This is a genomic window from Streptomyces sp. NBRC 110611, from assembly GCF_001590865.1.
GTDB lineage: Bacteria > Actinomycetota > Actinomycetes > Streptomycetales > Streptomycetaceae > Streptomyces.
This window is the reverse complement of the sequence record NZ_BBUY01000014.1, coordinates 19,291-131,810: the sequence shown is the minus strand read 5'-3', so window position 1 is coordinate 131,810 and position 112,520 is coordinate 19,291. Positions and strand designations below refer to the sequence as shown.

Annotated in this window: 101 protein-coding genes and 7 pseudogenes (1 of these 108 running past the window's edge); 48 read left to right on the top strand and 60 right to left on the bottom strand. The window is 70.0% G+C overall.

Annotated elements, in window-relative coordinates:
• The 4 genes and pseudogenes from AZE13_RS24855 to AZE13_RS34370 form a co-directional block, all read right to left on the bottom strand.
• Window positions 1-2,111: the 5' portion of a cation-transporting P-type ATPase gene (locus AZE13_RS24855; protein WP_309302214.1), read on the bottom strand. Its footprint begins 634 nt before the window's first position; 2,111 of the gene's 2,745 nt are visible here — the first part of the coding sequence; it begins with the start codon at window positions 2,109-2,111; its stop codon lies off the left edge, out of view.
• 103 nt (window positions 2,112-2,214) lie between these two features.
• Window positions 2,215-4,929 carry a formate dehydrogenase subunit alpha gene (gene fdhF, locus AZE13_RS24850; protein ID WP_066936384.1) on the bottom strand — a complete coding sequence of 905 codons (2,715 nt, stop codon included), beginning with the start codon at window positions 4,927-4,929 and terminating at the stop codon, window positions 2,215-2,217.
• On the bottom strand, window positions 4,926-6,611 hold the full coding sequence (locus AZE13_RS24845) for an NAD(P)H-dependent oxidoreductase subunit E (RefSeq protein ID WP_066936230.1): 1,686 nt from the start codon (window positions 6,609-6,611) through the stop codon (window positions 4,926-4,928). Before AZE13_RS24845 ends, fdhF begins: the two co-directional genes overlap by 4 nt.
• A gap of 182 nt (window positions 6,612-6,793) precedes the next feature.
• Window positions 6,794-6,946, bottom strand: a pseudogene (locus AZE13_RS34370) (respiratory nitrate reductase subunit gamma); the annotation flags it as partial.
• On the opposite strand from AZE13_RS34370, the pseudogene AZE13_RS24840 reads away from it, so the two are divergent.
• From AZE13_RS24840 to AZE13_RS24815, 6 genes and pseudogenes are all read left to right on the top strand, one after another.
• Window positions 6,947-7,165, top strand: a pseudogene (locus AZE13_RS24840) (serine hydrolase); the annotation flags it as partial. It lies immediately after the preceding pseudogene.
• Window positions 7,166-7,389: 224 nt separating this feature from the next.
• On the top strand, window positions 7,390-7,674 hold the full coding sequence (locus AZE13_RS24835) for an SHOCT domain-containing protein (RefSeq protein ID WP_220127596.1): 285 nt from the start codon (window positions 7,390-7,392) through the stop codon (window positions 7,672-7,674).
• Window positions 7,671-8,303: a hypothetical protein gene (locus tag AZE13_RS24830; protein ID WP_066936224.1), complete on the top strand. Its 633-nt coding sequence runs from the start codon at window positions 7,671-7,673 to the stop codon at window positions 8,301-8,303. The genes AZE13_RS24835 and AZE13_RS24830 overlap by 4 nt, the downstream gene beginning before the upstream one ends.
• A gap of 28 nt (window positions 8,304-8,331) precedes the next feature.
• Window positions 8,332-8,688 carry a DsrE/DsrF/TusD sulfur relay family protein gene (locus AZE13_RS24825; RefSeq protein WP_066936220.1) on the top strand — a complete coding sequence of 119 codons (357 nt, stop codon included), beginning with the start codon at window positions 8,332-8,334 and terminating at the stop codon, window positions 8,686-8,688.
• 766 nt (window positions 8,689-9,454) lie between these two features.
• Window positions 9,455-10,312, top strand: a complete 858-nt coding sequence (locus tag AZE13_RS24820) for a universal stress protein (protein ID WP_066936217.1) — start codon at window positions 9,455-9,457, stop codon at window positions 10,310-10,312.
• Between the two features lie 209 nt (window positions 10,313-10,521).
• Window positions 10,522-11,406 (top strand): CBS domain-containing protein, encoded by an 885-nt coding sequence (locus tag AZE13_RS24815; RefSeq protein ID WP_066936214.1) that lies wholly within the window; start codon window positions 10,522-10,524, stop codon window positions 11,404-11,406.
• A 34-nt stretch (window positions 11,407-11,440) separates the two neighbouring features.
• Here the strand turns inward: AZE13_RS24815 and ppsA are convergent, their stop codons facing one another.
• Together ppsA and AZE13_RS24805 are read right to left on the bottom strand one after the other, a co-directional pair.
• Window positions 11,441-13,882, bottom strand: coding sequence for a phosphoenolpyruvate synthase (ppsA, locus tag AZE13_RS24810; RefSeq protein ID WP_066936211.1), 2,442 nt, complete (start codon window positions 13,880-13,882; stop codon window positions 11,441-11,443).
• Window positions 13,883-14,042: 160 nt separating this feature from the next.
• On the bottom strand, window positions 14,043-14,510 hold the full coding sequence (locus AZE13_RS24805) for an Hsp20/alpha crystallin family protein (RefSeq protein ID WP_066936208.1): 468 nt from the start codon (window positions 14,508-14,510) through the stop codon (window positions 14,043-14,045).
• A 657-nt stretch (window positions 14,511-15,167) separates the two neighbouring features.
• On the opposite strand from AZE13_RS24805, the gene AZE13_RS24795 reads away from it, so the two are divergent.
• Together AZE13_RS24795 and AZE13_RS24790 are read left to right on the top strand one after the other, a co-directional pair.
• A complete protein-coding gene (locus AZE13_RS24795; protein WP_066936204.1) occupies window positions 15,168-16,055 on the top strand; it encodes a universal stress protein in 888 nt (295 codons plus the stop codon).
• Window positions 16,056-16,074: 19 nt separating this feature from the next.
• Complete coding sequence (locus tag AZE13_RS24790) at window positions 16,075-16,698, top strand: class I SAM-dependent methyltransferase (protein ID WP_066936201.1); 624 nt, start codon at window positions 16,075-16,077, stop codon at window positions 16,696-16,698.
• Here AZE13_RS24790 and AZE13_RS24785 read toward each other — a convergent pair.
• The gene (locus AZE13_RS24785; RefSeq protein ID WP_066936199.1) at window positions 16,681-17,115 is read right to left on the bottom strand and encodes a CBS domain-containing protein; all 435 of its coding nucleotides are present in this window, start codon (window positions 17,113-17,115) and stop codon (window positions 16,681-16,683) included. The genes AZE13_RS24790 and AZE13_RS24785 overlap by 18 nt on opposite strands.
• A 258-nt stretch (window positions 17,116-17,373) precedes the next feature.
• On the opposite strand from AZE13_RS24785, the gene AZE13_RS24780 reads away from it, so the two are divergent.
• Together AZE13_RS24780 and AZE13_RS24775 are read left to right on the top strand one after the other, a co-directional pair.
• Window positions 17,374-18,159 (top strand): slipin family protein, encoded by a 786-nt coding sequence (locus tag AZE13_RS24780; RefSeq protein WP_066936196.1) that lies wholly within the window; start codon window positions 17,374-17,376, stop codon window positions 18,157-18,159.
• A 4-nt stretch (window positions 18,160-18,163) separates the two neighbouring features.
• Window positions 18,164-18,916, top strand: a complete 753-nt coding sequence (locus tag AZE13_RS24775; protein ID WP_079124333.1) for a hypothetical protein — start codon at window positions 18,164-18,166, stop codon at window positions 18,914-18,916.
• Here the strand turns inward: AZE13_RS24775 and AZE13_RS24770 are convergent.
• Window positions 18,913-19,686: an STAS/SEC14 domain-containing protein gene (locus AZE13_RS24770; protein ID WP_066936193.1), complete on the bottom strand. Its 774-nt coding sequence runs from the start codon at window positions 19,684-19,686 to the stop codon at window positions 18,913-18,915. The genes AZE13_RS24775 and AZE13_RS24770 overlap by 4 nt on opposite strands.
• Before the next feature lie 205 nt (window positions 19,687-19,891).
• Window positions 19,892-20,962: a YbhN family protein gene (locus AZE13_RS24765; RefSeq protein WP_079124332.1), complete on the bottom strand. Its 1,071-nt coding sequence runs from the start codon at window positions 20,960-20,962 to the stop codon at window positions 19,892-19,894.
• Between the two features lie 322 nt (window positions 20,963-21,284).
• Between AZE13_RS24765 and AZE13_RS24760 the strand changes: the two genes are divergently transcribed.
• On the top strand, window positions 21,285-21,626 hold the full coding sequence (locus AZE13_RS24760; RefSeq protein ID WP_066936190.1) for a hypothetical protein: 342 nt from the start codon (window positions 21,285-21,287) through the stop codon (window positions 21,624-21,626).
• 171 nt (window positions 21,627-21,797) lie between these two features.
• Here AZE13_RS24760 and AZE13_RS24755 read toward each other — a convergent pair whose 3' ends face one another.
• Entirely contained in the window at window positions 21,798-22,781 is a 984-nt protein-coding gene (locus AZE13_RS24755; RefSeq protein WP_066936187.1) for a 1-phosphofructokinase family hexose kinase, read from the bottom strand.
• 184 nt (window positions 22,782-22,965) lie between these two features.
• Entirely contained in the window at window positions 22,966-23,190 is a 225-nt protein-coding gene (locus AZE13_RS24750) for a hypothetical protein (RefSeq protein WP_066936184.1), read from the bottom strand.
• Between the two features lie 362 nt (window positions 23,191-23,552).
• Here AZE13_RS24750 and AZE13_RS24745 point away from each other — a divergent pair, with 362 nt between their 5' ends.
• Window positions 23,553-23,762 (top strand): hypothetical protein, encoded by a 210-nt coding sequence (locus AZE13_RS24745; RefSeq protein ID WP_066936182.1) that lies wholly within the window; start codon window positions 23,553-23,555, stop codon window positions 23,760-23,762.
• Between the two features lie 123 nt (window positions 23,763-23,885).
• On the opposite strand, the gene AZE13_RS24740 is transcribed toward AZE13_RS24745, so the two are convergent.
• From AZE13_RS24740 to AZE13_RS24730, 5 genes and pseudogenes are all read right to left on the bottom strand, one after another.
• Entirely contained in the window at window positions 23,886-25,328 is a 1,443-nt protein-coding gene (locus tag AZE13_RS24740; RefSeq protein ID WP_066936179.1) for an RtcB family protein, read from the bottom strand.
• Between the two features lie 307 nt (window positions 25,329-25,635).
• The gene (locus tag AZE13_RS24735; RefSeq protein WP_066936176.1) at window positions 25,636-26,070 is read right to left on the bottom strand and encodes an archease; all 435 of its coding nucleotides are present in this window, start codon (window positions 26,068-26,070) and stop codon (window positions 25,636-25,638) included.
• Between the two features lie 189 nt (window positions 26,071-26,259).
• Window positions 26,260-26,424: a universal stress protein gene (locus AZE13_RS34365; RefSeq protein ID WP_079124331.1), complete on the bottom strand. Its 165-nt coding sequence runs from the start codon at window positions 26,422-26,424 to the stop codon at window positions 26,260-26,262.
• Window positions 26,425-26,551: 127 nt separating this feature from the next.
• A pseudogene (locus AZE13_RS38350) lies at window positions 26,552-26,677 on the bottom strand (hypothetical protein); the annotation flags it as partial.
• Window positions 26,678-26,763: 86 nt separating this feature from the next.
• Window positions 26,764-27,435 carry a CBS domain-containing protein gene (locus AZE13_RS24730; protein ID WP_066936172.1) on the bottom strand — a complete coding sequence of 224 codons (672 nt, stop codon included), beginning with the start codon at window positions 27,433-27,435 and terminating at the stop codon, window positions 26,764-26,766.
• Between the two features lie 266 nt (window positions 27,436-27,701).
• Here AZE13_RS24730 and AZE13_RS39315 point away from each other — a divergent pair.
• The 3 genes and pseudogenes from AZE13_RS39315 to AZE13_RS24710 all read left to right on the top strand — a co-directional run bounded on the left by AZE13_RS39315 (window position 27,702) and on the right by AZE13_RS24710 (window position 32,172).
• A pseudogene (locus AZE13_RS39315) lies at window positions 27,702-28,384 on the top strand (hypothetical protein).
• A 160-nt stretch (window positions 28,385-28,544) separates the two neighbouring features.
• Entirely contained in the window at window positions 28,545-31,088 is a 2,544-nt protein-coding gene (locus AZE13_RS38345) for a TnsA-like heteromeric transposase endonuclease subunit (RefSeq protein WP_258527971.1), read from the top strand.
• 85 nt (window positions 31,089-31,173) lie between these two features.
• A complete protein-coding gene (locus AZE13_RS24710; RefSeq protein WP_066936166.1) occupies window positions 31,174-32,172 on the top strand; it encodes an L-threonylcarbamoyladenylate synthase in 999 nt (332 codons plus the stop codon).
• A gap of 28 nt (window positions 32,173-32,200) precedes the next feature.
• On the opposite strand, the gene AZE13_RS24705 is transcribed toward AZE13_RS24710, so the two are convergent.
• From AZE13_RS24705 to AZE13_RS24685, 5 genes are all read right to left on the bottom strand, one after another.
• Window positions 32,201-32,842, bottom strand: a complete 642-nt coding sequence (locus AZE13_RS24705; RefSeq protein WP_066936163.1) for a carbonic anhydrase — start codon at window positions 32,840-32,842, stop codon at window positions 32,201-32,203.
• A complete protein-coding gene (locus AZE13_RS37090; protein WP_181690435.1) occupies window positions 32,827-33,003 on the bottom strand; it encodes a hypothetical protein in 177 nt (58 codons plus the stop codon). The genes AZE13_RS24705 and AZE13_RS37090 overlap by 16 nt, the downstream gene beginning before the upstream one ends.
• 364 nt (window positions 33,004-33,367) lie before the next feature.
• Window positions 33,368-33,673, bottom strand: a complete 306-nt coding sequence (locus AZE13_RS24700; protein WP_258527970.1) for a hypothetical protein — start codon at window positions 33,671-33,673, stop codon at window positions 33,368-33,370.
• A gap of 766 nt (window positions 33,674-34,439) precedes the next feature.
• The gene (locus tag AZE13_RS24690) at window positions 34,440-35,462 is read right to left on the bottom strand and encodes an Rv2578c family radical SAM protein (protein ID WP_066936154.1); all 1,023 of its coding nucleotides are present in this window, start codon (window positions 35,460-35,462) and stop codon (window positions 34,440-34,442) included.
• A 56-nt stretch (window positions 35,463-35,518) separates the two neighbouring features.
• Window positions 35,519-36,487, bottom strand: coding sequence for a helix-turn-helix transcriptional regulator (locus AZE13_RS24685; RefSeq protein ID WP_066936152.1), 969 nt, complete (start codon window positions 36,485-36,487; stop codon window positions 35,519-35,521).
• A 105-nt stretch (window positions 36,488-36,592) separates the two neighbouring features.
• On the opposite strand from AZE13_RS24685, the gene AZE13_RS24680 reads away from it, so the two are divergent.
• Window positions 36,593-37,051 carry a VOC family protein gene (locus AZE13_RS24680; RefSeq protein ID WP_066936149.1) on the top strand — a complete coding sequence of 153 codons (459 nt, stop codon included), beginning with the start codon at window positions 36,593-36,595 and terminating at the stop codon, window positions 37,049-37,051.
• A gap of 83 nt (window positions 37,052-37,134) precedes the next feature.
• Window positions 37,135-37,593, top strand: coding sequence for a VOC family protein (locus AZE13_RS24675; RefSeq protein WP_066936145.1), 459 nt, complete (start codon window positions 37,135-37,137; stop codon window positions 37,591-37,593).
• Window positions 37,594-38,084: 491 nt separating this feature from the next.
• On the opposite strand, the gene AZE13_RS38340 is transcribed toward AZE13_RS24675, so the two are convergent.
• Together AZE13_RS38340 and AZE13_RS24670 are read right to left on the bottom strand one after the other, a co-directional pair.
• Entirely contained in the window at window positions 38,085-38,309 is a 225-nt protein-coding gene (locus AZE13_RS38340; RefSeq protein ID WP_258527969.1) for a universal stress protein, read from the bottom strand.
• Entirely contained in the window at window positions 38,267-38,965 is a 699-nt protein-coding gene (locus tag AZE13_RS24670; protein ID WP_258527968.1) for a universal stress protein, read from the bottom strand. Before AZE13_RS24670 ends, AZE13_RS38340 begins: the two co-directional genes overlap by 43 nt.
• A 336-nt stretch (window positions 38,966-39,301) precedes the next feature.
• On the opposite strand from AZE13_RS24670, the gene AZE13_RS24665 reads away from it, so the two are divergent.
• Together AZE13_RS24665 and AZE13_RS38335 are read left to right on the top strand one after the other, a co-directional pair.
• Window positions 39,302-39,850, top strand: a complete 549-nt coding sequence (locus AZE13_RS24665) for a universal stress protein (RefSeq protein ID WP_079124330.1) — start codon at window positions 39,302-39,304, stop codon at window positions 39,848-39,850.
• Window positions 39,851-40,428: 578 nt separating this feature from the next.
• Complete coding sequence (locus tag AZE13_RS38335; RefSeq protein ID WP_258527979.1) at window positions 40,429-40,791, top strand: MBL fold metallo-hydrolase RNA specificity domain-containing protein; 363 nt, start codon at window positions 40,429-40,431, stop codon at window positions 40,789-40,791.
• Between the two features lie 686 nt (window positions 40,792-41,477).
• Here AZE13_RS38335 and AZE13_RS39310 read toward each other — a convergent pair.
• From AZE13_RS39310 to AZE13_RS24645, 6 genes and pseudogenes are all read right to left on the bottom strand, one after another.
• On the bottom strand, window positions 41,478-42,329 hold the full coding sequence (locus AZE13_RS39310; RefSeq protein WP_398780219.1) for an IPT/TIG domain-containing protein: 852 nt from the start codon (window positions 42,327-42,329) through the stop codon (window positions 41,478-41,480).
• A gap of 6 nt (window positions 42,330-42,335) precedes the next feature.
• Window positions 42,336-43,232, bottom strand: a pseudogene (locus AZE13_RS39305) (beta-propeller fold lactonase family protein); the annotation flags it as partial.
• A gap of 1,326 nt (window positions 43,233-44,558) precedes the next feature.
• On the bottom strand, window positions 44,559-46,049 hold the full coding sequence (locus AZE13_RS24655; RefSeq protein WP_066936138.1) for an AAA family ATPase: 1,491 nt from the start codon (window positions 46,047-46,049) through the stop codon (window positions 44,559-44,561).
• A gap of 213 nt (window positions 46,050-46,262) precedes the next feature.
• Window positions 46,263-46,838, bottom strand: a complete 576-nt coding sequence (locus tag AZE13_RS24650; protein ID WP_258527967.1) for a hypothetical protein — start codon at window positions 46,836-46,838, stop codon at window positions 46,263-46,265.
• Window positions 46,839-47,007: 169 nt separating this feature from the next.
• The gene (locus AZE13_RS34350) at window positions 47,008-47,247 is read right to left on the bottom strand and encodes a DUF4287 domain-containing protein (RefSeq protein ID WP_079124329.1); all 240 of its coding nucleotides are present in this window, start codon (window positions 47,245-47,247) and stop codon (window positions 47,008-47,010) included.
• Window positions 47,244-47,909 (bottom strand): class I SAM-dependent methyltransferase, encoded by a 666-nt coding sequence (locus AZE13_RS24645; protein WP_066936135.1) that lies wholly within the window; start codon window positions 47,907-47,909, stop codon window positions 47,244-47,246. Before AZE13_RS24645 ends, AZE13_RS34350 begins: the two co-directional genes overlap by 4 nt.
• A 316-nt stretch (window positions 47,910-48,225) precedes the next feature.
• Here AZE13_RS24645 and AZE13_RS24640 point away from each other — a divergent pair, with 316 nt between their 5' ends.
• Window positions 48,226-48,921: an E3 ubiquitin ligase family protein gene (locus tag AZE13_RS24640; RefSeq protein ID WP_258527966.1), complete on the top strand. Its 696-nt coding sequence runs from the start codon at window positions 48,226-48,228 to the stop codon at window positions 48,919-48,921.
• Window positions 48,922-49,425: 504 nt separating this feature from the next.
• On the opposite strand, the gene AZE13_RS24635 is transcribed toward AZE13_RS24640, so the two are convergent.
• From AZE13_RS24635 to AZE13_RS24620, 5 genes and pseudogenes are all read right to left on the bottom strand, one after another.
• Window positions 49,426-51,171 (bottom strand): molybdopterin-dependent oxidoreductase, encoded by a 1,746-nt coding sequence (locus AZE13_RS24635; RefSeq protein ID WP_066936129.1) that lies wholly within the window; start codon window positions 51,169-51,171, stop codon window positions 49,426-49,428.
• An 80-nt stretch (window positions 51,172-51,251) separates the two neighbouring features.
• On the bottom strand, window positions 51,252-51,458 hold the full coding sequence (locus AZE13_RS34345; RefSeq protein ID WP_258527978.1) for a hypothetical protein: 207 nt from the start codon (window positions 51,456-51,458) through the stop codon (window positions 51,252-51,254).
• An 8-nt stretch (window positions 51,459-51,466) separates the two neighbouring features.
• The gene (locus AZE13_RS24630) at window positions 51,467-52,510 is read right to left on the bottom strand and encodes an SMP-30/gluconolactonase/LRE family protein (protein WP_066936126.1); all 1,044 of its coding nucleotides are present in this window, start codon (window positions 52,508-52,510) and stop codon (window positions 51,467-51,469) included.
• Window positions 52,511-53,636: 1,126 nt separating this feature from the next.
• Window positions 53,637-53,951, bottom strand: a pseudogene (locus AZE13_RS24625) (DUF4442 domain-containing protein); the annotation flags it as partial.
• Window positions 53,952-54,323: 372 nt separating this feature from the next.
• Window positions 54,324-55,907, bottom strand: a complete 1,584-nt coding sequence (locus tag AZE13_RS24620) for a class I adenylate-forming enzyme family protein (RefSeq protein WP_258527965.1) — start codon at window positions 55,905-55,907, stop codon at window positions 54,324-54,326.
• Between the two features lie 708 nt (window positions 55,908-56,615).
• Here AZE13_RS24620 and AZE13_RS24615 point away from each other — a divergent pair.
• Window positions 56,616-57,386 (top strand): GNAT family N-acetyltransferase, encoded by a 771-nt coding sequence (locus AZE13_RS24615; protein WP_258527964.1) that lies wholly within the window; start codon window positions 56,616-56,618, stop codon window positions 57,384-57,386.
• Window positions 57,387-57,404: 18 nt separating this feature from the next.
• On the opposite strand, the pseudogene AZE13_RS24610 reads toward AZE13_RS24615, so the two are convergent.
• Window positions 57,405-57,689: pseudogene (locus AZE13_RS24610) on the bottom strand (IS5/IS1182 family transposase); the annotation flags it as partial.
• A gap of 137 nt (window positions 57,690-57,826) precedes the next feature.
• The gene (locus tag AZE13_RS24605) at window positions 57,827-59,113 is read right to left on the bottom strand and encodes an MFS transporter (protein WP_066936117.1); all 1,287 of its coding nucleotides are present in this window, start codon (window positions 59,111-59,113) and stop codon (window positions 57,827-57,829) included.
• 1,955 nt (window positions 59,114-61,068) lie between these two features.
• Here AZE13_RS24605 and AZE13_RS24600 point away from each other — a divergent pair.
• Window positions 61,069-61,644, top strand: coding sequence for a hypothetical protein (locus AZE13_RS24600; RefSeq protein WP_066936114.1), 576 nt, complete (start codon window positions 61,069-61,071; stop codon window positions 61,642-61,644).
• Between the two features lie 327 nt (window positions 61,645-61,971).
• Here AZE13_RS24600 and AZE13_RS24595 read toward each other — a convergent pair whose 3' ends face one another.
• The 6 genes from AZE13_RS24595 to AZE13_RS24560 form a co-directional block, all read right to left on the bottom strand.
• Window positions 61,972-62,670, bottom strand: a complete 699-nt coding sequence (locus AZE13_RS24595) for a hypothetical protein (RefSeq protein ID WP_147264713.1) — start codon at window positions 62,668-62,670, stop codon at window positions 61,972-61,974.
• A gap of 47 nt (window positions 62,671-62,717) precedes the next feature.
• Window positions 62,718-65,000: a hypothetical protein gene (locus AZE13_RS36430; protein ID WP_147264712.1), complete on the bottom strand. Its 2,283-nt coding sequence runs from the start codon at window positions 64,998-65,000 to the stop codon at window positions 62,718-62,720.
• Between the two features lie 76 nt (window positions 65,001-65,076).
• Complete coding sequence (locus AZE13_RS24575; protein WP_066936101.1) at window positions 65,077-65,607, bottom strand: hypothetical protein; 531 nt, start codon at window positions 65,605-65,607, stop codon at window positions 65,077-65,079.
• A gap of 276 nt (window positions 65,608-65,883) precedes the next feature.
• Window positions 65,884-66,360: an ATP-grasp domain-containing protein gene (locus tag AZE13_RS24570; RefSeq protein ID WP_147264711.1), complete on the bottom strand. Its 477-nt coding sequence runs from the start codon at window positions 66,358-66,360 to the stop codon at window positions 65,884-65,886.
• A 181-nt stretch (window positions 66,361-66,541) separates the two neighbouring features.
• On the bottom strand, window positions 66,542-66,994 hold the full coding sequence (locus AZE13_RS24565; protein WP_066936364.1) for a DUF4442 domain-containing protein: 453 nt from the start codon (window positions 66,992-66,994) through the stop codon (window positions 66,542-66,544).
• A 147-nt stretch (window positions 66,995-67,141) separates the two neighbouring features.
• Window positions 67,142-67,312: a DUF4442 domain-containing protein gene (locus tag AZE13_RS24560; RefSeq protein ID WP_398780217.1), complete on the bottom strand. Its 171-nt coding sequence runs from the start codon at window positions 67,310-67,312 to the stop codon at window positions 67,142-67,144.
• Between the two features lie 187 nt (window positions 67,313-67,499).
• Between AZE13_RS24560 and AZE13_RS24555 the strand changes: the two genes are divergently transcribed.
• The gene (locus AZE13_RS24555) at window positions 67,500-68,774 is read left to right on the top strand and encodes an MFS transporter (RefSeq protein WP_066936095.1); all 1,275 of its coding nucleotides are present in this window, start codon (window positions 67,500-67,502) and stop codon (window positions 68,772-68,774) included.
• Here AZE13_RS24555 and AZE13_RS24550 read toward each other — a convergent pair.
• The 4 genes from AZE13_RS24550 to AZE13_RS38330 all read right to left on the bottom strand — a co-directional run bounded on the left by AZE13_RS24550 (window position 68,771) and on the right by AZE13_RS38330 (window position 72,574).
• Window positions 68,771-69,604, bottom strand: a complete 834-nt coding sequence (locus tag AZE13_RS24550; protein WP_079124338.1) for a spermidine synthase — start codon at window positions 69,602-69,604, stop codon at window positions 68,771-68,773. The two genes, AZE13_RS24555 and AZE13_RS24550, sit on opposite strands and share 4 nt — an antisense overlap.
• A gap of 387 nt (window positions 69,605-69,991) precedes the next feature.
• The gene (locus tag AZE13_RS24545) at window positions 69,992-70,846 is read right to left on the bottom strand and encodes a patatin-like phospholipase family protein (protein ID WP_066936090.1); all 855 of its coding nucleotides are present in this window, start codon (window positions 70,844-70,846) and stop codon (window positions 69,992-69,994) included.
• Window positions 70,847-71,106: 260 nt separating this feature from the next.
• Complete coding sequence (locus AZE13_RS24540; protein ID WP_066936087.1) at window positions 71,107-72,342, bottom strand: elongation factor Tu; 1,236 nt, start codon at window positions 72,340-72,342, stop codon at window positions 71,107-71,109.
• Window positions 72,343-72,451: 109 nt separating this feature from the next.
• Window positions 72,452-72,574 carry a hypothetical protein gene (locus AZE13_RS38330; RefSeq protein ID WP_258527963.1) on the bottom strand — a complete coding sequence of 41 codons (123 nt, stop codon included), beginning with the start codon at window positions 72,572-72,574 and terminating at the stop codon, window positions 72,452-72,454.
• 322 nt (window positions 72,575-72,896) lie between these two features.
• Here AZE13_RS38330 and AZE13_RS24535 point away from each other — a divergent pair, with 322 nt between their 5' ends.
• Window positions 72,897-73,772, top strand: coding sequence for an undecaprenyl-diphosphate phosphatase (locus AZE13_RS24535; RefSeq protein WP_066936084.1), 876 nt, complete (start codon window positions 72,897-72,899; stop codon window positions 73,770-73,772).
• Between the two features lie 52 nt (window positions 73,773-73,824).
• Here the strand turns inward: AZE13_RS24535 and AZE13_RS24530 are convergent, their stop codons facing one another.
• Window positions 73,825-75,003, bottom strand: a complete 1,179-nt coding sequence (locus AZE13_RS24530; protein WP_066936081.1) for an FAD-dependent oxidoreductase — start codon at window positions 75,001-75,003, stop codon at window positions 73,825-73,827.
• A gap of 176 nt (window positions 75,004-75,179) precedes the next feature.
• Here AZE13_RS24530 and AZE13_RS24525 point away from each other — a divergent pair, with 176 nt between their 5' ends.
• Entirely contained in the window at window positions 75,180-75,785 is a 606-nt protein-coding gene (locus AZE13_RS24525; RefSeq protein WP_066936078.1) for a TetR/AcrR family transcriptional regulator, read from the top strand.
• A gap of 257 nt (window positions 75,786-76,042) precedes the next feature.
• Here AZE13_RS24525 and AZE13_RS24520 read toward each other — a convergent pair whose 3' ends face one another.
• From AZE13_RS24520 to AZE13_RS24510, 3 genes are all read right to left on the bottom strand, one after another.
• On the bottom strand, window positions 76,043-76,855 hold the full coding sequence (locus AZE13_RS24520; protein ID WP_258527962.1) for a hypothetical protein: 813 nt from the start codon (window positions 76,853-76,855) through the stop codon (window positions 76,043-76,045).
• A gap of 506 nt (window positions 76,856-77,361) precedes the next feature.
• Window positions 77,362-78,231: an SCO6745 family protein gene (locus AZE13_RS24515; RefSeq protein WP_066936360.1), complete on the bottom strand. Its 870-nt coding sequence runs from the start codon at window positions 78,229-78,231 to the stop codon at window positions 77,362-77,364.
• 75 nt (window positions 78,232-78,306) lie between these two features.
• A complete protein-coding gene (locus tag AZE13_RS24510; protein WP_066936072.1) occupies window positions 78,307-78,717 on the bottom strand; it encodes an organic hydroperoxide resistance protein in 411 nt (136 codons plus the stop codon).
• Between the two features lie 143 nt (window positions 78,718-78,860).
• On the opposite strand from AZE13_RS24510, the gene AZE13_RS24505 reads away from it, so the two are divergent.
• The 4 genes from AZE13_RS24505 to AZE13_RS24495 all read left to right on the top strand — a co-directional run bounded on the left by AZE13_RS24505 (window position 78,861) and on the right by AZE13_RS24495 (window position 82,157).
• On the top strand, window positions 78,861-79,325 hold the full coding sequence (locus AZE13_RS24505; RefSeq protein WP_066936070.1) for a MarR family winged helix-turn-helix transcriptional regulator: 465 nt from the start codon (window positions 78,861-78,863) through the stop codon (window positions 79,323-79,325).
• A 233-nt stretch (window positions 79,326-79,558) separates the two neighbouring features.
• Entirely contained in the window at window positions 79,559-79,684 is a 126-nt protein-coding gene (locus AZE13_RS38325) for a hypothetical protein (protein WP_258527961.1), read from the top strand.
• Entirely contained in the window at window positions 79,681-80,922 is a 1,242-nt protein-coding gene (locus tag AZE13_RS24500) for a beta-ketoacyl-[acyl-carrier-protein] synthase family protein (protein ID WP_066936067.1), read from the top strand. Before AZE13_RS38325 ends, AZE13_RS24500 begins: the two co-directional genes overlap by 4 nt.
• A 521-nt stretch (window positions 80,923-81,443) precedes the next feature.
• Window positions 81,444-82,157: a transglycosylase SLT domain-containing protein gene (locus AZE13_RS24495; RefSeq protein ID WP_066936064.1), complete on the top strand. Its 714-nt coding sequence runs from the start codon at window positions 81,444-81,446 to the stop codon at window positions 82,155-82,157.
• Window positions 82,158-82,328: 171 nt separating this feature from the next.
• On the opposite strand, the gene AZE13_RS24490 is transcribed toward AZE13_RS24495, so the two are convergent.
• On the bottom strand, window positions 82,329-82,532 hold the full coding sequence (locus AZE13_RS24490; RefSeq protein ID WP_066936061.1) for a hypothetical protein: 204 nt from the start codon (window positions 82,530-82,532) through the stop codon (window positions 82,329-82,331).
• A gap of 735 nt (window positions 82,533-83,267) precedes the next feature.
• Between AZE13_RS24490 and AZE13_RS24485 the strand changes: the two genes are divergently transcribed.
• The 3 genes from AZE13_RS24485 (at window position 83,268) to AZE13_RS24475 (ending at window position 85,789) form a co-directional block, all read left to right on the top strand.
• The gene (locus tag AZE13_RS24485; protein ID WP_079124325.1) at window positions 83,268-83,921 is read left to right on the top strand and encodes a transglycosylase SLT domain-containing protein; all 654 of its coding nucleotides are present in this window, start codon (window positions 83,268-83,270) and stop codon (window positions 83,919-83,921) included.
• A 269-nt stretch (window positions 83,922-84,190) separates the two neighbouring features.
• Window positions 84,191-85,051 carry a lysozyme gene (locus tag AZE13_RS24480; protein ID WP_066936059.1) on the top strand — a complete coding sequence of 287 codons (861 nt, stop codon included), beginning with the start codon at window positions 84,191-84,193 and terminating at the stop codon, window positions 85,049-85,051.
• A 285-nt stretch (window positions 85,052-85,336) separates the two neighbouring features.
• Entirely contained in the window at window positions 85,337-85,789 is a 453-nt protein-coding gene (locus AZE13_RS24475; RefSeq protein WP_066936056.1) for a spore-associated protein A, read from the top strand.
• Between the two features lie 55 nt (window positions 85,790-85,844).
• On the opposite strand, the gene AZE13_RS24470 is transcribed toward AZE13_RS24475, so the two are convergent.
• Entirely contained in the window at window positions 85,845-86,969 is a 1,125-nt protein-coding gene (locus AZE13_RS24470; RefSeq protein WP_066936053.1) for a LacI family DNA-binding transcriptional regulator, read from the bottom strand.
• 347 nt (window positions 86,970-87,316) lie between these two features.
• On the opposite strand from AZE13_RS24470, the gene AZE13_RS24465 reads away from it, so the two are divergent.
• From AZE13_RS24465 to AZE13_RS24440, 6 genes are all read left to right on the top strand, one after another.
• Window positions 87,317-88,609 (top strand): ABC transporter substrate-binding protein, encoded by a 1,293-nt coding sequence (locus tag AZE13_RS24465; RefSeq protein ID WP_066936050.1) that lies wholly within the window; start codon window positions 87,317-87,319, stop codon window positions 88,607-88,609.
• Window positions 88,610-88,623: 14 nt separating this feature from the next.
• A complete protein-coding gene (locus AZE13_RS24460) occupies window positions 88,624-89,511 on the top strand; it encodes a carbohydrate ABC transporter permease (RefSeq protein ID WP_181690431.1) in 888 nt (295 codons plus the stop codon).
• Window positions 89,508-90,350 (top strand): carbohydrate ABC transporter permease, encoded by an 843-nt coding sequence (locus tag AZE13_RS24455; RefSeq protein ID WP_066936048.1) that lies wholly within the window; start codon window positions 89,508-89,510, stop codon window positions 90,348-90,350. The genes AZE13_RS24460 and AZE13_RS24455 overlap by 4 nt, the downstream gene beginning before the upstream one ends.
• 50 nt (window positions 90,351-90,400) lie before the next feature.
• The gene (locus tag AZE13_RS24450; protein ID WP_066936045.1) at window positions 90,401-91,651 is read left to right on the top strand and encodes a glycoside hydrolase 5 family protein; all 1,251 of its coding nucleotides are present in this window, start codon (window positions 90,401-90,403) and stop codon (window positions 91,649-91,651) included.
• Entirely contained in the window at window positions 91,648-93,762 is a 2,115-nt protein-coding gene (locus AZE13_RS24445) for an endo-beta-N-acetylglucosaminidase (protein WP_066936042.1), read from the top strand. Before AZE13_RS24450 ends, AZE13_RS24445 begins: the two co-directional genes overlap by 4 nt.
• Window positions 93,763-93,829: 67 nt before the next feature.
• On the top strand, window positions 93,830-96,949 hold the full coding sequence (locus tag AZE13_RS24440) for an alpha-mannosidase (RefSeq protein WP_066936039.1): 3,120 nt from the start codon (window positions 93,830-93,832) through the stop codon (window positions 96,947-96,949).
• A 9-nt stretch (window positions 96,950-96,958) separates the two neighbouring features.
• Here AZE13_RS24440 and AZE13_RS24435 read toward each other — a convergent pair whose 3' ends face one another.
• Window positions 96,959-97,276 carry a hypothetical protein gene (locus tag AZE13_RS24435; RefSeq protein WP_066936036.1) on the bottom strand — a complete coding sequence of 106 codons (318 nt, stop codon included), beginning with the start codon at window positions 97,274-97,276 and terminating at the stop codon, window positions 96,959-96,961.
• Between the two features lie 199 nt (window positions 97,277-97,475).
• Between AZE13_RS24435 and AZE13_RS24430 the strand changes: the two genes are divergently transcribed.
• Both AZE13_RS24430 and AZE13_RS24425 read left to right on the top strand, forming a co-directional pair.
• A complete protein-coding gene (locus tag AZE13_RS24430; RefSeq protein ID WP_066936033.1) occupies window positions 97,476-98,492 on the top strand; it encodes an alpha/beta hydrolase in 1,017 nt (338 codons plus the stop codon).
• Window positions 98,493-98,605: 113 nt separating this feature from the next.
• Entirely contained in the window at window positions 98,606-98,800 is a 195-nt protein-coding gene (locus tag AZE13_RS24425) for an antitoxin (protein ID WP_066936030.1), read from the top strand.
• A 186-nt stretch (window positions 98,801-98,986) separates the two neighbouring features.
• Here the strand turns inward: AZE13_RS24425 and AZE13_RS24420 are convergent, their stop codons facing one another.
• From AZE13_RS24420 to AZE13_RS24410, 3 genes are all read right to left on the bottom strand, one after another.
• The gene (locus AZE13_RS24420) at window positions 98,987-99,199 is read right to left on the bottom strand and encodes a cold-shock protein (RefSeq protein ID WP_066936027.1); all 213 of its coding nucleotides are present in this window, start codon (window positions 99,197-99,199) and stop codon (window positions 98,987-98,989) included.
• A gap of 209 nt (window positions 99,200-99,408) precedes the next feature.
• A complete protein-coding gene (locus tag AZE13_RS24415) occupies window positions 99,409-100,731 on the bottom strand; it encodes a D-alanyl-D-alanine carboxypeptidase family protein (RefSeq protein ID WP_066936025.1) in 1,323 nt (440 codons plus the stop codon).
• 9 nt (window positions 100,732-100,740) lie between these two features.
• Window positions 100,741-101,928, bottom strand: a complete 1,188-nt coding sequence (locus tag AZE13_RS24410; protein WP_066936022.1) for an MFS transporter — start codon at window positions 101,926-101,928, stop codon at window positions 100,741-100,743.
• A gap of 352 nt (window positions 101,929-102,280) precedes the next feature.
• Here AZE13_RS24410 and AZE13_RS24405 point away from each other — a divergent pair, with 352 nt between their 5' ends.
• Window positions 102,281-102,682, top strand: a complete 402-nt coding sequence (locus AZE13_RS24405) for a hypothetical protein (protein WP_066936019.1) — start codon at window positions 102,281-102,283, stop codon at window positions 102,680-102,682.
• Between the two features lie 73 nt (window positions 102,683-102,755).
• On the opposite strand, the gene ligD is transcribed toward AZE13_RS24405, so the two are convergent.
• Window positions 102,756-103,640 (bottom strand): non-homologous end-joining DNA ligase, encoded by an 885-nt coding sequence (gene ligD, locus AZE13_RS24400; protein ID WP_066936016.1) that lies wholly within the window; start codon window positions 103,638-103,640, stop codon window positions 102,756-102,758.
• Between the two features lie 81 nt (window positions 103,641-103,721).
• Between ligD and AZE13_RS24395 the strand changes: the two genes are divergently transcribed.
• Window positions 103,722-104,666, top strand: a complete 945-nt coding sequence (locus AZE13_RS24395; protein ID WP_398780215.1) for a Ku protein — start codon at window positions 103,722-103,724, stop codon at window positions 104,664-104,666.
• 69 nt (window positions 104,667-104,735) lie between these two features.
• Window positions 104,736-105,110 (top strand): RNA-binding S4 domain-containing protein, encoded by a 375-nt coding sequence (locus AZE13_RS24390; RefSeq protein ID WP_066936010.1) that lies wholly within the window; start codon window positions 104,736-104,738, stop codon window positions 105,108-105,110.
• Between the two features lie 99 nt (window positions 105,111-105,209).
• Here the strand turns inward: AZE13_RS24390 and AZE13_RS24385 are convergent, their stop codons facing one another.
• Window positions 105,210-105,677 (bottom strand): YchJ family protein, encoded by a 468-nt coding sequence (locus tag AZE13_RS24385; RefSeq protein ID WP_066936008.1) that lies wholly within the window; start codon window positions 105,675-105,677, stop codon window positions 105,210-105,212.
• Between the two features lie 193 nt (window positions 105,678-105,870).
• Between AZE13_RS24385 and AZE13_RS24380 the strand changes: the two genes are divergently transcribed.
• Together AZE13_RS24380 and AZE13_RS24375 are read left to right on the top strand one after the other, a co-directional pair.
• Window positions 105,871-106,065, top strand: coding sequence for a hypothetical protein (locus AZE13_RS24380; RefSeq protein WP_066936005.1), 195 nt, complete (start codon window positions 105,871-105,873; stop codon window positions 106,063-106,065).
• A gap of 193 nt (window positions 106,066-106,258) precedes the next feature.
• A complete protein-coding gene (locus AZE13_RS24375) occupies window positions 106,259-107,935 on the top strand; it encodes a hypothetical protein (protein ID WP_066936002.1) in 1,677 nt (558 codons plus the stop codon).
• A gap of 53 nt (window positions 107,936-107,988) precedes the next feature.
• Here the strand turns inward: AZE13_RS24375 and AZE13_RS24370 are convergent, their stop codons facing one another.
• Window positions 107,989-109,494, bottom strand: a complete 1,506-nt coding sequence (locus tag AZE13_RS24370; protein ID WP_066935999.1) for a PLP-dependent aminotransferase family protein — start codon at window positions 109,492-109,494, stop codon at window positions 107,989-107,991.
• A gap of 49 nt (window positions 109,495-109,543) precedes the next feature.
• On the opposite strand from AZE13_RS24370, the gene AZE13_RS24365 reads away from it, so the two are divergent.
• The 3 genes from AZE13_RS24365 to AZE13_RS24355 all read left to right on the top strand — a co-directional run bounded on the left by AZE13_RS24365 (window position 109,544) and on the right by AZE13_RS24355 (window position 111,940).
• A complete protein-coding gene (locus AZE13_RS24365; RefSeq protein WP_079124324.1) occupies window positions 109,544-110,278 on the top strand; it encodes a hypothetical protein in 735 nt (244 codons plus the stop codon).
• The gene (locus AZE13_RS24360) at window positions 110,275-111,078 is read left to right on the top strand and encodes a glycerophosphodiester phosphodiesterase (RefSeq protein WP_066935993.1); all 804 of its coding nucleotides are present in this window, start codon (window positions 110,275-110,277) and stop codon (window positions 111,076-111,078) included. The genes AZE13_RS24365 and AZE13_RS24360 overlap by 4 nt, the downstream gene beginning before the upstream one ends.
• Window positions 111,079-111,562: 484 nt before the next feature.
• Window positions 111,563-111,940, top strand: coding sequence for an RNA polymerase-binding protein RbpA (locus AZE13_RS24355; protein ID WP_026170122.1), 378 nt, complete (start codon window positions 111,563-111,565; stop codon window positions 111,938-111,940).
• Between the two features lie 166 nt (window positions 111,941-112,106).
• On the opposite strand, the gene AZE13_RS24350 is transcribed toward AZE13_RS24355, so the two are convergent.
• On the bottom strand, window positions 112,107-112,520 hold a 414-nt coding region (locus AZE13_RS24350), incomplete at its 5' end, for an FxsA family protein (protein WP_066935991.1).

Sequence of the window (112,520 nt, the reverse complement as noted above, 5' to 3'; positions counted from 1 at the left end):
AGCTCGGCGATGTTGTGGCTGAAGAGGTAGATCAGGAACTTGCGGATGTTCTGGTAGACCGACCGGCCGAGCCGCACGGCTGTGGTGATGGAGGCGAAGGAGTCGTCCAGCAGCACCATGACCGCGGCTTCCCGGGCGACGTCCGTGCCGGAGGCGCCCATCGCGACGCCGATGTCCGCGTGTTTGAGGGCCGGCGCGTCGTTGGCGCCGTCGCCGGTGACCGCGACGACCTCGCCGCGTCGCTGCAGGGCGGTGACCACGCGCATCTTGTGTTCGGGGCTGACCCGGCACAGCAGCAGCTCGCCCGAGTCGGCGAGGAGGCCGTCCAAGCCGTCGTCGTCGAGCGCGTCCAGCCGGCTGCCGGTCACGACAGCGGGCGCGGTCCGTCGCACGATCCCGACCCGGCGGGCGACGGCCTCTGCGGTCAGCGGGTGGTCGCCGGTGACCATGACGATGCGGATCCCGGCCCGTCGGCAGGCGCCTACGGCGTCGCTGACCTCCGGCCGTGGCGGGTCGAGCATGCCGACGAGGCCCAGAAACGTGAGCTCCGATTCGGCCTCGTCCTGGGCGGGGTGGGAGTCGGCCAGGGGCCGCGATGCCGCCGCCAGCACGCGTAGCCCCTGGGAGGCCAGTTGGTCGCCGGCAACGGTAACCGCCGAGCGGAGTTCGTCGGTCAGTGCCCGCCTCTCACCTCTCCAGTCGATCGCGGTACAGCGGGCGAGGAGCTCCTGCGGCGCGCCTTTGACGTACGCGTGGTACCCACGCCCGTCCGTTTCCGCGTGCACGGTGCTCATCAGCTTGCGGGCCGAGTCGAAGGGGTACTCCGCCACACGCGGCGCGGCGGTTTCCTCGGCGGACAGGTCCACGCCTGCCTTCGCCGCGGCGACCAGTAGCGCCCCCTCGGTGGTGTCGCCGAGCACCCGCCAGCCCTCGCGGTCCGACGGAGGGACGAGCCGGGCATTGCAGCACAACCCCGCGGCCCGGAGCAGTCCGCGCACCGGCCGCGGATCGGCCACCTCACCAACAGGCGCGTACCCCACCCCGGACACAGCGTGTGGCACACCACCCGCCCACACCTGGACGACGGTCATCTCGGCTCGGGTCAGCGTCCCGGTCTTGTCCGTGCACACGACCGTGGTGGGCCCCAGTGCCTCCACCGCCAGCAGTTGCTTCACCAGCGCGTGCCGACGGGCCATGCGCCGTACGCCGATCGCCAGCGACACCGACAGCGTCGCGGGCAGCCCTTCGGGGACGAGCGCGACCATCACCCCGAGGGCGAACACGAAGGTCTCGACGAACGGCTGCCCGGTGGGCACACGCACCGCGAACAGGACCGCCCCGATCGCCAGCGCCGCGCCCGCCACCCGGCGGGCCATCAAAGCGACCTCGCGCTGCAACGGGGACTTCTGCCGCGGCGCTGCTGCCGCGAGCCGGAAGATCCGCCCGAACTCTGTCGCCGCACCCGTGGCGAACACCACGGCCTTCGCGGAGCCCGCCACCACATCGGTGCCCATGAAGACGCAGTTGCGGGCCTGAAGCACCGGGCCGGCGGCCACCGGTTCACCGGTCCGCCCGACGGCGTCGCTCTCCCCCGTCAGGGCCGCGTTGTTCACCGAGACCTCATGCGCCTCGACCAGGCGACAGTCCGCCGACACCGCGTCCCCGGCCTCCAGGACGACGACGTCTCCGGGCACCAGGTCACGCGCGGGCAGTTCCTGCCGCTCCCCGTCGCGGAGCACCCGGCAGGTGTGCGGCACCATCGCCTGCAAAGATTCCGCAGTCCGCTCGGCCGAGTACTCCTGCCCGAAGCCGATGGCCGCATTCAGCACCACCACCCCCAAAATGGCCACGGCCAACTGCAAGGTGCCGACGTCACGGGGCTCCTGAAGGCCGTAGGCCAGGAACGTGATCGCCGACGCGACGAGCAGGACCACCGCGAAGAGGTCGGTGAACTGTGTGGCGAGGTCTCGCCACAGTCCCCTCCGCCCTGCGGACGGCAGCTCGTTGGGCCCGAACTGGTTCCGCCGCGCCGCCACTTCCGCCGCCGCGAGTCCCCGCGGCGAGGTGTTCAGCACGGCGAAGACATCCCCGGTCGGCAGAGTCTGCACCACGGGTCCGCATGTCCCACTCGGGGCCGCCGACCCGCGGCCCCCGTCACCGGGCGTCAGGACGGGAGTTCCGCTACTCATGGTCGGACGTCTCGGCAGGACGCGGTCACGGCGTGGCCACGCGCACCGCGGTGACCTTGTACTCGGGGCAGGACGTGACGGTGTCCGCATGGTCAGAGGTAAGGCGGTTCACCCCGCTCGTGGGGAAGTGGAAGGAGCAGAAGACCTGGCCGGGGGCTGTCTGTTCACTGACCCGGGCGATGAGCCGGGCCCGCCCGTGCCTGCTCTCCACCGTGACCTGCGCGCCGTTCCGCACGTGGTACCGGATGGCGTCGTCGGGGTGGAGGTCGAGGACGTCGACCGGGTCGAGTGCGAGGTTGCCACCGCGCCGGGTCATGCTCCCGGAGTTGTAGTGGGCCCAGCGCCGCCCGGTGACCATGACCAGCGGATAGTCGTCGTCGGGCCGTTCACCGGGTGGGAGATAGGGGGCGGCGGCCAGGTGGGCTCGCCCGTCCGGCGTGGCGAAACTCTCTGTATGCAGCTTGGCTTCTCCCTGGCGGTCGGGATCCGGGCAAGGCCATGGGATGGCGCCCTGCCGGTCCAGCCGGTCGTGGGAGAGTCCGGCGAAGGCGGGCGCGAGCCGTCCGCACTCGGCCAGGGCGCTGGCCGGAGTAGCACAGCCCAGGTCGGCTCCCATCGCCGCGGCGACGGCATGTACGGCGTCGAAGTCGCACCGTGCCTCGCCCGGCGGGGGAACAGCGGGGCGCACCCGCTGGAACCGGCGGTCGAAGTTGACGAACGTGCCGTCCTTCTCCAGCCAGGACGCGACCGGCAGCACGACGTCGGCGTGCCGGGCGGTCTCGGACAGGAACAGCTCGTTGCAGACCACGAGGGGGCACGCGTCGAGGGCCTGTGCCACCCGGTTCGCGTCGGGGTCGGTGGCACAGACGTCCTCGCCGATGACCCACAGCGCCCGCAGCTCCCTGGCCCGTGCGGCGGCGAACATGTCCGGGATCCGCAGGCCGGGCCGGGGCGGAACCCGTACGCCCCACACCGCCTCCGCCCGGGACCGCACGGCTGTGTCGGTCACCTTCCCGTAGCCGGGCAGGAAGTCGGGCAGCGCGCCCATGTCGGAGGCGCCCTGGACGTTGTTCTGGCCGCGCAGTGGGTTCACCCCGTACCCGCGGTCGGTGCCCACGGCACCTCGCAGGATCGCCAGGTTGGACAGCGACCGCACCCCGTCCGTGCCGTGCAGGTGCTCGGTGACGCCCAGGCCATAGACGATCGCGGGGCGTTCGGCCCGGCCGTAGAGCCGGGCGGCGGCGACCAGGTCCGCGGCGGGTACGCCGGTGATGTCCGCGACCCGATCGGGTGGGTAGTCGTCCAGCAGCTCGGTGAGTTCCGGCAGGCCGGTGGCCCGCTCGCGCAGGAACTCCTCGTCGGCCAGTCCCTCGGCGAGCAGGACGCGGGCGAGCCCGTGGAACAGCGCGACGTTGGTGCCGGGGCGGGGGCGCAGATGGACGTCGGCATGCAGGGCGAGGCCGACGGCGCGGGGGTCGGCGACGACGAGCTTGGCTCCCCGCAGCACCCGCTGGAGCAGGCGTGCCCCGACCACCGGGTGGGCTTCGACGGGGTTGGCCCCGACCACCAGCAGGCAGTCGGCCCGCTCGACATCGTCGAAGCTGTCGGTGCCGCCGGAGAATCCGAAGGAGGCGGTCAGGCCGGCCGCGGACGGCGAGTGGCAGAGGCGGGAGCAGTTGTCGACGTTGTTCGTGCCGATGACGACCCGCATGAACTTCTGGACGAGGTAGTTCTCCTCGTTGGTGGCGCGGGCCGAGGAGATCGCTGCCACGGAGTCCGGGCCGCCGGCGCCGACGGCCGCGTGCAGCCCCCGGGCGATATGGCCGAGCGCCTCGTCCCAGCCAACCGGCTCCAGGTGGCCGGCGCGCCGAAGCAACGGCCGGGTGAGCCGTTCGGGAGAGGTGAGATATCCGTGGGCGAAGCGCCCCTTGACGCATGCGTGCCCCTGGTTGACCGGGCCGTCCCGGGCGGGCAGAACCGCCGCGACCTCGCCGTCGCGGGCGGCGACCTCCAGTGCACAGCCGACGCCGCAGTAGCCGCAGGTGGTAGGCGTCCGAGCCGTCGCCGTGGGGGCACCTCCCAGCGGTAGCTGGGGGAGGATCCCGGAAGTGAGCCCGCGTGCCGGACCGGGCTCGGTGATCGCCCCGGTCGGGCAGGTGTCGACGCAGCCACCGCATGCCACGCAGTCCGACTCCACCCAGGCCCCGCCGGTGCCGGGAGCGACCACGGTATCGGCGCCCCTGCCGACCAGGGTGAGGGCGAAGGTGCCCTGCACCTCCGCACACATGCGCACGCACCGGCCGCAGGCGATGCACAGGTCCCGGTCGAGGTGGACGTACGGGTGGGAGTCGTCCCCGCCCCGGCCCCCGGCACCCTGCGCTGCCTCGGGGCCGATACCCAGAGACCGGCAGAGGTGCGCCAGTTCGCTCGGATTGTCATCGGCCAGTGCACGGGACGGCAGAGCGGAGGCGATGACCGCCACCGCGTCCCGGCGCAACTGCCGGAGATCGTCGGTGGCGGTTTCGACGCGGACACCGGATGCGGCCGGGGTGACACAGGCCGCCACGGTCCTCCCGTCGGCCCGTACCAGGCAGGTGCGGCAGGATCCGGCGGGGCTGAGCCGGTCGTCGGAGCAGAGCGTGGGCAGTTCGGCCCCGGCCGCGCGCACCGCGGCGAGCAGCGAAGCTCCCTCGGGCACATGGACGCCCGTGCCGTCGACCTCGATCTCGCATCCGATCATGAACGCCATCCCGGCAGGCGGTCCCCGTAGGCACGGGCGAGGCTGTACACGGCAGGTGGGATCCGTCTCCCGAAGGCACACAGGCTGGCCTCGGCCAGAACGCGCGACAGCCGCTCCCACGCTTCTCCCGGCGGGGTACCCATGGCAGCCAGCTCCAGGCCCCGGTACGAGCCCACTCGGCAGGGCGAGCACGCGCCGCAGCTTTCGGCGGCGGCGAACTGCCAGATGTGCCGCATGACATCCTCCGGAGCCACGCGCTGGTCGAACGCGACGAGGCCGGCGTGTCCGAGCGCAGCGCCCCGGGCATCGAGGTCGGCAGCGGTCAGCGGCACATCCAGTGCGTCGGAGGCGAGGAAACCGCCCAAGGGCCCGCCGACCTGGAGTACGGCCAACTCGGCGCCATCCTTCAAGCCACCACCCAGATCGGTGACGATCCGCTCCAGCGGGGTGCCGAGCTCGACTTCGTACGCGCCGGGCCGGGCGAACCGCTCCGACAGGCAGACCAGCTTCGTCCCGGTCTCGTCGAGCGCCCCGCGCCGGGCGTACGCTTCACCGCCCCGGCAGACGATCCACGGGACGGCCGCCAGGGTCTCGACGTTGTGCACCACGGTCGGCGCGTTCCACAGCCCGCGCTCGGTCGGGTAGGGCGGGCGCGGCCGGGCGCAGCCCCGGTCCCCCTCCAGGCTCGCGATCAGCGCGGTCTCCTCCCCTGCGACATACGACCCGGCGCCCTCCACCACCTGGACGTCCACAGCCGTAGCCGTGCCGTGGACGGCCGAGCCGAAGTGCCCGTCGGCATACGCCTGACCGACCGCCGACCGCATCCGCGCCAGCGCACGCGGATACTCCGAGCGGACCAGCACCACACCCCGGCGAGCCCCGCACGCGAAGCAGGCCAGCGCCAGGCCCTCCAACACCCGCGCCGGATCCGCCTCCATCAGCAGCCGATCGGCGTACGAGCCGGGGTCCCCCTCGTCCCCGTTGACCACCACCACGGTGCCGGGCGCCCGGCCGACCGCCTCCCATTTCGCGGCCACTCGGAAGCCCGCGCCGCCCCGCCCCCGCAGCCCGGAGGCGGCCACTTCCCGCTGGACCTCGTCGGGAGTGCCGGCCGCCACCACCCGAGGCCATACCTGCCACGCGGGCTCACCCGCGACCACACCGCCAAGTAGAACGGGGTCGCCGGTGTCGTCGGCCGCCGGGATCTCCGGCGCCTGCGGGAGCTCGCGCCCCGCGAGCTGTCCAGCCAGCGTCGGGCCGGTGCAGGGCGTTTCACCGTCGAGCGCCGCGGGGCCCGCGTAGCAGTACCCCAGACAGCGCACGGCCTGCATAGACGTCGCTCCGTCCGGTGAGGCCGTGCCCGCGGTGATGCCCAGCTCGTGCTCCACCTCGGTGAGATGGCGTCCGGCCTGGGCGGCGAAGCATGCTGTCGCCGCGCAAACCCGGACGTGACGGCGGCCATGCGGGGTAGCGAGGTCCGCGTAGTAGCTGGCCGGTCCGAGCGCGGCGGCAGCAGGCAGGCCCAGACCGGCGGCGACAGCCGGAGCCCAGACCTCGGGGGTGTCCGCCGTTCCCGCCCTGGCCTCGGCCAGAGCCTCGATCAGCCGGTCTCCCGGTCGCCCACGCCGGTCGGCCAGCGCCCGAAACGCGTCGCAACGGTCCGCAGGACCCACGGGAACCATGACCTCATCGTGGAGGCGGCCACACGAGGCCGCAATTCCGGCACCGGCGTGTGCGTGCGACCGTGGCAGCGGGGCGAACTGGGCCTGGACGGAACGTCTCGACGGGCTGTCAGCGCCCCGGATACGGCTCAGGACCCCAGCACCACCCGCCCAGCGCGAGGGATGTTCGATATCCGCTCGTGCTATGAGCTTGGGTCTTCCCAGCCGCGACGTGGCCCCCGCGACGGGACGCTGACAGAGCGGGACCGGTACACGATGTAGGGCCGGAACAGGTAGCCGACAGGCGCGGTGAAGGCATGGACGAGCCGGGGGAACGGCCAAATGGCAAAGAGCAGATGACACCAGAACGGGGCCTCTTCTGGCACCCAGCGCCCGGCACGGATCCGGCAGCGGACAACATCTGGGTGCACTACGGCTTCACCGGCACTGGCATGTGGATCTCACCGGCGAAAGGCCGCTGGGCGGTCCTGCTCACCAACAAGCTCTACTACACCCGCGACCGGGAGCCCTTGACCGCAGTCCGCAACGCGTTCCGCACCGCCGCAGTCCTGTAGCAGCAGGCCATTCATAGGCGCCGGCGACGGCTACGCCCCGATCATCTGCGGGTACGTCCGCTTCCACCTGCGCAGATGCTTCGTGCCGCCGCTGGTAGCCGGGCGGGCAAGAGCACCTCCTGGTGACGGGGTGCCCGAGTAGCCCGTCAGCGGGGCCGAACGGCCCCTGGTACCTGGTCCTGGTCCGCATAGACGGTGAAAGAAGGACAGAGCCTCCTGGGGAGGTGAGCACGGTGATGTACTGGGACGGTGGCGGCTGGGCCTGGATGGCTTTCATGCCCCTGCTGTGGATCGCGCTGATCGGCCTCGTCGTGTGGGCGGTGATCCGTCTGACGCACGGCGCGTCCGACGGCGGCCCCTCAGGCGGTTCCCGTGGCTGGCAGGATCGCGAGCACCGCGAGACGCCCGAGGAGATCCTCGACCGCCGCTTCGCTTCCGGCGAGATCGACGCGGACGCCTACAACGAGGCACGTAAACACCTCGCCGCCCACCGCCCGGGGGCCCGGTGACCAGGCCGCAGGGCCGCTGGTTGCCGCTGGCCGTGCTGGTCGCCGCGGTGGCCGCGCTGATCGCTTCCCTCGTGTGGGTCGCGGGCAGCGGCTCCTTGTCGTGGCAGCCGGGCCCCGGACGGACGACGGGCGTGGTCTCCCGCGAAGGTCCGGTGCGCAACCTGGCCGAGGCCGACCGCGCCGCCGGGCACTTCGCCGACCGGTGGGGGCTGCACGTCGGCGAGGTCATGCGGTTCAGCAACGGCTACTACGCCGAGCTCCTCGACGCTCGAGGCAAGGGCGCCACAGAGGTGCTCATCGACCCGGGCAGTGGCCTGGTCCAGGTGGAGTTCGGTCCGGCCATGATGTGGAACACCACCTACGGCATGATGCCCGTCGGCACTCCGCCCGGTACGGCGACCGTTGGCCCCGACCGAGCGGTACGGATCGCCAACCGGTGGCTGAGCGAACACCGCCCCGGGCTGCACGCCGCCGAACCCGATCGGTTCCCCGGCTACTACACCCTGCACACCCTGCGCGACGACCACATCGTCGGCATGCTCTCGGTCAGCGCGAGCACCGGCGACGTCTGGTACCACACCTGGCACGGACGCTTCCTCCAGATGCGCGAACCCTCCGGCAGCCAGTAACCCCACTCGACCAGCCGCGGGAGGCCCCGTGAGCCGCAACGTCCTGTTCATCCTCAACGACCCTCCGTACGGAACCGAGCGTTCCTGGAATGGGCTGCGACTGGCGGGTGCCCTCGCCCGCCGCGAGGACTGCGAGGTGCGCGTCTTCCTGCTCGGCGACGCGGTCGGCTGCGCGGTGGCGGGCCAGAAAGTGCCCGACGGCTACTACCACCTGGACCGGATGATCGAGTCCGCCGCCCGCCACGGCGCCGAAGTGGGCTGCTGCGGCACCTGCCTGGACGCCCGCGCCCTCACCGCCGAGGCCCTGGTGAAAGGCGCCGACCGCGCCACACTCGACGATCTCGCCAGCTGGACGGCGTGGGCCGATCAGGTCATCACCTTCTGACACCACTGGCACAGGGAGGCCCGAGCAACCCATCGGTGATGTCACCACCGTTCCGCTCAGCGGCGGCAAGTTCCTGCCCACGGCAGGCGTGTTCGCCAAGGCCCAGGCCCAGGTCGTGACGCGCAACATCGCCGCCGGCCTCGCCGACCGCGGACGGGGCTACGTCTGCGGCTCCTCCCGCACACGCGGGAGGCAAGGGTGAGGCGGCGCTCCCGGCTGAGGATTGCCGTCGCCGGACCGCAGCCTGGCGCCCGGGACTCGTACAGCCGCGGCCGACGACGACTCCCCCGACCCTCGCACCATGGGCATGCGCGATGCCACGGGCCACGCCGATGCGCAGTGCCCCGCGCTGTGAGAGGCGTAGGGGCAGGTCCGGCCCGAGTATGGCCCCGGCGCCGGGCGCGGGGCGTGGGCTCGGAGATTCCCCGCGAGATGCCCCGCAGGCGCACATGCCGGACGGTAGAAGGAGAGGAAGGGAGCGCCCTATGAGCCGCCGGGATGGGCACGGGCCGAGCCGCCAGGATGGGCACGGACCGTGGCGTCACTACATGCACCCCTGCCCGCAGCCCCCGAACTACTCCCCCGCCGCCGGAGCACTGCGGCGCCCCACCCGAGAGCCCTCGCCCACACCACCGGACAGCCGGCGTGGAGGAGCTGGGGACTACCCGCAGCTGGAAGAGGAGATCGCCAGGGTCCGCCGCGGCCTGGACGAGCTTCGCCGATCCGGCAGCACCGAACACTGACGTCCCGCACCCCGGGAGAGACGATGACGGATCCGATCGTGGTCGGAGTCGACGGCTCCGGGCGCAGTCTGCGCGCACTGGTATGGGCCGCCCACGAGGCGGTGCTGCACCGCTGCGCCCTGCGCATCATCCATGTCCTGCCCCGTGAACACGTACACGAAAGCACCCCGGGAGATCGCGTACGGGAGGCGAGCCGCCGCGATCAGGGTGTTGTGGCGGAGGCCACCGCGATCGTCCGAGAAGCACATCCGGATCTGGAGGTGATGACCGCCCTGCCTACCGGTAGCCCCGCCGCAGTTCTCCTGGCCGAGTCCGAGCATGCTCACACGGTGGTACTCGGCGCGAAGGGCCTGGGCGGCTTCGCAAGCCTGCTGCTCGGCTCGGTCGCCTTGCAAGTCGTCGGGCACGCGGCGAGCCCCGTGGTCGTGGTCAACCACCTCACCACCGGCCACCATCGCATCGTTGTCGGCGCCGACGGTTCAGCGCATTCCCAGGCCGCCTTGGTGTACGCCTTCCAGCAGGCATCGCTGCGCGGTGCCCGACTGCAGGCCGTGCACGCCTGGAGCTATCCAGGACCTGAGGCAGCGGTCAGCCCGGTCCAGGACGCCGCGGCCGAGGAGCACCGGCAATCCCTGGAGGAGTGGCTGAGGCCGCTGCGCGAGGCACACCCCGACGTCGAGGTGGTGGAGGAGCTGGCTCATGAAGCCCCCATCCCCGCGCTGGCCCGTGCCTCGGACCGGGCCGACCTCATGGTTGTCGGCTCCCGCGGACGCGGTGGCTTCCGCGGCCTGGCCCTCGGCTCCGTCAGCCAGGCCCTGCTCCAGTTCTCCCAGTGCCCCCTCGCGGTCATCCGCCCGCGCCTCCAGCTCACCCCGGACTGACCGCCCGTGCCCTGTGAGAGGGGCCGCTCTCCTCACGGCGAGCTCCCGTGACATGCCGTCCCGCACCGAGGCCGGGCAGAGTTGCGCCGCGCCGGTTGCGCATCGCCGGCCGGCCCCCTTGCGCACCGATCCGAGGCCCGACGGCGCGCACCTGGGATCGGTGCGACACTGGCCGGGTAGGTGGCCGGCCTGCTCATCGGGAGGTTGCCGTGAGCGACTTTGAACGCCATGCCGCTGCGAAGGAAGCCCGCCGTGCCATGCCGGCCCGGCCCTGGACACCGAACGAAGAGCGCCGCCAGGAGATGCTGCGGCGCTATCTCGGAGCTGTGGCCCACGCCGCGTCGTCGAAGACTCCCGAACGGGCCGCAGAGCCGGGTGCGAACGCGCCGGCCGAGGCCGCGCCGGAAGCGACCACGCCGCCCCACCCGGAACAGCAGGCTCCTGCTCCCGCACTCGTCCCCCCACGAGTACGCGACGTCATGAGCGTGCCGGCCGTCTCCGTACCGGGCGACATGCCGTACCTCGACGTCGCCCACACGCTCGCCCGCGAACACCTGAGCGCCGTTCCCGTGGTCGATGTCGAGGACCATGTGCTCGGCGTGGTGTCCGAGTCCGACCTGCTGGCGAAGGCCGCTGTCATGGCCGCCCCGCACCCTCCCGGTCCCCTCGGCAGGCTCCGGGAACACCACCTCTACGAGAAGAGCCGGGGGGAGACCGCAGCCACCCTCATGACCTATCCCGCGGTCACGGTCCGTCCCGGGGATCTGGTGGCCGACGCCGCCTGGACCTCAGCGCGCTCCCGCCTCAAGCGGTTGCCCGTCACCGATCATCGCGGCCGACTGGTCGGTGTCGTGAGCCGGATCGACCTGCTCCGGGCTCTCGTCCGCAACGACGCCGACATCCGCGAGGAGATCACGTCCCGGATCATCCGGCAGGAATTCCTCCTCGAACCCGGCGCCTTCGAGGTGACGGTCGAGAACGGCCTGGTGACCGTGAGAGGTGAGCTGGACAGCAAGCTCGTACCGAAGCTGCTGGAATCGATCCGCGGGATCGAGGACGTGGTGGATGTGGTCGATTACCTCAGGACGACGTGACTCCTGAGGATGCGGCTCCCGAGAGGGAGATGTTTCATCGGCTCGCGTCTCCGGTGCCGTCCGCTCCGCGCTGTTCCTGCTCCCCCAGGTCGTGCTCGGCGGCGGCGACGTTGTCCTTCACGAGCAGGAAACTGTCGGGGGTGACGGAGATCGAGTCGATGCCGGCGCCTACCAGGAGGCGGGCGAAGTCCGGGTCGTCGCTAGGGCGTTGGCCGCACAGGCCGACCTTGCGGCCTTTACGGTGGGCCGCGTCGATCAGGGTCTGGATGCTTTCGGTGACGGCGGGATCCCGCTCGTTGAAGAGCTCCGACAGCCGTTCGGAGTCGCGGTCGACGCCGAGGGTGAGCTGGGTGAGGTCGTTGCTGCCGATGGAGAAGCCATCGAAGCGGTCGGCGAACCGTCCGGCCAGGATGATGTTGGACGGGATCTCCGCCATCACGTAGGTCTCCAGGCCGTCTCGGCCGCGGACCAGGTCGTGTTCAGCCATGGTCGCAAGGACACGGTCGGCCTCCTCAAGGGTGCGGCAGAACGGGATCATGACGATGGTGTTGGTCAGCCCCATGGCGTTCCTGACCCGGTGGATGGCGCGGCATTCAAGGCCGAAACCTGCCCGGTAGCCCTCGCTGTAGTAGCGGCTCGCGCCCCGCCAGCCCAGCATCGGATTCTCTTCCGGCGGCTCGAAAGCCCGCCCGCCGACGAGTTTGGCGTACTCGTTGGTCTTGAAGTCGCTCATCCTGACGATGACCGGCTTCGGCCACCAGGCCGCGGCGATGCGTGCGATGCCGTACGCAAGGCGGTCGACGAAGAATTCAGCTTTGTCGTCATAGCCACGGGTGAGTCCGGCGATCCGTTGGCGGGCAGCCTCGTCGTCCAGGTCGTCGTAGCGGACGAGGGCCATGGGGTGGATCTTGATGTGGTTGTTGACGATGAACTCCATCCGGGCCAGGCCCACCCCGTCGGCTGGCAGCCGCCACCACCGGAAGGCCGCCGACGGGTTGGCGATGTTGAGCATCACCTTGGTCGTAGTGGCAGGGACCCGCGCCAGATCGATGTCGTGCGCGTCGTAATCGAGGACGCCGTCATAGACCTGGCCCTCCTCGCCCTCGGCGCAGCAGACGGTGATCTGCCGGCCGTCGGTGAGTGCGGTGGTGGCGTTTCCGGTGCCGACGACGGCGGCGACCCCCAGTTCGCGGCTGACGATGGCGGCGTGCGAGGTGCGCCCGCCGTGATCGGTGACGATGGCGGCCGCCCGTTTCATGATCGGTTCCCAGTCCGGGTCGGTTACGCCGGTCACGAGCACAGCACCGGCCTCGAACCTGCCGATCTCCTCCGCACTGCGGAGGTTGCAGACCTTCCCGGCGGCGATGGCGTCGCCGATCGCCAGTCCGCTGACCAGTCGCGTGCCCCGTTCCTTGAGCCGGTACGAGCGCAACGTGGCGGCCTGTTTGCGGGCCTGGACCGTCTCCGGCCGGGCCTGGACGATGTGGAGATCGCCGCTGTGGCCGTCCTTGGCCCACTCGATGTCCATCGGGCGGCCGTAGTGCTCCTCGATGACCACGGCCCACCGGGCCAACTGCACGATGTCGCGGTCGTCGAGAACGTAGGCCGCCCGTTCCTCGTCACTGGTGTCCACGGTGACCGTGGGCTCGCTCCCGGGCCGACCGTAGACGACCTTGCTCTGCTTCCCGCCGGCCGTCTTCGAGATCACCGGGGTGAGCTCCGCCTGCTGGAGCAGGGGCTTGAAGACCTGGTACTCATCGGGGTCCACGGCGCCGGAGACGACCGACTCGCCCAGGCCCCATGCCGCGTTGATCAGCACCACACGGGGAAAGCCGCTGTCGGTGTCGAGCGAGAACATCACGCCTGCCCCGGCCTTGTCGGAGCGGACCATCTGCTGCACTCCGATCGACAACGCCACCTTGAGGTGGTCGAAGCCATGGTGCTCGCGGTAGCTGATCGCCCGGTCAGTGAAGAGCGACGCATAGCAGCGCTTGCAGGCATCCAGCAGCGCCGCCTCCCCTGTGATGTTCAAGAACGTCTCCTGCTGGCCGGCGAAGCTCGCCTCCGGCAGGTCCTCGGCCGTGGCACTGGAGCGCACCGCCACATCCGGGTCCTCCCTGTGCACGGCGGCGCCCAGCTTCCGGTAGGCGTCCCGGACGGCTTCGGTTAGTGGCGGCGGAAGCTCGGAGTCACGGAACATCCGCCGGATCTCCTTGCCCACCTCCGCGAGATCGGCGCCCTCGTGCAAGGCGTCGATCTGTTCGCGGATGCGGGAGTGCAGACCGGCTGACTCCAGCAGCTCCCGATAGGCATGCGCGGTGGTGGCGAATCCGCCAGGAACCCGGACACCCTGCGACGCGAGGCTGCGGATCATCTCCCCGAGCGAGGCGTTCTTGCCGCCGACCACGGCCGTGTCGCCCACCGTGATGTCCTCGAACCACCGCACCAGGTCGCCCTTGCTGTTCTCAGGAGCCATGCTCTCTTCCTTACCGTTGCGCCGGGCCGGTGTCGGCGGGTTCGGGGAGGCACACGGTGTTCGTCTTGCCCCCAGCCGCGGCCCACCGACTGGCGCGGAAGGGAGGACCATTTGATCCCGCACCGGCAGAGCGGGCCGCTCACCCGATCCCTCACGGTGGTCAGGTAGTGATCTCGATATGACGGGGCTTGGCCGCCTGGGCCTTGGGGATGGTCACGGTCAGGATCCCGTCGGTCAGCGACGCGCTGACCTCCTCGGACTTCACCTCGGTAGGCAGCAGCGCCCGGTACTCGAAACGGCCGGTGCGGCGCGTGGCGCGGCGCAGCACGCCTTCGCCTTCGCGTTCCTTCAGCTCACCGGTGATGCAGACCTCCTGCCGGCTGACCTCTACGTCGATGTCTTCGCGCTTGAGGCCGGGCAGTTCGCACTCGACCGTGTACGCCTCGTCGGTCTCTCGCAGGTCCGCCAGCGGTGCCCAGGTCATGGTCTCCATCCACGGCGGTGCTGAAGTCTCCAGGAAGCGGTGCATCCGCTCGAAGAACTCATCGAGTTCCGCCGTCAGTGGCTCCCGCCAGGGGAACGCCCGCTCCAGCGGGTGGCCGGGCCGGTGTCGTGCAGGAAGAGTCATCGCAGTCCACCTCCAGAGAGGAAGAGGTCGGGGGTGTTGACCCTCCTTCCATGCTGCGCGGTGGCAGCCCGCAGGTCGAACCGGGGCGGGAGCCTCCATCAGGTCACCCGGCTGGGTGCACCGGGCTGGTCTGATCGGGTTGCCCGCCCTTACATGGACGTGCGGGCGGGCTGCCCCCGCCACCGCACACGCACGGGCAATGGAGGGCACGCCGATGTACGAGATGCGCGCTGAGCCCACAACGGCCGAAAGAGCCATACTCGTATGGCACGTCATCGCCAAGAACGACGCTGGGAGCACCCTGTGCGGGCGCCACCTGGGCACCGCTGCACGTGCTGTGTCGGCCGGTCCGGAGGCGGTCACGGAACGCTACTGCTCGCTCTGCATGACCGGCGTCAGCGAAGCAGCACAGTGACGCCTCCAGTCCACCAGCGAAGTGTCACTCCCCTCGTCCCAGTAGAGCCCGAAGGTGTCGGCTGATGCCGCACGCGTTGCGGTTCCGCTTCTCGTCCGGCTGGGTCAGGGCGCTCTCCGGAATGGACGCGGCGGCGACGTGAGCAGGCACCGTGACCCCACGCCGAGACACCCCTTGCTGATGGCGTCATGCTGGGGACGGGAGGGGTGGGTGAGGCATGCGGGAGCGGCCGGGAGGTGATGATGGCTTCAGCGGAAACGCGTCGGCCGATCGTGGCCGGTGTCCCCCCGGAACCCTCCAGGCGGATGGCTGTTGCCTGGGCAGTGGACGAAGCGGCCCGCCGCCATGTCCCCTTGCGTCTGGTCCATGCCGCAGGGGCGCCCACCGTCTACCGGCAGACGGCGGTGCGGCCGTCCTGGGAGGAGTGGAGCCAGGCGCTGCACGAGGCCGGTGAGCGCGTGCTCGAAGAGGCAGTGGCTTTTGCCCATGCCCGGCAGCCGCGGGTGGAGGTTTCCGGAGTGCTGGCCGAGGGGAGTCCGGCGTGGGTGCTGCGGGAGGAGGCAGCTGAGGCCGCGGTGGTGGTACTGGGTTCGTACCACCTGAGCAGGGTCAAGGAGGTGTTCAGCTCGGTCGCCGTCGCGCTGCCGGTGATGGCACACGCCCGGTGCCCGGTGGTCGTGGTGCCCGAAGCTGAGCATGTCACCCAGCAGCCGCCCTATGTCGTCGTCGGGGTCGACGGCAGTCCGCATTCAGCGGCCGCCGTCGACTTCGCCTTCCGGGAGGCTGCCCTGCGGGGTGCTGTCCTGCGGGCTCTGTACGTGCGGCAGCCGCACCGGTTCGGTGTGCTGGACGAGGCGGCTATGGAGCAGGCATGCCGCAGCCTGCTGGCCGAGACCGTGGTCGGCCGCACCGCGGCGTATCCCGAGGTGGAGCTGCACCACGAGGTGGTCACCGGCCACCCCGTGGAAGAGCTCACCAAGGCGTCCGCCCACGCGCTGGCCCTGGTGGTGGGAACCCGGGGGCACGGAGGCTTCACGGGCATGCTGCTCGGCTCCGTAAGCCAGGGGGTACTCCACTACGCGCGCTGTCCCGTCATCGCCGTCCCCTGTTCCCCGAGCCCCGGTACCTGAGCGCAGGCACGAGCCCGCCGTGCCTGCGCTGATCGACGAAAGGGAAGGCATGGCCGAGCCGTTCGATTTCGATCCGTCAGCCGTCGACTTCGACGCCTTCTACCAGGGGCGCTCCCCGGCCCCTGGCATTCCGGCATTCGGCACGGTGCCGTGGGACCTCGGCGAGGCTCTGCCCTTCGTAGCCGAACTGGAGCAGGAGGGGCGCTTCGCCGGGGATGTTCTGGACATCGGCTGCGGGCTGGGCGACAACGCGATGTTCCTCGCGGGCAAGGGGTACCGGGTCACCGGCGTCGACGTGGCACCAGCCGCGATAGAGGAGGCCGCACGACGTGCGAGGGTCCGGGGCATCGCGGTCGACTTCGCGGTGGGAGACGCGCTGGACCTGCACACGACGCTCAGATCGACCGACTGGTCGATCACCGAACTTCGCACCAGGACGGGCACGGGTGCCCGCTGCGGGCGACGACGAGGGCGTGTTCGCCCGCAGCGTGTTCCCCGTCGGCGAGGACGGCCAATTGCGTTTCTCCGCCTGGGTGGCGCTCGCTTCCCGTCTCTGACGTCCACAACACCAGGGTTCGCGCTCACGTACGTACGGGACCGTCGCGGAGCGGCTGCGTGTGCCGCCTTAGCGGGGAGGGAATGATCCCGGTTCCTTGCGAGACACGTCGACCACGTCCGCCAGCGCCCCCAACTGCACGGACAGGTACGAGAAGAGGTCGTCGAAGGAGACCATGCCCACCAGTCGTTTGTGGTCCACGACAGGCAGGTGGCGGATCTTGATCGATTGCATGGCGTGCAGTGCGACGGTGACAGGTGTGTTGGCGTCAACGGTCACCGGGTCGACGGACATCACCGTCTCGACCTTCAGCTGAGGCGACAACCCGTGGGCCATCGGCCGGACGACCAGATCCCGGTTGGTGACCACGCCGATCACTTCCTCGCCGTGCACCACGGGCAGTGCGCCCACTCCCGCATCGGCCATGTGACGAGCCGCTGCCTCCAAGGAGGCATCGGGCAGCACGCTGACCGGCGGTGAACTCATGGCGTACTTGACCTCCATGGCCCTCCCTGTCCCTTCCCTGAGCGGCTCCTCCGCCCATGTCCCTGACCGAGCAGACACCTACCACTGTGGGAGATCGGGATCCGGCCTGCCAGCCGAACGGCCCACGCCCCGCCCCTGCCAGCACCTCTGCCAGGGAATCCGCACGGTGATGCCGGTTGCGGGAACCGGTCGGCCCCGGCGGCAGGACCGGAAGGCCCAAGCGTAGGCGGCCTGGCCGAGCGACCGTGGAGCAAACGCCGTAAGGAGGTGGGCGCCATGGCGAACCTCGGCGTCGCGATTGTGCGCCAGTACGAACGCGGAGTCGTGTTCCGCTTCGGAAAGCTGCGCAACGTCCGTGAACCAGGGATCCGCTTCATGATCCCCGTGGTGGACCGGATGTGGAAGGTCACGCTGCGGACAGTGACCATGCCGATCCCTTCCCAGCAGGTCATCACCCGGGACAACGTTTCCATCGGCGTTGCAGCCGTCGCCTACTTCCGGCGCGTCGACCCGGTGAAGTCCATCGTGGAGATCGAGGACGTGTCGGCCGCGATCGGCCAGATCGCCCAGACCACGGTACGCAACGTCGTGGGCCGCTCCCTGCTGGATCAAGTCCTCACCGACACCGAAACGCTGAACATCCGGATCAAGGACATCCTCGACGGACTGACCCAGCGGTGGGGCGTGTACGTGTTGCTGGTGGAGCTGAAGGACATCGAACTGCCGCCCACCATGCAGCGCGCCATGGCACGCCAGGCCGAGGCCGAGCGCGAGAAGCGTGCCAAGATCATCGCTGCCGAGGGAGAAGCCCTCAGCGCCGACCGCCTCGCCGAGGCCGCCGACGTCATCAGCGCCCACCCCGTGGCCCTGCAACTGCGAAACCTGCAGATCCTCTCCGAGATTGCCGCGGAGAAGAACTCCACCATCGTCTTCCCTGCCCAGTTCCTGGAGAGCACCCGCGCCCTGAGCCGATTCGTCGAAGACGAAACCAGGCACACCACCGCACCACTGCCGACGTTCGACCCGCCAAGAGAGCCCGCGGGCAGCGGCAGGTCCGCGTAGCGTCATGAGCGTGCTACGTGTCACCGACGGCCGGACCCACCACCTGGTGGAGCTTCCCGCCCTGCGCCGGGGGGTGCTGCGGATGTGCGTCCACCTGTCGTGTCCGGGCCTGGCCATCGGCGCCGCCGACCTGCGCGCGCTGCTCGTCGGCGACGTGCTGTTCCGTGCCGCCGAGACGGCCGGGGTTCAGGCGCGCCACACCCTTAACCTGCCGCATCTGCCGCCCGAGCAGGTCAAAGCACTCGACCGCGCCACGGCCGCGCTGGGCATCAACCCACCTGCCGCCGACGGCATGGCAGCCGCCGACGTGCACGTTTCCGGAACACAACGGTCGGACACCGAGCACGGCGTGTGGATCGAGGTCGGGCCCGTGCGACAGCGCCTCATGGCGGTCCCAGGGCTCCATGAAGGAGCGGTGGCAGATCCACTGGCCCTCCGGCTGGCACTGCTGAGCCATCCCCACCGTGAGCCCATCCCTCTCACCTCCCGCATGCTGACCGACGCCGAGCAGACGCTCACCCTCTGGCGTGACCGCGTGGCCGACTGGGCACGGTCGCCGTCCAGGCCGATCCCCGACGACATCCGCTGCCAAGCCCGCACCGCGCTCGCCGACGGCCTCAGCACTCCCCGCGTCCTGGCCGTGCTGCGCCACGTCGCAGCCAGGCGAGAGATCCCAGACGGCGCCAAGTTCGAGGTCTTCGCCTACCTGGACCGCGTCCTCGGCCTGGACCTCGTCCGCGACGTCGGTCGCACCTAGCGTCGGGGCCCGACTGCAGTCGACTGGCGAACCGGAGGGCTGGCCGCCCACGCGAGGGCGGCATCGAGTTCGTCGTAGGCGAACCGCCGCACTTCGGCCCGAACGAAGTGATTCGCAAGCTGGGGCATCACGGCGGCGACCTTGCTGTCAGCGGCCAGTGCGATCTTCCGGACCTTGCGGTGGTGGTCGCGAAGGAACCGCACATGACGGATCAGGCCGCCGATGTTCTCCCAGCCGGGGAACTCGCGCGCATGGATCACGACGCCGGCCAATGCGGCGTGTGTCCCGAGCCAGCTGTCCACGGTCAATGCGAGGGCGTCGAAGTCCTGTGCGCGCAGGGGTTGTTCGACCTCGACCACGAGGACTTCGGAATCGGTCAGCCGGTGGGAAATACCGGGGCCCTCGGGAAGCGACGCCAGCCAGCGAAGGGCCTCGTCGCGCTCCTGGCTTCCGAAGACGCGCACCGGACAGGACATCAGAAAGCTCGTCAACCGGGTCGACTCACGGATCCAGCGCACGTCACTGACGACCGCACACCCCTCGAACAGTCTCATGGCACCCATGCCGACCTTGAGATCCTCCCAGGCAGCTGCGGGGGTGAAGGACGTGAACTCGGGGCCGATCTCGCACAGGATGCGAATGCGGCGGCCTTCCCTTCGAGCGTCCTCGATGAGTGGCTCGACCACCGCCTGGTAGTCGCTCTTCGACACGGTCCCGATCGCCTTTACCGCGGTGACGCCGGCGGGTGCGTCCGTGGCTCTCTCCAGCATGCCGTTCCCCTCTCCGTGCACAGTCGGTGTGTGGCCCGAGCGGAGGCCGGCGCACAGCCCAGCGCGACTCAGGTTCAATTTTTACAGCTATTTCCTTTTCGGGTGCGATTGGCCCCATGAGGCGCTACATGAGGCACTACGCAAATCTCCGGTCACCGCCACGTGCCGCCGGAGTGGCGTCCCGATCGGGCGGAGCCGACAGGTCCTACCCGTGCGACGACGAAGGGTGATCGGACGTCTCGGGCTGATCGGCGTGGAACGTTACGCCGATCCAGCAGGCCCAGCCGATCGGCTGCAGTGCCCAGTAGCTGATGGCCCGGTACAGCAGAGTCGCGCCGATCGCCGAGCCGGGCGTCAGGCCGTACAGCACGAGCAGCACGGACAGGCTCGCCTCGACCACGCCCAGGCTGCCGGGCGTCAGGCGCAGGCTGCCGGGGATCTGAGTGAGCCCGTAGGCGAGCAGCAGTCCGTGCCAGGGCACGCCGATGCCCAGTGCCCACAGGCAGGCGGCCAGACACGCCGCGTCAAAAGTCCAGTTCAGCAGCGCGAGCACGGCCGGGCGCAGCCACGTCCGGAAACCAGGCCGCAGGCTCCGGATCTGCACCACCACCTGCGCCAGTGCCTGTTGGGCCCTGTGCGCGCGTGCGGACCGCTGCCCCATCCGGTCCCAGCGCCGTCGCACCGTTGCGCGAAAGCCTGCGGAACGGGACAGGCCGAGGATCGCCAGGCCGGACAGCAGCGCCAGCCCCAGGAGGCCGGCAGCCGGGCGAAGAACGGCGGCGGCCCCGGTTGCACCAACGGTGAACAAGCCGACCACGATCAGGACGGCCAGACCAAGCACCGCAAGCACCCCGGCGGAGACCAGTACGGCGGCCGCCAGGGCCGGTTCGACCCTCCGGCGGCTCAGCTGCCGAAACATCCAGGCGCTGGCAAGGGCCGCCCCACCGGGCAGCGCTCCCGCCACGGCGTTGGCCGCTACGGCGATCGCCGCCATCCGCCGCAGGCTCCACCGCACCCCGCCCGCCCGCAGCAGCCAGCGCGGCACGGCCACGAAGCACACCACCGACAATGCCTCGAACCCCACAGCAACCATCAGCTGAGGGAAATGCACCCGGGAGATGAGGTCGAACGCCTGCGCCAGCTCGTGTCGTCGCCACACAGCCACCCACACCGCGGCCACCAGCAGCAGGCCGGCGCCGCACCAGGTCAACCAGCCCGGCCGAGCGAGATGGTCCGCAGGGTTCTCCGGAGTGGTGTACGACCGCTCAGACACCATCCGTCACCACCGGTGGAAGACGAAGCGCCAAAGGCGGCTGCCACCTGCGACGGCCCCGCATGCGCACACGCCGGACGGCAGATGCGCCGACTTTCCCGCCAGGGCAGAGCCGTTCCAATCCGGATCCACACAGGCAGGTGTAGCACCGCCAGCGCCGGATTGCGGTCCAGCGCTACTCGTCCGAGTGGCGCTGGTGTCTCTTCAGGGGTGAGCTGGAGGCAGGCACCAGGCTGCCGCGATGAGGTATGCGTCAACCGAACCCGACTGGGAGGTGGGATCAGCGATGGGACCGCGATATGCAATGGTCAGACCGGAAACCGGTATGACCATTCGGGAAGCGGCCCTGGAGGAGTTACGGCGGGAGGTGGATCCGTACGGCGGCAAGGCGTCCGACTTCGTCATTCACCACGCGTCCGGCTCCATTGCGGGGATGCGCGGGCTCGCCGCGGACACCGCCGGGCTGGCCAAGGACAAGTACCCGCCCAATCGCCTCGCGAGTCGGCTGATCGGCGCCTTGGGCGGACCGGACCGTTACTGGTTCGGCGGCGTGGCCATCTGCGGATATCACCCGGGGAACGAGGGCGAACCCCTGCTGTGCGGCCTCAGCGACAGTCAGTGTCACCTCATCACGCAGGTGTATTCGGCGCTCTACGAGGAAGCGTGAGACGCGGGGACCCCGCAACAGCCCGGCGGCCGGACGGGCCGCGTGAGGAACCTGCGTACGTGGGCCCGGACGAGTCGGAGTTGCGTACCCGCCGGCGGACAGGTGGGCGACGCCCCAGAAGGGACAGCGAGACCGACGTCAGGGGAACGACGCGACGGTCAACGCTCCCGATCACGACCTGGTTCGGAACTTCATCCCCACGTCGGAGCGGAGGGACTCTGCCACCCCACGGTCGAAGGGCTCCGTGCCGGGGGTGAGCACCGAAGCGGCGGCCACGGCCACCCCCAGCGCGCAGGCGCTGACCGGATCGGCCCCTGCGGCCAGCCGTACGGTGAGCGCGGCCACCATGCTGTCTCCGGCACCGGCGTCGCTGAGCAGCTCCCCGGGCAGCGGCGGTGCATGCAGTTCGGTGTGGCCGTAACGGGTCGAGCAGAGCGCGCCCAGGTCACCGATCGTGGTGACGGCGATCTCGGCAGCCCCCGTGGCGAGCAGTTGCTCGTTCACCGCTAGGGCGTCGTCGAAGCTGCGGACGGTCCGGCCGAGGAGTTCGGCGGCCTCCGTCCGGTTGCACCTGAACAGGAAGACGCCTTCCCCGAGCCCCTGCCGCAGCGCCGGGCCTGAGGTGTCCAGCACCAGCCGGGCTCCGGCCGCCTTGACCCGGCGAGCAACCGCCGCGTAGAAGTCGTCAGGCAGGCCGCCGGGCAGGCTGCCGCTGGCCACGACGTACCTGCTGGTGCCGATCGCCTGCCCCAGCACGTCCAGGCAGCGTCGTCCCTCATGGTCGTCGAGGCGCGGGCCGGGCGGGACGATGTGATGGCTGCGGTGCGACTCGGTCTCGAACAGCACGAGTGCTTCGCGGGTCTCACCGTCGATGTCGACGGCGATGTGGTCGATGCCCTCTTCGTCCAGCAACCTGTTCAGGCGGCAGCCGGTCTCGCGGCCGGCGGTGTGGACGGCGGTGGCTCGTCCTCCGAGTCGCGCCACACCGCGGGCGACGTTGATTCCCCCGCCCCCGCCCGCCACGGACCTGACCCGGGCACGGTTCTTGCCGATGTCGACAAGGTGGCCGACATCCCAGCAGATGTCGACGGTGGGGTTCACCGTCAGGGTGAGGACTCGCCCGGCCGCGGCGGGATCCGGTACTGCTGTGCTCATCGCGGAGATGCCGCCTCGCCCGGTACGGCCAGTGCCTGACACGCCATCTGCCGAACACGGCCCCGCTCGTTGCCGTACTCGGCTGTGACCACCGGCAGGTCGTCGGAGGCAACGGCGATCAGCGCGAGCCCGATGGCGGATGCTCGCGGACACGCCCCGATGCCGTTGGATACCGGGGGTTTGTCTACGACACCCAGACCGTCCTGGTAGCGGCCACGTGCCGGAAGATCTCGTTGACCTCGGAGCCGTTCGCCTTCCGTGCGGTCACCCAGACGATGCCGGCCACGTCGAACGCATACTCGGTCGGCGCCGAGCGGGCCGAGGCGGCCGAGCCCGTTGATCGCAACCCGGGCGGCCATGGTTCGCTCCCCACGTTCTTGGCCGAACTGCCGACGAAGCGGCCCGACACCTGGGACCTCAATCGCGGCCGATCACGGTCGGCTCACATGCCGCGAACCGGACGGCCGATCATGCGTATCACTGGCCCTGACCTAGCTTCGACGCTAGCCCTCCCGACAGCCCGTCGCACCTCGTCGCCACACCGGCAGATGCCAGCGAAGATCACGGTGCAGTGCCCGGCGGCGAAGGTCTCGCGTGTCTGACGGATGGCGTCACAGCCCCGTGCGCTGCGTACCACAGGTTCGGCGAGCGAGGTGTGCGGTGGAGAAACGTCCTGTACCACCGCTACGACGGCCACTACGGCCTGATCACCCCTGCCCAGTAGCCGCCCCGGACGGTCACCCCTTCGTCGCCCCCCATAAGGAGCCAGACATGACGCAGAACCACCCCCCTGAAGCCCATGCCGCGCCCGGGCTGGAAGCCCGGCTGAGTCGGCTGGAGGCGCAGCTGGCCACGCTCGCCGAAGCCGTGCGGGCACTTGCCCACGGCCTGGAGAACATCCCGTCTCAGGACACTCCGCCCGAGGAGGCGGCACGCGGCGCACGACTCGCCCACGAACTCCTGCTCTCCAAGGGACTGTAGGTACCCCGACCAGGGGAGAGACACAACGCCGGTGGGACACCGGGCCGGCAAGCCGTTCGGAGAGCCCGCTCGGGAGACGGGCACTCGTGTCAGCGGCACAACAGGCGTGGACGGAGCCCCAGGTCATCCTTTGACGACGCCGAGCGGGATCAGCCGGGCGATCAGCCGCGCCAGCCCGGCACCTTCGGTGGCGGCGGCGACCGCGTCGACGTCCTTGTAGGCGGCGGGAGCCTCCTCCGCGAGGCCGCGCCAGGAGGAGGGGCGGACAGCGATGCCATGGGCCTCCAGCGAGTCCCGCAACTGTTCGCCGCGGACTTGGCGCAGTGCGTGATGGCGGCTCCACACCCGTCCCGCGCCATGGCAGGTGGAGAGGAACGCGGCGTTGCCGGGCGTGCCGACCATGACGTACGAGGCGGTGCCCATGGTGCCGGGGACGAGGACCGGCTGGCCGGCCTCGGCGAGGTCCTCCGGCAGGCCGGGGTGTCCGGGCGGGAGGGCGAGGGTGGCGCCCTTGCGGTGGACACACAGTCGGTGCGGTACGCCGTCCACCTCGTGGTTCTCGATCTTGGCCATGTTGTGGGAGACGTCGTACACCAGGTCCACGCCTACACCCACACCGGCAGTGCAGGCGAATGCATGGCGTGCGGCCTCGGTGAGCAGTTGCCGGTTGGCGCGGCCGTAGTTGGCGGCGGCGGCCATCGCCCCGAGGTAGTCGCGTCCGGGCGGAGAGACGACGGGTGCGCAGGCGAGCTGCCGGTCTGGGATGTCGATGCCGTAGGCGCGCAGCGAGTGGTCCATGACCCGGACGTGATCGGTGCACACCTGGTGTCCGAGGCCGCGGGAGCCGCAGTGGATCATCACGCAGACCTGGCCGGCCCGCAGGCCGAAGGCGGCCGCGGTCCCCTCGTCGTACACCCGGTCCACCGCCTGGACTTCCAGGAAGTGGTTGCCCGAGCCGAGGCTGCCCACCTGGTTCAGCCCGCGCTCCACGGCACGCTGCCCGACCTGCTCCGGGTCGGCATCTGCCAGCGCCCCGTGGTCCTCGCAGCGGTCCAGATCGCGCGGGACGCCGTGGCCGCATTCGACCGCGTACCGGGCGCCACCGGTGAGCAGCTTCTCCATCTGTGCGCGTCCGGACAACCTCCACAGTCCGCCGCGTCCCACGCCGCGTGGGGTGGTGTCCCCGAGGACGTCCATCAGCTCCTTCAGGTGAGGAGCCAGCTCGGCCCGCTCCACGCCGGCGGCCAGCAGCCGGACACCGCAGGAGATGTCGAAGCCGACGCCGCCCGGCGAGACGACACCGCCCGCGTCGACGTCCGTGGCGGCGACCCCGCCGATGGGGAAGCCGTACCCCCAGTGCACATCGGGCATGGCGAAGGAGGCACGGACGATGCCGGGCAGCGTCGCCACGTTCACCACCTGTTCCAGTGCCCTGTCGCCGACCGCCTGGGGCAGCAGCTCACGGCTGGCGAAGACGACACCGGGCACGCGCATGGCGCCCTGTCGGTCGATGCGGAACCGGAACGGGCTCTCTTCCGTCACCGTGACGTCCATGTCCATGTCCATGTCCGTCGCTCTCGGTGAATCTTCCTGGCCCACAGGCACCTCGCGCTGTTGTGAGAGTGCTGTGATCGACGCATCCGTTGCTCCCCGGCGGACGGAGCCCGCAGGTCGGGGGCTCGATCCTGGCTGTCCCTTCCCACGCCACACGCCATAGCGTGCGCAGTGGGCGTACGGGGGCCTCTTCTTCCACTGTGTCCCTGTCCGGCACACGCCGCACGGGCGAATGTGCCCGGAAGCCGACCGGATCGGCCGACATCCAGGGGGCCGACTCGGTCGACAAGACGTACGTCAGGGGGCCTGAGAGGAACGGTCACACGTCGAGCGTGACCGAGCAGTGCCAGCCGTCCGGCCCGCGAGCGAATGTCAGCTCATGCAGGGTGACCGCTTTCGGCGCGGCCCCCGTCACCGGAAGCGCCCCGACGTCCGCCATGCTCAGCCCGGCCCGCAGTGCGCCGCGGACGGCGGTCAGCTCCACCTCGACCGGGGCCTCGTTCTGGGTGTCGATCCAGTACACGACCTCTTCCAGCAGTGCCACCAGCAGGTCCTCGTCCGTGTCCGCCCGGACCACGACATCCCGCCGACCCACACCGACCGCGCCCGCCAGGTCCAGGAAGCAATCGCAGACACCCCGCACGGCCTGCGCCAGGCACACCTCACGGGTCGGGCCCCATGCCTCCACCCGCAGATCCGCGGTGTGCGGAACGCTGCGGTGTCCGCCGAGCCGGGCGGAGTCTTCAGGCCGCATCACGCTCGCCCTCCTCGTACGACGGCCCCTGTTCCATCGTCGCCCCTCAGGCACCAGGGCAGGCGCCAGGCCGTCAGGGGCGGGGGCTCCTGCCCGACGGCCCCGTAACGATTCAGCACCTTGGTGCCCGCCTGCCGCTTTCGGTGGTTCATGGCGGGTGGCTGGGGCGGAGAGTGCTGGGATTCGGCGTCAACGGCGCGGGACCACGGCTACCGGGGACTGCGCGTGCTGCAACACGGCGTGGGTGATCCGGCCCGGGCGGGCACCCGGCGGGTGGCCCGGGCGGTGCGCGCCCACGACGAGGAGATCGGCACGGGCGAAAGCCTCGACGAGCGCGCCCGCCGGGGAGAGCATGTGCGCTCCGCGTGGCGTTCACCCCTGGCCTGACCGTCGCGGACTCAGGTTGTGATCCGTATGGCTGGGGCTTAGCGGCCTGTGCCTTGGGGACGGTCAGAGTCAGTACGCCATAGGTCAGGCTGGCCTTCACCTCGTCGGCTTTGACGTTAGCGGGGAGCAATGACCGGAACTCGAACCGACCGGCCGGTGCGTCGCAGTACCCCTTCACGCTCGCACTTCTTGCATTCGCCCGTGATGCATGCCTGGCCATCTGCGTGCTTGCGACGCCACCTGCAACGAGAGCGCTTCGTGAATGTCCCCAGCCGCGGTCGGCGACCTGGATCGCGGCTGAGCGGATCACCGCCGTGCCGTACCGACTGTGGTGTCGGTCTCGGGGCGAAGGTTATTGGTGACGTCGACGACACCGTCGACGCTCTCGGACAGGCGTACCGCGATGGTAATGAGGCTTGCTTGGGGCACGGTGCCGCTGAGCGTCACCCGTCCATCGGTGACCTGGACGGTGACCGCGCCGGGATCCAGGCCGAGGGTGCGGGTCAGGACATCCGTCGTGATCTCTTCGCGGATCGTGATGTCTCGCTGCAGGAAGACACGCAGCAGGTCGCCACGGCTGACGATGCCCACCAGTCGGCCGGCGTCGTCCACAACGAGCAGTCGTTTGACGTGGTGGCTGGCCATGGCACGGGCCGCCTCCACGACCGACCACTGTGGTCGTGCGGTGACGGCGGGGCTGGTCATCAGTCCCTCTGCGGTCAACGCGCGAGCCCTGGCTTGTTCCGCGGGGAGCAGGTGGGCGGCGGCCAGATGCCCGCCCGGATCCGCCTGGCCCTGCTGTTTGCGCAGCAGGTCTGCCTCCGACACTACGCCGACCGGGCGGCCCTGGTCGTCGATGACAGGTACCGCGGTGATGTCGTACTGCGCGAGGTGCTGGGCGATGTCCTTGAAGCCCGTGTCCCGGCGCACGCTCACGACGGCCGAGGTCATGAGGTCTCCGACCACGCGATGCAGCATGTCCCGCTCCCTCCTCGGACGCTCGCGGCACAGATCTTCTCTCCACTGTCCGCCCCTTGGAGAGCGCCCGCACCGCCGACGCGCCCCGGCCGCTTCCGCCGAGAGACATCCGCGAGTGCTTTGGCCCAGCGCCGCGCAGGGCAGATGTCGAACTGGGGTCGGACGACGGACGTCGGTGAGCTCAGCGACGGGACACTCGACCATCTCACCCGCAGGCGGGTTCCACCACGACGGCGCGGACCGGCAGGACAAGACCGGGCGCGTCGATGCCCCGCGGTGCGCTGCACTGCGCGCAGAGCGCGCCGAGTCGGTGGCCGGGAGGGCTACTGGAAGAACGGAGGCGGATCGAGGGTGCCACCGCGAGCGGCGGCCGGGAGGCGGAGGAGAAGGGGGCCGGGCCGGGTCGGCCTGAACGGGCCACCGTCGTGAGGAGCGATCGTGGAGTTGACCTTTCGACCCTGTGTACGCACGGCCGGGACCGTACGCATGCGCTTACTTGGACACCTCCCGTGACGTCCCCGATGCGAGCCGGAAGAACTAAGAAGGTCGACTTCCAGAGGGGAAGATGGCCGAGCAGCTCCGTCACGCCCGGAAGGTGTCACCACCGGAGCGGTCCTGCGGCGGGGTGGCGGTGTGGTGCCGCCGAGATGGCCAGTGAGCTGGCGGAGCTGGTCCGCCGCGGCGGCGCCGAGGTGATCGTGCTGGGCGGGGCTGGGCGTGCAACATCCTGGTGAACCACCTGCCCGAGCCGCTGCGCGAGCACGTCGTCACCGTCGCCGGTGACGGGCATACGGCCGGTGAGGGACGAGCCCTGCTGGAGCAGGAGTTGAGCGATGTCTTCCAGGGCCGGATTCGCGCGGGGGACCAGGCTCACGTGGAGGCGTTCCTGTCCTGTGACGTCGAAGGCTGCGGATTGAAGCTTCACTTTGCGGGGAAGCTTGCGGGCTGAAGAGCTACCTTGCGGCGAAGGGTGGGGTTTGCCGGACGTGGTCCATGCGTTAGAGGTCTTGCCGGGCGGTTCCGCCGGGCCGCCAGCGACAGGGTTCGAAGTCGCGTACATCGCCCCGGACGGCCCGGAGTTACGGCGCCCGCTGGCGGACGCGTGGGCCGTGCGGTTCGAGGCCGCCGCTCCGGTACGCGCGTTCGCGTCGTACCGGCGGCAGCGCAACTTGCCGGGTAGGTGGTGGTCCGCGACGAAGGGCGGGCACGTCGGGTACGAGTCCTGGTTGGAGCGGGACCAGGTGATGCTGCTGGACTTCGATCCGGCGGTGGTGGGCATCGCCTCGCAGCCGTTCTGGTTGTTCTGGTCGGCGGCGAACGGCCGTCCCCTCTCGCACGCGCCGGACTACTTCGCGCGGCACGAGGACGGAACGGCGGTGGTCATCGACTGCCGCCCGGCCGAGCGCCGGCGTCCACGGGACTGGGCGAAGTTCGAAGCAACGGAGGCGGCTTGCACCGAGGTCGGGTGGGGGTTTCGGCTGTTGGGCGCCCCGGACCCGGTCGTGGTGCGTAATGTTCGGTGGCTGGCGGGCTACCGCCATCCTCGGCACCGGGTGGAGCCGGTGGCATCCGAGCTGCTGGCGGTGTTCGCCGAGCCGCTGCCGCTGATGGACGGCGCTGCGGCGGGAGGTGAGTCGCTGGCGGTGCTGAACGGTGCTGTTCCATCTACTCTGGTCGCACGAGCTGTCGGTGGACGTCTCGGTGCCCCTGCACGCTGGTTCGCTCGTCTCGCTGGGGAGGGTGCGGTGATGGCGGGCGCGGGCTCGGTGCTGCGGCCGGGCGACTGGGTGACCTTCAACGGCGACGAGCACCAGGTGGTCGCGCTGGCCGGGACAGCGGTGCGACTGCGGTCGGCCGGCGGGGCGGAATCGGTAGTGCTGGCCTCCTACCTGATGGCGGCGCCGGACTTCGTTGTTACCGGCGCCGAGCCGCTGCCGGAGATGGAGCCGTCCGGGCTGCTGGAGACGCTGCCGGAACCGACGCGGGCGGCGGCGGAGCGGTGGCAGCGGCATGTGGTGGAGGTGGACACCGGGCTGCTGCCCGGCGCCGAACCGGGCACACCCCCGCGGGAGGAGTACGACCCGGCGACGCGGTCGCTGACCGAGCGGATGCAGGCGAAGGCGGCCGAGCTGGGAGTGAGCCTGCGGACGGTGGAGGGCAAGCGGTCGCGCTATGTGAAGCAGGGGCTTTGGGGGCTGGTCGATCAGCGCGCGACGCGCCGGTGGGAGGCTACGGGCCGGGCGGATGCCCGGCTGGTGGCCGCGGTCCGTGAGGGGCTGGACGGCGAGACGCACCTCTCGACCGGGACGCGGTCGCGGCTGATCCGGCGTGTGATCAAAACGGTGGAGGCCACCTACGCCGACGGGGCGGTTCCGCTGCCGAGCGAGCGGACCCTCTACAAGCTCATCGACGCGCTCTCGACCGGGCGGCACACCTTCGGGGCGGCGGAGGCGCGCGGCCTGATGCTTCCGCGCACACTGCCCGACCCCGTTCCGCCCGCCCGGCACGAGATTCCCCCGTCCTACATCAGCCGCCTGGCCACCCTCCTCGGCCTGGACATCGACGGCCTGTGGTTCCAGGTCACCCAGCCCGCCTATCCCGGCGCCGGGCGCCGCGTCGTCGTCCCCGAACGGCTCGCCGCGCTGACCGGCCGCAGCGTCCACGCCCTGGCCGGGGCGATGCCGGAACTGCGCGACCCGCCGCCGGACTGGGAGATGTTCCGCCACCAGCCGCAGACCGGCTGCCACCTCTGCGACGCCCGCCACCCCGGCGGCAAGGTTGTCCGGCTCCTGCCCCACCACGCCTACATCTGCCTGCGGCACGGCGCCTGGATCGGCCCGCCCGACATCGACCACCTCGCCGTCGATCTCGCCCCCTTCCCGGAGATCGTCGACGCACAGCGGCGCCACTTGCTCCTGCTGCGGCGCTACGGCTGGGCCCCCACCTACGACGCGGTGCTGACCGCCCTGATGATCTGCGCGCACATTTGGTACGGCGACGGGCGCCCTCTCACCGACGTGTTCGGCGTCTGGAACATCTGGGACGACCGCGTCCACCACCTCATACCGCTCGACCCGGAGAAGCAGGACTACATCGCCTACAGCGCCTCGAAGCTGTTCGCCGCGGTCTATCCCGAAGCTGTCACCCTTGCCCCGCTGATCGCCTCGCCCTACTGGCGGCGGCTGGCTGACGGCACAGGCGCCGAGCAGGCCCGGTTCTTCGCCGAGGTCGGCAAGCGCGTCACCTACCCCTACAACGAGCCCGACCGCGGCGGCGACGCCGTCGCCCACTGGGCCCTCGCCGACTCCTGGCGCCCGCCCTCCCGGCCGCTGACGACCTACGCCCCTGGCCGGGACCGTGGCACCCTACCCGGCCTCGCCGCCAACCGGCTTGCCCGCCAAGAGAAAAGCGCGAAGTGGTTCAGCCGCAGCCGCCGGAACCAGGGCCGCACGCTGCTCTTCCACGGCCACCTCAAACCCGTCCTCCTTCGCGACCGCGAACCCCGGTACGTGAAGTGGGAAGGAACCATCTGGCACAGCGGCCGCACCGACGACCTGATGAAAGAAGAGGTTGCACGGCGGCGAAAAGAACTACAGGCCGGGGCAGCACACGTGCGATACCAACGAGCCGAAGATCGGGCATCGTCGAGGTAGGGCGAGCCCGTCAGCGTTGATTCATCGTCATACGCCGACGCGACCGTGGGATGTTGAGAGCGGGATCAGTGAGAGGATTGCGAGGGTGACGGCACGAACCAGTGACATCGGCAAGGCGACGGGTGTGCTGCGCGCCGGGGGCCTGGTGGCTCTCCCGACCGAGACCGTCTACGGTCTGGGCGCCAACGCCGAGGACCCCGCCGCCGTGGCGCGTATTTTCCAGGTCAAGGGGCGTCCGCCCTCCCATCCGCTGATCGTTCACATCGGCGGCGCGGAGCAGCTGGGCGACTGGGTCGAGGACGTGCCGGCGACGGCGCGTCTGTTGGCCGAACGCTTCTGGCCGGGGCCGCTGACGCTGGTGTTGCGGCGCGGGCCCCGGGTGCCGCTCGAAGCGACGGGCGGCTTGGAGACGGTGGCTGTGCGGGTGCCCGACCACCCCGTCGCGCTTGCGCTGCTGTCGGCCTTCGGCGGCGGTGTCACGGCCCCGTCCGCCAACCGCTTCGGCTCGGTCAGCCCTACAACGGCCGCCCACGTGCGTGCGGAACTCGGCGAAGCGGTCGACTTCGTGCTGGACGGCGGGCGCTGCGAGGTCGGTGTGGAGTCGACCATTGTCGACGCCACGGGCGATGCCCCGACGATTCTTCGGCCCGGTGGGGTGACGCGCGAGGACCTCGAAGCGGTGCTCGGGTACCCGCTTGCGGTCCCTTCGACGAGCCGTGTTCGGGTGCCGGGCCAGCATCCGTCGCACTACGCGCCTCGGGCGCGGGTCATCCTCGTCGAGCCCGAGAAGGTCGTCGCCCAAGCGGAATTCTCACAGGAGCTGGGACACCAGGTGGGCGTCTTCCTTCCGCCCTCGTTCGCCGACGCCCCGGTCAAGGCGCACGCCGTGGTGGCCCTCCCCTCGTCGATGGCCGCCTACGCGCGCGGCCTGTACGGGTTCCTGCGCGAACTCGACCAGCAAGGGTGCGACCTCATCGTCGCGTCCCTACCGGCGGAGGAGGGGCTGGGCCTGGCGATCGCCAACCGGCTCCGCCGCGCCGCGGGGCCCCGGCCCGCCGCGACCCTGGATCTTCAGGAGCACTGAGGCCGCGGCCCTCGCCTGTCCCCGCGGGTCATCCGGCGGGGACGGCGGTCCGGGTCAGGCCGTGGGAGGCGACCAATTGGGCGCTGCCGTCGGCCAGGCGGTAGGACAGGCCCGCCACAGCCAGGCGGCCGGCGGCGACCCGCTCGGCTAGGATGCGGGAGCGCTCCAGCAGCAGGTCGACGGTGTGCCGGATGTGCTCGTGGAGGATCTCGTCGGCGCTCTCGCGGCCGGCGGCGCGGGCCGCCAGCACGCTCGGGGTGACCCGCTCGACGACGTCGCGGACGAAGCCGGACGGCGCCCGGCCACCGTCTGCGGCGGCGCTGGCGGCGGCGATGGCTCCGCACGAGTCGTGGCCGAGCACCACGACCAGCGGGCAGTCCAGCACGCTCACGCCGTACTCGATGCTGCCCAGTACCTCCGAGCCGACCACGTGCCCGGCGGTGCGGACCACGAAGAGGTCCCCCAGCCCCTGGTCGAAGATGATCTCGGCGGCCAGCCGGGAGTCGGAGCATCCGAACATCACGGCGAAGGGACTCTGGGCCGGCGCAGTCTCGGCGCGGCGCGCGGCGTCCTGATTGGGGTGCTCAGGTGTGCCCGTGACGAACCGCTGGTTGCCGGTGATCAACATCTCGAAGGCATCGTCGGGCGACGGGGTCAGGCTCTTGGACATGGCGGCAGGCTACGACCGGCCCAGCGGAAACGCGCGGCCGGGTCCGCGAACGGCGGCTTGTGCACCTCCTCGGTCGGCACACCCAGGCGCCGGGCGATGTCGTCCTCGATGCGCTTCCGCAGTGCTTTGCGCAGCTGCTCGGCCGACAACAGCCCACCCACCCCTTCGCACCATTTATACCGTTTTGGCGTCACGCATCGCCCAACGAGGACGCCTCGGGGTAGGGGCATCGGCCGCGGGAGTGGAGCCTGCCAGGGGTGGAGCGGGCGGGGTGCGCCGACAACAACAGAGGAAGGCCGGTCGTGCAACGCCGCCGGTCTACGGCCGGACGGCCCGGGAGAAGCCCATCCGCAGCCAGCGACGCGCGCGCCGAGTCTCGCATGTGAGCAGGTGACACTGTTTCAGCCGCGCCGCTGACGAAGCCCGTCTGCACAGGCGTCGCCAGGTGTCTGCCCTTCTCGGCCGGTGGCAGCCGGGCGCAGAAGTCGGGGCGCCCCGGCGGCGGATACGAAGGTGGGCGGCCTTTCAGGACGTGGAGGGGACGGCACGGTTGAGTGGTTCCAGGTCCCCGTGCAAGGCGGCGTGGAGAGCGGCCGCGAGTTCGCGGGCTCGGCCTTCGCTCGTCACGCTGTGCATCATGAAGTAGACGGGTCCCATGTAGGCGTCCAAATCGACCTCGTGGTTGCTGACCAGGCGGGAGATCGCGGCCCGGACCTCTTCGTTCACGGTGTCGTCGACGGAGAATTCGGGGCCGGCGGTGAGCGTGTCCGCCTTCACCGTCCACCGTAGACCGTCCGATTCGATGGCGACGAACACGGCGCGATGCGCCATGGCCTGCCTGTATGCCGCGTGGAAGGCGTTGGTGCCGCTGGCGTCTGGGATGAGGTGGGCGGGACAGGGAACCGGCAAGGGCTGCATGAGGGAATTGTGCAAGGGATCGGGCACGTTCGGATGGCGGCAGGCCGGTGCAGCCGACCCCCGGGAATACCCGCCCTCGTCCGCGGCGAGGGCGGCTGACCCGATAGGCCACGGTCTTACATCGCCTACAGCGCCTCGAAGCTGTTCGCCGCGGTCTATCCCGAAGCTGTCACCCTTGCCCCGCTGATCGCCTCGCCCTACTGGCGGCGGCTGGCTGACGGCACAGGCGCCGAGCAGGCCCGGTTCTTCGCCGAGGTCGGCAAGCGCGTCACCTACCCCTACAACGAGCCCGACCGCGGCGGCGACGCCGTCGCCCACTGGGCCCTCGCCGACTCCTGGCGCCCGCCCTCCTGACCGCTGACGACCTACGCCCCTGGCCGGGACCGTGGCACCCTACCCGGCCTCGCCGCCAACCGGCTTGCCCGCCAAGAGAAAAGCGCGAAGTGGTTCAGCCGCAGCCGCCGGAACCAGGGCCGCACGCTCCTGTTCCACGGCCACCTCAAACCCGTCCTCCTCCGGGACCGCGAACCCCGATACGTGAAGTGGGAAGGAACCATCTGGCACAGCGGCCGCACCGACGACCTCATGAAGGAAGAGGTCGTACAGCGGCGCAAAGAACTTCAAGCCGGGGCAGCACACTTGAGGCATCAGTCGGTTGACGGGCCGCCAGGCGCCTGTGTCATGGGCACTCCAGGGTGAGTTGGGTCGGGTGCGTTGTGGCGGTTTGGGGTTTTGGTCGGCTGCCGGGTGGCTGGGCGGGGCGCAGGCCGTAGGTGCGGGCGAGTTCCTGCACTTGGTGGTGGATCCGGTCCTGGTACCACTTCGGGGCGTAGGCTCCGCCGGCGTACAGCTGCTCGTACCGCGGCACCAGGTGCGGGTGGTGTTGGCTGAGCCACTGGGTGAACCATTCGCGTGCGCCGGGTCGCAGGTTCAGCACCAGGGGTGTCACGGAGATGGCGCCGGAGGCGGCGATCGCGGCCACGGTGGTGCGTAGTTGATCGGGCTGGTCTCCGAGGTAGGGGATGACGGGGGCCATGACGACGCTGCATTCCAGGCCGTGGTCGGTGAGGGTGCGGAGGGCGTCCAGGCGGCGCTGTGGTGCGGGGGTGCCGGGTTCGATGGTGCGCCACAGGTCGGGGTCGGTGAAGCCGAGCGAGAGGGCGATGTCGACGTCGGTGACGGCCGCGGCCTGCTCCAGCAGGGGCAGGTCGCGCAGGATCAGGGTGCTTTTGGTCAGGAGGGAGAAGGGGTTGGCGTGGTCGCGCAGTGCGGTGAGGATGCCGGGCATCAGGCGGTAGCGGCCTTCGGCGCGTTGGTAGCAGTCGACGGTGGTGCTCATCGCGATGTGCTCTCCTTGCCAACTGGGGGCGGCAAGGCGTCGGCGCAGCAGCTGGGGGGCGTTGGTCTTGACGACGATCTGGGTGTTGAAGCCGAGGCCGGCATCCAGGTCGAGGTAGGTGTGGGATTTGCGGGCGAAGCAGTACACGCACGCGTGGGAGCAGCCGCGGTAGGGGGCCAGGGTCCACTGGAAGGGCATGCGGGAGCGAGCGGGGGCCGGCACGCGGTTGACGATCGTCCGTGCGCGTATCTCGTGGAAGGTGATGCCGCGGAACTCCGGGGTGTCGAAGGTTCGGGTGGTGACGGCGTCGGCGTCGAACAGCGCGGCGTCGCCACGGTTGTTGGTCAGGTTCTCCCAGCGCACGGGGCCTCCTGGGTGGTGCGGGCGGGGGGCACGGGGCCGGCACGGCCCTTTGGGTTTTAGTCGGCTGCGGCGTTTGCGGTCCTGCGGGCCAGGGTCCGCAGGTGCTGCCGGACGTCGGGGTCGGCGTCGAGGGTGTAGTCGGCGTCGATGGCGGCCAGGAACGTCGTGATGCGGCGCAGGCTGTCGCCGGACAGGTCGACGGTGCAGCTGTGCTGGTCGATGGGGGTGATGGTGCCGAGGATTTCGCCTCGGGTGCGGGCGCGAACGGTCTGCGCTGAGGTCTGGACGGTGGCGATGGCTCGGTACCTGGAGGGGGCTGCGGCGATCCGGCTGATCACGAACGCGGCGGGGTCGGCGGCGGGCAGTTCCCGTGGTGGGGCGCGGTGGCCGGTGGGGGTGGGGTCGGTGAGCCGGTCGAGGCGGTAGACGCGCCAGTCGGCGCGGTGGGTGTCGTAGGCGACGAGGTACCACAGGCCCACGGCGGTGACCAGGTGGTGCGGCTCGACCCGGCGGGATGTGGGGGTGCGGTGGCGGGTGGCGTAGTCGAAGGTGAGGATCTCGTGATCGCGGCAGGCCGCGGCCACCACCGCCAGCACCCCGGGATCCACTGCCGTACGCCGGTAGGGGTGGAGCACCGAGGTCACCGTCTCCTGGAGGGCGGTGACCCGGCTGCGCAGTCGGGCGGGCAGGACCTGTTCGAGTTTGGCCAGGGCTTGCAGGGCGGTGTCGTCCATGCCGGCCAGGCCGCTGGCCGTGGCGGTGCGCAGGGCGACGGCGATGGCGACCGCCTCGTCATCCCCCAGCAGCAGGGGCGGCAGATCGGTGCCCGAGGTCAGGCGGTAGCCGCCGGTGTGGCCGGGGTCGGAGTCCACGGGATAGCCCATCCGACGCAGCCGGTCGACGTCCCGGCGCACGGTGCGCACGGTGACGTGGAGACGGTCGGCGAGTTCGGGGCCCTGCCAGGTGCGGCGCGTCTGGAGCAGGGAGAGCAGGCGCAGCAGGCGGGCGGGGGTGTCACTGGTCACGCGGACCACCTTTCCCGGCTTCCAGGACAGTTTCTGTCCTGGAAGCCTCCTAAAGTGGAACACATCAAACGACACCACCGCAAAACCTGACAAAGGAGACCGACCATGGTGAAGCCGATTCCCGACGATTACCCGCGCATCAGCCCGTTCCTCGTGGCCACTCCCGCCACCGGAGCCATCGCCTTCTACAAGGACGTCCTCGGCGCGACCGAACGGCTCGTCGTCCCCCAACCCGACGGCAAGATCAACCATTCGGAGCTGCAGATCGGCGACTCGGTGGTCTTCGTGGTCGACGAGAACCCGGACTGGAAGATGCACGACCCCTCCCACACCGGCGGCACCCCGGTGCCGATCCACCTGTGGGTCGAGGACGTCGACGGCGTCTTCGACCGCGCGATCGCGGCCGGCGCCAGCGAGGTCCAGCCCCCGACCGACATGTACCAGGGCGACCGAGCCGCGGCCTTCACCGACCCGTTCGGCCACACCTGGTGGGTCGGCGCCCGCATCAAGGAGTTCACCGCCGAGGAGATGGACCAGGCCATCGGCCAGGCCATCGGCCACTGACCCCCCACCCCTACACGCAACAAACCGCCGGGACAAGCAGCCCGGCGCCCCCTCCCCCCGACCCTGTGAGAAAGGCAGAGACCATGACCAGCTGGAAGAACGACGCCTACGCCACCGCTTCCCCGTGGCTGTGCGCGGCCCCCTGCGCCCAGGCGCTGGAGTGGTACAAGGACATCTTCGGCGCGACGGAGCGCGTGCGCCTTGCCATGCCCGACGGCAAGATCGTCCACGCGGAGCTTGTGATCGGCGACTCCGTCATCCTGTTCTGCGACGAACTCCCGGACGCCGGCATGCGCAGCCCCGCCGCGGTGGGCGGCTCCCCGGTCTCCCTGAGCATCCAAGTACCCGACACCGACGCCCTGTTCGACAAGGCCGTCCAGGCCGGCGCCACGCCGGTCCACCCGCCGATGGACATGTTCTACGGCGCCCGCGTCGCCTCACTCACCGACCCCTACGGCCACAACTGGCAGCTGATCACCCGCACCGAAGAGGTCCGGCCCGAGGAGATGGAAGCCCGCATGCGCCAGGCGTTCGACGGCTGAAACGCGTCCGAGCGGCTGCTGCGGGTACGCCCGCCGGTACGGCCGACCGGCAGCCACCTCGCGGTGATTTCTCGCAGAGACCCGGCGCGTCCCTCCAGGCACTGTTGACGAATCCGTCCCACGAAGGCAGAGGCCCGGTATGCGTGCCTGCCTCGTTGTCTCCGCACGCCAACCACCCGCCCCCCGAAAATGAAAGGTAGGTCTGCACAACTCCGGCGACGGTTGCGCAGACCTACCTTCACATCGCTGGTCACCACCGCCGAAGGACGCAGCCTTCAGCTGCACCGGACAGTTCCGGGCGCGGCGAGCTCTACATGCCAGACAGATCCGGTAGCTGGCAGTGGCAGCGTGCCGTCGACGAGTGTCAGCTGCGCCGAGCCCCGGTCCAGGTCTCGCCCCGCTCGCCATGAGCCGTCCAGGAGAGGGGCGTTGGCCCGCCGACCACGAAGAACACCGGCATCACTCGTCGCCGTGCCCCGCGCAGGCGATTCCTACAGGAGCTTCGCGCCGTGGGGCATGCGCGGGATGACGGCCACCGGACAGGGCGCGTGGTGCAGTACGGCGAGGACGATGGGCCCGAGCGGCATCGGCGACCGCTGGAAGCGCCGGCCGACGACCAGCAGCCCCGCGCCGGCGCAGGCACTCATCAGCACCGCCGCGACCCTGCCGTTGGTCACCTGCTCGGAGACCTCGACATCGGGGAACTCATCCGCCACGGCGCCACGGCACGGGCGAGCGACTCCCGTTCGGTGGCGGCGAACTCGGTGTCCTGCGGTGAGCGGGACGGAGCGGTGGGGACGAGACCCACCATGGCGGGCTCACGCCACGCCCGGACGGCGCGAACCGCCGCGTGGTGCGCGTGCGCGGAGGTGAACGCGAAGTCCAGCACCGTCTCGTCCTGACCGCCCGAATCCTGCACGCCGACCGCGACCTCCGGCTGTGCGCGGGCCGAGGCGTCCTCATGCCGCACCGTGACCACCGGGCACTCCGCCCGGCCGAGCACATGCAGGCTGACCGAGCCGAGCAGGAAGCCGGCGAGGGCGCCGCGCCCGCGCGATCCGAGCACCGTCACCGTGGCTTGCCGGCCACGGTCCACCAGTGCGTCGACCGCATCATCGGAGACCTGCTCGGTCGTCACCGCGAGCCCCGGGTACAGCTCACGCACCAGCGTCTTGGCCCTGTCGAGCACCTCGGCCCCGTAGCGCCTCTTGCTGGCGGCCTCGTGGGCGATGGGGATGCCCAGCGGCTGGGAGGCCCAGGAGTGCAGCAGGTGCAGCGACAGCCCTTGGGCCGCCGCCTCAGCGGCGCCCCAGCGCGCCGCTGACGTGCTGTTCTCCGTTCCGTCCAGCCCCACCAGAACGGGGTCGCCCATGGCACACACCTCCGCGGACTCGGGCCTGCGTGAACGACCTCCCCTCCAGCGTCACGGCAGCGGGCCGGCAGTTCCATAGGCCGAAGGGCCCCGACCGCCGTGTGGTCACCGGGCCACAGCACCGAGGTGAACGGGGCCGGTCGGCCCCTCGATAGGGCCTGACCGGGTCTTCCCCATAGCGCTGACGGGAGCTGTGCTGAAAGTGACGAGGAGGACGACGAGACGCGGAGTAGTAGAGAGGAACTGCGCACCGCGCAATCCGGGCCCGCGAGAAGTGGGTAGTCCTCCTCGCCTCTGCATGCGTGGCGCCGGAACGCCGGACGTTGGGAGGTAGCCATGAGCGACCGGTCGACGAAGAACCAGTCGGAGAGCGGCCGGCAACCGGCCGGCCGATCGGAAGTCGGCTGGCCGGAAGCCGGCCGGTCGAAGAGCGACAGGTCATCCGACGATGGCTGGATCGTCGTAGGGGTTGACGGATCGGAGTCGTCCAAGGAAGCCCTGCGCTGGGCGGTGCACCAGGGGCGGCTGACCCACTGCCCCGTCCATGCGGTGATCGCCTGGGAGTACCCGCCCCTCTATGGCTCGATCGGCTGGCTCGACGCCCCGCAGGAACTCGCGCCGGACGCGAAGGTGTGGACGGGGCAGACCCTCGACCGTGCGGTCGAAGAGGTCGTCGGAGCGGCCGACGCGGCGCGGATCCGCACTACTGTCGCCTACGGCACGCCCGCGGCCGTGCTGCTGGAAGCGGCCGAGGACGCGGCTCTGCTGGTCGTCGGCAGCCGTGGACACGGTGGGTTCACCGGAGCGCTCCTGGGCTCGGTCAGCTGGCACTGCACCCAGCACGCTCCCTGCCCGGTCGTCGTCGTACGGGGACGGAACCACTGAGCGAGGGTGGGCAATGCACCACGCTGCCGGCAGGCCAGGCCGGCGCGCGACCGGGTCAGTCCCGGGCCTCGATACGACCGGGTCAGCCCCGGGCCTCGATACGGCCGGGGCAGGACGCCCGCGCTGTCCCGGCGTTTGCCATCGACCGCACCGAGGTGGTGCTGTACGAATTGGCCGCACTGTGCACGAGCCACTGATTGTCCGCTTCTGTCCTCGTGTTCGTGGACAGCCCCATGGCGCTGGCCGCGCTGAACGTGTACACGGACGCGATCGAGCAGCAGGCGCCGGAACTGCGGCCCGAAGTCTGCACGGCGAGGACCCCCGGTCCTGGCACCTGAGCTGCTCCTCGCCGCTCGTTCGGTACAGAAGTCGGTTGACGTCAATCAGACCCGTGGGCCCGCGTTCATCGCCGCCGCGTCCGGGAGGGCCACGGGCGGTTGCGTCCTGCATCACCTGCGCAAGCGACTGCCGGACGCCCGAACCTCCTGGTGATCGTAGGGTTCGTGGCGCATTGGACGCGTTCCCGGGATCTGGCAGACGGGGCATGCGTCCAGAAGGTGTTCGGCGAGTACGTTCCCATGCGGGCGGAGGTCGCCGACGTGCCGCATCTCTCCGCGCACGCCGACCAGTGGCAGCTCCTGGGCTGGCTGCGTGCGGCAGCACCGCCGCACGTCACCTGTCTCGTGCACGGCGAGTCAGAGGGTTCGGAAGCCCTCGGAGACCGGATGGACCACGGCCTGGACTGGGGCAGAGACGAAATGGCCCCGGCTGCTGTCCCTCGTACAAGTGGAAGGGCAGCGGCCGGGGCCGGTCCGGTGACCTCAGCGGATCAAGCGGAGGTTCCAGCCGGTCATGCCGGGGTCGTCCTGACGGTCGATCTCAGAGTTGGGCGTACTCGCTTTCACACACCACCGGTTTACCCGGCGAGGCGACCGCGGTGAAGTAGGCACCAGGACCGTGACTCGGGCCTTTCGCCCAGATCAGGCTGCCGTTGGCGAATCCCAAACCCTTTGCGACGAGTTCGTCCGGCCCCAGGAAACGTGCTTCCAGCCCCTGACCTCAACTGTTGCCCCCTCGTTTCCTTGATAGCGCGCCCAACCGACAGCTGAAATCTCGTTACCGGTGCGCCCCGGCGATGAAGCCCCGGCGTTCCCACAGTTCTCCTGCACGGAAGCCCCGTCCGCGGCTGCGCTCCCCGATGCGATGAGGGACAAGGTTGCGACAGCGGCCAGCGTGCAGATCTTCTTGCGCATATGAACTCCCCCTGCGATGACAACGGATCACGTGGTGGTCGACGTCCTATGACCAGGGCGCAACGGGAGACAGCCAACTGTCCCCCCACTGAATCGTGTCGCGAGTCGCTTGTGCGGCTTGCAGACTCAACCCTCCCTGGTGCACGACGTGTTGGCCATTAGGCCAGCGCCAAGAAAACAAGTGGGGCTACCCCTACCCCGTTCACGCCGGAGCCATGAACGGGGTAGGGCGCTGGCTAAACGGCCCCGGCTGCTGTCCCTCGTACAAGTGGAAGGGCAGCGGCCGGGGCCGGTGCGGTGACCTCAGCGGATCAGACGGAGGTTCCAGCCGGTCATGCCGGGCTCTCCAACTGCCGTGTTCGGTTGGTTCGTTGTCAGGTGTGGATCACGACGAGGGGAGCAGTGTCGGTGGCGGGGGCGAGGGCAGGGGTGCCGGCGAAGGTGGCGGTGTACTGCCTGTGGCGTACTGCTTCCACGAAGGCGACGCGGCCGTGGCAGGTTGCGGTGCCGGTGCTGTCGGTGATCGCGGTGCACACGGTGCGGGTGCCGACGGTGAAGACGATCGTCTGGCCCGGGGCGGGTTGTCCGGTGACGGTGTCCGTCAGTGTGGCGGAGAGGTCGAGGTTGATGTCCGGCGGGCCCGGCGGGGTGACGGAGGCCACGATCGGATAGGCGGTGAGGCTGGTGGTGTCGGGGTCGTAGGTGTAGAGGTCGGCGGGGTTGGTGGCGCTGGTGCCGGCGGGGGTGGTGACGGTGACGTCCACGGTGCCGGTGCCTGCCGGGGCTGTCGCGGTGATCGAGGTGTCGTCGTTGACGGTGAATGAGGTGGCCGGGGTGGTGCCGAAGGTGACGGCGGTGGCGCCGAGGAAGTCGGTGCCGATGATCGTGACGCTGGTGCCGCCGGAGGCGAATCCGTGCGTCGGGTTCAGGGCGGTGACGGTCGGGGCGGGCTCGTCGTAGGTGTACTGGTCGGCGGGGTTGGTGGCGCTGGTCCCGGCGGGCGTGGTCACCGTGACGTCGACGGTGCCGTCGGCGTGCGCCGGGATCGTCGCCGTGACCGTGAAGTCGTTGACGACGGTGACGTTGATGGCGGGGGTCGTGCCGAAGTCGACGGCTTGGGCGCCGGACAGGTGGGTGCCGCTGATCGTGATCGTTCCGCCGCCTGCTTCCGGGCCATGGGTGGGGTTGAGCGCGGTGACGGTCGGCGGGGCGGTGGCCTCGGCGATGCCGAACGGGGTGTTTCCGACGGCGATGGTGGCGGTGACGGTGTTCGTTGCCGTGTCGATCACGGAGACGGTGTTGGCGCCGGAGTTGCTGACGTACGCGGTTGCGCCGGCCGGGTCGACCAGGACCGCGACTGGTCCGGCGCCGACGGCGACGGTGGCGGTGACGGTGTTGGTCGCGGTGTCGATCACAGAGACGCTGTTCGCGTTGGCGTCCGCCACATAGACGTGGGTGCCGTCCGGGCTGATCGCGATGCCCTCCGGACCGCTTCCCACGGGGATGAGCGTGGTGATCGTGTTCGTTGCGGTGTCGATGACGGACACGTTGTTGCTGTTGAAGTTCGCTGTGTAGGCATGCGCTCCGTCCGGGCTGATCGCGATGCCGGCCGGGGTCCTCGCGCTGGGACTGCTGATGGTGGCGGTGACGGTGTTGGTGGCGGTGTCGATCACCGAGACGCTGCTGCCGACGAAGCACGCCACGTAGGCGTGGGCGCCGTCGGGGGTCAGCGCGATGCCGAACGGCTGGTTGCCGACCTGGACGGTGGCGGTGACGGTGTTCGTGCTCGTGTCGATGACGTCGACGCCGCCGATGCCCGGGCTGAAGAAGCGGCCGACATAGGCATGGGCGCCGTCGGGGGCGAACGCCACCGGGTTCGGAAACCGGCCGACCGGGATAAGGGCGGTGACGGAGTTGGTGGCGGTGTCGATCACCGACACGGTACTGTCCGCATTGTTGGTGACGTAGGCGTGGGCGCCGTCCGGGGCGACCGCGACTCCTTCGGGAAACCGGCCGACGGGGATGGTCGCAACGACCGTGTTGGTCGTCGGGTCAATGGCCGAGACCGAATTCCCCCGTAGATTGGCGACGTAGACCAGGGACATCGATTCCACCTCTCTGTGACACGGCGACCCGACGCCCCGGCTCGGGTCGGCATCCCGATCGAGGCGGTGACGCCATGAACTACGACGTGCCGTCGCCTACCGGTCCGCGCACGAAGTCGCCTCGTGAAAGACCTGGTTGGTCGACAAGCCGGCCTCTGGCAGCCTTGCCTCCCGGCCTGTCGGCAATAGAGATCACGGGATGCATCGAACGCATCCCGTTCTGAGTTGTGACCATGGTTGAGGGCTGGCGAGAGGTACGGACGTCCGCCGGGAAGATTCCGGTGGGCCGGTTTTGCTCGCCGCGGATATCATGCGTGTTTCCGACCTTTCGCCGTAAGGGGGTGCTGCGGGGCGCAGGCGGATGAAAACGGGTATTCGGGGGGACGGTGTGAGCGCGCGGGGAACGTATCGCGCCCCCAGGCCATCCGATCGTGCGCGGATCCAGATGATGGCGTGGCGAAGTGTGGACTCCACTCCACAACCCGCCACGCCCCAGGGTCGCGTTGCGACCGGTCACTTCTTGCGCGCTCGCGGTGCACCACGTCGGCCCTGCGTTTGATCTCCCGGTTCAGCCGCTCCGGCGGGGTTGGCCGACCAGATCTTCAACCACCTCACGGGTGAACCCCGCGCGGAACACGGGTGAGCAATAGTCGTTGAGTTCCCGTCCTGTCAGCGACGGCGCAATTCCCCACGATCTTCATGATCGTCACGGCGCAATTCCCCGCCCTGGCTGAGGTGATCACGAGCCGCCCGACGGTCGGGTGTCCGGGCTGATCCGGCCTCTCAAGGGCGCCTTCGGCGGCGCTCCGCGCTGGCCTGTCAGCCACCCTTGACCGCCCTGACCAGCCCTAATGCTCTGCTGGCTATCGGGCGGACCGGGAACCTCCGGCGCAGTGGGGATCTCGGCGCACGGCCGCCGACCCCCGGCGAACGGTGGTCGCGACGCCGCGGTCCCCCTGGTCCATTTCGTGGTGTTCGGGGAGCCGAATATCGCCGTCGTCGACAACGGCGTCAACGGCGAACTGTCCGCTGCCATCAGATCTCTGAGGTACGTCGCGACAGGCTCGACCGGCCGTCCGAGCGGGTCCAACACCTGGTATGGCTCCCAGCGGTCTCTCGCCTTCAGTAGCTTGCCCAACTCAGGCAGCACAAAGTTCTTCAGATCCCTGTCGGGACGCTGTTCAACGGGCATGCCGGGAAGCTAGCAGACACCCCAACTGACCTGGGAGGACGCATGAGTTAGTTCGGTCAACACGCCTGACGTCGTTGAGGCACCCAAGGTCCTCGTCCCCCTGGGAGTGATCAAGGGACGACCGGACCGTGCTCGGCCGCGCGGTCGGCGGCCATCGGTCACTCGCCGTGGTAGAGCCTGTCGACGTTGACCAGGAAGACCTCGCCCCTGGCTTCCGCGGACCGCAGTTCCGGGCCGAATCCCATCGCGCTGTAGCAGCCTGGTCTGGCCCGGCTGATGTCCTCGCCGGAGGCGGCGAGGACCGACAGAATGTGCAGCAGCCGCTCCAGGTGGTGCATGTCCATGCTCTCGTCCCAGCGGGCGAGCCCGACCGACAGCAGGACTCCGGGCCGGCCGTCGACAGTCCCTCGCACCGCCACGTCGATATCGAGGCGGGTGTGCTCCGCGGGATCGGAGATGGTGCCGCGCAGGGCCGTTTCAGGCTCTCCGCCCATGGTGGCGGGGGCGGCGTGGTCGGTGGCCCAGTGCCGGCAGAGCTGGGTGAAGTGCGGTGCGGCAACGGCGGAGTCGAAGGTCTCGCGGGCCCGGTGCCACACGCTGGCGGCGTCCTCCTGCTCGACCGCGGTGCGATGGGGCCGGGCGAGGGCGTGCTCGAAGGCCAGCAGTGGCTCGGCGATGCGGTAGCGCGTCAGCCCGTGCCGGAACGCGTCGGGCTCGCCGTGCAGCAGACCACGGTTCCGCAGTACGGCCAGGACGTGGGACACGTCGGTCAGTGGTGCCCCGATGCGTTCGGCGATCTCACCGGGTGTGGAGCAGCCGGCGGTGATCGCGGCCAGCGCGGAGTGGCACAGCGCCCGGTCCGCGTGATTCGCCTCTCCTTCCAGGAGACTGCGCGCCTCCCAGAACAGCGGGACCCGTGGGTTGAGGACGGTTCTGCATACCCATGCGTCGAAATCCTGCGGGCCGGCGGGGGTATCGTCACACACGAGGTCGCTGCGGTAGGCGGGAGTTCCCCCCACGATGGCGTGCACCTGCACGGCGAGTCGTGGGGACCGGATTCCCCAGAACCGTGCCGCCTCACGAAAGCCGAACGGCCGCACCAGGAGTTCCAGCGAGGCGAGCCGGTGCAGGGACGACGAGCCGGAGAAGAGCCTTCGCATCAGGACAGGGGTTCCGCCGCTGAGGATGAGGCGTACGCGGTTGTGCCTGCGCACCTGGTGCAGGCGGCGCAAGGCACTGTGGATAACGGACGGCAGCGCCGGGCTCGGGCCCACCAGGTCGGGAAAGTTGTCGATGATCACGAGGGACGGGCTCTGGTCGCCCAGCGCCAGCAGCGCGTCCACGGCGTCCTCCCACCGCTGCCAGCGCGGTGGATGAGTCGTCCCGGTGTACTCGCCCAGGCGGTCTGCGAGCCGGTGCAGGGTCTCGGCTTCCGCCGCTTCCTGCCCGTCGAAATAGAAGCCGTCGACGGCCTGGGCAACGGTTTCCAGCAGGAAGGTCTTGCCTTGTCGGCGCTGTCCCGAGACCAGGCCGAGCGTAGCCCCGGGGCGTTCATCGCACGCGAAGCCCACCAGGTCGGCCCACTCGCTCTCCCGATCGAACACCCGGTCGGGCTTCACCGGGTGGGCAGCAGCATCCGGTGGCGACACGGACCGCTCCCCTCGCTCGATGGCCGATGGCGTCGTTGTGCGTCCAGTACACCTCCGGCTATCACTCCATGCCCTGCCCACTGGACTGATCGGGGTACGCCGTGTCACTGCGGTCGCCAGCCGGCTCACCCACCGGCGCGGGGGTATCCGGGGCTTACGGCAGCTTTGGAAAGGGGCGGCCGCCGATCCCGACTGCCGAGGGCCCTGGCACGTTCATCGACGGTGGTGCCGTCCTTGCGCGTCGAGTTCCGCCCACTCCTTCTCCCACTGGGCGTAGCGCTTGCGGTTCAGCAGGAGGACGCCGGCCCTGTCTGTGCCGAAGAGCAACAGCCCGGTACCGGACGCGGCTACGGCGCCAGCCGCGACGCTCAGGGCCAAGACGTCCGCCGGGGTGCGCGGGTCCCTTAGCAGGGCTCCGTACCGGTCCAGCCACACGGTCGTCCGGTCTCCGGCACAAGCGCCGGGTGCCACAGCTGTCTCTCCTGTCCGCACGGTATGGTCCGAGGCCGTCCAGCGCACTGTCGCGTGCACCCGGCCGCCCGTGCCGTCCCTGGCGTCAAGGCCGGCGCGGGCGGGCGGCTCCTTCGTCACCACGGCGGTGACCGCGTGCCAGTCGGCGTGTTGCTGCTGGGACGCCGTGTCCACCGCCTGGCCGGCCAGCACCCCGGCGGTCGGGGCCGCCACGGAGATGAGCAGCCCGGTGGCCAGGGCCATCCAGGACTGTGCCACGTCCGTGCCGCGCCGGAGCAGGTCGTGCCGCCATGGTGGGCGCATCGTCCAAGGAGTCATCGTGTACCCCCTTCGCCTGCTGTTCGGAGGGTCTCAAGACCAGTCAGGTCCGGGAGAGGGCCGAAAGGTCCCGGAGAGGGACCGGTGCGTACAGTCTGGGCGGTCGGGCCGGGACCGTTCGGCCCTCTGGCAGATCACCTCGAGTGGCGACCCGATGGATCGGGTGGCTTTATCGAGCAGTACTCGTCAACAAACGCTGTTGCTGAAGATGAACAAAGCCACCCAGGCCGTGTTCGGTCTTCAGCCAGCTCACGAGCTCCATGTGCTTGGTCCGGGGTGAGGAACGGGTGAGATCGTTCCGTTGCGTGATCGGGCGGGCGTGCTTCTTCTCGATGGAGGGGAAGTAGCTGGCAGGGCCCTTCGCCGCCCCGACGGTGGTGCCGACCGCCGGTACGGGTTCCGTGGTCACCGTGGCAGGGCCTGGGTGATGCGCCACAGGCGGCGAGGCAGGTCGCCTTCCTCGAAGGCATGCACCTCGCGCCGGGTCCAGCCGCCGGCGAGGGCATCGACCAGGTCACGCGTGAAGTAGTGGACGGCGAAGCCGCCGTGTTCGTAGATGTCGTCGCCGTGGGCGATGCCGGTTCCGTAGTGCGCGTCGCCGGTGTGGCGGACGGTGTAGAAGAAGGTCCCGCCCGGCCGCAGCACGCGCCGGACCTCGCCCACCAGGGCGTGGATCTCCCTGGTGGACAGGGCCATGCACAGCAGCATGTGCGCGAACACCGCGTCCACACAGGCATCCGGCAGCGGCAGCGGCTCGCGTACGTCGTGCACCGTGGTGGTGATCCGGTCGGCGACGCCCTGCTCATGGGCGGCGTACCGGAGCTGCCGGAGGCCGACGGGGCTGAAGTCGGTGGCCTGGACGGTGAAGCCCTCGCGGGCGAAGTACAGAGCGTCGCGCCCGTGTCCGGCACCGAGTTCCAGCACGTCCCTGACCTGGGCCGCGCGGAACACCGAGGCTGCGTGGATGGCGGGGGCGGAGGGCTGCTCACCGTACATGCCGGGATGGGCGGTGTAGGTGTGCTGCCAGTGCTCGCGTTGGGCATCGGCCAGCTCCCGCTCGTGCTCGGTCATGTGCTCGTCGCCTCTTCCGCGCTTCCGGCCGACGCAGAACCGCCCGCGACCCAGCCTAGCGGCGGGCGGTCGGAGCCGTACGGCCGCCCGGGACGCGCCGTCCACTGTGCGGGGAGGCGCCCCTGGCTGGTCGGGATCGGGCTTTGCGCGAGATTCGAAGGCGATTGCTGCTCCGTGGACGGTCCTGGGTAGGGTCGCGCCGTCGAGGGGGTAGGCCAATCGTGGAGTTGTAGTGATCTGGATAGGTTTGGCTGGCTTGGTGGTGGCAGCGGTGTGTGCGTATACGGCGCGTGCTGCGAACGGCCGGGCGCGGTCAATGGAGAGCACCGAGACGCTTCCGGTACAGGACCTGCGGGCGCTGCACGAGGCGGCCGCGGAGGCCGCGGGCGGGGGGCACTTCCGTTACTGCTGTGAAGTCGTCGGCCAGGCCCGTCCGCACAAGAGCGGTGTGCTGCGGTCCGAGCTGGAGGGCCTGGACTGCGTGTGGCACAAGCACAAGATCACCCGCAGGTACAAGGAGACCTATCGCGACAGCAACGGCAATCGGAAGCGCAGGACTCGCACCGAGGTGCTCTCCGAGCACTCCAGCTCCACCGCGTTCTTCGTGGAGGACGCCACCGGCAAGATGGTGATCCGCCCTGGCGAGCATGGTGTGGTGGGCGCCGAGAAGGTGCTGGACCGTTTCGATCCGCACACGGGAGGCAGTGGCAGCCGCCTCACGATCGGCCCGCTGAACCTGAACCTCGGCGGTGGCGACGGGACCATCGGCTTCCGGCGCGAGGAGTGGGTGGTCCGTCCGGGCAGTCGCTTCTACGTCCATGGTGAAGCCACTGACAGTGACGGTCGGCTCGTCCTCGGTGCTCCGGAGGAGGGCGGAGTCTTCATCATGTCGGTCAAGTCCGAGCAGGAACTGCTCCGGGCTGAGAACCACAAGGTGCTGGTCTTCGGTGTCGGTACGGTCCTGGCCGTTGTCGCCGGGATCGTCTTCCTGGTGCTCGGCCTCATCCGCTGATGATCAGGGCGTAGGTGCCGGCGAAGAGGGCGATGGCGGTTGTCAATTGTCAATCTTGCCGGACTTCCGTGCCCAGCATCTCTTGGGACTTCACAAATTGCGCCGTAAGTGGCCGCCTATGGGGAGGGTGCTCACAGTCCCCACCGGTGTCCAGTTGCACTCCCCGGGGCAGTGAGCCGGTCACGCGCCTTGATGGTCGAGTTGCCGGTTGCCGTGTGTGGTCGCCGGGGGCGTATCGGCTCCAGGTTCCTCCGGCTCGGTGACCAGCCGGGTGGCTGCCTTGTCGTGGTAGCCGAGAGCCAGGGCCGGTGTCGCCTATTCGCATCCGATGCAATTGGCGTCGGTTGGCGCATCGGTACAGCAGCTGTCGGTGAGATTGGTCTTGAGCAGCGGAGGACGCCGCGAGGACGTGACCACCGGGGTCCCGCGCTGTTGGGGTATCACTGAGGCAGCAATCGAGGGGGGCTTGCCCTACGAGGGGATGACGAAGATTCCTTCTTGTCGCTACAGGGATTGGCGGTAGCCGAAGAACTCGTGGTCTGGGTTGTAGCCACCGTGTCCGCCGCCGATCCGGGAGAAGTCGGCGACGAACTCGATGCCCTGGATCCACTTGATCTGTTTGAAGCCGAGCTGTACCTCGTTGCGCAGGCGCAGCGGGGCGCCGTGGCCGAACGACAGCGGTTGGCCGTTCATGTCGTAGGCGAGCATGGTCAGGTGGTGGCTCATCTGCTCGATGGGGTGGGCGTCGTAGTAGCGTCCCTTGTCCGGGCCGTCGCCCAGGGAGTAGAAGACGACCCACTTGGCCTCGGGGTTCGGCTTGACCAGGTCCAGGATGGTGCGCATGGACACGCCGCCCCACTTGGCGACGCCCGACCAGCCCTGGATGCAGAAGTGCTGGGTGATCTGCTCGTGGTGGGGCAGGGCCCGTAGCTGGCGCAGGTCGAGTTCGACGGGGTTGTCGACAAGGCCGTGGATGTGCAGCTTGTAGTCGGCGAAGTTGCCGTCGTAGAGCCGGCGGTATTCCGGTGAGTCGGGGTACTGGCCGTTGTGCCAGAAGTATGGGGAGATGTCCTTCTCGGTGTACTCGCCCGGTTTGGCGTCCACGTGCTCGAAGAGGCGCTGTGCGGGGCCGATGAGCGCGTACCCGGCGCGCTGCACCGCTCGGGGGTGGCGCAGGGTGAACGGGGTGGCGGCGATCCAGCCGGCGATGACCACGGCCATCGAGGCGAGGAAGATCCACAGGCCCGTCCCGCCGTTGCCGCCGCGGGCGGCGTACATCTGGTTGAGGTTGCGTTGCAGGTCTGTGGTGAACACCAGAGCAATGTGGGCCACGATGAAGACCAGGAACCACACGAGGACCAGGAAGTGCAGTGAGCGCGCTGCCTGGATGCTCACCGGCTTGCTGATCCACCTGAACCGGGTCGAGAGGGCCGGCGACATGCCCAGTCCGGTCAGCAGCGCGAGCGGAGCGGCGAGGAAGGCCGTGGTGAAGTAGGAGAGCTGCTGCAGGCTGTTGTAGTTCACCCAGGCGGGCCCGGTCGGCCAGTCCAGCGATACATACTGGATCAGCGCCGACGCCGCGTCAGGGAAGACGTCCCAGCTGGTGGGGACCACCAGGCGCCACTGTCCGGTGGTGAACAACAGCAGGTAGAAGACAAGGCCGTTGAGCAGCCACAGCGTCCCCACACCCAGGTGCCACCAGCGGGCCAGCCCGATCGAGTGCCGAAGCCCGGGCAGCCCCACCTGTCCGGGCAGGGCGATGGAGTCCTTCTTCGCCGTCCACAGCGGATCGGACGGCACCGGCCTCTGTACCCGGAACCAGTCCCGGCCCGGTGTGCTGTGTCTGGTCCAGTACAGACGCGGGTGGTCACCGATGATCTGGATCCCGGAGCGGATGATGAAGATCATCAGGAACAGGTTGAGGAAGTGCTGCCAGCCCAGCCAGGCCGGCAGCCCATCCATGCGCATGGAGCGCGCGACCAGGATCGTGCCCGGGTGGTCGTGGATGAACCGCTGTACCGGCCCAAGGGCGCGCAGTTGCTTGGCCGCCGCGACAGCGATGATCAGGGCCAGGAACCCGAGGGGCAGCAGCCAGAGCAGGTTGAACCACCTGTCACGGCCGATGCGCACCCGCGGAGCGACTCCGTACGCCTGCGGCACCGAACCGGACCAGGTGGCCGGGTCGATGACATCCTCCCCCTCGGTAAGTTCCCTCCGGTAGTCCCGCACCGCCTCCGGAGACACGGGCATGTCCGGCGGAGCCGGGACCTCGCCAGACTTTCCTCCGTCCACCACTGAGCACCCACCTTCCGCCACCCTGGCCGGTAGCGCTAACACCAGGTATCCAGCGATATTTGCCGAAACCGCACAAGATGTCGCGGAAGCCGCACCCGTGGCGCGGACACAGCGAGCAGCAGGAACGTGACGCCGAGGGTCTCGGCTGCCTCCGGCGGGGTGGCTCGCTGGAGCACGACTGCGTGCGCGTGGGCGGCGACGCATTCATCGCACTCCCGGCTCACCGCTATGGCGAGCGCGATGAGCTCTGTCAGTTGATCACCACCGACGACAGTCCCTGGAGTGAGAGGTCGTCGTGCTGCGTGCCGGGATCGGCACCCGGGGACCGGTTGGCCGACGGGGCGGCGCCAGCGGGAACTTCATAGATCCTCCCGTCGACACCTGCCCGATAAAGCTTGCCCGCCGAGAATCCTCGGCCGCCACGTCCGTAGGTGATCTGCGTGGAGAGACGCATTCCTGACTCAACGGCGCAAAGACTCCCTCCCTCGACGCGCCAGATCTGCCCTGCCGCATGGGTGGCGATCAACGGCCGTCCCCGGCCGTCGAGGGTGAGCCCATCGGGGAGGGCGAGGGCGTCGGACGGGGCTGCGGAGATCCAGCGCTGCGGGTGCGCCGGGTCATCGACCGGAATCCGGTACAGCCCGGGGGCGATGGCGGTCTGGATGACGTAGACTTGCTTTCCGTCCGGGGAAACGGCGATCCCGTTGGGCTGCCGCACCTGAGCCCAGGCGGGGTCGACCCGCCCGTCCGGCGTGACGCGGCCGATGTTCCGGCCTCCCAGAGTCGTGGTGTACACGGTGCCGTCGGGTGCGAGGGCGACGCCGTCGATGCCGCCGAGTCCCGAAGCGTACGTGGTGACCTTGCCGGATTCCGGGTCCACCAGCAGGAGCTTCGATATCGGGAGGGAGTCGCCGGTGAGCGAGTGCACGAGGTCGTTGCCGGTGCCGACCAGGAGCTGGCCGTCGTTACGGACAACGATCCCGCCATTGGCGCCTACGTTCCCGGTGAGCGGCACTGGGGTACGGCCTGGCGCATCTATGCGGTAGACGCGGCCTGTGAAGTACGCGGTGGCGAACATCCGGCCCCGTTTGTCGACGGCGATCGACTCGACCCAGTCGGGTATGTGCGCCACCTGGACCGGCGGAGCCGATCCCGTGGCGCCACAGGCCGGTGCCGCGTACGCGGGGACAGGCGCGAACACACCAGCGACCGCGGCCAGTACAACCACCGGCACGCTGCTGCGGCGCGGCCCGCGTAAGGCGGCGCGGAGCAGGCCGCTCAGTTTCCTCTTCATCGGTTCCCCTCCGTCGGCGGGTTGGTCTGCCCGGCGAAGTATCGGCTCCGGGATCTCCCTGCGCCCCCCCTCCCCAGGAATGGTGGACCGCGTTCCCGCCTGCTGGACTCGGCCATGGCGTCAACACGGGGAAGCCCCGACGACTCGTCGAACGCCTCAAGCATTCCGCGGCGCCACTGGTCATCCCCACTACAGCCCACCTGCTTCTCTGAGCACGGAGGGGCAATCGCACCCGGAGAACGGCCGAGGACCTGCATCTCTATGTCGGCAGACGTCCAGCCGGCTTCAAGATCCGGACCATTGACGGCCCAATGCCCCTCCAACCGCGGCAATCACCGTCGTTTCAGCAGGTCAGCGCCCATGTGGCAGCTGTACCACCAGCAGACCAAGAACCTCTTTGCAGCCTTCGGGCTTGTCGCGAGAGCTCCGAGGTGGCAGGAAAATCCTCGATCCATGCAATACGACCGAGGTCAAGTCGACTGCGGGCGCGTGTCACAGCAACGTAGGCGAGGCGGGCTTCCGCATCACTCACGGGCTCCGAGACCGGGCGACCACAGTCGTCGTGTCGGTCGCTGTCCGGGGGCGAGAGAAGTCATCGGCGGGCTGAAGCTGATCCGCCCCAGTCCCCTGTGCGCGATGGGCCAGGCCGTTGACGTGCTCGCCGCTCTGCCCGGCCGCATCGAGTTCGCCGGCCAAACCGCAGGCATCACGCCGCCATCTTGTCCTCCAAGCCCCGGCGCCGGTGATCGCGCGGATGCTCGGCTAGGGCGACACCACCGCCCGCCTCGCCGAAAAGGCCGGAAGTACTTGGCGCCACCATGCCCCCGGCGACCACTCACGGTGACCACGAGCCTTCAGCAACTGAGGAATACGCGGCTCCTGATTACGCGAGGTCACCGGTTACCTCAAGCAGTTCCAATTCGACGGTGAGCGGCGTGAGCCGTGGGCTGCCGGTACAACTCCCCCAGGGACTCGCCCTCCGCCCTCCCCCATGACTGCGCCAATCCCGTCGATCGGCAACGCTGCCCAACTCCGACGTGGGGGCATCCGATGCTCGGACACCCCCACTCCGTTTCCGACCAGAAGCTAGGCGGGTCCCGAAGTCATAGTGCTCCGGTCCCTCAACTCAGCTGTTGGGACGGAGAGTCCACACCACGGTCATCTCACCCGAGACCGCCTCGTCCTCGCGCTGGATGGCGATGCTCACGGGGAACTCCGGGCGCTGTCCTGCGTCAAGTTCCGCGATAACCTCGGCAATCGGGCGCCCCAGCGTGGCCGTGGCCGTCACCGGCCCCTTAGCAAGCTTCTTGTAGCCGATCTCGGCCCGTACTGCTAGTGGGACGGCCCGTGAAAGCTGGTCTCCGAACGCGGGGAGGACGATGGCGCCGCTGGCTGACTCAGCCAGTGTAAACATGGCGCCTGCGAGGGGTACCAACAGATGGACGACGCACGCGTGGGCCTTGATGAAAATTCAGAACCCCAAGGTCAGGGCCACTGCGCTTGCGCCCTGACACGCCCTTCGAGCGTTCCGGGAAGTCTGATGGGTTTCCCCAGGTCAGCACGCTCTTCGCTGAGGGTGAACCACCCCTCCGGGATCCAGCCGGTGACGTGCCCCTCGGTGAAGAGGTCGAGGCCAGGAAGCTCCGGCGCGGACGCAGCCTCTGCGACCTCCCGAGAGGGCACCTAGAGGACAGCGGAGCCGCACTTCCGCCCTTTCATAGGGGAAAGGGCGGCCGGTCAGGTGCGCCACAAAGACCCTGTCTTCCCGGAGCACTTGACCCCGCATCGGCCGGGTGATCCACAACAACGGAGCCTACGGCGTGTCCAAGGCCCCGCTCGTCCACGCGGCGCGCAGTGCCTTCTTGTCCACCTTGCCGACCTTGGTCGTCGGCAGCTGGTCCAGCAGCACCGTCTTCCGGGGCGTGTACAACTCTCCCAACTCGGCGGTCACCGCCGCACCGACCGCCTCCGGGTCGACGTCAGCACCCTCGGCCGTGGCCAGGAAAATCTGTACGGCCTCCCCGTACTCCTCGTCCGGCACACCCAGCGCCGCCGCGTTGCGCACACCGGGCAGCGTGAGCAGGAAATCCTCCAGGACCCGGGAGTAAACGTTGTCGCTGGTACGGCCGGTGACGATGATGTCCTTGGCCCGGTCGACGAGATAGAGGTACCCCTCGGCGTCGAGATAACCCATGTCCCCGGTGCGCAGCCACCCGTCGTGCAGCGCCGCCGCGGTGCGCTCCGGGTCCTCGTAGTAGCCGAGCATCACCGTCTCGCCACGGACGCACACCTCGCCGACCTGCCTGACGGGCAGTGCCTCCGCGCTGTCTTCACCACGGATCTCGATCTCGACGTCGGATATCGCGCGACCGCAGCTCCGCCAGAGCTCGGGGCGCGCGGCTCCCTCCAAGGCGAGATCCTCCGCACCGAACGCGGTGATGCCGAGCGCCTCCGACTGCCCGTAGCCCTGACTGAGCACGGGCCCGAACACCTCGACCGCCTGCTGCAGCCGACTGGGCGACGTGGCCGCGCCGCCGACAACGATCCGCCGCAGCGCGGGCAGGGCGCCCGGCTCGCACTCCGGGTGATCGAGAACCGCGTACAGCATGGGCGGTACGAACATGGTGGCGGTGATCCGCTCCTCGCGCAGTACCCTCAGCGCCGCGCCCGCTTCGAACTCGGGCAACACGACCAGGGCGGACCCCGTCACCAGAGCCTGGAGCGAGGTGAGGTGGCCGCTGCCGTGCGTGAGCAGCGTGGCGGCGAGCACCCTGTCCGTGCCCGGGTTCATGGCCGGGAAGAACACGGAGCCGGAGTCCTGCGGGGCGTCCTCCACCAGGTCCACCAGCACGTTGTAGAGCCGGTGGCTGTGCGCGGCGAGCTTGGGGCGGCCCAGGGTTCCGCCGGTGTAGAGGACGGTGACGGCTTCGTCCGCTCCCGGGGCGGGCACGCCGTCGGGGCGCACGTCCGGGCACTGGGCCGCCAGCGCCAGCAGGTCCGTGCACTGCTGCTCACAGGGCCCGAGGCTGAGCAGTTCGGGGGCGTGGACGCTGCGGCCGGCCGCGTCGGCGGCCCGCCTCGCGAAGAGCGGGTCGGTGACCACGGCGCGCGCCCGGGACTGCTCGACCAGCGCGGCGAGCTCGCCGGGCCCTGGCTCGGGCGGCAGGAACACGACGCGGCAGCCGATGAGATGGACGGCGAGCTGCACCAGGACGGAGTCCACGCGGTTGGCCAGGAACAGCCCCACTCCGTCGCCGGGCGCGAGCCCCTGCCCGCGCAGTGCATGCCCCAACCTGAACAGCCGCCGCCGAGCCTCCCCTCTGGTCAGCCGCTGCGCTCCCTGGACGAGCGCCTCGGCGTCCTCGTCCTTGTACCAGTGTTCCAGAATGCGGTCCACATACGTCCGCGGCTCGGATGTTTCCTGTGCGTTAACAATCACCAACACATCCAAACATGCCGCTGAGAAGCCGTGGCCTCACGGGGGGCCACCTTCGACCATCAGCTGGCGAAGTACCATGCCCATGCCTTGATGAAAATTCGGTATTCGCAGGTAAGTTGAGCGCTTGAGAGAGCGCACGGAACGCTCGTCATCATGGCGGGGAAAAGCTCCCCGTGGTGTGACCTCAGCAGGCCCTTGCACGCGTACGTCTTCGCGTTGACATACAGCGGCGGCCGGGTCCTCATCACCCCTGGGAAGGGGTACCAAGGCCGACCTGTTGTTCGCGGACATGCCGACAGTCCCGTCGTCATCGCCCCGCGGCGGGGTACCAACAGGGCCGCCGGTACGAGACCCGGGCGGAAGTCGCCGCGTCCTCATCACCCCTGGATGGGTACCAACAGGAACCGCGGCCCGTACGCGCGGCGGACTGCGGGGGCCTCATTGTTCCTCGGAGGGGTACCAACACCACGATCACGGGCGGGCAGCCGGGGCACGAGGTGGCTTTCATCGACCCTGGGAGGGGTACCAACTCGACCAGGCGCCGGAAGTTCGCGGTGCTGTTGCGCGCCCTCATGGCCCCTGGGAGAGGTACCAACGCGGCGCCCTTGGCGACGGCGGCTACTAGGGCGTGTTTCGAAAGTGGTTGCCGATGTGAGAGGTGGTGTCGTGGCGGCCTCGCCTGCTGCGGTCAGCCCGGAGATGATCAGGGGCTTGCAGGAAAGGGCGGCTCAGGCCCTTCCCGCTGAGTACGTTGAGCACGTGGAGGGGTGGTGGCTGCGTCACGCCCCCCATTGCTCGTGGTGGGTCGGAACGGTGCTGCCGCATGGCGAGGCCGGGCCGGGCGAGTTGCTGCGCCGGGTTGTCAGGGCCGAGGAGTTCTATGCCGCGCGCGGCGCGGTCGCGCGGGTCCAGGTCACTCCGGGTGTGTGTCCTCCAAGGCTGGACGCGCTGCTGGCAGGGCGCGGCTACCGTGCGAAAAGCCCGGTGTCGCTGCAGGTGGCCTCATCTGCACGAGTCGTGGATTGGTCGTCGACGCAGCCGCAGCAGGTGAGCGTGGACGACCACCCGACGGCCGCGTGGTTCGATGTCTGGCACGCCGTGAACGGAGGGGATCCGCAGTCTGGCTGGGACATGCTCGCCCGGCTGGAACAGCCGTGCGGCTACGCCCGCGCAGCCATCGGGGACGAGGTCGTCGCGGTGGGCCGCGTGGTCGTCGACGACGGCTGGGCGGGGGTGTTCGGCATGGCGACGCTGCCCCAGGCACGTGGCAGGGGCGCGGGCCGCAGCGTGCTCGCGGCGCTGGCACGCTGGGCGGAGTCCCGCCGGGCCGGCCGCATCTACCTGCAGGTGGAATACGATAACCTCCCCGCTCTCCGGCTATACGAGAAAGCGGGCTTCACCGAAGTCTGCACGTACCACTACCGCACGGCGGGCTGATCCCTGGCCTGGTCACGGTCACAGCCACTCGCCGATGGCGGCGACCAGCACGGTGGCCACGTAGCGGACGGCGAGCTTGTCGTACCGGGTAGCGACCGCGCGGTGGCGCTTGAGGCGGTTGATCCCGCACTCCACCGCGTGGCGCTGCTTGTAGTCGGTCTTGTCGAACTTCGGGGGCCGGCCGCCGCGCGAGCCGCGCTTCTTGCGGTGGGCGATCTGGTCGCGCTTCTCCGGGATGATGCAGAGGATGCCGCGTCGACGCAGGTAGGCGCGGTTCGCTCGGGAGCCGTACGCCTTGTCGGCACGCCGACCTGAGCCAGATCACCCGGGCTGTGAAGCGCAGACTCAAGCAGATCCAGTACGGCCCGGACCTGGTCGACGGATGCCTCGCCGGCACCGGCCTGGTCATAGACGGCTGACCGACATCACACAATCAAGTTCTAGTCGGCCTCTAGCAGCGGGGATTCACCTTGCCGACGTCGTGCGGAAGCTTCCGTACCTGGTTTCCTGGGGCGGGTTCGCTCGGCCCATGCGGCCACCGGAGGTCCTGCCACGCCCAGGCCCGCGAAGAATGCGCCAAGGAGTAGCCATCCCGTGTGTCCGAGCGCAAGGACTGCTCCGGTCAGGATCACAGGGGCGAGGGCTTGGCCTGCGTCGAAGCCGATACCGAAGAGGCCCTGATATTGCCCTTGGGCATGGTCGGGTGCGAGACCGAAGCCGAGCGCGAAGCTGGCCGACGACTCCCACACCTCTCCGACGCTGTGGATGCACACTGCAAGGACGGCGAGCGCCGGTGCGACCCACGCGGGAACATCAGCTGTCAGTGCCATCAACGGACAGCTGATAAGGAACAGGAGCCCGGCGAGGCGGAAGGCGCGGCCGCCCTGTCGTGGGGTTTCCACCTTGGAGCCAAGTCTGCTTTGGAGCAGCATGCAGACGCCGCTGTTGATCGCGTAGACCGCTGCCACGGTCCAGCGCGGTGCGTCGGTGTGGGCGGTGAGCCAGATCGGCAGCAGTACGGAGACGGTCTGGTACTGCAGGCCCATGGCACTGTAGAGCGCAACGAAGGACACGTACGGCCGGTCGGCCAGGACGGACCACTGACGGTGCTCCTTGGGCCGGGGCAGGGGCCGGTAGTTCGGGACGCCTAGGAACACGATCAGTGCGGCGCAGGCGAAGCTGGCGGCGTTTGCCAGGATCAGCCCGGTGTAGGCAGGGCGAGTGTTGATCTGGATGGCGAAGGCCGCGCCCAGGGTGCCCACGACGACGCCGAGATTGACGAAGGTGCGGAGTCTGGCCCGGAAGGCGGCAGGACGTTCACCGCCGACTCTCGCGATGAGTGCACCGCCCGCGGCGCCGCTTGCCGTGGCCGCCAGCCGGTCCAGGGTGGCGACGAGCGTGAACGCGAGCCAACTGTTGATGAAGACGAAAGCCGCCATCGTGGCGGTCTGTAGGGCGAGGGTTATCAGCCAGATCGTGCGTGGTCCGTACCGGTCCGCTAGATTCCCCGCCGGTATGCCAGCCACCAAGCCGCTGAGGCCGGCGATCGTCAGACCCGCTCCTACCTGTGTGGCGGGCAGGTGCACCACGAGCGTGAAGTAGAGGATGGCAGCGGTGTTGAACAGACCATTGCCTACCCTGCTGACGAAACTGGCGGTGATCAGAGCTCGCTGCGGACCAGAAGCTAGCCCACTGGGCACCTGTTGCCTGGACCCCCTCCTGGTCATGTCGATCAGGCTAACAGTGGCACTTCACAGCATCGTTCAGCCCCCGCCCTGCGCATACCTCATCCCCCAGGGCTACCGGCCCGACGGCCGACCGGCAGGCAAACCGGGCCGACATCACCCAATCAAGTTCAGTAGCTGCTCTTTGTGGCACCCCAAGCACGCCCCTTGACCATCCCGCTTCCAACGACACGTCCGGGACACCAGATGGTCCTCAGGACGAATATTGACAGCGGCCGACTCCGAAAATAGAGGCTACGCAGCAGCTCGATACGTAAGGCCACTCCCCGCCTGATCCACCCCACGCGAGGTCACGGTGTGACACTCCATCAGTTACACCTGACGCAGCATCAGCTAAGTCAGCATCCACCCTGCCAGAGGTGGTGACAGGTGACGACACATGCACATGCGCCAATACGCCCTGCACCACCTCTGACCTGCATAGACGCAGGTCAACCCGCTACTCCCGCAACCCTGCCCCAACTCCGGCGCCAATGGAAGCCGAAGAGGTACCGCGATCAGCACCCTCTGAGGTCGGTGTGCTCATTTCCCGACAGTTGGCGCCCCTCCATTTCTTGAACTCCGCCCGGCTCCTCTCGCCGAGCCTCGACGGCTGTTCCGCGGAGGGAAGCGACCACTGTCATGTTCGAAGCAATTGAGGATCGCCACGCCGCGCTGCTCCAGCACACGTGCCGACCGCGTGGTGCACGACCCCCGAGTGCTGTCGACGGGACTGGGAGCAGTCAGGTAGCTAACACCAAGATCCGGACCATACACGGACCACTTCTCTCCCGATGGCGGTCACAACCACCGTTTCAGCAGGTCAACACCGCCATGAGCGCTGCACCACCAGCAGACCAAGAACCTCTTTGCAGCCTTCGGGCTTGTCGCGAGAGCTCCGAGGTGGCAGGAAAATCCTCGATCCATGCAATACCACCGAGGTCAAGTCGACAGCAGGCGCGTGTCACAGCAACGTAGGCGAGGCGGGCGTCCGTATCACTCACGGGCTCTGAGACCGGGCGACCACAGTCGTCGTGTCGGTCGCTGTCCGGGAGCGGGGAGAAGTCATCGGCGGGCTGAAGCTGATCCGCCCCAGTCCCCTGTGCGCGACAGGCCAGGCCGTTGGCATCCTCGCCGCTCTGCCCGGCCGTATCGAGTTCGCCGGCCAAACCGCAGGCATCACGGCGCAATCTTGTCTTCCAAGCCCCGGCGCCCGTGGTCGCCCGGATGCTGGGCTACGACGACACCACCGCCCGCCTCACCAAAGAGACCGGAGGCACCTGGCGCCACCATGCACCCGGCAACCACTCACAGTGACCACGAGCCTTCAGCAACTGAGCCATACGCGACTCCTGATTACGCGAGGTCGACTACCCCAAAAAAACAGTTCCCATTCGGCGGTGCGCGGCGTGAACCGTGGCCTGCCGGTACAACTCCCCCAGGAACTCGCCCTCCGACCTCCCCCACGGCTGCGCCCATCCCGCCGGTCGGCCACGCCGCCCAACCCCGACCGGCGTGGGGGCATCCGCTGCTCGGACACCCCCACTCCGTTTCCGACCAGAAGCCAGGAGGGTACCGAAGTCCTCGTGCTCCGGTCCCTCAACTCAGCTGTTGGGACGGAGAGTCCAGACCACGGTCCTTTGGACCCGCGGTCATCCCCTCGACGGCCCGCCCCTCCGAGCTGTGCATATCTGGACCTAACAGGGCAAAGGTACCCACCTATGCCCGCTGGTCCCCGGCTGTTCCCGCCTGCACTGTGACCACAAAGTGACCTTCGGGCCATGGGGAGGAGGAGGCCCATGCCGCCTTAACCTGCGGATTAGTGTGGCTCGGACGAGGGGGCCCCTATGCGCAGCCGGTAGCGTACGCAGGGGGGCGAGGTGCCCTGATGCGGGTCCGAGCCGAGGAGGGGGCAGCGCGTGAAAAACCGGTTCGCAGGTGGCTGCACAAGGTGTTCCGTGCTGGTGTTCCCAAATGGCGGGTTCCTCCGTAAGGGCGACGAGGGTTGGGAGGTGTGGTGCGCGACCTGCCAGAGCCTGGACGAACTCGCCGAATCCACGGACTTTGATCCGGAGAACCTTGAGCTACCAACGGTGCCGCCCTCCGGCTGCGCGACCACCGTCGACCTGCGCGTACTCGGCATGACCAGGGCGTGCTGGAAGTGCCGCAAGGACACCTTGTGCCTGATAGGGCTATACCCGGACCGGCCCTCCCACGGCTACGTGGGGCTGCACACCACGGACAATGAGAAGACGATGGCATTGTGCCAGCTCTTGGTGCAGCGCATGGGGCGCACTGACCTGGCCGCCGGTGTCAAGAGCCGGTACAGCAGGACCATGCGCGAGCGGCAGCTGGCCAACGGCTGTTGGCACTGCGATGCGCTTCAGGGCAACTTCCCGGTCCATGAGGAAGCCCTGGGCCGGGTTGCTGCGGGTGGAGTGAATGGTCTGGACACGCTGCTGGTGGCCATTTGTCCAGTGCTGGAATGGCAGACGGTCGTCTACGACTTCGCCGGCGGCGTCATCGCAATCTGATCGAGTATGGGCCGGGCCCTGGCGGGCTGGCCTCCTCTCACGGGGGGCCAGCCGGCAGGGCATTGGGCCGGACGGCTGTTCCTCCCTGCGCTCGGGCGGGTCTTCGCCTCGGGGCGCGAGGCTACCTTCCCAGCTACCGGCAGCTCTATCGGCTCGCGTGATCCCGCGGCTACCCGTCTCCGTCAACGGGTTGCCCAGGAGCATAGGGACAGGCGATGCATGGCGGCAACGGACTTGACCTGCGTAGTGACCGCTTGGGCAACCGGGCGTCAGGGGCTCCGGCGACTGCATGCCCGGCAGCCGTGACGTAAGGCAGCCCAGTACCTCTCAGCTCTCTTCCGTCTCGTCAAGATGGAAGGGGATGTTGCGGAGCTCCATCTCTTTGCGTAGGCGCTGCGTGAACTCTGATTTTCTGTATCGAGCAAACCACCAAGGGAGCGCACTGATCATTTCCGTGCGAGCGTCAGAGGATAGTTCAGATATGAACTCCTGGAGTATATGGGCTATGGCTACCCACGCGTTTTGCGGGTCGTAAACGGCGGCCTTTCGGGCAAGGTTTTCGATGCGGGTGATTGCGCCCTCATCAAAACTCCCGGGGTTGTTCATGAACGAATGAGCGAGCGCCATCCCGGGATCGCTGAGCACGCGGTACCGGAAGGCTTCGATGCGAGCGATCTCCCGCTCTTGCTCCTCGGTCTTGAGCCGCGACTCGCGTTGGCGGCGCCGCTCTGCGGTTGCGTCAGCTATGTCCGCTGGATCCGCCGTGATCTGCGCGTGACCCCATGCGATCCGAACCGCTTCGTCTTTAAGGTCGCGGGGGACGCCGAGGAGGGTATTGACTCGGTGCTCGACTATTTCTGCTTGGTTCAACGGGCGTTTGTTGGCCACGGATTCGGCCACGCCTCTCACGTAGTCGCACGCCACTGCCTGTGGGTCGTGATGCGTTGGACTCGGTGAAATTTCCTCCCAGGCCAAGGTTAGGTCGGCATGGAAAAAGAAGTCCGGGTTCGCGCTGGCTAGTTGCACGGAGAAGCCAGCGCGACCCGTGCGTGGTTCATTGCGGTATCTGCGCATCAGCTCTCGGTGTAGGGCGTGCGGAGCTGGTGTGCAGGATCGGCCTCGCGTGCAGAAGCCAGGAGTGATTCACGTAGTGTGCTGCGGCCGTCTTGCGGATCGGGCAGTACAACCGGGGACCAGTTGTATGCGAAGTGTGTGAGCCTGAGGAACCTGTCCGCGATGTACTGTCCGCGGTCGGCTGCTGGGTCGTGGACGGCCCGCGTGAAGATATCAACGACTGGCCCTCTTAGCGACGGCATTTGGAGGGCGGTGTCCATCCAGAGCTTGAAGGCTGAGGCAGAGGTCTCGTCCAAGGGCGAGGAATCGAGCCCAGAGCGCCACCCGCCTATGAAGAGGGCTTGATCACTGGGTGTGATCTCTCCTCCGGTGGCAGACGAGAGCAGCAGCGGGATGCCTGATGTATTGCGTTCTTGGGCCAAGGCCATGAACGACCTGCGGCCGGCCTCCCGGAGTGCCGGATCGTCGCTGGCGCACCAAGTGGACAGGTTGGAGCGTACCTGTCCCCGTACGTTCGGTTGATGCCACAGCCTTTGCATCGACTCACCGACCGCCTCGGCAATTTTGCCGGAGGGGGCAGCAGCAAGGAAGCTCAGACGGTAGAGCATCATTTTTGGGTACTCGTCCGCAAGTGGTCCGCCGCATGCGCGAGCGACAGCTACCTTCAAGTCCTCGGTGAACTTGCCCTTCTCGTCCTGGGCCCACTTCTTCATCCGGTCGCGCATAGCTCGACCGATCACTGGGTGTAGAGCGCCGGCAGTAATCAGGTCTCGAGCGTGATCCTTCAGGGAGTTATGGCTGGACCATTGAGTGGCCACGTCCTGAAGCAGCTTGAGGGACTTGTGGTGCGCGCTGTAGCGCAGCACATATTGGCCGAGGCGGTTGGTAATTCGCTCCGCATGCTCTGGGTAGGTAACCGGAAGGTTTGCCATCCAGGGGACGACGATGTCGGTGAGGGGCATACGGTCGACCCAGAAGTATTCCAAGACGGCGTCGGCGTAGTCCGGCCGCTGGAATCGAAGCGTATCCTGACGCGTCAGCGTGGCGCCGATGCTCCAAGCCAATTCGATAATTCCCGGGCCGCTTTGCCCGCCGCGATGGTTAGTTACGTCTTTGAGTTTCTGCGAGAGGCTGGCGGCTGCCTCGAAGATATCTCCGACGGGTGAGCCCTCCAGCAAGGCTGCAGCGAGGAGAAAATTCCGTCGATCGCTGTCCGGATTTTCTATATGCCACGTACGCAAATGGGTGCGCCAACTGCCCAGGGCTTCAAGGACGTTGTTTATTTTGATCTGTGTGCGGGAAAGCTGCTTTCCGTCGACCTCCTTGAGATCTTCTTCGAGTACGGGGGCGAAGTGTTCAGCCCGGATGGCATTCGCCCAGCGAACCGCATCATCGGGCTTCCGTCCGCCGAGCTTCTTGACGATTTCTTCGTCAGTGAGCCATTCGCCTGCCGGAACAATGGGTTGTTGTTTCTCCAGGCGAGCGCGGACGATCGCAGTTGCTTCCGGGTACTCTAGATGGACCGCTAGATCATCTGCGCCACGGCCTGCTATCTCCCACAAGTTGGGCCGCACGGCCACGACAAGGATCGACTGACTCTCTTCCAAGATTGCTTTATCAGCGAGCAGATTCTGGCCGAAGTCTTCACCGACCTTTTGCTCTTCGCTTCGGAGGTCCAGCAGCCAGGCTCCGCGCTGGTCCTTCAGTTGCTCGACGAGGGTGAAGCTGTCATTCGGTTCGCGTCGAACCTGACGAGGCCGTAGCTCTTGGTGTTCGTGGAGCAAGTGGACCGCAGTCGTGTACCGGCCGACCCCTCGGTCTCCTACCAGGACGACGATGCGATGCTCGTCAAGCTTCTTCCGCATCGCACTGATGTTCTTGGGCTCGACAAAGCCGACCAGGCATTCATCGATCCACTCGCTCGTCAGCGTGCGGGCCTGTACGAGACGGCTCACCGTCTGGTACAGATTACCGATGACGGTGCCGTTATTTGTGCCTATGCGCTGGATCGTACGAGAAGATGCGCCGTCGCTTTCATCGTCGTCTTCCCAGTCCTCCAGCTCCTCGTCGCCGACAAGCTCGTCTGCCAGCTGCGACGGATCCTGTTTCGGTCTATCGGCGCTGGCGGGGTGGGGCGGTCCAGCCGTCCCGTCACCCGGCTCCGGGGCCGGCGTGGGAGGCGGGTCGGTGACTGCTTCGGGCTTGCCTGTTGTCTCCGGTGAGGTGCGCCCACCCGGCTCGTTCTCCGGCTTCCCCACGCCGGTCACGTCTGACTGATCCATGCTCGTGCTTCCCCCTGTGGAGACGACCGTTGCTGCTTGTACGCGGGATTGATCGCAGCTACACGGACAGCCGAAGTCAACCGCCGATGATGCGCTTGCTCTTGATGCCGACGACTTCAGCGTCGGCCTCGACGGTGCGGGCGTCCTGGATCACCTGGGCGCGACCGCTGACCTCATCGGCGTCCATTCCGGTCACCTTGCCCCTGACGGTGCCCAGGCGCTGATCCACGACCGGAGAGCCAGTCGCGGGTCGCTCTTCGCCGGCGAAGGTGATGCGTTGCCCGTAAACCGCCTCCAGGGCTCCTCGCAGGCGCGCCAAGCTCCTGCGCACACCCTCGTTGCTGCCGTCGAGAAGGTGTCCCTGCCCCTGGTCGTTGAAGACCTCCAGAGCGTCACGCATAGCAATCAGCGCCTCTTCGCGGTTGGTGACTTCCAGCTCGTCGGGCGACAGAGGAAAGCGCAGCTCGCCTTGAAGTACGTCAGGGACCGCAACCCTGTCTCGGGCCTCCGCCCGCCGGTCGAGCGCCGCGCTCAGCCGCCCGTACAGGAAGGTGAAGGCTTGCGTGAGCGCTGCCCCTGTAAGGACTGGAAAACTCAGCGGGTCCATGCCGCTCCCCCCGTCGCATACACCAAGAACCAGACTGAATGTGCGTTCAGTTCTACCAAGCGATGCCGAAAATCGGGCGGGTGATACGGGGATTGGCTGAATACCAATCAGCCTGACTGGATAGCTAGTTGCGGGAGCGTCGTGTTTCGGACTCAGGATGCTCTGACCATCAGCATGGTCTCGGCTACCCAGTGGTACCCCGTCAGCGTGCCGTCACCTTGTGATCACCACGAAACGCCCTCTTGCCGGCGACGGTCAGGCTCAGCCACGCCCTGTCTAAGGACTCGTCGACGCCGACCGTAGGCCCCGACCACATCGTCGCGGGCTGGCGACTGTCGAAAACCAGCGGCGCAGGATCACCGAGGCCCGTCCGGCACGGTCCACCAAGCAGTCCGCGGTGAACTCGCGGCCATGAAGCCTCTCCTGCACCACGAGGTCCGGGACGAGCTCGCATAGGGCTCGAGCGTGCTCCCGACGGTCGATGAAGTGGACGTTCTGCGCTCCGTGGCCGCGCCGGGGCCTGATGACCAGCTCTGCCCCGTCGGGAACCTGGTCGATCGCCTCGGGACGCCGAGTGCGAGGGGTCGCGATGCCGTGCTCGGTCAGCACCTGGTGGAACGCCGCCTTGTCGATGCAGGAGCGCACCGACTCGGCGTCCGGGAGCCCCAGCCGGACGCCGTCGGCTTCCAGCTGGGGCAGCATGTCCATCAGCGGCGGGATGCCGTTCTCGATACCGGCCACCAGTGCGTCCACGGCCAGCTCCCGGCACACCTCAAGTTCATCAACCCGAAACGGTTCAACGAGTGGGAATGGAAACGCGCTCTGGCGGACGTGGGCGTAATTCCGGCTCCGGCGCGGGAGAAGCGATCGGAAAACAGTGTGACCTCAATGTGCCCCGCGAAAGCAGAAGATCAGCGTTTTCGCAGATCAGAGGTCATGAGTTGGGCCGAAGCGTCCACCAGATCGTCATCTCACCCGAGACCGCCTCGTCCTCACGCTGGATGGCGATGCTCACCGGAAACTCCGGGCGCCGCCCCGCGTCGAGTTCCGCTATGACCTCGGCAACCGGGCGCCCCAGCGTGGCCGTGGCCGTCACCGGCCCCTTGGCAAGCTTCTTGTAGCCGATCTCGGCCCGCACCGCCAATGGGACGGCCCGTGAGAGCTGGTCTCCGAACGCGGAGAGGACGATGGCGCCGCTGGCCGACTCAGCCAACGTAAACATGGCGCCCGCATGCGGGCCAGCGATGTGATTGTGGTATTCCGGCTGGTCAGGGAGGCGGAGCACGGCGCGTTCCGGAGTGACTTCCAGGAACTCCAGATTCAGGGTGCGCACCATCGGCACCGTGGCAGCGAGCATCTCGCCAATCGACGTGTTTTCAACGGTCATGGACTCAATGTTACCCATCGGTAGCATCGCCCGCCATCCCCATTCCCGGCGCACCACCGGCCCGATAGAAGCCCCTCGGGTCGCGGACTCGCTCCGCCGGTGAGATCAGCAACTCCGCGCGGAACCCCGGTGTGTACCTATCGGGCACTACGCCCCCGCGTGCGGTCCACCGACATGGTTGTGGAAAGCGGACTGGTCGGGCATGCGGACCACGGCGCGCTCGACGGTGGTCTCGGTGAACTCGAGGTTCAGAGTGCGGACCATCGGCACGGACGCCGACATCATTTCGCCGATCGACGGCAGGGTCTCAGAGGGCATGAGATCATGTTACCTATCAGTAGCTTAGCTGTGAAGAGCCGGCCGCCGAGCAGTACGAGCCCCCGCCCCGCATATCGTTGACGCCCATGCAGCCAGGGCACCAACGCAACAACGGGGACAGGCCGACGCGACACCCGTCGCGGTCACGCCGCACACATCACATAGCGCGGGCACACCGGGCTTCCGCATGCTGATGGCCCGCCCCAGCTGGGCGGGGCGCAACTACCTGCTGCTCACCGGCGCCACGGTGATCGCCGGCCTGGGCAGCTCCGGCGCGTTGATCGCGACCGCCTTCGCGGTGCTCGCCGCCGGCGGCACCGCGACCGACGTCGGACTGGTCGCCGCCGCCCGCACGATCCCGCTCGTCCTCTTCCTCCTCATCGGCGGCACGGTCGCCGACCGGCTCCCCCGGCACCGCGTGATGGTCGCGGCGAACGCCCTCAACTGCGCCTCCCAGGGCCTCTTCGCGCTGCTCGTACTCACCGGCGAGCCTCGGCTGTGGCACATGGCCGTGCTCGCCGCGCTCGGCGGCACCGGGCAGGCGTTCTTCGCGCCGGCCGCCGAGGGCATGGTGCTCGCCAGCGTCTCCGGTGAACAGTCGGGCCGCGCCTTCGCCGTGTTCCGCATGGGGATGAACGGCGCGAACATCGGCGGGGCTGCTCTCGGCGGCGCGCTGGTCGCCGCGGTCGGCCCCGGCTGGGTACTCGCCGTCGACTCCGCCTCGTTCGCCCTCGCGGGAGCGCTCCGCGCCTTCCTCGACGTCAGCGAGGTGCCGGCCCGTACACCAGGCGGCGGCCTGCTGCACGACCTGCGCGACGGCTGGCGCGAGGTCGCCTCCCGGACGTGGCTGTGGGCGGTGGTGGTGCAGTTCGCCCTGGTCAACGGACTGCTATCGGCAGCCGAATCGGTCTATGGGCCACTCGTCGCCGAGCAGCATCTGGGCGGCGCCGGGCCCTGGGGACTCGCCCTGGCCGCCTTCGGCGCGGGCACGGTGGGCGGCGCTCTGCTGATGACCCGCTACCAGCCCCGGCGCCTCCTGCTGACCGGCACCCTCTGCGTCTTCCCGCTCGCCCTGCCGTCCGCCGCACTCGCCATACCACTCCCGGCGGCCGGACTCGCCGCGATCATGTTCGGCACGGGAATCACCGTCGAGATCTTCTCGGTGACGTGGATGATGGCACTGCACCAGGAGATCCCCGAGGAGAAGTTCTCCCGGGTGTCCTCCTACGACTGGTTCGGCTCCCTCGCCATGGTCCCGGTGGCCACCGCACTGGCCGGTCCCGCACAGGACCTCATCGGCCGCACCGCCGCCCTGTGGAGCTGCGCGGTGTTGATCACCCTCCTGACCGCGGCGGTCCTCTGCGTCCCCGACATCCGACGCCTCACCCGCCGCCCCCCGGACGCGACCACCCCACCCCCGCCGCAATCCCGCGCCGACAACGCCCGGCCCACGCGCGCCTAGCCCACGCTGAACGCGCCCTCCGGCGGTTCCGGTGACGCCACCGCGTCGGCATCCCGTACGGGGTCCGCGTCGCCGATCAGCCGTCGCAGCGCCGCACCGTGCTCCACCCGTGCCGGGAAGGCGTCGCCAGCCGCCCGCCGGGCCAGCTCCGCGATGGGGAGTTCGGTGCGCGAGGCAAGCAGCACAACATTGCCGAAGCGGCGGCCCCGCAGCACAGAGGGCTCGGCGATCAATGCGAGATGCTCGAAGACCGTGGCGAAGTTGGCCAATTGACGTCGCAGAAAGCCGAACGGTGCGCTGTCTGCCAAGTTCGCCGCGTAGCACCCGTCCGCGCGCAGCACCCGGGCGGCGGCCTGGGCGTACTCGACCGACGTGAGGTGCGCCGGCACCCGCGAGCCGCCGAACACATCGGCCAGGATGACGTCTGCACTGCCCGCCGGCGCCGCCTCCAGGGCCGTACGGGCGTCCTGCGCACGCACCGTGATACCGCAGTCGTCGGGAAGCGGAAGCTGCTCCGCCACCAGAGCGAGCAGTCCACGGTCCGCTTCGATGACAATCTGCCGGGAGTGCGGGCGGGTAGCGGCCACGTAGCGCGGGAGCGTCAGCGCCCCGCCCCCGAGGTGCAGCACGTCGAGCGGCGCTTCCGGGGAGGCCGTCTCGTCCAGAAGGTGGGCGAGGCGTTGCACGTACTCGAATTCGAGGTGGGTGGGAGCGTCGAGGTCGACGTACGACTGGGGTGCGCCGTCCACGGTGAGCAGCCAGGCCCGGCGCCGGTCGAGGTCCGGCAGGAGCTTCACGGTTCCACTGTCCACGTCCCGGGTCACGGGGATCGGTTCGGGCCCGGCGCTGCCGCGGGCCCGGTCGTCCCCTGGAGTGCTTGCCTCTTCGGCAGTGCTGACCTCTTCGGTCCCTGAGGCGGGCTCCTTCCCTCCTGAGGCGGGCTCCCTCCCTGTGGCGGAACCGGTCCCTGCGGCGGGCCCGGTCCCTGCGGCGGGCCCGGTCCCTGCGGCGGGCCCGGTCCCTGCGGCGGGTAGCCGGGAGTGGACGGCGGGTATCCGGGAGTGGGATGTGCCGGTATCGGGGGTCGGATCGAGTGCTTGGTCCACCGTCCCATTGTGCCGGTGAGTCCGGGCGTGGGCTCCGGGGTGGAGTCCGGGCGGAGGGGCCGGGTTGGGTGGTCGGGGAGGCCGGGTGGGGTCGGGGTTGGCCCGTGGGGCTCAGGCGGCTGTGGGCGACCAGAGGCGTCGGACGTCGGCGGCGTGGGTGGCTGCCTGGCGGCGGCCGGCTCGGGCGGCGGCAGCACGCCTGGTGGGGTCGAGGACATTGCGGCCGAACGCCGAGCGGGCCGCGCGGTCGGGGGTGATCACGCACACCCGGGCTCCTTGTCGGGCCAGCCGGTTGCCCTGTGACCGGGGGCCGACGATCGGTCCCCCGCTGATGGCCACCGGCGCGACGACCACCACCCGGGCGAACCCGGTGGCCAGGTCGGCGTTGGCGGCGGAGTGCACCCCGCCGTCGATCCACCGTGTGCCGTCGATGGTGACCGGCGGATAGATACCGGGGACCGCGCAGCTCGCACCCACTGCATCGATCAGAGCCACACCGCTGGTGTCGTCGAAGGCGGTCCGTTGGCCCGTGGCCGCGTCCACTGCGGTGATCACCAGTCGGCGGGCGGGCCAGTCGGTCAGGCCACCCAGGGTCCGGGCGATTGCGGCGCGCTGTTCCTTCTCCGGGACGGTGCGGGCCGCGAGGGCCAGCTTCCCCATGCGTGCACCGAACGAGACCGTGTCCCGGGAGCGCAGCGCGATGGCCGCGAACCGGGCGAAGGCGGCCGGTCCCATCCGGACGGCGGAACCGCCGCTGGGCGCGGCGAGTTGGTGAGCGTAGAGCTCCGCCAGGGTGTGGCGTCGCGAGGTGAGGTGGGCGCCGACGATCGATCCGGCCGACGTGCCGATCACGACATCCGCGTCGGCGAGGTCGATGCCCGCGTCCGCGAGGCCGGCGAGCATGCCGATCTCCCAGCCGATTCCGGTGAGTCCGCCACCGCCCAGGACCAGGGCCGTACCCGCCATCTGCCGTCCTCCCCTGCCATGCCGGCCGCACCGTTCGCGCCCTGTGGGGCGGCGGTTCGCGTGGCCGGCCGTCGTCGCGTGGCCAAGTGTGTCTGTGCCTCGGGCGCGGAGTCGGCCGCCCGTCGCGGAGCCGCCGCCCGTCCCTCCGGAAGGCGAGATCTCCCGGCCGTCTCTCCGGGCGAGCAGTTTCTCATCCGGCTCGTCCGGCGGGCAGGTTCCTGCTCGGCCTGTCACCCGTACCGCTCAGCCGTTCTTCTCGCTCATGCGTCGACGGTGCATACCGTGCCGGCGCCGACGGTGCGGCCGCCCTCGCGGATGGCGAAGCCGAGTCCCGGCTCCAGGGGCACGGCCCGGCCCAGGGCGACCGCGGCCGTCACCGTCTCGCCGGGGTGGGCGATGCCGTGCTCGCCGAGGTCGAGGGCTCCGACCACGTCCGCGGTACGGAGGTGGAATTGCGGGCGGTAGCCGGTGAACACGGGCGTACGGCGGCCGCCTTCCTCGGGCGGGAGTACGGACACCTCGGCGGTGAAGCCGCGTCGCGGGGTGACGCTGCCGGGTGCGGCGATCACGTGTCCGCGCCGTACCTGCTCGCGGTGAGTGCCATGCAGCAGCAGCCCGACGCCGTCCCCGGCCTCGGCGGACTCCATGGGCCTGCCGAAGATCTCCAGTCCGGTGACCGTGGTCTCGAATCCGCCGGCTGTGGTCTTGAATCCGCTGGCTGTGGTCTTGAGTCCGGTGGCCGCGGTCTGGTCGCCGCCGCCGAGCACGACGACCCGGTCGCCGACCCGTACCGTGCCGCGTTCGACGGTGCCGGTGACGACGGCGCCGTGCCCGGTGGGGGCCAGCACCTTCTCGACGGGCAGCAGAAAGGGGGCGTCGGCATACCGTTCGGGCATCGGGACGTAGGTGTCGACGGCGTCGATCAGGGCCTCGATGGCGCCCGTCCAGCGGGGGTCTCCTTCGAGGGCGCGTAGCCCAGAGACCCGTACGACGGGCACATGCTCCCCGTCATAGCCGTGTGCGGTGAGCAGCTCGCGTGCTTCCCGTTCGACCAGGCCGGCGAGGTCCGGGGCGCCGGCGTCGGCCTTGTTGAGGGCTACGACGATGTGGCGTACGCCGACGTGTCTGGCGAGCACTACATGTTCGGCGGTCTGCGGCATGATTCCGTCGAGCGCGGAGACGACGAGGATCGCACCGTCGAGTTGTGCGACGCCGGTGATCATGTTCTTGATGAAGTCGGCGTGGCCCGGCATGTCGACGTGGGCGTAGTGGCGGGTGCCGGTCTCGTACGCGATGTGCGCGTTGTTGATCGTGATGCCGCGGGCGATCTCTTCGGGGGTTCGGTCGATCCGGTGGCAGGGCACGAAGGTGCCGGTGCCCCGGTCGCTGAGGATCTTGGTGATGGCGGCGGTCAGGGTGGTCTTGCCGTGGCCGACGTGTCCCACGGTGCCGATGTTCAGGTGTGGCTTGGTGCGTACGTATGCCGTCTTGGGCATGGTGTGGCGTTTCTTCCTCGCAAGATGCGGTGAGGACGGCGGCATGGCGGCGCTGTGAGGCCCCTTGGGCCGTCCCTCCCCCTGTGGGTCCGCCGGACGATCCGGAGGGTCAGCTTCGTGCGCCGGTGGCTGCGGCGAGGGCCGCGAGGAAGTCGGCGGCGGCAGCCTGCGGCTCGTCCGCGGTTGCGTGCGAAGGCGCGGGGAAGGCGGCGGGGAAGGCGTACCGGACCATGTGTCCCAGGGTGCCGGGTGGCTGCTTCGGCGTCGAATGGTTTTCAGGGCAGGGGAGTTCAGGTCGGCGGAGTGGGCGCGTGCCTGGTGGGTTGCCGTGGTTCGTCATCGGCGAGACGGGGAGTGGCCGGGGAGCCGGACCGGCGCACTCCGGCCGTGGCCAGGCGGCCGGGGAGCGGCCGGCGTACGGGACCCGTTGTCATACGGTCATCTCGGGACGCTACGCTGCCCCGGTCGGCGGTCGGGCGCGCCTGTCGCCGGAGTCCGCTGTCTCCCCGCCCGCGCAGGTAAGCGCTTGATCACCCTTGGATTGCGCCTTTTCCATGACTTGGTTTGAATCTTTCGTCCTCGGACTTGTCCAAGGGTTGACCGAGTTTCTGCCCATTTCGTCCAGTGCACACCTCCGTCTGACCGCGGCATTCGCCGGCTGGAAGGATCCGGGTGCGGCGTTCACGGCCATCACTCAGATCGGCACCGAAGCGGCCGTCATCATCTACTTCCGTAAGGACATCGGCCGGATCATCTCCGCCTGGACCCGCTCCCTGGTCAACCGGGAGCTACGGCGTGATCACGACGCCCGCATGGGCTGGCTGGTGATCGTCGGCTCGATACCGATCGGCGTGCTGGGCCTCACGCTCAAGGACGCCATCGAGGGCCCGTTCCGCGATCTGCGGCTGACCGCGACCACACTGATCGTCATGGGCGTGGTACTCGGTATCGCCGACCGGCTGGCGGCGCGCGACGAGACCGGCGGCCGGCACCGCGCCGTCAAGCAGCGCAAGAACCTCACCAACCTCAGCGTCAAGGACGGCCTGCTGTACGGCGTCTGCCAGGCCATGGCGCTGATCCCCGGCGTCTCCCGCTCCGGCGCCACGATCAGCGGCGGCCTCCTGATGGGCTACACCCGCGAATCGGCGGCCCGCTACTCCTTCCTGCTCGCCATCCCGGCCGTACTGGCGTCCGGCCTCTTCGAGCTGAAGGATGCCGTCGGTGAGGGCCATGTCGCCTGGGGACCCACCGCCTTCGCCACGGTCATCGCCTTCGTTGTCGGCTACGCGGTGATCGCGTGGTTCATGAAGTTCATCTCGAACAAGTCCTTCATGCCCTTCGTGGTCTACCGCATCCTGCTGGGCATAGCCCTGTTCGCCCTGGTCGCGGCGGGGGTGCTGGCGCCGACTGCGGGCGAGTCGACGGGCTGAGGGGCGGCTCCCCCCGGGGGGCGTCGGGGCGGCGGTGCGATGTCGGCCGGGCTCAGCCGGTGTGGGCGGGGCGCGAGTCCGGGAGGGTGCCGGCCGGCCAGAGGGTGTCGGGGAAGACGGCGTCGTCGGTATCGGTGTCGGTGTCGGGCATCAGGGTGGTGAGCATCTGCTGGGCGGTCTTCGCGTTGTCGATGGCGCGCGGCAGCATGACGCTTTCGTAGGCGTCGAGGGCCTTGTCGATGGTGGGGTGGGCGATCACGGCTCGGGCGAGTTCGGCACCGTCGAGCAGGGCGAGGTTGGCGCCGACCCCGGCGGGTGGCATCAGATGGGCTGCGTCGCCGAGCAGGGTGATGCCGGGGACGCGCTGCCAGAGGTGGGGTACGGGAAGGACGAACATGGGCCGGTTGATGAAACCGCCCTCGTTGTCCCGCAGGATGTCCAGCAGGCTCTCGTGCCAGCCCTGGTAGTGCTGGGTGAGGAGGCGGGCGCGTACGGCTTCGGTGTCGGCGAGGTCGAGGCCGGCGTGCCAGTCCAAGGGGCCGCGGAAGGTGATGTAGGCGCGGACGTGTCCGTTGCTGCTGCGCTGCAGCACCAGGCTGCGGCGGCCCGCCTTCGCCGACATGGTCCCGCGGCCGACCAGGCGGGCGATGCCGGGGTGACGGCGGTCGACGTCGTCGAAGTGGGCTTCCACCATCGTGACACCGGCGTAGGCGGGTTGGGCGTCGGAGAGCGCGGGGCGCACCCGCGACCAGGCGCCGTCGGCGCCGATTACCAGGTCGAAGTCCTCGGCGGCGTGGTCGTGGTGGTGCAGGCGGGCAGTGCCGTGGGGTAGCGGGGTGACGGCCCTGACGGGGGCACCCCAGCGGACCGTGCCGGGGGCGAGGGAGTCCAGCAGGAGGGTGCGCAGCTGGCCGCGGTCGATCTCGGGCCTGCTCAGATCGTCCTCGCCGGCCTGGTCGTGGCGTATCAGGGTCGCTTGGCGGTCGTAGAGGCGCCACTCCTGGCTTTCCGGCCGGGACAGGGCGAGGAACTGGTCGAACAGTCCGGCTGCGTGCAGGGCTGCCTGGCCGGTGTCTTCGTGGATGTCGAGGGTGCCGCCCTGCGGGCGGGAGCGGGGGTCGGTCTCCCGCTCGAAGACCGTGACCGGCACGTCGTGCTGTTGCAGGATTCGCGCGCAGACGAGGCCGCCGAGGCCGGCGCCGCTGATCGCGATGCGAGGAGTGCTGGACATGAGGGGTCACGCTCCGTTCTACGGACGACGACAGTGCTGATGCCGCTTGGGTGCCGGTACCGGTCGGGCACCGCACTCATCCACAGAAACACAGCCGCTGCAAAAGTGCAACCGCTCCGACTTTCCACTCGATCTCCTTTGTGAGCGAATCACCTCAAGGGGGGTAGGATGGGGGCATGGCCGAGACAACGACCGGGCGCCGCGAGCGCAAGAAGGCCCTGACCAGGCAGGCGCTGGCGGACGCCGCAGCGCGGCTGTTCACCGAGCGCGGCTTCGACAATGTCGGGGTACGCGAAGTGGCGGAGGCGGCGGACGTCTCGCTGAGCACGCTCTTCAAGCACTTCCCCAGCAAGGAAGCCCTCGTCTTCGACCTGGACACGGACGTCGAGGGTGCCCTGGTCACCGCCGTTCGCGAGCGGGCCCCCGGTCAGTCCGTGCTGCACGCCCTGCGTGACCACATGGTGCGCACCCGTACCGCCGTGCGGACCGACGACCCCATGTTCGTCCTCGTCGAATCCACCCCCGCGCTGCGGGACTACGCCCGGCATATGTGGTCGCGCCATGAGAAGGCGCTGGCCGCCGCCCTCGCCGAGGCCACCGGGCTCGCCCCGGATGCCCCCGCGGTCACCGGCCTGGCACGGTTCACGCTCGAAGCCCCGGGCATCGCCCGCGCAAGCGAGGACCCGGCCCGGAGCATGCGCGACTTGTTCGCCCTGCTGGAACACGGCTGGGGCACCACCCCCCTGGCGCGACAGGAGAGCCACCCCGGTCAGCGCGGGTGACCGAGCGCGGATGACGCATCACGGCGCCACCAGAGCCGCTTCGCACTCGCCAGCTCCATCATCGCCGTCATCCGGAGGAACAGGGGCGCATACATGCGCCGGAGCTTCGGCGACCGGCGCATGTCTCCCGTCCGGCGCACCGGCCCACGCCGCGTCGTGCGTCACCGTTCAAGTACTCGTCGTTGTACGGGGTTCTTCATCATTCAGGGATTCGTATCGTTCAGGAAGGAATCAGGCAGGAATGACTCAGGACGGCGTCAAGAACTGAGATGGTATTGGGCCCAGGGCTGCTGTGCCGGCGTGGTCTCCTCGTTCGAGGAGCCGATGGTGCCCCAGGGTGCGAGGGCGTTGTCCCATTCGGAAGTCAGGGCGGTCATATCGGGGACGCTCTCCGACGACGGCATGGTGCCGTTGTGCCAGGCGGACGACATGTGCGGGGCACCGGGTGCGGAGTGCCAGGTGGCGGTCTGCTGTGCGGGGATGGTGTATTCGGCTTCGTGGACGTCGCCAGGGCCACGGCGGTGGCGTCCGGCATGGTTCTCCGCCGGGCCTGGATAGAACCGCCCCTGGGCGGACAGTTGTTGGGCACGGGTAACCAGTCGGGTGAGGTCGAGTCCGAATTCGGTGGCGAGTTCCCGCAAGTCCACTCCGGTCTGCCAACTGCCGATGAGGACCGCGTCCATGGCCGGGGACCAGTTCTGGTCGGATGTCCCCGTGGCGCCGCCGGCACCCTCGCGGGAGACGCCGGAGGGGCGGGCTGAGGGCGCCGCCGGGTTCGGGTGGGGATATTCGGCCGGGATATCGGGCCCTGGGGAGGTCTCTTCCGGCTCCCGGGGTGGTGCGGCGGGAGCCGGGACGGCGGCGGTCAGCAATTTCTCGGCGACGGCGCGGGCGTCGTCCTTGCTCACGGTGCGCCGGGCGACCCGGACTTCCCGCTCGTTCAGTCCGAACAGTCCGGCCACCGCGCCGGTGCTGCCCACCGTCACCGCAAACGCGGCCAGCACCCGTGACCGGTCGGCCTGTGCCTCGTCGAGTCTGGCCTGCGCTTCCCGCACGCGTTCGTCGCCCATACAAAACGCTTCCGCCAGCACGGCGTTGCGGTCCCACAACTCTCTAGGATCCATACCCATTCAACGCCTCTTACCCGGAGGTGTCCCGACCTGCAATGGCAAAGCACCCCAAAGCATCCATCGAACCACCAGATGAAAATCACCCCGCGCGGACGGTACGGGACCGTCCGGGGGGGCCGTTCGGGGGTATTTGTGCTGGCCACGCGGTCGCACGAATACTCCACGCGGATTGTCGGTGCCGTGGGATAGCGTCGTGATCAGTCGGATTGACCGGTTGGATCTTTTCAGTCCGTGTGGTTGTCAGGGGGGAATCATGTCTCGTCGTCCACGTGTCTTTCGTGCCCGCCAACCGGCCCATGTCCTGGGGGTGTTGTCCGTCGGCGGGGTGCTGCGCGGCGGTATCGTGGTGCGTTTGTTCACCGGCCGCGGGAACAGGGGCGGACCCGCCGCACCGAGGAGCGTCCGGGCGTCGCCGCCCGGGGGCGGCCGGCCCCGGGCGCACCGCCTCAGGTGCGCGCCACGGGCTCATCGAGGTGCGGCAGCCCGATCGAGTTGGGGAAGGGAAGGACATCGGACGCCAGGACGCGCCGGGTCACGGGCTCCAGCGAGTGCAGGAGCGCTTCGGTCTCCGCTGCGGGCAGTGCGTGCAACAGTCGGGCGGCCAGCCGGTCGGTGGCGTGCTCGATACGGTCACGCTCCTGCCGTCCCCGGGCGGTCGCATCGCCCTGTGCGTCGACGAGGCTGCGGGCGCGCAGCCGGTCCGCGGCGGCCGACCACTCCTCCTCGCTCCAGCCGCGGTCCAGCCGGATGGTGTCCCGGGGGACCCGCCCGGCCCCGGCGGCCAGGACGAGTGCCTCGCAGCCGTCGAGCCCCTCCTCCGCGAGCACGCAGAGGTGCACATCGCCCCTGAACTCGCGCAAGGTGGTGGCCAGTTGCCACAGCCGCTCGACGGGATCGGCGTGGTCGCACAGTGCGCGGTTGGCGGCGAAGAGGGGCCGTGCGGTCGCCGGGGCGTCGTCGACGATGCCCTGGAGTGAGGGCAGCAGTGCGCTGACCGTGCGCTCCAGGCCGGGGTCGATCCGGCGCAGGGCGTGCGCGGCGCGGGTGCCGCGCTCTTCGAGGACATGCGCCGGACCGGCGATGCGCCAGGCCGCGGGCAGCGCGCGGGCCACCATTCCCGGGGCGAAGACCCCGAGTACGGCCGTGACGGCGGCGGGTTCCACGGCGCCGAGCGGCGCGGCACGAGAAGCGAAGTAGCCCATCCAGAAGCCCTTGAGGCCCAGGGCCCGGCCCAGGCTCCGGCACTCCTCGTCGAAGTAACAGACCGCGTGCAGCGGCTCGGTCAGCAGCCAGAGCGATCGCGCTTGCAGCTCCATGAACCGCACGCTACCGCCGCAGACCGTCCGGCGCACCGCACACCGTCACCACACGGAGGCTTCGGCGGGTGGGGTCTATTCGATGACGAGCTCGACGTCGATGTTGCCCCGGGTGGCCTTGGAGTACGGGCAGAACTCATGGGTCGCCTCGACCAGCCGACGCCCGGTCTCGCCCGCGAGGGCGTCCGGCAGCTCCACCCGCATGACGACGCCGAGGCCGAAGCCGGTGCCGTCCTTGCCGAGGGAGACCTCGGCGGTGACCGAGACGTCCTTCGTGTCGAGCTTCATCCGGCGGCCGACGTTGCTCATCGCGCTGGCGAAGCAGGCCGCGTATCCGGCGGCGAAGAGCTGCTCCGGATTGGTGCCGGCGCCGTTGCCGCCGAGCTCGGGCGGCATGGCCAGGGCGAGGTCGATCCTGCCGTCGGAGCTGACGGCCCGGCCCTCGCGGCCGTTGGCGGTGGCGACAGCGGTGTACAGGGCGTCCATCACACGTCTTCCCTTCGTTTCCGGTTTTTTCGGTAGTGGCGGCCGCTCCCGGCCACCCGGACACGGGAAACAGTGGCACACATTTATATTGCACGCAACTTGGTTGTGTGCAATTCAATGGCTCGGCGAGCTACTCTGGGGTCATGACCTCAGCGACGACCAGGCCCCAGGTGCCCGACGCCGAACTGCTCCGCCTCGACCACCAGGTCTGCTTCTCGCTGCACGCCGCGTCGCGCGCGTTCGGCGGCGTCTACCGGGACGCCCTCAAGGACCTCGGCCTGACCTATCCGCAGTATCTGGTCATGCTCGTCCTGTGGGAGCACGGCGCACAGCCGGTCAAGGCCATCGGCGAACAGCTGCGGCTGGACTCCGGCACCCTCTCGCCGCTGCTGAAGCGCCTGGAGACGGCCGGCCTGGTCCGCCGCGAACGCAGCACCGAGGACGAGCGGTCGGTCACCATCCACCTCACACCCGACGGGGACGATCTGCGCGGGAAGGCGCTGCCGGTCCCCCGCAGAATGCTCGCCGCCACCGGCCTGACCATCGAGGAACTCCGCACACTCCAGGACCTGTTGGGGCGCGTCACCAGTTCGCTGGACGAGGCCTGAGGCCCGCCTCCCCAGCACCGGCCCCGCCCGACCGCCCCGCCGCACCCGCGCCCACAACGCGGCAGACAGCCCCCTCCCCCACGCCCGGTGCGGCCATCACCCCATTGACCTACAAGGTTGGGGAGTTAACGGGACGAAGACATATAAAGAGTGGCCAAACCAGCCGGGTCGCCGGCGAACACCCGCCCAGGACGCGGTTGGCAGCACACCCACAACAAGTGGAGGAGCGCGACGTGAACGCGGCAGAAGTTGTCAACGCCTTGCTGGTCCAACGGGTCGGGGCCCGCTCCGGCGACGTCACCGACGAGACCCCGCTGCGCCGGCTCGTGACGGCCGTCGACGGCCCGGTTCCGGCATGACCGGCAGGCGTCAGCCGTTCTCCGCGGCCGTGACAGGAGTGGGCATGGTGACCGCGGCGGGCGTCGGGACGAAGGCGACCTGGCACTCCGTCACCCAGGAGACGACCCCGAGCGGGGTACGGCCCCTCGCCGAACTCGTCGACCTGTCCTGCGACTTCATGTACACGGTGGATCTGGACACCACCGAGGTCCTCGGTGTCGCCGCCCAGCGGCTGATGGACCGCTTCGCCCAGCTCGCGGTGATCGCCGCCCGCGAGGCGGTCGCCGACGCCGGGCTGGAGCCGGAGACCTGGGACAGCGGCCGGGTCGCGGTGGTCATCGGTTCCGCACATGGCGGGCTCCCCTTCTACGACCAGCAGCATGTCGCGATGTCCGACCGCGGCGCACGGCGGGTCTCCCCCAAACTCGCCCCGCTGACCGTGGTCAACGGGGCCGCCAGCAGCGTCTGTACAGATCTCGGCGCGCACGGCCCCAGCATGGGCGTGGCGACGGCCTGCTCCTCCGGGACCGTCGCCCTGGGCACCGCGCATCAGCTGTTGCGCGCCGGCGTCTGCGACATCGCCATCGCGGGCGGCGCCGAATCCCCCATCTCCCGGCTACTGATCGCCAGCGCCTGCCGGATGAAGGCGGTCTCCACGCGCCGGGAGAATCCGGCCGCGGCCTGCCGCCCGTTCGATGTCGCACGGGACGGCTTCGTCGTCGGCGAGGGCGCCGGCCTCCTCGTACTGGAGCGGCCCGAGCACGCGGAGGCCCGCCGGGCGCCGGTCCGCGCGTACCTCCGTGGCTACGGCGCGTCCAGTGACGCCTACGCCCCGGTGGCACCGGACCCCGACGGCCACGGCATCGAGCGGGCGCTGCGCACCGCACTCGCGGACGCGGAGGTACGGCCGGACGAGGTGGGGCATGTGAATGCGCACGGCACTTCGACGGTGGTCAACGACCTCGTCGAGAGCACCGTGCTGCGGCGAGTGATCGGCGATCACGCCCTGGTCACGTCCACCAAGGCGATGACCGGGCACACGCTGGGCGCCGCCGGGGGGATCGAGACCGCGCTCACCGTGCTCGCCCTGGAGGGGCAGCTGGTGCCGCCGACCGCGAACCTCGACGTGCCCGATCCGCGGCTACCGATCGAGATCGTGCGCGAGGAGGCCCGCCGGGGGGCCTTCGACTGCGCGGTCAAGACCTCGCTCGGCTTCGGCGGACACAACGCCGCGCTGGTCCTGACCCGCTCGGCCTGACCCGCTCGCCCCCTACCGCCGGGGCGGCGCACCCGGGGCAGCGCCTTGGGGCCCTCGGCGCCTGGCCGGCCGGCGGGACAACGGAAGCGCCGGCGGAAAGACGGAAGCGCCGGAGGGCGGCCGCGGCAGCGGAAACCGCAGCCGCCCTCCCCCCTGTTTCCGCTCCTCGCGGTGTGAGCCAGGCAACTTCGCGGGGTCGTGGAACGGTCCGTGCGGCGCCCGCCAGGTGATGCCCGGCACGAGACGCACGTCACGTACGAAGTCCGCTAGTCGACGGGCTTCCGGGCCACGACCGCCGAGCGCGGGCTTTACAGCGGACATTTCGCCCTAACTCACGAAGTTAGGTAGTACAAGGCATCATTGCCACCATCCAGGGCGCTCGCTAAACATGTTCCGGGTAGCACCGAGAACGAGCCGGCGATCTCAGCCAGAGCGGCGAACGCGGCAATGACCCTCGGTCCTCACGCGCCAACCGAAGGCCGTTTCCCCCGCCATCAAGCCCTGGAAGAGGTCACCTCCGCATGCCCAGTTTCACCCTGCCCCGCGCTGTCCGGAACTCCCGTATCACCCGCACCCACAAGGTCGCCGTGGCCGTACTGGCCGCCGCGGGTGCCACGTCGGGCCTGGCGTTCGCCGCGGCGCCGAGCGATGCCGCGGCCCCCGCGGCCAAGGCCTCGGCCGTGGTCAAGCCGGTCAGCGCGAACGGTATGCCGGTGACCGCCAAGGAGCGTGCCGACGACGGCGAGAAGGAGCGGCTGACCGCCTCGTCCGTGGCTGACCAGCTCAAGATCACCGCGGTCGAGAAGCAGGGTCACACCGCCAAGGAGGCCGCCAGCCGGTCCATGGAGCGCAAGGCGATAGCCGCGCCCAAGGCGGCTCCCAAGTCCGCTCCGAAGGTCGCCCCCAAGCGCTACGCGAACAACCTGGACGGCTGGATCCGTGAGTCGCTGGACATCATGAAGGACAAGGGCATCCCCGGCTCCTACGAAGGCCTCCACCGCAACATCATGCGCGAGTCCAGCGGCAACCCCAACGCCGTCAACGACTGGGACATCAACGCCATCAACGGCATCCCCTCCAAGGGCCTCCTCCAGGTCATCCAGCCCACCTTCGACCGCTACCACGTCCCCGGCACCCCCGACAACCTCGTCGACCCCGTAGCCAACATCACCGCCGCGGCCAACTACGCCGCCGACCGCTACGGCTCCATCGACAACGTCAACTCCGCCTACTGACCCCGGAAGTGGCGATACCGGCCGGGACGGGCCGGAGCGATACCGGCCGGACAGGCCGGAGCGGAATCGGCCGGGCGCCGCGGTGCGGCCCCGGACATGGCAACGGCAACGGCAGTGGCCCTGCCCGCAAGTCGCGGGTGGGGCCACTGCCGTTGCCATTGGGCACCGACGTCAGCGGCGGGAGCCCCGGAAGGGGCCACCTCCGAAGATCGTGTCGAGAACCTCGCCGGCGATGCGGAGTCCCGCCTCATCCCTGAGGGTGTAGTAGCGGTCGTCACGGCGGTCCTCGTCAGCGGGCGCCGCGGCGGCGGATCCGGCAGCGAGGAAGCCGGTGACGAGCAGGCCGCTGAGCGTGACGGCGGTACGACGGAGCATAAGCACTTCCCTACGATGCGTGTCGGTTGTGTGCGATGCCACTGTCGGGGAGCGGCAGCCCCGTCGTCATGCGACGGCTCCGGGTGCTGCTGCGAACGGACCAGCAGCACCGCCGAATCGCCGTAGCCGGCGGCTCACCGACGGCCCAGCCTGGTGACGGTGCTCCCGCTCCCGCTCCCGCCGTGCGGACGAGCGGACGAGGGGCGCCGGCCGCAATTCCCGTGGATTTGCCGTACCGCGAAAGTGCGCCTCGCCACATCGAGACGGAAAACTCGCCACATCGAGACGGAAAAAGGGACCGCCCGGGAACAGAAAATGGGGCCGCCAAAGGGGCCGCGAGTGGGGCCGCCGATGGGCCACCGCCGGTGATTTCGCTGTGAGCCAGGCAACTCATTCACCCCGCCGACGCGGGTTTTACGGCTGGTTTCGGGTGACGCGAGGCACGCGATGCATGTCACTTACGACCGCGCCTAGTCGAATCCCCGGTGCCCCTTCCGGCTCTGCGGAGCCAGAAGAGTTCATCGCTTCAGGAGCTCTGCATTCTGCTCACGAAGGCGTTTAGTACAGGGCACTATTGCCTTAATTCAGGGACGTCGCCCACCATGGATTCCGACGCACCGAGAGCGAGCTCGCGAATTACGCCCCCTGCGGCAAACGCGGCAAAGACCTCCGGTTCGCAACGCGCCGCCGAAGAAGGCCGCCTCCCCGTCCCGTACCTGGAAGAGGTCACTCTGCATGCCCAGCTTCACCCTGCCCCGCGCTGCTCGGATTTCCCGCATCACCCGCACCCACAAGGTCGCCGTGGCCGTTCTCGCCGCCGCGGGTGCCGCCTCCGGTCTGGCCCTCACCTCGGCCGCGGGCACCGCGCAGGCCGCTGAGCACGCCCCGGCCGTGGTCAAGCCGGTCAGCGCGAAGGGCATGCCGGTGAAGGCCGACGCCGCCGAGATCGCCCGCCCGGTGGCCTCCTCGGTCGCCGACCGCGTCAAGGTCGCCGACGTCGAGGAGCAGCACACCGCCCAGCAGGCCGCCAACCGGTCCGCCGAGCGCAAGGCCGCCGTCAAGGAGTACCCGAACAACCTGGACGGCTGGATCCGTGAGTCGCTGGACATCATGAAGGACAAGGGCATCCCCGGCTCCTACGAAGGCCTCCACCGCAACATCATGCGCGAGTCCAGCGGCAACCCCAACGCCGTCAACGACTGGGACATCAACGCCATCAACGGCATCCCCTCCAAGGGCCTCCTCCAGGTCATCCAGCCCACCTTCGACCGCTACCACGTCCCCGGCACCCCCGACAACCTCGTCGACCCCGTAGCCAACATCACCGCCGCGGCCAACTACGCCGCCGACCGCTACGGCTCCATCGACAACGTCAACTCCGCCTACTGACCCCGGGCGGCACAGCCTGCCGGCGGCGGTCTGGCGCGTTCGCCGCTGCGCACCGGAGCGGGTCCCGGCACAGCCGGGGCCCGCTTCACTCTGTCCGGACCGTTTCCGGCCGTTTCCGGCCGCCAGACGGGTGAGATGCGGGGCCGGTCGGCGGACTGACGGCCTGTTGGGTCATAGAGTCAGGCAGTTCTGCGTATAAATCTTTTATCGGCAGAACTCTGCTCAAAATCTGCCGAACCTGACTCAACCGAAGGCCTCGGAGGCATGCGATGCCCTTGCGCAGATCCGGTCCGGCCCGCCGTACAGTCCCCCTTGCGGCCGGCACGCTCGTTTCTCTCCTCTCCGTGCTCGCTCTGCCCCTCGCGCTGCCCGGCCTCGCCACGGCATCGGACGCCGGGAAGAAACCCGCCCACCCCGAGCAGGACTGGATGGGTTCCACCATCGCCCTGCACGAGGGCGGCAACCGGGCGGGCGGGCCCGAGCCGCAGGCGGCGCACGGCCGGGGCGTGTCCGGTGTCGATGTCTCCAGCCACAACAAGCACGTCGGCTGGTCGTCGCTGCGCAAATCCGGGGTGCGTTTCGCGTATGTCAAGGCCACCGAAGGGGTCAACTACACCAATCCCTACTTCGCGCACCAGTACCGGGGCTCGTACCGCGTCGGCATGATCCATGGCGCCTACCACTTCGCCCTCCCCGACCACTCCAGCGGCAGCACACAGGCGCGGTACTTCCTGGACCACGGCGGCGACTGGTCCAAGGACGGCCGCACCCTGCCCGGTGCGCTGGACATGGAGTACAACCCCTACGGCCCGACCTGCTACGGCAAGAGCGACCGGGCCATGGTCCACTGGATCAAGGAATTCGTGGACACCTACCGCGAGGAGACCGGCCGGGACCCGATCATCTACACCTCGACCAACTGGTGGAAGCGTTGCACCGGCAATTCCGGCAAGTTCGGCCGGGCGAACCCGCTGTGGATCCCGCGTTACGGCTCCTCCGTCGGCGCGCTGCCGGCCGGCTGGCGGTACCACAGCATCTGGCAGCACACCTCCTCCGGCCACCCGATCGGCGACCGCAATCGCTTCAACGGGACCTACACCCGGCTGCGGATCCTCGCCAAGGGGGGCTGACCCGCCGCCTCCTGTCCCCCGGCCGGTCCCCGGAGCCGTACCAGGCGCCGGGGACCGGCCGTTGTGCCGCCGCGGAACCGTCGCCTCCGTCCGTCGTTCCCGTCGTGAAACCGTTCCGCGGAAAGACGGAATCCGGAAAGGTCTGCACGGCTCGGCCGGGCCGACACCGCTCGAACAGGCCGGAAACGAGGGGGAATTCATGCCGGGCTTACAACCATCCGTGCCCCCGCGTTGTCCAACACGGCGACCTGCACCGCGACGCTCAGCAGCCGAAGGGGTATCCCCATGAAGCGTTCCCGTGCCCTCGCCGGAACCGCCGTACTGGCCATGACCGGCCTTGCCGCCATGGCCGGCGCAACCACCGCAGCGGCCGCTCCGGCGGCCGCCGCCGCATACAACGGAGCCTGCGGGAATGGCTACCGCGTAGTGAATTCCGTACCGGTCACCGGAAAGGGGACCGTGTACCTGACGTACAGCGCGACCGCTGGCAAGAACTGTGTGGTGACGGTGCGGAACAGTCCTGGTAAGCCGGTGTACATGTACACCTATCTCGCTGCCAGCGACGGCACTTCGGAGTCGGTTTACGACAGTGGTGAGTACACCTCCTACGCCGGCCCGGTATATCTGCCGGCGAAGGGTGTCTGTGTGGACTGGGGCGGTGCGATCGAATCGGTCGGCGCCAACATTTCCGGCTCCAACTGCGGCCGGATGGCGGCCGGCGTCATGACGGATCGCTGAGCCCGGTGTACGGATACGGCGGGTTCCCGGACGGTACGCCTCCGGGAACCCGCCGTCAGTGCGCGGGGCATGGACCGGTGCTCCCGCGTGCCTCCAGCTGCGGCAGTTCGCCCTCCACGGAGCGCGGCGGACCGCCGTCCAGGACGGTGAGGAGTTCCCGGGCGGCGAGCCGTCCGAAGCCGGGGATGTCGCGGACGAGTGCGGTCAGCCGGGGATGGGTGACCCGGCACAGCGCCGAGTCGTCCCAGGCCACGATGGACAGCTCCCCCGGTACCGGAATGCCCCGCCCGGCCGCCACGGAGGCGCCGGCCACGGCCATCACATCGTTGTCGTAGATGATCGCCGTGGGCGGTTCGGCGGCGTCGAGGACGCGCCGGGTGGCCTCGGCTCCTTCGGCGTCGGAGTAGTCGGTGGTCACGGAGCGGATCTGGTGTGCACCGAGGCCCCGGAGGGCCGCTTCGGTACGGAGTGAGCGGATGCGGCGTTCGGTGTGGGCCAGGCCGGGCAGGCCCGCCACGTGCGCGATACGGCGATGGCCGAGGCCGTGGAGGTGGTCGAGGATCCGGGCCATGGCTCCGGCGTCGTCGGCCCACACGGTGGACAGCGGCGGCGGTGCGGGAGGCGGGCGGAGGCCGGTCCCGCGTTCGGGCTCGGGCTCGGGTACGGGGGCATCGGGGGCGGCCGGGCCGCCGATGACGACCGCGGGCAGGGCGAGTCCGGTGAGCAGTGCCGGGCGGGGGTCGTCGGTGCGCGGGTCGACCACGAGGACGCCGTCCACCCGGCGTTCGGCCCACCAGCGGCGGTAGAGCGCGCACTCGGCGTCGAGGTCCTCGACGACCTGCAAGAGCAGCGCGGTCGTCCGCGTGGCGAACACTTCCTGGATACCGGAGACGAGTTGCAGGAAGAAGGACTCCACGCCGAGGGTCCGCGCGGGCCGGGCGAGCACCAGGCCCGCGGCTCCGGCGCGTTCGCCGGAGAGTGCGCGGGCGGCGCTGTTGGCCTGCCAGCCCAGTTCCTCCGCGACCTGCCGTACCCGGGCCCGGGTGCGCGGGGAGACGCCCGGCCGGTCGTTGAGCGCGAAGGAGACGGCGCTCTCCGATACCCCGGCGCGGCGGGCGATGTCCTTGATCGTCGGCCGGCGCACCGGCTTCCGGCGGGCCGCCTCACCGGGCGCTGTCATAGCGGATCCCCCTCGGACCGAACCGCATGCGTTCCCACTGAACCGCGTCGATTCCGTCAGTGTGATCAGCGTCAGAAGGCACTGTCAAACGATGCGCGGACGCCTGCCTTACGGACACCGATAAGTTGTTCGGGGCGCGGGTGTTGACACCCGCTAAAACGCATTAGTAGCGTCTGGCGCGTTGTCGTCCGAGGCTTGGAGCAGGCCCTCGGACGGCCGTCGGCCGTCAGGCCGCCCTTCGCTCTTCGCATGCCGTACAACGGATTTCCGACTGCGCTTCCCGCATTCCGGTCAGTTGCCCCGCGACCATTCCTCTGGGTCCGGTCCGAGCAAAGGAGCCGCCCGTCATGCGTTTCCCTCGCCGAACAGCCGCCGCGGCCGCGGCTCTGGTCACCTCGGCGCTCACCCTGACGGCATGCGGGCCCTCGGGAGGATCCAGCGGGCCGGACGGCGCCTCGGGAAAGATCGAGGGGCAGGTCGTCTTCCAGACCTGGAATCTCAGGGCACGTTTCAAGGATTACTTCGACGGTGTCATAGCCGCGTTCGAGAAGAAATATCCGGGAACGAAGGTGAAGTGGGTCGATCAGCCGGCCGAGGGATATCCGCAGAAACTGAGTGCGGACGCGGCCGGCGGTACGCTGCCCGATGTCGTCAATGTGTCGCCGGATCTCGCCTATCCGCTGGCCAGGGCCGGACTGGCGCTGGATCTGGAGAAATCCGCCGGGAAATACCGTGCCGAGTATCTGCCGGGGGCCTGGCAGAGCTATGAGATGCCGGGGCTGCCCGGTGTCTATGGCTTCCCCTGGTATCTGAACACCGGGCCCATGTTCTACAACAAGGAGCTGTTCCACAAGGCCGGCCTGGATCCGCGGAAGCCGCCGAGGACCTACGAGCAGCTCTTCCGGGACGCCCTGTCGATGGCGGAGAAGAGCGGGCGGAAGATCGCGATGCTGGCCGGCACACCGTCCGTCGAGGACTTCGGCCGCTACGGCGTACGGCTGATGAACGCGCAGGGCACCGAGTTCACCTTCAACGAGCCCAAGGGCGTCGAGTTGCTGCGGCGTTACCAGGAGCTGTACGCGGCCGGGGCGCTGGATGCACAGGCGCTCACCGCGCAGGCCGAGTCGTCGGGGCGGAAGTTCCAGCAGGGGTCGGTGGCCATGAATCCGGGCAGTGCGCTGGATCTGGAGAAATTCAGGAAGGAGGCGCCGTCCCTCTACGCCCGTATCGGCATCACGGACGCGGTCAACAACACCGGTAAGGCCAATATGTACGTGCAGGGCCTGATGGTGAACGCGCGGAGCGAGGTCAAACCGGCGGCGGTGGCGTTCGCGCACTTCGTCACCGGCAGGGAGAACCAGATGGCGTTCGCCAGGAAGGTCACGGTCTTCCCCAGCACCCGGGGATCGCTGGACGATCCGTACTTCACCAAGGAGGACGGTACCGATGCGACCCGGGTACGTGTGGCGTCCGCCGCATCGTTGAAGACCGCGGTGAATTACACACCGGTGCTGCTCAGCGACCAGATGAAGACGGTGCTGCGCAATGCGGTGGCCCGGGCCGTCCAGGGCGAGCAGTCACCCCGGGCGGCACTGGACGACGCGGTGGCCGAGTGCAATCGCCTGTTGAAGACCGGCTGAGAACGAGGCGCTCCGTGAAGACGCATGCGCGGGTGACGACGCATTCGCCGGCCGGTCCCTGGCTGTTCCTGGCGCCCGGGCTGCTGATCGTCGGCGCGTTCAGCCTGTATCCGTTCCTGAGCACGGTGGCGCACTCCTTCACCGATGCCCGTACGCTCGCCCCGGGCCGGTTCACCGGCGGCGCCAATTACCGGGACATGCTGCACGACGCGATGTTCTGGACGGGCCTGCGCAACAGCCTGCTCTATGTCCTGGGCGCGGTACCGCCGTTGGTGATACTGCCGCTGCTGCTGGCCATGCTGGTGCAGCGGCGGATTCCCGGTATCGCCTTCTTCCGCGCCGCGTTCTATACGCCGGTGGTCGCCTCGGTCGTCGTGGTCGGGCTGATCTGGGTGTGGCTGCTGGACGACCGGGGGCTGATCAACGCGCTGCTGGAAGGGCTGGGCTTCGGCACGGTCGGATTCCTCAGCGATTCCTGGCTGTTGCTGCTCAGCGCGATGGCAGTCACGGTCTGGAAGGGCCTCGGCTACTACATGGTCATCTATCTGGCGGCGCTGGCCGATGTCCCCCGGGAACTGCACGAGGCGTGCGCGGTCGACGGTGCCGGGGCGGTACGGCGCTTTCTGACCGTCACCGTGCCCGCGCTGCGCGGCACGATGGTGCTGGTGGCCGCGCTCTCCTCGGTCAACGCCTTCAAGGTGTTCTCCGAGGTCTATCTGATGGCGGGCCCGACCGGCGGCCCGGGCGGGGAGGACACCACGTTGGTGATGCTCGTTCAGCAGGTCGGTACCGGCCTCAACGGCCGGGTCGGCTATGCCTCCGCGCTCTCCGTCGTGGTGTTCGTGATCACGCTGGGGCTGATGCTGCTGGTGCTGCGCGCCCACCGCAGGGAGGACGCATGAGTACCACCGCCCGGCGGCCGCGGCGGTGGCGGCCGCTGCTCCGCTATCTGCCGCTGCTCGCCGTACTGGCGCTGGCCGTCGGCCCGTTCCTCTGGCAGCTGTCCACGTCTCTGAAGGGACCCGGCGAGGACATCTACCGCTATCCGCCGAGCCTGGTTCCGCACCACCCCACCCTGGGCAACTACCGCGACGTCGCCCGGACCATCCCGGTCTGGGACTTTGCACTGAACTCCCTGAAGGTCGCGCTCGCCAATGTGCTCACCAACTGCGCGGGCGCGGCACTGGCGGGCTACGCCCTGGCCCGGCTGCGCTTCCGGGGCCGCGGGGCCGCGCTGGCCGTGTTCCTCATGGCGATGCTGGTGCCGGTCGAGAGCATCATGATCGCCCAGTTCGTGACGATGCGGGAGCTGCAGCTGAACGACACCCTGGTCGGTGTGGTGCTGCCCGGCTGTATCGGGGCGATGAACGTCCTGCTGATGCGGAACGCCTTCGCGCGCCTGCCGTACGAGGTCGAGGAGGCGGCGTTCGTCGACGGCGCCAACGCCTGGCAGCGGTTTGTCCGGATAGCTCTGCCGTCGGTGCGGGGAACCCTCGCGGTCGTGGCGATCTTCGCGTTCATGGGTGCCTGGGACGACTTCCTGTGGCCGCTGATCGTGCTGAGCGACCAGTCGAAGTTCACCCTGACCATCGGTCTGAACTTCCTCCACGGCACGTTCGCGGACAACCAGCGGCTGGTCGCGGCCGGCAGCGTCATCGCCGTGCTGCCGCTGCTCGTGCTCTTCGCCTGCCTGCAGCGCTACTTCTTCCGGGGCGTCGGTGAGGGCGCCGTCAAGGGCTAGGGCGCCCAAACGGTGCCCGTGCTCCCGCCCCCGTACCCGTAAGGAGCCCCATGCGATTCGGCGTCAACTACACCCCCACCCAGGGCTGGTTCCACCACTGGCTGGACTTCGACCTGGACTCCGTACGGGCCGACCTGGACTCCGTCGCCGCCCTCGGTCTGGACCACATCCGGGTCTTCCCGCTGTGGCCGCTCTTCCAGCCGAACCGCGCACTGATCCGGCCGCGCGCCGTGGAGCAGCTGGTCCGGCTGGCGGACGCGGCGGCCGAGCGCGGCCTGGACGTCGCCGTCGACGGGCTGCAGGGCCACCTGTCGAGCTTCGACTTCCTGCCCGCGTGGACCCGGACCTGGCACCGGCGCAACCTCTTCACCGACCCCGAGGTGCTGGCGGGCCAGGAGGAGTACCTGCGGACGCTGGCGGCCGCGCTCGCCGACCGCCCGCACTTCCTCGGGATGACGCTCGGCAACGAGATCAACCAGTTCTCGGACGGCCCGCATCCGGACCCGGACCGGATCACCGAGGCGCAGGCCACGGCGTGGCTGGAGCGGATGCTGGCGGCCTGCGAGCGGGGCGCGCCCGGGCGGACGCATCTGCACGCCGCGTACGACGCCGCCTGGTACCGCGACGGCCATCCGTTCACTCCCGCGCAGGCCGCCCGGCTGGGCGCGGTCACGGCCGTGCACTCCTGGGTGTTCAACGGCACCGCTCAGCGGTACGGCCCCCGGGGCGTCGCCACCGAGCAGCACGCCGCCTACCTCATCGAGCTGTCCAAGGCCTGGGCCGGGGATCCGCACCGCCCGGTGTGGCTGCAGGAGGTCGGCGCCCCCGCCCCGCACATCCCGGAGGACCTGGCGGCCGGCTTCGCCGAGGCCACCGTCCGCAACGCCCTGGACTGCCCGGACGTCTGGGGTGTCACCTGGTGGTGTTCGCACGACGTCGCGCGCGGGCTGGCGGACTTCCCGGAGCTGGAGTACGGGCTGGGGCTGCTCGGCAACGACCGTACGGTCAAGCCGGCGGGCCGGGCGGTCGCGGCGCTGGCCGAGGAGTGGCGCGGCCGGGAGCACCGGCCGCCGGTGCGGAGCACCGCTGTGGTCGTCGACGCCGGGGGTGCCGGGCCGGCGCCGCGGCGCTCGGTGTGCGCACCCGGCGGTCCGGTCTTCGAGGCCTGGGCCGAGCTCGCCGCGCGGGGCGCCCGCCCGGCGCTCGTCCTGGCCGAACTCGCCGCGGACCGGCAGCATATGACGTCCCGGGGGATCACCGAGGTCCGCACCCCCGACGAGGTACAGAGGAGCGCCCGATGAAGCGGCGACCGTCGCCCGTCACCCGCCGGCGGGTGCTGCTGGCCGGTGCGGGTACCGCGGCCGCCCTGTTCGGGCCGTCCCCGGGGGCCGTCGCGGCGGGGGCCGCCGCCCGGCACCACCGCCGCGCCGCGGGCCCCCTGCAGCCGTACGCGTCGTACTGGTTCCCCGACTCGCTGCCGTCGGGCACTCCGGGCGACGGCGTCACCTGGCGGAGCCTGAAGGAATGGACCCCCGAGTCCGACCCGGACCTGGCGTTCAACACGGCGGCGGTCCCGCTCGCCGAGCGCTTCACGCCGGTGCCGGCGAACACCACGGCCCGCGGCGGCCAGGCCCGGATCAGCGCCCTGGCGGCATTCGGCCCCACGGCCGGCAACCCCTCGCAGGGCTCGGCGACCGCGGACTACTACGCGCCGACCCACTGGGCGTACCTCGACGAGCTGGTCTTCTGGGGCGGCTCCTCCGGCGAGGGGCTGATCCTGGCGCCGAACGCCCCGGTCGTCGATGCCGCGCACCGCAACGGCGTGCCCGTCCTCGGCACCGTCTTCCTGCCGCCGGCCGCCTTCGGCGGGCAGCTGCGCTGGACCCGCGATCTGGTGCAGCGGGACGCCGCGGGCCGCTTCCCGCTCGCCGGGAAGCTGGTCGAGGTGGCGACGGTGTACGGCTTCGACGGCTGGTTCATCAACGCGGAGACCGACGGCGGGGACGCCGCGCTGGCCGGCGCGATGCGGGAGTTCCTGCGGGCGCTGCGGGCCGCGGGCGCCGGGCACGGTCTGCGGATCACCTGGTACGACGCGATGAACCGCACCGGCCGGGTCGGCTGGCAGGGCGCGCTGAACGACCTCAATCAGCCGTTCTTCCAGGACGGTGCCGGGCCGGTCGCCGACACGATGTTCGTGGACTTCCGCTGGAGCGCGGCGTCCCTGGCCGGCTCGGGCCGGCTGGCGGAGCGGCTGGGCCGCGACCGCTACGAGTTGTGGGCCGGGGTGGACGTCGAGTCGGCGGGCTGGGACACCCCGGCGGACTGGGAGGCGATCGTCCCCGCCGGGCGGGACCATGTCGTCTCGTACGGCTTCTACCGGCCCGAGTGGACCCTCCATCACCTTCCGGCGGGCCGTACGCCGGGCGACTTCCACGCCGCGGACGACCGGTTCTGGTCCGGTGCGGTGCTGGATCCGGCCCGTCCCGGGGGCGCGGGCGCCGGCTGGCGGGCGCCGGCCACCGCGGTCGCGGACCGGTCGACGCTCACCGCGCTGCCGTTCGCCACCAGCTTCAACACCGGCCACGGCCTGCGGTGGTACGAGAACGGCGCGGTGACCTCGGACTCCCCCTGGAACCATCTCGGACTGCAGGACCGGCTCCCGCCGAGGCGCTGGGCGGTACGGGCCGACGGCGAACGCCCGGAGGTGTCGCTGGACTTCGCCGACGCCTGGCGGGGTGGCAGCAGTCTTCTGGTACGGGGCGGGCTCGGCGCACCCGCCGCCCTGGAGCTGTTCCCGGCCCGGCTGCCGGCCGGCGCCGGCACGGTCGTCGAGCTGACCCATCGTCTCGATCCGTCGTCGGGCCCGGTGGCCGTCGAGGTGGCGGTCGCGCCTCGGGAGGCGCCCGCACCGGGCGAGCCCGCTCCGTACAGCTGGCTGCCGGCCGGGACCCTGACGCCGGGCGACGGCTGGCGCACCGACGTGGTGCGGCCAGGGGCGGCGCTGGGGTTCGGCGCGCCGGGTACCGGCACCCTGTACTCCCTGGGGGTGCGGCTGACCGCTCGTGGGGGCACCCCCGTGGCCTGGCGGCTGGGGGCGCTGGCGGTGCGCGATGTGGCCGGGCGCCCGGCGGCTCCGGCCGGCCTGACGGTCACCGATGCGGCCACCGCCGGGGACGGGACGACGTCGCTGCGGCTGAGGTGGCAGCGCGCCGCCGGCCCGGTACGCCACTACGAGCTGCACCGCCGGCTCCCCGGCGGCCGGCGGGTGTTCCTCGGCGGGACCTGCGGCACGGCGTTCGCCATAGCCGGGCTGCGGCGGGCGCAGGGCGAGGCGGCCGCCCGGCTCGAGGTACGTGCCGTGCATGAACTGTTCACCGTCTCGGCCCCCGCCGCCGCTCAACACCCCTGGTAGTCCCTGCCCTTGCGGCTGATCGCAGCCGCCGCCCCCCACCACCTCTCGACGCGTAGGGAGCCCCGCCGTGCATGACGATCGCGCACTGACCGAAGCCCGCCTCGAACGGGTCCTGGACGAGCGCATCCGGCCCGCCGTGTATCCGGAATCGGTCCCCCTGGAGGTCTCGGCGTGGGTCGCGCCGGGAATGGGGGCCTCCCCTGCTCGAGCGGAGTCGAGAGCTTGGGGGACGGTACCGGTGGCGGAGGGGCTGGCGGCCTCCCATACGCCGGTGGCCGTGGGTGACGCCTGGGGAGCGCCCTGGGGCACGACCTGGTTCAAGGTCTGCGGGGAGGTGCCCGCCGAGTGGGCCGGCCGTACCGTGGAGGCCGTCCTGGATCTGGGCTTCGACGAGCGGATGCCGGGATTCCAGTGCGAGGCGCTGGTGTATCTGCCCGACGGCAGCCCGGTCAAGGGGCTCAACCCGCGGAACCAGTGGCTGCGGGTGGGCGCTCCGGTGCGCGGCGGCGAGCGCGTCGAGTGGCATCTGGAAGCCGCGTCCAACCCCGTGATCCTCGGCGTCCCGCCGTTCCGGCCGACGCACCTGGGCGACCCGGAGACGGCGGGCGGCGCACCGCTGTACCGGCTGGCGCGGATGGATCTGGCGGTGTTCGACACCGAGGTGTGGGAGCTGGTCGCGGACCTGGAGGTGCTGGGCGAGCTGATGCGGGAGCTCCCGGTGGACAGTACGCGGCGCTGGGAGCTGCTGCGGGCGATCGGCCGGGCGCTGGACGCGGTGGACCTGCAGGACGTCAACGGGACGGCGGCCGCGGCGCGCGCGGAGCTCACCGGGGTGCTGTCGGCGCCCGCGGGGGCGTCGGCGCACCGGATCAGCGCGGTGGGGCATGCGCATATCGACTCGGCGTGGCTGTGGCCGCTGCGGGAGACCGTGCGGAAGGTGGCGCGTACGGCGTCGAATATGACGGCGCTGCTGGCGGACGAGCCGGAGTTCGTCTACACCATGTCGCAGGCGCAGCAGTACGCCTGGGTCAAGGAGCACCGGCCGGAGGTGTACGCCAGGGTCAAGGAGGCGGTGGCGGAGGGGCGGTTCGTGCCGGCCGGCGGGATGTGGGTGGAGTCGGACACCAATATGCCCGGGTCGGAGGCGATGGCCCGGCAGTTCGTGCACGGCAAGCGGTTCTTCCTGGCGGAGTTCGGCCTGGAGAACGACGAGGTGTGGCTGCCGGACACGTTCGGTTTCGCCGCGGGGCTGCCGCAGATCATCCGGGCGGCGGGCGCGAAGTGGCTGCTGACGCAGAAGATCTCCTGGAGCCGGGTCAACGCGTTCCCGCACCACACCTTCCGCTGGGAGGGCATCGACGGTACCCGGATCTTCACCCACTTCCCGCCGGTGGACACCTACAACTGCGAGTTGTCGGGCGGCGAGATCGCGCATGCGGCACGGAACTTCAAGGACAAGGGCATGGCCCGGCACTCGCTGGCACCGACCGGCTGGGGCGACGGCGGCGGGGGCACCACCCGCGAGATGGTCGCCAAGGCCCGCCGGCTGCGCGACCTGGACGGCTCGGCCACCGTGGAGTGGGAGAAGCCCGCGGACTTCTTCGCCAAAGCGGAGGCGGAGTACCCGAACGCACCGGTGTGGTCGGGTGAGTTGTATCTGGAGCTGCACCGGGGGACCCTCACCAGCCAGGCGCGGACCAAGCGCGGCAACCGGCGCAGCGAACAGCTGCTGCGGGAGGCCGAACTCTGGTCGGCCACCGCCGCCGTGCTGGCCGGACACCCGTACCCGTACGAGGAGTTGGACCGGATCTGGAAGACGGTGCTGCTCCATCAGTTCCACGACATCCTGCCGGGGTCCTCCATCGCCTGGGTGCACCGGGAGGCGGAGCGGACCTATGCGGCGGTCGCCGCCGAGCTGGAGGGCATCATCGGGGCCGCGCTGGCGGCGCTGGCCGGCCGCGGGGACCGGGAGCTGGTGGCGAACTCCGCGCCGCATCCGCGCGGCGGGGTGGCGGCAGGGGCGGTGGCGCCCCCGGTGGCCGAGGGCGCCGAGGTGTCCGCCGTGCCCCGCGACGGCGGCGGGTTCACCCTCGCCAACGGTCTGCTGCGGATCGAGATCGACGGCCGTGGCCTGGTGGTCTCCGTGTACGACCGCACGGCCGGGCGGGAGGCCGTGGCGCCCGGGGAGGCGGCGAATCTGCTGCAGATCCATCCGGACTTCCCGAACATGTGGGACGCCTGGGACGTGGACGCGTTCTACCGCAATGTCGTCACCGATCTGACGGACGCGGACGAGGTCACGCTGGACGAGGTCTCCGGCGGGGCGGCGACCGTGCGGGTCACCCGTACGTTCGGCGCCTCCCGGGTGGTGCAGTCGCTGACCCTGGCGCGGGGCGGGCGGCGCCTGGACATCGACACCGAGGTCGACTGGCACGAGACCGAGAAGTTCCTCAAGGCCGCGTTCCCGCTGGACGTCCACGCCGAGCGCTATGCCGCGGAGACCCAGTTCGGCCATCTGTACCGGCCCACGCACACCAACACCAGCTGGGAGGCGGCGAAGTTCGAGGCCTGCGCGCACCGGTTCGTGCACGTCGGGGAGCCGGGGTGGGGCGCCGCGCTGGTCAATGACGCGATCTACGGGCACGACGTCACCCGTACCGTCCGGGAGGACGGCGACCGGGGCACCACCACGACCGTGCGGCTCTCCCTGCTGCGCGCCCCGCGCTTCCCCGACCCGGAGACCGACCAGGGGCCGCACCGGTTCCGTTACGCGCTGGTTCCGGGGGCGGCCATCGGCGACGCGGTGCGCGAGGGGCACCGGCTCAACCTTCCCGAGCGCCGGATCGCCGGCGCCACGGCGGTGCCGCCGCTGGTCACGGTCGGCGATGACGCGACGGTGGTCACCGCGGTCAAGCTCGCCGACGATGCGGGCGGTGACGTGATCGTCCGCCTCCACGAGGCGCACGGCGGGCGGGCGGTCACCACGCTCACCACCGCGTTCCGGTGGGCGGACGTGGTCGCCACGGATCTGCTGGAGCGGCCGGCCGAGGACGGTCCGGTGATCGAGCGGCTGGACGACCGTACGGTCCGGATGCGGCTGCGGCCGTTCCAGATCGTGACGCTGCGGCTGCGCCGGGCGGGCGACCGGCAGGCCGGGGACGGGCGGGCCGGGGCCCGGGACGTGTGACCGGCGGCGCTATGGGCTGGGCCGGCCGGAGCGGGACCGGGCGTCGCGGCAGGTGTCGCGGCGCAGGTCGTGCCGCCGGTCCCGCCCGGTGCCACGGCCCGCCCGCCGGCCGGGGTCGGCGGGGGGCCGGTGGCCCGCACCGGGGCCGTACGCCGCTTCGTGGTCCGGATCACGGCTCGGGTCCAGGTCCAGCATGTCCATCAGCAGTTTCAGCTCGCTCGCGTCCCGCGCCCGCCCGGCCAGCGCCTGCCTGGCGAGCCGTCGTTCCTCGGCATTCGGCACGGCGCGGGGCGCGGTGCCGTCGGCTCTGCGGTGTTCATCGCTCACCGCTGCATTCTCGGCCGGGCCGCGTCGCGGTGCCCGTCGGGCGGGCCCAGGGGCGTGGGACAGAAGCCGCCCGGGGCCCGGTGGGCCGTACGGGTGAACCGGCCGCGAGCGGATCGGGTACGCGACGAGGGAACCCCGGCCACCCGTTTTCCCTCTCTATGGGCGCTGGTCATTGGATCCCCCCGTCGCGGAGTCACCGTTGAAACACCCCTACGCCGTCGCGCTCGCAGCCACCCTCGCCGCTTCCTGTGCGCTGATCACCGGTTGCTCGAAGACCGGAGAGAAGGTCGACTTCGATGCCGGCGCCAAGAACGACGGGGCGCAGGTCAAGCCCGTCGACAACGACACCCTCATGCCGACCGGTCCCAAGGCCGACCTCCGGAACACCCGGACGCTGGACGACGGCACCCAGATAGCACGGACGAAGCTGACGGGCGCGAAGTCCGGCGTCACCGGCAGTGTGTGGGTCTGGGCCCCGAAGGAGTACAAGGACCCGAAGTACGCCAAGAGCGGGTTCCCGGTGCTGATAGCCCTGCCGGGCGGGCTGGGCAGCCCGAAGGAGAAGGTCACCAATTACTGGGTCGGCGGCGACATCAAGCTGCAGGAGAACATCGCCAAGTGGGCGGCCGAGGGCAAGAGCCTGCCGTTCATCGTGGTGATGCCGATGCTCAACCCGGGCACCCAGTACCTCGACGGCAGTGACATCCCCGGCCAGGCCAAGATGGGCACCTGGCTGAGCGAGGACGTGCCCAACCTGGTCAAGGCGAATTTCCGGACGTTCAAGTCGCGGGACGGCTGGGCCTTCATGGGCTCGTCGTCGGGCGCCTTCGCGGGGATGAAGACCGTACTGAAGCACCCGGACAAGTTCAAGGCGGCGATAGCCAGCGGCCCGGACATCGTGCCGGACTCCCCGCTGTGGGCGGGGCACCAGGCGGCGAAGGACGCCAACAACCCGGAGAAGCTCGCCAAGAGCCTCATCCAGAAGGGCAGCCCGGACGTCTACCTCGCCTTCCAGGCCGGCTCCAAGGAAGGGTCGGGCGTCATCAACCCGATACAGAAGTTCCTGCGGACCTACGGCAAGGGCCCGATCCACACCGACATGCGGATCATCCCCGGCGGCGACCACAACGCCTGGGACTACCAGAAGGGCATGGAGGCCGGTGCGATCAAGTTCATCAGCGACCAGATGAAGGCGCCGGTCGCGAGCGGCTCCTGATCGGCGGGGCACCCGGGCCGGGGGGCGGATCGCGGCGCTCCCGGCCGCGGGATGCAGTTCCCCTGGTGGGGGGCGATGCTGGAGTCGTAGGAACGTGGTGAGGAGGGTGTCTCATGTCCATGCTGGACAAGCTCAAGAGCATGCTGAAGGGCCACGAATCCCAGGCCGACAAGGTCATCGAGAAGGCCGGTGACACCGTCGACGAGAAGACCCAGGGAAAGTACCGGAGCCAGGTCGACACCGCCCAGGACAAGCTCAGGGAGCAGTTCGGCAGCGGCCAGGGGAAGGACCAGCCGCCGCAGACCTGAGCCGTTCGCCGTACATCGGCAGCGCCTGACGTGGCCACCGGCGCTTCCAGAGGATCCTCGACGTCCGGCAGCACCCCTGAGAGCCTGCCGGACGGGGCATCGTGCCCGCGCCCGCACGGCGGCGCCCGCTCCCCGGTCCGGGAGCGGGCGCCGTCGTGCGAGCGCGGCCGAGGGCTAGGGCTAGGGCTACGGCTGCGGTGCCACCTTGATCTTCTCCGCCTGGGGGCCCTTGAGCCCCTGGGTGACCTCGAAGGTCACCTGCTGGCCCTCGTGCAGCTCGCGGTAACCGCTGGCGTCGATGTTGGAGTAGTGCGCGAAGACGTCGGCGCCGCCACCGTCCTGGGCGATGAAGCCGAAGCCTTTCTCCGAGTTGAACCACTTCACCGTGCCGGAAGCCATGTCCGTCTCCTTCGTTCAAGGGGCTCGAAGCGGCTCCCGTGTGAGCCGCGGGAGCCGGAGGTGATCGCCCTGGTCCGGACACGCACCGCACAGCGGGAACACCCGTGCGTACACACGGGCGCCCGGCACTTCGGAACCACGACAGCTGATCAGGACGCTACACCGCACGACGCCCGCCACCCGGACGACGTGGCTGACGCATCGCCCCTTCACCGGGCACGGCCCGTCCGGCGACGCCGCCACAGACGGGTGCCGAACGCGGCGACGCCGATGGCCACGACGGCCGCGGCGGAGAGCAGGACCCACCGGTACGGCCAGGGGGTGTCGGCCTCGGTACGGGCCGTGGCCGGCGACCCGCGCAGGGACGTCAGGCGCTCAAGGCCGCGGCCGGCGCGTCCCGGGGCCGGGTGGACGTGTCCCGGAGTCCGGTGGGCGCGCCCCGGGGTGGGGTGGATGTGCCCCGGAGCAGGGCGGGAGCGCGGTGCCTGGCCGGTGCGGACGCCGGGGGCCATGGCGGGCAGCAGTGCGACCGCGGTGGCCCGGGGAGCGGCCTCGAAGCCCCAGTCCAGCAGTGCGCGGGCCTCCTCGTAGACCGCGTTGCGGCCACCGGAGCGCGGATGCATGACGGTGACCAGCAGCGTCCGGCCGTCGCGCCGGGCGGCGGCGATCAGGGTGTGGCCGGCGTGCGAGGTGTAGCCGTTCTTCACCCCGATCAGTCCGTCGTACGGGCGCACGCCGTGCGAGCCGACCAGCAGCCGGTTGGTGTTCTGGATGCCGAACGCGTCCGGATCGTCCTCCGGGAGGTCGGCCTGCTGCGTCGCGGCGAAGCGGGCGAAGTCGGGGTTGCTCAGCCCGGCCTGCCCGAAGAGCGACAGATCATAGGCGGACGAGACCTGGCCGGGTGTGTCGAAGCCGTCCGCGGACTCCACCCGGGTGTCGCGCGCGCCGAGCCGGAGGGCCGTCTTCTGCATGTCGTCGATGGTCTTGTCCCAGCCGCCGTTCATCGCGGCCAGGGCGTGTACGGCGTCGCTGCCCGAGCGGAGGAACACGCCGTGCCACAGGTCGGTGACGCGGTACGGCGTGTCCTCCCGGAGTCCGGCCAGCGAGCTGCCGCCCTCGATGCCGGCCAGTTCCTCGGCGGAAACGGTGTGCACCTCCCCGGGGGCGAACCTGGGCAGGACGGTCAGCGCGAACAGCGTTTTGAGCGTGCTGGCGGGCGGCAGCTGCCGATGGGCGTCACTGGCCGCCAGGATCCTTCCGCTCCCCCGGCCCGTCGCCACCTCCGTCACCATCCACGACAGCGCGGAGACCCGGGGCGGCTCGGGCACATCGGACCGGATGCGGAACTGCACGCCGTGCCGGTCCAGCCGGCTCCCCGCGCCCGGGGGGCCGGCCGCGCGGGCGGCGGGGTGCAGGTCGTCGATGCCCTGCGGGCCGTCGGCGCACGCGGGTCCGGGCAGCACCAGCAGGCTCGCGGCGCACACGGCCGCCGCGGTCAGCGCTCGGGCTCGGACCCCTCTCAGGCTCGGCATGAGGCCACGCTAAGAACGCCCCTGGGCGCGCGCCGGTTGGCGTACTCCATCCGATGTCCGGGAGCGGCCGCGCAGCAGATCGGGGATCAGCGTGCCGATCCCGATGACGGCCAGTCCCGCCCCCAGCCACAGCGGACCCCGCAGTCCGACCGAGTCGATGGTCAGGCCGCCGACCGAGGAACCGACGGTGACGCCGAGGGTAATGAAGGAGGAGTGCACGGTATTCACCAACGGCCGGGCGTTTGCGGTGCGTTGGACCCGGGTGACCATCGCCGGATTCATCGTGACACCGACCAGGCCGATCCCCAGCATCAGCAGCACGGCGGGCACGGCGAGGTGGGCGAAGACCGCGAATCCGGCGAGGAAGAGGAAGTTCAGCGTGAGCCCGACGAGTTGCACGCCCACCGTGTGGCGGTCCGCCAGCCGCCCCACCACGGTGTTGCCGATCACGGTGGCCGCTCCGTATCCGATGAGCAGCAGCGGAACGGTACCGGCGGCGAATCCCGTGACCTCGGTGAGCAGCGGGTTGAAGTAGCTGAACGCGGAGAATGTGGCGCCGATGATCAGTGTGCTGGTGGAGAGCACCAGCCAGAGCCGGGGATTTCTGAAGGCGGCCGCTTCCTCCCGGAAGCCGCCACCGCCCTCGGCGGGCCGCAGCCGGGGAACTCCGGCGAGCGTGGCGAACGCGGCGAGCACGGTGATCCCGGAAATGACCCAGAAAGCCGCCCGCCAGCCGAACCGTTCACCGACGACCGTCGCCAGCGGAAGCCCCAGCAGGGTGCCGAGCATCAGCCCGTTCATGGTCACCGCGATGGCGCGGCCGCGGACCTCCGGGCGGGTCAGCTGTACGCACAGCGAGACCGCGACGCCGAAGAACGCCTGGGAGGCGATCCCGGTGACGATGCGCGCCGCGAGCATCACCCCGTAGTGCGGGGCGAGGGCCGCCAGCACATTGCCCGCCAGGAATATCGCGAACAGCGCCATCAGCGCGTTCTTCGGACGGAGCTTCAGCACGGCGACGGTGAGAAACGGCCCGCCGGCCGCCATGGCCACCGCGAAGGCGGTGATGAGGTAGCCGATCTGCGGGACTCCCACCCCCAGCCCGTCGGCCATCTGCGGCATCAGCCCGGCCACCACGAACTCGCTGGTCACCATGGCGAAGATGCCGGCGGCGAGCACATATACGGCGCGCGGCACGACCGGACGGCCACCCGTTCTGAATCGTTCGTTCCAAAACATGGGGAGACTCTATCCGCATTGGACCAGTCGTTCCAAAATCAAGGAGCGAGGAGCGAGGAGCGGCGAGGTGCGCGGAGACAGTGGTGCGGGAAGGGGCGGGCGCGGGCCCTCGTTCCCGCAGAGAGCGGATCCTCGTTCCCGCAGAGTCAGGCCATCGCCCCATCGGGTGAACCGGCCGCGCGCCCTGCAACCGGACGGACGGGGCGCGGCATCCGAAGACCTGAGCGCGTTCTCCGGTGAACCCCGGCCCGGGGTCCGGCGGCGGCGCTCGAACTCACCGCTGTGGACCGCGAGTTGTGGAGGCCTGCCGATGTCGCTGTACTGCCCCGCTCCCCTGCCGTACGACGCCGCACCGGACGATCAGCTCGCTCCCCCGCGCGCCGAGGACCGGCTGGACACGCTCGCCCTGCCCGTCGACTTGCTCCTGCCGCCGCCGCGCCCGCAGGACCGGCTGCACTTCGCGGCGGACCCGGAGGACGGGGCGCTGCCGCCGCCGCGCCCGGAGGAGCGCCTGCGGGCGCCGCTGGCTCTGGCGGACCGGCGGCGGCTGGACATCCAGGCGGCGCTGACCGCGGCCGGGGTCGCGCCGGCGGCCGGGGACGCGGCCGCGGTGGCCGAGCTCGCGGGCCTGAGCGAGACCACGGTGCGGGCCGTCATCGACTGGATCGAGTCCGCCGCCGAGACCTCCTGGGCGCGGCCGTGCGCGAGGTGAGCGCCGCCGCGGCCGGCCGGCGGCACACCGCGGCCGCAGCCGGGATCAGGGCGGGCCAGTCGGCCGGTACCGCTCACGGCAGGGGGCGGGCCCGGTGGGGGTCGCACAGCGTGGCGTGCAGGTCCCCGTGGCGTGCCAGGCGGGGGGCGATCTCCTCGAAACGGAAGGTGAGCTGCTCCGGGTCGGCACAGGCGGCGATCTCGTCCCAGGTGACCGGGGTGGAGACGGTGGGGGTGGCACGGGCGCGGAGGGTGTAGGCGACCGCGGTGGTCTTGGCGGCGGCGTTCTGCGAGAAGTCGATGAAGACCTTGCCGGACCGCAGCGACCTGGTCATTTTGTGCACGACGAGGTCCTGGAGCGCCCGGGCGGCCTCGACGGCGAGGGTCCTGGCGTACGCGGTGGTCCGTTCGGACGCGGTGGGCTCGATGGGTACGACGAGGTGCAGGCCCTTGGAGCCGCTGGTCTTGGCGTAGGCGTCCAGGCCGTCGTCGGCCAGGCGGTCGCGGAGCCACCGCGCCGCGGTGCAGCACTCCACGATGGTGGCCGGGGCGCCGGGGTCCAGATCGAGGACGAGGCGGTCGGCGACGCCCGGGGCCTGCCGCGTCCACTGCGGGGTGTGCAGCTCGACGACCAGATTGGCGGCCCAGACCAGCGACGGCAGGTCCTGGAGCAGGACCTGGCGGGTGGGGCCGGACGTCGCATGGGGGACCTCGCAGGTCTGCACCCAGGAGGGGGTGCCGGGCGGCACGTTCTTGGTGAAGAAGCGCTGGCCGTCCGGCCCGTCGGGGTAGCGCAGGAAGGAGAGCGGCCGGTCGTGGAGGTGCGCGAGCAGCGGTTCCGCGGTGGTGGTCCAGTAGTGCAGCACCTCGCCCTTGGTGGTGCCGGTCGCGGGATAGATGACCTTGTCCAGGTTGGTCAGCGAGAGGCGCCGCCCCTCCACGACGGTGATCGGCGACATACCATGAGAATCCCATACAAGGGATGACATATGCGCTCTATCTGGAATGGATCGATATCGTTCGGGCTGGTCACCATCCCCGTGAAGACCTACAGCGCCACCGACCGCAGCTCGTCCGTCTCCTTCGTCCGCATCCACGAGAAGGACGGCGCACCGGTCCAGTACCGGAAGATCTGCGAGCTGGACGGCGAGGAGGTGCCGAACGAGGAGGTCGGCAAGGGCTATCAGCCGCCGGGCGACGAGGTCGTCGTGCCGATCACGGACGACGAGCTGTCGCGGCTGCCGATGCCGACCGCCAAGACGCTGTCGATCCTGTCCTTCGTGGACCCCGGCGAGATCGACCCGCTGCAGATGGACAAGGCCTACTACCTGGGGCCCAACGGGGCGGCCGCGGTCAAGCCGTACACGGTGCTGCGGGAGGCGCTGGAGCACCACCGCAAGGTCGCGGTCGGCAAGGTGGCGATGCGGGGGCGGGAGTCGCTGGCGATGCTGCGGGCGCACGACGGGGCGATCGTGATGCATCAGCTGCTGTGGCCCGATCAGATCCGGCCCGTCTCCGGTGTCGTACCGGAGGCCGTCGAGATCCGTGAGAACGAGATGGCCCTCGCCGAGACCCTGATGGACACCCTGGGTGAGCTGGACCCGGCAGACCTCCACGACGACTACCGGGAGGCGGTCGAGGAGCTGGTCGCCGCCAAGCTGGAGGGCGAGCAGCCGGTCGCCCCGGTGGCGCCGTCCGGCGCCCGGGTCATCGATCTGACGGCGGCGCTGGAGAAGAGCCTGCGGGCCGCACGGTCGGGCCGACCGGCGGAGGACGTGGAACCGGCGTCGGTGACGCCCCTGCGCGGGCGGCGGACGGCGAAGAAAACCACCGCGAAGAAGACCACCGCCACGAAGACCACCGCCACGAAGGCCACGGCAGGGAAGTCCACTGCGAAGAAGGCCACGGCAGGGAAGTCCTCGGCGAAGAAGGGCACGGCGAAGAAGGCCGGCGCCGGCAAGGCCACGGCCAAGAAGTCCGGCTGACGCTCCGCCGCCCGCCGGCACCAGCCCCCGTTCCGCCGCCCGCCCCGGCACCCGTTCTAGAGTCTGGGTATGGCTTCTGACGAGGGGATCACCCGCATCGACAGCTGGATCTGGTCCGTGCGGCTCACCAAGACGCGTTCGCTGGCCGCCGCGGCCTGCCGTGCGGGGCACGTACGCGTCAACGGCGAGCGGGTGAAGCCGGCCCATGCCGTGCGTCCCGGCGACGAGGTGCGGCTGCGGCACGCCGGGCGGGAGCGGATCGTGGTCGTGTCACGGCTGGTGCGCAAGCGGGTGGGCGCGGCCGTCGCCGCCGAGTGCTTCGTCGACAACAGCCCGCCGCCCCCGCCGCGGGTCGAGGTTCCGATGACGGGCCTTCGCGACCGTGGCACCGGCCGCCCGACCAAGCGCGACCGCCGCGAGATCGACCAGCTGCGCGGACGCTGACACCCGCTGGCAGCACGGGGCCGGGAGCGGGACGGGGGCGGCCCTGAGCTCAGGCCCCGGGGACGCTCCGAACTCACGCCCCGGGCAGGGGCTCTGGATTCAGACCCCGGACAGAGCGTCCACGTAGAGCCACTCGCCCTGCTCGCGGACGAAGCGGCTGTGCTCGTACTGGCTGCCGGTGTGCCCGTGCAGGCTGTAGTGGGCGCGGAATTCCACGGTGCCTTCGTCGTGGAAGGCGGTGCCGCCGCTCGTGCCGAGGATGTCGAGCCCGGTCCAGCGCTGTGCGGGTTCGAGGTCGAGGGTGGCGGGGCGGGTCGCCGGATGCCAGGTGCGCAGCAGGTAGGCGGTGTCGCCGACGGCGAAGGCGCTGTAGCGCGAGCGCATCAGCCGCTCCGCGGTGGGCGCGCTGACACGCCCCTCGTGGCATGCCCCGCAGCAGTCGCGGTAGGCCTCCGCGCGCCCGCAGGGGCAGGGTGCGGTGGGGTTGACGGCCGCCGGACGGCGCGGCGCGTGCGGCGCCCCGGTCTGCGGATTCTTCTTCGCCTTCTTCGGCTTCGACTTCGACACCCGACGATTGTGCCGGTAGGTGGAGGCGGGGCGCGACACGCCGACGACAGGCCGAGGTGACACACCCGAAAGCTGCACCCATATAGGGAATTTCAACGATTAATCACCCGTTTGCAGCTTTTTGCGGCTTGATACGTACTGTGAGGCTGGAAGAACTCATGGTGACCGTCCCCACACCCAGGAGAGAACCCCCATGATTCTGTCCATTTCCGGCGTCGTCCTGCTCGGTACCATCGTCTTCCTCTTCTTCCGCAAAGACGGCCTCAAACCGTCCCACGCCCTGGTCTCCGCGCTCTTCGGGTTCTATCTCGCCAGCTCCGCCATCGCCCCCAGCATCAAGGCCGGCGGCGCGAGCCTGGCGAGCCTCCTAGGAGGGATCAAGCTCTAGGCATGCTCCGGGGATGTCCCCCTGGAGCGGTCCGCCCGGCGTCCGCCCCGGCATCCTCCTCCGGCGCACCGCCACGGGTTCCGCCCGAACGGGCCGCTCCAGGTCCCGTCCGGGCGGCTCCGCGTTCGAACCCCGCCCCGGCTCGCCGCCCACGCCGAGCCCCCCGACCACCGCACGATCACCAGGAGAAGACGTGGCCCGGCGCCCTCTGCCCCGTATCCTCACCGACAGTGCACCGTTCGCCCGTATGGCCGACCGTGCCTCGCTCGCCCGCGGTCGCGATCTCGCGCGTACCGCCCTCGACAGTGCCTCCGATGTGTTCCACCCGCTGCTCACCATCGGCCGGGGACTGCGCCGCCTGGCGGTGGCCGGCCGGGGGCGGTGGGCCGAGACACCCAGGGAGAGCCGCGGTCCGCTGCTGTGCTTCCTCGGCGCGTGCGTGCTGGTGGTGGCCCTGGTCCCGTACGGGCCGCTGCTCGCGCTGATCGCGGCGATGGCCGCGGGCGCGTGGGCCGGACGGGAGCGCCCCCCGGCGGAGACCGGCCCGGGCGAGGCGGTGGACGAGCGGCTGCGGTCCCTGTACGAGGCCCTGGTGCCGTACCTGTCCGCCGAGGGTGACCCCGGTCCGCTGTACGCGCACGGCGGTGACTGGGCGCGGGCCTTCGTCGACCACTCCTTCGACGAGCGCGGGCGGCTGGAGCGCCTGCGGCTGAGATACCCGCCGTACTTCACCGACGGCGAGAGCCACGCCCGGTCCCGTATCGAGCAGGTGCTGTACGCCAAGGCCGGACGCGGCCGGGAGTACCACTTCGCCTGGGACGAACTGGCCAATCAGCTCACGGTGACGGTGCTCGCTGCGCTGCCCACCGACATCGCGGCGCAGCGCTTCGTCACCTCGCCCGGTGAGACGGTGCTCGGCTTCACCGACCCGGACGCCGTGCAGCGGACCCTGCCGGTCACGGCCGGGGCGGAGACCCGGGACGTACCGCCGGTGGTCTGGCGCACCGGGCCGCGCTCCACCGAGCCGCACCTGCTGGCCCTGGGGCAGCCGGGAACCGGCACCACGACGCTGCTGCGCTCGATCGCCCTGCAGGCGCTGCACCACGGCGAGGTGCTGGTCGTCGACGGCGCGGGCACCGGCGAGTTCGGGTGTCTGGTCGGGCGGCAGGGCGTACTGGCGGTGGAGAGCGGGCTGGCCGGGGCGCTGGCGACGCTGGAGTGGGCGTCGCACGAGACCGAGCGGCGGCTGATCGTGGCGAACCGGGCGCGGCAGGAGGGCCGTCCCGCACCGGACGACACCCGCCGGCCGCTGTGGATCATCGTGGACCGGCTGACGGTACTGACCCATGTCGCGGCCGCGGAGGGCCGGGACGATCCGCAGCGGTGGCTGCAAGTGCCGCTGCGGCACGGCCGGGCGGCCCATGTCACGGTGGTGGTGGCCGACCAGTTCGACGGCGCCGATCTGCTCAGCGATCCGGTGCGGGCCCACACCAAGGCCCGGGTGGTGCTCGGTCCCGCCACCGCGGATGAGGTACGGGTGGTGCTCGGGGCGCCGCCGCACACCACGCCGACCGCACAGGTGCCGCCGGGACGCGGCTATGCGCGGCTGGGCACCGCGCCCGTCCTGCGACTACAGGTGCCGGCGACCCCCGACCCGCTCGACGACGCGACGAGCGAGACGCACCGGCAGGCCGTGCTGGCACTGCTGCCGGAACGTACGATGCCGGCCGGTACGGCGGACGCCGCGGGCACAGCGGACGCGCCGGGAACGGCTGCGGACGGGACGGCGGGCGGCAGCGGCACGGCCGAGCCGGTGGGCGCGACGTCCCATGTGACGATCGTCAAGGGCGGCGAATCCCGTACCGCCTAGGGCCTGTCCGATGGGTCAGCCCGGATCAGCCCTGAATCACGAGTGACGGGCCGTCAGGCGACGAAGGTGTGCCGTACCCCGGTGTCCGCGGGCGCGCCCGTCGCGACCAGGCGCGCGGCGCCGGCCAGCCGGACCGCGGCCTCGTCGGCGACCGCTCCGCTGACCGTGAACGGCAGCCGTACGAAGCCCTCGAAGGCGCCGTCGACGCCGAACCGCGGGCCGGAGGGCACCCGCACCCCGAGCCGCTCCCCCGCCTCGGCGATCCGGGAGCCGGAGAGCCCGCCCGTGCGCGCCCAGAGCGTGAGGCCGCCGCGCGGAACGCTGAACTCCCAGTCGGGCAGGTGCCGTTGGAGGGCGTCGACGATCGCGTCGCGGTTCTCCCGGGCCTGGTCACGGCGGATGCGGACGGCCTGCTCCCAGCCGTCGCCCGCCAACAGGGAGGCGATGGCGAGCTGTTCGAGGACCGGTGAGCCCAGGTCGGAGTAGGCGCGGGCGGCGACCAGGCTGCGGATGATGTCGGGCGCGGCGCGCACCCAGCCGATCCGCATCCCGGCCCAGAACGCCTTGCTCGCCGAGCCGACGGTGATCACGGCGCTGCCGGCGGGGTCGAACGCGCAGACCGGGCGGGGCGGTTCCAGGTCCGGGTCCAGCTGGAGTTCGGTCATGGTCTCGTCGACGACGAGCAGGGTGCCGGCCGACCGTGCGGCGTCGACCATCCGGCGGCGCTGCTCCTCGGTGGCGAGGGTGCCGGTGGGGTTGTGGAAGTCGGCGACGACATACGCCATACGGGGTGCGGCGTCGCGCATCACCTGGCGCCAGGCCGGGATGTCCCAGCCGGCCAGCCGCTCCGCCAGGGCGACCGGGACCAGCCGGGCGCCGGCGTCCCGCATCAGCTGGAGGATGTTGGCGTACGAGGGCGAGTCGACGGCCACCCGCTCCCCGGGGGCGGTACAGAGGCGGCAGATCGCCGCGACCGCGCCCATCGCCCCCGTGGTCACCATGATCTGTTCGGGCATGGTGGGGATGCCGCGGGCGGTGTAGCGGTCGGCGAGGGCCTGGCGCAGCACGGGCAGACCGGCGGGGTAGTCGCCATGGGTGTGGGCGTAGAGCGGGAGGTCGGCCATGGCGCCCTGGACGGCGCGGGTGAGCCAGGGCTCGGGGGCCGGGAGGGCGGCGCAGCCGAGGTCGATCATGGAGCCGGCGGCCTCCGGCGGCAGCGGCTCCAGACCGCGGGTGGGCAGCGGGTTGCCGGCCGGGACGGCGGTCCAGCTGCCGGAGCCGCGCCGGGAGTCCAGGAACCCCTCGGCGCGCAGCGCTTCGTAGGCGGCCGCGACGGTGGTGCGGCTGACGCCGAGGGCCGCGGCCAGCTCGCGCTCGGCGGGCAGCCGGGCGGCGACCGGTACCCGTCCTTCGAGGACGAGGAGGCGGACGCCGTCGGCGAGGCTGCGGTAGGCGGGCAACCGGCGCCCGCCGGGGGCGGGTTGGGCGGCGGGCGCGTCCTGCGACCGGAGCAGCCGGGCGAGTTGCGGCGCCCCCACCGCTGAAGTCCACTGAGCCATGAAGATCAGTCCACCTTCCCCGGATTGGCTCTACATTTCGAGCCCTGGCATGCCAGATGGTGTCACGCGTCGGTCCAATCCTGCCAGGAGGGGGAATTCCGTGTCCACGACGAGGCGAGGCGGCCCACAGCGGGGCCTGCTGGCGCGCCGGCTGATCCAGCTCTACACGGGCCTGGTGCTGTACGGCGTGAGTATGGGCCTGATGGTCCGCGCCGACCTGGGGCTGGAGCCATGGAGCGTACTGAATCAGGGCATTTCCCATCACACCGGACTTTCGATCGGCATGGTCACCATCGTGTCCGGCGCGCTGATCCTGCTGCTGTGGATCCCCCTGCGCCAGCGCCCCGGCCTGGGCACGGTCTCCAACGTGGTGATCCTCGGAGTCGTGATGGACGCGACCCTGGCCTGGGTGCCCCAGCTGCACGCGCTCGGCGCCCGTATCCCGCTGCTGGCCTTCGCCGTCCTCCTCAACGGCGCCGCGACCGGTCTGTACATCTCCGCCCGCTTCGGCCCGGGTCCGCGCGACGGGCTGATGACCGGGCTGCACCTCCGCACCGGCCGCCCGGTCCGGCTGGTGCGGACCTGCATCGAGGTGACGGTACTGGCGGCCGGCTTCCTGCTCGGCGGCTCCCTCGGCGCCGGCACCGTGCTCTACGCCCTGGCCATCGGCCCGCTGGCACAGTTCTTCCTCCGCGCCTGCGCGATCAAGGGACTCGAGCAGCAGCCGTCCCGGGTGGTGGCCCGCGCCGACACGTCACCTGAGCGCGCGATACTGCCGGAGTGACCCGAGCGATACGCATCCGCCACCCCTACCTCGACCACCCGACGCCGCTCCCCTTCGCCCACCGGGGCGGGGCCGCGGACGGGCTGGAGAACACCGCCGTCGCATTCCGTCGCGCGGTCGGCCTCGGCTACCGCTACCTGGAGACCGATGTGCACGCCACCTCGGACGGAAAGCTGGTCGCCTTCCACGACCCGACGCTCGACCGCGTCACCGACACCAGCGGGACGATCGAGCACCTCCCCTGGCGAGCCGTACGCCGGGCCCGGGTCGGGGGACGGGAACCGCTGCCGCTCTTCGAGGAGCTGCTGGAGGAGTTCCCCGAGGCGCGCTGGAACGTCGACCTCAAGGCGGAGGCCGCCCTGTCGCCGCTGCTGGACCTGCTGCACCGCACCGGTGCCTGGGACCGGGTGTGCGTCGGCTCGTTCTCGGAGGCCCGGGTGGCCCGGGCGCAGCGGCTGGCCGGCGGCCGGATGGCCAGCTCGCTCGGCGTCCGCGGGGTGGCCGGCCTCCGCCTGCGCTCGTACGGCCGCGGGGTGCTGCCGCTCGACCGGCTGCTGGGCGCGGCGGTACGGCGCAGTGCGGTCTGCGTCCAGGTACCCGAGCGCCAGTCCGGCCTCCCCGTCGTCGACCCGCTCTTCCTGCGTGCCGCGCATGCCCTGGGCATGCAGGTCCACGTCTGGACGGTCAACGACGCGGACCGGATGCGGCGCCTGCTGGACCTCGGAGTGGACGGCATCATGACCGATCACCTGGAGACGCTGCGGACGGTCCTGCGCGAGTGGTCCATGGTGCGCGCATAAAGGATCACGTGCACCCCCACCACCCTCTCCCACCCACCCACGGGAGGGGCCGGCCCGCAGGACGCCAGTCCGGAGGGCCGGACCCGCGACGTACAGCCCCGCGCAGCGGCAACGCCCGAGAAACGGCGCGAAAGCCAAAAAACAACGGCCACCAGGCCAAACGACAAATGGCCACCACGGCGGGACAGCCGACAACGTGGGAGGGCAGTCAAGCGCAGCGATTTAGCAGGCGACCATGAAGGCCGGTAGTATACGCCCTTGACCCACCAGGCGGACCGTTACTGCGCGCTCAACTATGAAAGACGTTGGGTGACATCTGCTGCCAGATGTGACAAAACGGGCGCCGGTGGGTACAACAAGGGGCGGCACGACGGGCGACGCACATATTCCGACTTCGGGAATCTTCACCGCCGACCGGACGTTGACCGGATGACGACGACAGCGACACCTGTCCTGTGGGCGACAAGCCCGGGAGGCACGATTCATGAGTGAGCGAGCTCTCCGCGGCACGCGCCTCGTGGTGACCAGCTACGAGACCGACCGCGGCATCGACCTGGCCCCGCGCCAGGCGGTGGAGTACGCATGCCAGAACGGACATCGATTTGAGATGCCGTTCTCGGTTGAGGCCGAGATTCCGCCGGAGTGGGAGTGCAAGGTTTGCGGTGCACCCTCGCTTCTGGTGGATGGCGACGGCCCTGAGGAGAAGAAGGGGAAGCCCGCGCGTACGCACTGGGACATGCTCATGGAGCGGCGCACCCGCGAGGAGCTCGAGGAGGTGCTGGCCGAGCGGCTGGCAGTCCTGCGCTCCGGCACCATGAACATCGCCGTGCATCCGCGCGACAGCAACCGCAAGTCCGCCTGACGGCGGGCTCCGCGGCACGACGACAAGGGCCGGGCCACTGCATTGCGCAGTGGCCCGGCCCTTGTCGTGTTGTCCTTCCCGCACGTCCCGGATCCCACACGCCCCAAGATCCGCGTGTCCCGGGATCCGCGTGGCCCGGGATCCGCGTGCCCCGGGATCCGTGTGCTCAGCCGGCCAGCGGCGGGTCCTGGTGGCGCGGGGCCGGCCGGGGGTCCCTGCCACCCGCTCCGGGCTGCGGGGGACCGTCCTCGCGGATCACCTCGCCCTGGACGACCTTGCCGTCGGGCTGGTGCCGGACGCCACCGCGGGCCTGCTGGAAGGCGTCGCCGAGTGACCCCGGTGCGTACGCCGGCCGCCGGCTGAGCGCCTTCTCGGCCCAGCGCCGGACCGGCTTCCCGGTCGGCGGGAAGAGGCAGAGCAGACCGAGGACGTCGGAGAGCAGGCCCGGCAGCATCAGCAGCAGCCCGCCGACCATCTGGAGCGTGGGGCCGTTGCCGGCCGGGGCGGGCGTGCCGGCCGGGGCGGGCGTGCCGGCCGGGGCGGGCGTGCCGGCCGGGGCGGGCGTGCCGGCCGGGGCGGG

What these genes read in the sequence shown, in the direction of transcription:
- AZE13_RS24760 (WP_066936190.1), top strand. Translation starts at nt 21,285, where the DNA reads ATGACCATTCGGGAAGCGGCCCTGGAGGAGTTACGGCGGGAGGTGGAT.
- AZE13_RS36430 (WP_147264712.1), bottom strand. Translation starts at nt 65,000, where the DNA reads ATGGATCAGTCAGACGTGACCGGCGTGGGGAAGCCGGAGAACGAGCCG.
- AZE13_RS24380 (WP_066936005.1), top strand. Translation starts at nt 105,871, where the DNA reads ATGATTCTGTCCATTTCCGGCGTCGTCCTGCTCGGTACCATCGTCTTC.
- AZE13_RS24630 (WP_066936126.1), bottom strand. Translation starts at nt 52,510, where the DNA reads ATGAAGAGGAAACTGAGCGGCCTGCTCCGCGCCGCCTTACGCGGGCCG.
- AZE13_RS24405 (WP_066936019.1), top strand. Translation starts at nt 102,281, where the DNA reads ATGTCGCTGTACTGCCCCGCTCCCCTGCCGTACGACGCCGCACCGGAC.
- AZE13_RS24770 (WP_066936193.1), bottom strand. Translation starts at nt 19,686, where the DNA reads ATGCTGGAGAGAGCCACGGACGCACCCGCCGGCGTCACCGCGGTAAAG.
- AZE13_RS24700 (WP_258527970.1), bottom strand. Translation starts at nt 33,673, where the DNA reads ATGGCGCATCGCGCCGTGTTCGTCGCCATCGAATCGGACGGTCTACGG.
- AZE13_RS24755 (WP_066936187.1), bottom strand. Translation starts at nt 22,781, where the DNA reads ATGAGCACAGCAGTACCGGATCCCGCCGCGGCCGGGCGAGTCCTCACC.
- ppsA (WP_066936211.1), bottom strand. Translation starts at nt 13,882, where the DNA reads ATGGCTCCTGAGAACAGCAAGGGCGACCTGGTGCGGTGGTTCGAGGAC.
- AZE13_RS24495 (WP_066936064.1), top strand. Translation starts at nt 81,444, where the DNA reads ATGCCCAGTTTCACCCTGCCCCGCGCTGTCCGGAACTCCCGTATCACC.
- AZE13_RS24740 (WP_066936179.1), bottom strand. Translation starts at nt 25,328, where the DNA reads ATGGACATGGACATGGACGTCACGGTGACGGAAGAGAGCCCGTTCCGG.
- AZE13_RS24470 (WP_066936053.1), bottom strand. Translation starts at nt 86,969, where the DNA reads ATGACAGCGCCCGGTGAGGCGGCCCGCCGGAAGCCGGTGCGCCGGCCG.
- AZE13_RS24525 (WP_066936078.1), top strand. Translation starts at nt 75,180, where the DNA reads ATGGCCGAGACAACGACCGGGCGCCGCGAGCGCAAGAAGGCCCTGACC.
- AZE13_RS24535 (WP_066936084.1), top strand. Translation starts at nt 72,897, where the DNA reads ATGACTTGGTTTGAATCTTTCGTCCTCGGACTTGTCCAAGGGTTGACC.
- AZE13_RS24730 (WP_066936172.1), bottom strand. Translation starts at nt 27,435, where the DNA reads ATGCTGCATCGCGTGGTCGGAGACCTCATGACCTCGGCCGTCGTGAGC.
- AZE13_RS24370 (WP_066935999.1), bottom strand. Translation starts at nt 109,494, where the DNA reads ATGGCTCAGTGGACTTCAGCGGTGGGGGCGCCGCAACTCGCCCGGCTG.
- AZE13_RS34365 (WP_079124331.1), bottom strand. Translation starts at nt 26,424, where the DNA reads ATGCTCTCCCCGGCGGGCGCGCTCGTCGAGGCTTTCGCCCGTGCCGAT.
- AZE13_RS24490 (WP_066936061.1), bottom strand. Translation starts at nt 82,532, where the DNA reads ATGCTCCGTCGTACCGCCGTCACGCTCAGCGGCCTGCTCGTCACCGGC.
- AZE13_RS24555 (WP_066936095.1), top strand. Translation starts at nt 67,500, where the DNA reads ATGCTGATGGCCCGCCCCAGCTGGGCGGGGCGCAACTACCTGCTGCTC.
- AZE13_RS24420 (WP_066936027.1), bottom strand. Translation starts at nt 99,199, where the DNA reads ATGGCTTCCGGCACGGTGAAGTGGTTCAACTCGGAGAAAGGCTTCGGC.
- AZE13_RS24445 (WP_066936042.1), top strand. Translation starts at nt 91,648, where the DNA reads ATGAAGCGGCGACCGTCGCCCGTCACCCGCCGGCGGGTGCTGCTGGCC.
- AZE13_RS24765 (WP_079124332.1), bottom strand. Translation starts at nt 20,962, where the DNA reads ATGGTGTCTGAGCGGTCGTACACCACTCCGGAGAACCCTGCGGACCAT.
- AZE13_RS24795 (WP_066936204.1), top strand. Translation starts at nt 15,168, where the DNA reads ATGGCTTCAGCGGAAACGCGTCGGCCGATCGTGGCCGGTGTCCCCCCG.
- AZE13_RS24635 (WP_066936129.1), bottom strand. Translation starts at nt 51,171, where the DNA reads ATGCCCGTGTCTCCGGAGGCGGTGCGGGACTACCGGAGGGAACTTACC.
- AZE13_RS24785 (WP_066936199.1), bottom strand. Translation starts at nt 17,115, where the DNA reads ATGGAGGTCAAGTACGCCATGAGTTCACCGCCGGTCAGCGTGCTGCCC.
- AZE13_RS24670 (WP_258527968.1), bottom strand. Translation starts at nt 38,965, where the DNA reads ATGGGCGACCCCGTTCTGGTGGGGCTGGACGGAACGGAGAACAGCACG.
- AZE13_RS38330 (WP_258527963.1), bottom strand. Translation starts at nt 72,574, where the DNA reads ATGGTCCGGTACGCCTTCCCCGCCGCCTTCCCCGCGCCTTCGCACGCA.
- AZE13_RS24415 (WP_066936025.1), bottom strand. Translation starts at nt 100,731, where the DNA reads ATGCCGAGCCTGAGAGGGGTCCGAGCCCGAGCGCTGACCGCGGCGGCC.
- AZE13_RS24665 (WP_079124330.1), top strand. Translation starts at nt 39,302, where the DNA reads ATGAGCGACCGGTCGACGAAGAACCAGTCGGAGAGCGGCCGGCAACCG.
- AZE13_RS24540 (WP_066936087.1), bottom strand. Translation starts at nt 72,342, where the DNA reads ATGCCCAAGACGGCATACGTACGCACCAAGCCACACCTGAACATCGGC.
- AZE13_RS24355 (WP_026170122.1), top strand. Translation starts at nt 111,563, where the DNA reads ATGAGTGAGCGAGCTCTCCGCGGCACGCGCCTCGTGGTGACCAGCTAC.
- AZE13_RS24390 (WP_066936010.1), top strand. Translation starts at nt 104,736, where the DNA reads ATGGCTTCTGACGAGGGGATCACCCGCATCGACAGCTGGATCTGGTCC.
- AZE13_RS24845 (WP_066936230.1), bottom strand. Translation starts at nt 6,611, where the DNA reads ATGGTTCCCGTGGGTCCTGCGGACCGTTGCGACGCGTTTCGGGCGCTG.
- AZE13_RS24820 (WP_066936217.1), top strand. Translation starts at nt 9,455, where the DNA reads ATGACGGATCCGATCGTGGTCGGAGTCGACGGCTCCGGGCGCAGTCTG.
- AZE13_RS24505 (WP_066936070.1), top strand. Translation starts at nt 78,861, where the DNA reads ATGACCTCAGCGACGACCAGGCCCCAGGTGCCCGACGCCGAACTGCTC.
- AZE13_RS24775 (WP_079124333.1), top strand. Translation starts at nt 18,164, where the DNA reads ATGAGCGTGCTACGTGTCACCGACGGCCGGACCCACCACCTGGTGGAG.
- AZE13_RS24565 (WP_066936364.1), bottom strand. Translation starts at nt 66,994, where the DNA reads ATGACCGTTGAAAACACGTCGATTGGCGAGATGCTCGCTGCCACGGTG.
- AZE13_RS24645 (WP_066936135.1), bottom strand. Translation starts at nt 47,909, where the DNA reads ATGACCGAGCACGAGCGGGAGCTGGCCGATGCCCAACGCGAGCACTGG.
- AZE13_RS24530 (WP_066936081.1), bottom strand. Translation starts at nt 75,003, where the DNA reads ATGTCCAGCACTCCTCGCATCGCGATCAGCGGCGCCGGCCTCGGCGGC.
- fdhF (WP_066936384.1), bottom strand. Translation starts at nt 4,929, where the DNA reads ATGATCGGATGCGAGATCGAGGTCGACGGCACGGGCGTCCATGTGCCC.
- AZE13_RS24480 (WP_066936059.1), top strand. Translation starts at nt 84,191, where the DNA reads ATGCCCTTGCGCAGATCCGGTCCGGCCCGCCGTACAGTCCCCCTTGCG.
- AZE13_RS24640 (WP_258527966.1), top strand. Translation starts at nt 48,226, where the DNA reads ATGGAGAGCACCGAGACGCTTCCGGTACAGGACCTGCGGGCGCTGCAC.
- AZE13_RS24650 (WP_258527967.1), bottom strand. Translation starts at nt 46,838, where the DNA reads ATGACTCCTTGGACGATGCGCCCACCATGGCGGCACGACCTGCTCCGG.
- AZE13_RS24515 (WP_066936360.1), bottom strand. Translation starts at nt 78,231, where the DNA reads ATGGAGCTGCAAGCGCGATCGCTCTGGCTGCTGACCGAGCCGCTGCAC.
- AZE13_RS24485 (WP_079124325.1), top strand. Translation starts at nt 83,268, where the DNA reads ATGCCCAGCTTCACCCTGCCCCGCGCTGCTCGGATTTCCCGCATCACC.
- AZE13_RS24455 (WP_066936048.1), top strand. Translation starts at nt 89,508, where the DNA reads ATGAGTACCACCGCCCGGCGGCCGCGGCGGTGGCGGCCGCTGCTCCGC.
- AZE13_RS24425 (WP_066936030.1), top strand. Translation starts at nt 98,606, where the DNA reads ATGTCCATGCTGGACAAGCTCAAGAGCATGCTGAAGGGCCACGAATCC.
- AZE13_RS24510 (WP_066936072.1), bottom strand. Translation starts at nt 78,717, where the DNA reads ATGGACGCCCTGTACACCGCTGTCGCCACCGCCAACGGCCGCGAGGGC.
- AZE13_RS24805 (WP_066936208.1), bottom strand. Translation starts at nt 14,510, where the DNA reads ATGACTCTTCCTGCACGACACCGGCCCGGCCACCCGCTGGAGCGGGCG.
- AZE13_RS24545 (WP_066936090.1), bottom strand. Translation starts at nt 70,846, where the DNA reads ATGGCGGGTACGGCCCTGGTCCTGGGCGGTGGCGGACTCACCGGAATC.
- AZE13_RS24605 (WP_066936117.1), bottom strand. Translation starts at nt 59,113, where the DNA reads ATGACCAGGAGGGGGTCCAGGCAACAGGTGCCCAGTGGGCTAGCTTCT.
- AZE13_RS24365 (WP_079124324.1), top strand. Translation starts at nt 109,544, where the DNA reads ATGCCAGATGGTGTCACGCGTCGGTCCAATCCTGCCAGGAGGGGGAAT.
- AZE13_RS24475 (WP_066936056.1), top strand. Translation starts at nt 85,337, where the DNA reads ATGAAGCGTTCCCGTGCCCTCGCCGGAACCGCCGTACTGGCCATGACC.
- AZE13_RS24450 (WP_066936045.1), top strand. Translation starts at nt 90,401, where the DNA reads ATGCGATTCGGCGTCAACTACACCCCCACCCAGGGCTGGTTCCACCAC.
- AZE13_RS38335 (WP_258527979.1), top strand. Translation starts at nt 40,429, where the DNA reads ATGCGGGCGGAGGTCGCCGACGTGCCGCATCTCTCCGCGCACGCCGAC.
- AZE13_RS24465 (WP_066936050.1), top strand. Translation starts at nt 87,317, where the DNA reads ATGCGTTTCCCTCGCCGAACAGCCGCCGCGGCCGCGGCTCTGGTCACC.
- AZE13_RS24675 (WP_066936145.1), top strand. Translation starts at nt 37,135, where the DNA reads ATGACCAGCTGGAAGAACGACGCCTACGCCACCGCTTCCCCGTGGCTG.
- AZE13_RS24780 (WP_066936196.1), top strand. Translation starts at nt 17,374, where the DNA reads ATGGCGAACCTCGGCGTCGCGATTGTGCGCCAGTACGAACGCGGAGTC.
- AZE13_RS24745 (WP_066936182.1), top strand. Translation starts at nt 23,553, where the DNA reads ATGACGCAGAACCACCCCCCTGAAGCCCATGCCGCGCCCGGGCTGGAA.
- AZE13_RS24560 (WP_398780217.1), bottom strand. Translation starts at nt 67,312, where the DNA reads ATGCCCTCTGAGACCCTGCCGTCGATCGGCGAAATGATGTCGGCGTCC.
- AZE13_RS24575 (WP_066936101.1), bottom strand. Translation starts at nt 65,607, where the DNA reads ATGGACCCGCTGAGTTTTCCAGTCCTTACAGGGGCAGCGCTCACGCAA.
- AZE13_RS24680 (WP_066936149.1), top strand. Translation starts at nt 36,593, where the DNA reads ATGGTGAAGCCGATTCCCGACGATTACCCGCGCATCAGCCCGTTCCTC.
- AZE13_RS24735 (WP_066936176.1), bottom strand. Translation starts at nt 26,070, where the DNA reads ATGCGGCCTGAAGACTCCGCCCGGCTCGGCGGACACCGCAGCGTTCCG.
- AZE13_RS24520 (WP_258527962.1), bottom strand. Translation starts at nt 76,855, where the DNA reads ATGGGCGACGAACGCGTGCGGGAAGCGCAGGCCAGACTCGACGAGGCA.
- AZE13_RS24500 (WP_066936067.1), top strand. Translation starts at nt 79,681, where the DNA reads ATGACCGGCAGGCGTCAGCCGTTCTCCGCGGCCGTGACAGGAGTGGGC.
- ligD (WP_066936016.1), bottom strand. Translation starts at nt 103,640, where the DNA reads ATGTCGCCGATCACCGTCGTGGAGGGGCGGCGCCTCTCGCTGACCAAC.
- AZE13_RS24705 (WP_066936163.1), bottom strand. Translation starts at nt 32,842, where the DNA reads ATGTCCAAGAGCCTGACCCCGTCGCCCGACGATGCCTTCGAGATGTTG.